A 115,343-nucleotide genomic window follows, 5' to 3' on the forward strand; every position below is an offset into this window, starting at 1 on the left:
CGCAGCATCTGGCAAAAATGCGTGAAGAAGGATTGATTAGCTATCGGCGCGAGTCACAAACGCTGTACTACCGCATCGAAAATCAGGACGTGGAGAAAATCGTCGCCACCTTAAAAGGCATTTTCTGTCCCTGATAGCCGCGACACGAAACGGCATAGACGGAATCCCGCAATAAAAACGCCACAGGATTTCCCGTGGCGTTCGCGATTAAGTATGACGGGTAGAGAACTTAGAACGACGTATTAACGCTGACAAAGAAAGTCCGTCCCGGTTCGTTATAGGTTGCCGCACCCGCACCCGCGATGGTAACCACGTTATTGTTCACCACATCCTGCGCATTACCCGCGCGGAACAGGCGTTTATCAAACAGGTTATCGACACCGCCGGTCACGCTCAGGTTCTTGTTAAACTTATAGGTACTGCTTAACCCAAACAGCGCATAAGGGCTTAACTCATTGGTTGCGCTACCCGTTACGCGCTCACCTTTGTAGTTATATTTCTTCGGCTTCTGGCGACCATACCAGGTCACATCGGCCAGAAAGGAGAGGCTCTCCGTCGCCTGCCAGTCTACTGATGAATTCAGGGTAAATTCCGGCGTAATCGACAGATAATCGCCCGTGGTTTTATTTTTCGATTCCAGCATCCAGGTCAGGTTGTTACGCCAGTTGATGGTTTCCGTGACGGGAACGGTCAGGTTACCTTCCAGTCCCTGAATAACGGCTTTCGGTACATTGCCCCACTGGAAGATATTGGCATTAGCATATTGGGCATTGGTTCCGCCCACCGCTTTGCCGATGACATTGTTGCCTGCTTCAATCTTGTTGCGGTAATCGTTATGGAAATAGGTGATACCAGCGATCAGCCCATCACGGTGGAACTCCAGACCGATCTCTTTATTCAGGCTGGTTTCCGCTTTCAGGTTTTCATTACCGATCAGATAGCAAGATGTGCCGCCAGAGCAACCCTGTCCACGGCTATAGAGAATATAGTTCTCATTGGTCTGGTACAGGTTCGGCGCTTTGTAAGCGCGGGCGATACCTAACTTCAGCGTGTAGTCGTCACCCAGCTCCTGCGACAGGTTAAGCGACGGGCTCCAGTTGGTGCCTGCCGTGCTGTGATGATCGACACGCAGCGCTGGTGTCAACATGGTACTGTCCGTCAGTTGGACGTTATCTTCCACGAAGGCAGAAGCCAGACGAGCCGCAGATTTCTCACTACGGCCGCTGCTGCTCAGTGAACCCACACTGCCCGCTTCGGTTGTCGTCTGCAAGTTCGAGACCGGATCCTTCATCTTCTGCTCGTTCCACTCAACCCCGAATGTGAGCACCTGATCGACCCAGACATTCAGCGGAATATTCACTTCGTTATGTGCAGTGAAGTTATCCAGCTTTATCGTGCCATATTGGTTCGGACTCGTCGTATCAAAAATCCCTTCTAAACCGCCAGACAGTCCCTCGAGGATACGGGTATTGTGCGTGCGTTCATATTGCAGGTACGACGTAGAGCTGACGCCGCTGTCCCAGTAGCCGCGATGCGTAACCGCAAAGTTCTGGCGGTACATGCGGTTGGTTTCCTTGCCATAATTACTCACGACAAGCGGGTTGGTGTTGGTATTTTGCGAATCGCCCGCATAGATATTGCCCTGACGGCTGGAACCCGCTTCGAATTCCAGCGACTGCTGCTCGGTCATATCCCAGCGCAACAGGCCATTGATGTCTTTATTACGCACCCCTTCGCGCCCAGAAGGCAGCGATGTAGCCTGATTGCCCGCCCGCGCAGACTGATGCCCTTCGTTAATATCACGTGCATCAGCTTGGGTTTTATTCAGGTTGCCGTACAGACGGAAACTCAGGCTGTCGGTCAGGCCGCCCATCAGGCTGAAATCGGTACGCTTGGTTGCACCTTCTGAGCTATGCTCCGGCGCGTTCAGGAAGGTGTTCCAGATGCCGTGCCATTCTTGCGTCGGCTGCTTGGTGATGATATTAACCACACCGCCCGCCGCGCCGTTACCATAGCGCGCCGCCGCTGGGCCGCGCAGCACTTCAATACGCTCGACCATATCGGCAGGCACCCAGTTGGTGTCACCACGGGTATCGCGCTCACCGCGCCAACCGTAACGCACCGCCGTACGGCTCGACACGGGCTTGCCATCCACCAGAATCAGCGTGTTTTCCGGTCCCATGCCGCGGATATCGATCTGGCGATTGTTACCGCGCTGGCCGCTGGTTGAGTTACCGGACAGATTGACGCCCGGCATGGTGCGAATCAGATCGGACAGATCGTTAGCAGGCGGACGCTTGCTGATATCTTCAGCTGTAATCACCGACACGCCCGGAGCCTGACGGGTTTGCTCAGCAGCCGTCACCACCATCGTATCGCCCGATGCTTTACTTTCGGCCTGATTCTGCACCTGAGGGGCAGGTTCTGTTGAAGGCGAGGTCTGCGCAGCGCTCAGAAACGACGTCATCCCGCAGCTAACGCCAATGAGCGTCGCCAGATAACGACGCGATTGTGGTAGTTTCATCAAAATTATCCTGCCCTGTAAGAAATGAATAAGTAGCCTGAAAAAGGATCAACATCGCAGCTGGTACAGCGACACCTAACGACAATCAGCAAAAGCGCTGAATAACGGCGGAGATAAAACGCGCAAACGTGGCGGTTATCGGGGAGAAGCGTCATGCCAACGGCATCACGTCGTGTTGTTATGAAATGCTGTGTGTAATCAATCAGCCCTTTTCTCCGCATTGCCGGAAATGGAAAATGCCTTTATCGTGCAATGTGACGTCCTCAACGAAAAATGCTATTGAGAAGTATTTGCATTACCATTTTGACGCGGTCATTGTTACATTTGTCATTCAGGACGGGGTTTGCTCTAGCAGCAAAATGTTTTGCCAAAGCATCAAAATGGAAGGCGCAGGTCGAAGGGTTTAATCAGGTAGGTAATCACGTGCGCAGCTTCACTCAGTCATCAAAGCCGATCTATAAAGATCACATCGTTCAGCAATCGAGTCTGGTCGCGAACAATTACCGTTTTATCGGCCCTCGGCTGATCGATAACACGCCGGTGCTCTTTGGGTCGTTCACTGTCGTGCAACTCAACCCGCATCTGATCCTGCATACTGCGGATGTGATTAATCGCCACAACATGAAAACCCAAAACCTGCTGGATGGCGCGATCAAGCTGGCCATCGTGGTAAGTGGCAATGCACACATCTCATTTGGTCATCAGGAACTGCATCTGGGAGAGAACCAGCCCGCCTCGCTGATTACGCTGACAGAGCCGACAATGTTTACTCGCATCGGCAAGCGTGATGAATACGAGCGAACCATTACGCTGACGTTCGACAGAGAATGGCTGTACGGCAATATGATGGACACCGTTGGCGGCTGGCAGGCCATCCACGATTTCACGCAGACGCATCTGGCGACACACTTGTGGACACCGTCCCGACAGGCATTAGCGATTGCCTTACAAACGCTGGACGCTGAACCTTGCCAAACGCCGCTCCAGCGCCTTTATCTGGAAATGCAGTGTATGAGCCTGATTATCGAGGCGTTTACTTCATTGACCGCCAGCGTGGCGCAGGAGAAAAGCAGCGGTGTTACCCTGCGCAGCTACCATCGCATTCAACAGATCAGAGATATGCTGGAAAGCGGCAGCGCCGACCATCTGTCGATGAGTGAAATCGCTAAAAGCGTCAACATGAGTGAAAGCACGCTACAGCGCCATTTTCGTCAGACGTTCAATATGAGCGTGTTTGAATACCTGCGTAACTGCCGCTTACAGCGCGCCATGCTGGCCTTGCAGAAAGACGGCATCGGCATTGCGCAGGCGGCCAGCATCGCCGGTTACAACAGCCCCGCCAACTTTGCCACCGCGCTACGCCGTGCATTCGGTATTACGCCGGGGCAGTTAAAAGACCGCTTCTGATTCTGAATCACTAATAACCAAATGGAATTTATTATTCCGTTTGGTTATTAATCGCTATTCAGCGATGCACAGTAAATTAGTGTTTTTCTGCCAGCGACACATGACGACCCATGACCAATCAGACTGATATCACCGCAACGCTTGCCCACCACATCATCCATAGCGAACCCAATCGAGAAGCGATTGATGCCGCCCGTGACGGGGTGACTGATTTCATCTCCACCGCGCTCCCCATCGTACAGGGTGCGATTGCCGATAGCGGGCTCGCGCCGTTAAAGCAGGTATTCAGCGGTACAGACAGCCTGACGCGTAGTCTGATTCTGGGTTATGCCGGTCACGTACTGGACTTTGACGATTATCATCCGGCGTTTCGCGGCCACCCCAGCACCGTCATTCTGCCCGCTCTGTTTGCCCTTGCCGCAGAAGATCCCGCCGTGACGGAAGAGGCGTTTTTGACGGCATATGTGATCGGCGTGGAAGCCGCAGGCAGAATCGGTCTGGCATGTGGCCCACGTCATTACAGTCTCGGTTACCACAACACGGCTACGCTCGGCGCTATCGCCGCCGCCGCTGCCGCTACACGTCTGGCTGGCGCGTCAGTGGTGCAGACACAAACTATTCTTGGTCTGGCCGCCACACAGGCCGCCGGGCTGCGGGCGCAGTTTGGTTCAGCGGTCAAACCGCTACACGCCGGGCTTTCCGCCAGAGCAGGACTAACCGCCGTCAAGCTGGGCCTAGCGGGCTTTGAGGGCAACGAACAGCAGGTGATTGATGCCTTTCTTGCCGCGCATGGCGATCAAAAACAGCTGCCGGAGCTGCTGGTTGAAAACTGGGGAGCGCCGTGGCGTATGCTTTCTCCCGGTCTGGAATTCAAACGCTACCCGACCTGTGGCGGCACCCACAGCGCCGCCGAAGCCGCGTTTGCGCTGCGGGAACAGTGGCATAAGCAGAAGGGTGCGGATGCCGATCTGGCCGACGCTATCGAACAGATCACGGTGACCTTCCCGCCGGGCGGCGATGTCGCCCCCTTTATCCGCAATGCCACAAACGGCGTAGAAGCGCGTTTCAGTCTGGAATATGTGATTGCAGCGGCGCTGATTGAAGGGGAATTGAAGCTGGCCCATTTTTCGGAAGCCCCGGTTGAAACCACGATCTCCGCGCTGGCGAATCGCGTCATACGCCGTGCCGATGAAACCGCACCACCCGATGAACTTGACCCAGAGGCGCGTTTTCATGAGGTTACGCTGCACCTGCGTAACGGCAGCACGCTAATCCAGCGCACCACACGTCAAGAAACCTCGGCACGCCCCACCGATCTCCGCGCCAAATTACAACAGACTATCGGTTCGCTGGCGCACCTCGACAGCAACCAGATCGCCGATCGCTGCGCATTACGGCAGGAAGGCGATCTACGCTATTTGCTTGGGCTGTTGTTTTAACAAAATGCTAGTTTTAACAAGATGCCGGTTTTAGCGGGATGCAGGCTTTAGCCACTGGTCCAGAAAGCTAAAGACTTCTTCCTGCTGCTCCTGATAGAAAACGTGTCCCAGCTCAGGCCAGATCTTGGTTTGCAGCTTGCTGTCCGCCCGCTGGGATTGCCACACCTTGTGCATTTTGGCGTAGGCGTCTTCAACGGATTGCGTCGGGAACAGCTTGTCTTTGCCACCATTAAATAACAGCATCGGTTTTGGCGCGGCGACGCTCGCCACATCTGGGAAGTCAAAGCGTGTCGGTAACCCCGGATGCAGCATATAGAATGCCGACTGCCCTCTCAGCACATTGTTACCCGGCGTCATCAGGCCATCGTACGTGCCAATCCAGGACACCGCTGCCGTTGCCGCGACCTTGTCGGACAACGCGGCAAGCTGCCAGGCACGATAGGCACCCATCGAGAAACCGACGACGCCAATACGTTGCTTATCAACCTGTTCAAGCGATGCCAGAAAATCCGTTGCCCGCATGTCTTCGTAGGCCATCAGCCCCGCGAGCGAGCGTCCCAGATTAAAGAAGTTACTCGCCAGCGCCTGCTGTTGCTCATATTTGATCGGCCCGCGCGATCCCCAACCGAGTGCATCCACCGCCAGCACCACATAGCCCCGCTTCGCCAGTTCATCCCCGACAAAGCGCCCGGTGAAAAACTTATCGGCCCATGCCTGTGCGGAATCAAGCTGTTCGTTATTCCCCCAAGGCTTGATCATCTTCTCTTTGCCGATATCAAACTTCGCGCCGTGATCGTGTAGCAGGATGACCGCAGGATGCGGCCCCGCGCTTTTTGGCGTCAGGAGCAGCGCGTCTACGCGGCTTTCATCGGTCAGGTTAAAGGCAACTTTCTCTGCCGTGTAGCTGCCGCGATCCTGTTTTTCAATCGCCTGCGGGGCAAAGTCTTTGGTGGAGTCCGGCGTTAGGAGCAGCGAACGCAGCGTTTCTCTCGACTGGGCTTGCCACTGGCTAAAATCCGTAAAATTCCCAGATAGCCAGGAATCCGAGTAGGTCATCTGCTGCTTAAGCTGCGGATAGAATGAAGGAAGCCCTTCATCCGTCACCGCCTGATCCGTCGCGGGTTGAATCGTAGGGTTCATATCGTTCGCCATCAGTGAAGGGCTAGCCAGCAAAGCCGTCAACAGCCAGACAGAGGTGCGTAAGGTATTAAGATTCATCATAACCTCAAAAACAAAACGTCGTTTCTTTTTTGAGATTTGATTGTAATTGACGCGGCTAAAAATAAACGGACGGAAGGCGCATTCTGCGAAGCAGCAGGCAAAAAAAATCCGGCACCTATAAAGGTGCCGGATTGCTATTCATCGAACGCGAGAGAACTTACTTCTTCTTCGCTTTCGGGTTTGGCAGGTCGGTGATGCTGCCTTCAAAGATTTCAGCAGCCAGACCAACGGATTCATGCAGTGTTGGGTGCGCATGGATGGTCAGTGCGATATCTTCTGCATCACAACCCATCTCGATCGCCAGACCGATTTCGCCTAACAGTTCACCACCGTTAGTACCGACAATTGCACCACCGATAACACGGTGAGTTTCTTTGTCGAAAATCAGCTTGGTCATACCGTCAGCGCAGTCAGACGCGATAGCACGGCCAGACGCCGCCCATGGGAAGGTCGCGGTTTCGTAGCTGATGCCTTTCTCTTTCGCTTCTTTCTCAGTCAGACCCACCCACGCCACTTCCGGTTCGGTATAGGCGATAGAAGGAATCACTTTCGGATCGAAGTAGTGTTTCTTACCGGAGATGACTTCAGCAGCAACGTGGCCTTCATGCACGCCTTTGTGCGCCAGCATCGGCTGACCGACGATGTCGCCGATCGCATAGATGTGTGGCACGTTGGTGCGCATTTGCTTATCAACGTGGATGAAGCCGCGATCGTCAACTTCCACGCCCGCTTTGCCAGCATCCAAGTTTTTGCCGTTCGGTACACGACCGATAGCAACCAGAACCGCATCGTAACGCTGTGGCTCGGCTGGCGCTTTTTTACCTTCCATCGTCACATAGATGCCGTCTTCTTTGGCTTCTACTGCCGTCACTTTGGTTTCCAGCATCAGGTTGAACTGCTTGCTGATACGCTTGGTGAAGACCTTAACGACATCTTTGTCAGCAGCCGGGATAACCTGATCGAACATTTCAACAACGTCGATCTGTGAACCCAGAGCGTGGTAAACGGTACCCATTTCCAGACCGATGATACCGCCGCCCATAACCAACAGACGTCCTGGGACGCTTTTCAGCTCCAGCGCATCGGTAGAATCCCATACGCGTGGGTCATCATGAGGAATGAAAGGCAGTTGGATTGGACGTGAACCCGCCGCGATAATCGCGTTATCGAAGTTGATCGTCGTTTTGCCGTTTTCGCCGTCAACTTCCAGCGTATTAGCACCCGTGAATTTGCCCAGACCGTTAACCACTTTAACTTTACGGCCTTTCGCCATGCCAGCCAGACCACCGGTCAGTTGGGTGATGACTTTTTCTTTCCACAAACGGATTTTATCAATGTCGGTTTTAGGTTCACCGAACACGATACCGTGTTCTGCCAGTGCTTTGGCTTCTTCAATGACTTTAGCAACGTGCAGCAGGGCTTTGGAAGGGATACAACCCACATTCAGACACACCCCACCCAACGTGGAGTAGCGCTCTACCAGTACGGTTTCCAGACCCAAATCCGCCGCGCGGAATGCAGCAGAGTAACCCGCGGGGCCGGCACCAAGTACCACTACCTGAGCTTTAATTTCAGTACTCATCATGACCTCTTAATTGTTTTCCGGCGGGTCTGTGACGTCATTGTTATTGAGTCTTAACGCCCTCTTCCACCGGGACGTGTCTTTGCCGCAGTAGTTTACAAAATCGTTAACAATTTTGAAACAATAAGCGACTAACGATTTGTCCTTGATCACTGACAGCTGTAACAAATAACAGCTTATCAGAAAAAAGCCGGCCGTCAGGCCGGCTTTTCGATTACATCACCAGACGGCGGATGTCAGACAACGTGTTGTTAATGATGGTAATGAAGCGAGCACCATCAGCACCGTCAATGACCCGGTGGTCGAAGGACAGAGACATCGGCATCATCAGACGCGGAGTGAACTCTTTACCATTCCAGACCGGTTCAATCGCGGACTTAGACACACCAAGAATAGCCACTTCCGGCGCGTTGACGATCGGCGCAAAGTGCGTAGTCCCGATGCCGCCCAGGCTGGAGATAGTGAAGCATCCGCCCTGCATTTCGCCAGCGGTCAGCTTACCGTCACGGGCTTTCTTGGAGATCGCCATCAGTTCGCGAGACAGCTCAGTGATGCTCTTCTTGTTCACGTCTTTGAACACTGGAACCACCAGACCATTCGGGGTATCAACCGCTACACCGATGTTGATGTATTTCTTCAGTGTCAGACGTTGAGCGTCTTCAGACAGTGAACTGTTGAAGCGTGGCATCTGCTCAAGCGCAGCGGCAACGGCTTTCATGATGAAGACAACTGGGGTGAATTTCACATCCAGTCTGCGCTTCTCAGCTTCGGCGTTCTGCTGTTTACGGAACGCTTCCAGATCGGTGATATCCGTTTTATCAAAGTGAGTAACGTGCGGGATCACCACCCAGTTACGGCTCAGGTTGGCACCAGAGATTTTCTGGATGCGACCCAATTCCACTTCTTCAACTTCACCAAACTTGCTGAAATCGACTTTCGGCCACGGCAGCAGCCCCGGCAGAGAACCACCGGTAGCAGCGCCAGCGGCAGGCGCAGACTCAGCGCGTTTCACAGCATCTTTCACGTAAGTCTGAACGTCTTCGCGCAGGATACGGCCTTTACGACCAGAACCCTTCACTTTCGCCAGATTCACGCCGAATTCACGTGCCAGACGACGGATAACCGGCGTGGCGTGAACGTAAGCATCGTTCTCAGCGAAGTCGCTCTTGCCTTCAGCTTTCGCTGCCGGTGCAGCAGCAGGTTTTGCCGCTGGAGCTGGTGCAGCCGCCGCTTCTTGCTTGGCAGCCGGAGCCGCCGCAGGTGCAGCGCCTTCCACTTCGAAGACCATGATCAGTGAACCGGTTTTAACTTTATCGCCAGTGCTGATTTTGATTTCTTTAACTGTACCCGCGAACGGCGCAGGGACTTCCATTGAAGCCTTGTCGCCTTCAACGGTGATCAGTGATTGCTCAGCCGCGATTTTATCGCCAACTTTAACCATCACTTCAGTCACTTCAACTTCGTCGCCGCCGATATCCGGTACGTTGACTTCTTTCGCCGCAGAGGCCGCTGGCGCAGTTGCTGCTGGAGCAGCGGCTTGTGCTGGAGCGGCAGCAGGTGCTGCACCCGCTACTTCGAATACCATGATCAGAGAACCGGTAGAAACTTTATCGCCGGTGCTGATTTTGATCTCTTTAACCGTACCTGCGAAAGGTGCCGGAACTTCCATAGACGCTTTGTCGCCTTCTACAGTGATCAGAGATTGTTCAGCAGCAACGGTGTCGCCCACTTTAACCAGCACTTCAGTCACTTCGACTTCATCACCGCCGATATCCGGTACGTTGACGTCTTTCGCTGCCGATGCCGCTGGGGCAGCAGCCGGAGCCGCTTCTTTCTTCTCTTCTGCCTTGGCAGGTGCAGCGTCAGCTGCACCGTCGGCGGAATCGAAAATCATGATCAGTTTGCCAGTTTCAACTTTGTCACCGACAGAGACTTTAATCTCTTTCACGACACCAGCCTGCGGAGAAGGGACTTCCATAGAAGCCTTATCACCTTCAACCGTGATCAGCGACTGTTCAGCTTCAACTTTGTCGCCAACCTTCACCAGCACTTCGGTGACTTCAACTTCATCTGCACCGATGTCCGGTACGTTGATTTCGATAGCCATGTAATCTTTACCTCTTATGCCAGACGCGGGTTAACTTTATCTGCATCGATGTTGAATTTAGTGATGGCATCTGCAACCACTTTCTTATCGATTTCACCGCGTTTAGCCAGTTCACCCAGAGCCGCAACCACGACGTAAGACGCATCCACTTCGAAGTGGTGACGCAGGTTCTCACGGCTGTCAGAACGACCGAAACCGTCAGTACCCAGTACGCGATAATCGCTAGCCGGGACGAAGCTACGGATTTGCTCAGCAAACAGCTTCATGTAGTCAGTAGATGCAACCGCTGGCGCATCGCTCAGTACCTGAGCCACGTAAGGTACGCGCGGCGTTTCGGTTGGATGCAGCATGTTCCAACGCTCACAGTCCTGGCCCTCGCGTGCCAGTTCAGTGAAGGAGGTTACGCTGAATACGTCAGAACCGATGCCGTAGTCTGTCGCCAGAATCTGAGCCGCTTCACGTACGTGACGCAGAATAGAACCTGAGCCCAGCAGCTGCACTTTACCTTTGCTACCTTCAACCGTTTCCAGCTTGTAGATACCCTTACGGATACCTTCTTCCGCACCCTGCGGCATCGCAGGCATGTGGTAGTTTTCGTTCAGCGTGGTGATGTAGTAGTAAATGTTTTCCTGCGCTTCACCGTACATGCGGTGCAGACCGTCATGCATGATGACAGCAACTTCGTAGGCAAATGCCGGATCGTAGGAAATACAGTTCGGGATAGTCAGAGACTGAATGTGGCTGTGACCATCTTCGTGCTGCAGACCTTCGCCGTTCAGCGTCGTACGACCTGAAGTACCACCGATCAGGAAGCCACGCGCCTGTTGGTCACCCGCTGCCCAGCACAGGTCGCCGATACGTTGGAAACCGAACATGGAATAGTAGATATAGAACGGGATCATCGGCAGGTTGTTGGTGCTGTAAGACGTTGCCGCCGCCAGCCAAGAAGAACCTGCGCCCAGCTCGTTGATACCTTCCTGCAGAATCTGACCTTTCTGGTCTTCTTTGTAGTAAGCAACCTGCTCACGGTCCTGCGGAGTGTACTGCTGGCCTTTCGGGCTATAGATACCGATCTGGCGGAACAGACCTTCCATACCGAAGGTGCGCGCTTCGTCAGCGATGATCGGAACCAGACGATCTTTGATGGATTGGTTCTTCAGCATCACGTTCAGGGCACGTACAAACGCGATAGTGGTAGAGATTTCTTTGTTCTGCTCTTCCAGCAGAGTGCTGAAATCTTCCAGCGTTGGCAGTTCCAGTTTTTCGCTGAAGTTAGGCTGACGAGACGGCAGATAGCCACCCAGCGCCTGACGACGCTCGTGCAGGTATTTGTACTCTTCAGACTCTTTATCGAAAGTGATGTACGGCAGTTTTTCGATGTCGGCATCAGACACTGGCACGTTGAAGCGGTCGCGGAAGTAACGCACGCCATCCATGTTAACCTTCTTAACCTGGTGCGCGATGTTCTTACCTTCAGCCGCGTCGCCCATACCATAACCTTTAATGGTATGCGCCAGAATAACGGTTGGTTTGCCTTTGGTGTCCTGCGCTTTTTTCAGTGCAGCGTAGACTTTCTTCGGATCGTGACCACCACGGTTCAGTGACCAAATTTGATCGTCAGTCCAGTCTTTAACCAGCTCTGCCGTCTCCGGGTATTTACCGAAGAAGTGCTCCCGCACATAGGCACCGTTTTTGGATTTGAAGGTCTGGTAGTCACCGTCGACGGTTTCTTCCATCAGTTGGATCAGTTTACCGCTGGTGTCTTTACGCAGCAGTTCGTCCCAACGGTCGCCCCACATGACTTTGATCACATCCCAGCCAGCGCCGCTGAAGATACCTTCCAGCTCGTTGATGATCTTGCCGTTACCTGTAACCGGACCATCCAGACGTTGCAGGTTACAGTTGATGACGAACACCAGGTTGTCCAGTTTTTCACGGGTCGCGATAGTGATCGCACCTTTGGATTCTGGTTCGTCCATTTCACCGTCGCCCAGGAAGGCATAAACGGTTTGTTTAGAGGTATCTTTCAGACCACGGTTTTCCAGATACTTCAGGAATTTAGCCTGGTAGATAGCACCGATCGGGCCCAGACCCATAGATACAGTCGGGAACTGCCAGAAGTCCGGCATCAGTTTAGGGTGCGGATAAGAAGACAGACCGTTACCGTGAACTTCCTGACGGAAGTTGTTCATCTGATCTTCAGTCAGGCGGCCTTCAAGGAAGGCACGAGCGTAAACGCCCGGAGAGATGTGGCCCTGGAAGTAGACCAGGTCGCCGCCGTCCTGCGCAGTGCGAGCACGGAAGAAGTGGTTAAAGCACACTTCATAGAAAGTGGCGGAAGACTGGAAAGAAGCCATGTGGCCGCCCAGATCCAGATCTTTTTTAGAAGCACGCAGCACTGTCATGATCGCGTTCCAGCGGATTGCTGAGCGAATACGACGTTCCAGATCCAGATTACCAGGGTATTCCGGCTCGTCTTCCACTGCGATGGTGTTGACGTATTGACGCGCCGCCAAACCAGCAGCAACACTTACGCCGCCTTTACGTGCTTCACTCAGGACCTGATCTATCAGGAACTGAGCGCGCTCAACACCCTCTTCACGGATGACCGATTCGATCGCCTGCAGCCAGTCGCGGGTTTCGATCGGATCCACGTCATTATTTAAACGATCTGACATGGTTATTCCTTATCTTCTCTAATCAGTTAGTTTATTGGAGCCTGTCTTCCTGCATTCTGACTTGGGTTTCACCCTAAGCAAAACACATGAAGACAGGCTCATCGTCGTCATTGCCGCATTCAGAGCCCCAAAGTACGGATGCTCAATCCCTGCGTTGCTGGAGCCGACGCAGCGATCTCTCGCGCCGACTATGTTCCCGGTTAAGATCCAGCAATACTTCCTCAATAAACGCCAGATGACGGTGTGATGCTTCGCGCGCCTTTTCCGGCTCACGGGCAACAATCGCCTCAAAAATGCTGGCGCGATGAATGCTAACCTGAGCCAGCACTTCACGGCTCAAATAAAGCAATTCAAAATTCTGCCTCACGTTCTGTTCGAGCATCGGCCCCATACAGCGCACCAAATGCAGCAACACCACATTATGCGTGGCTTCTGTTACAGCAACCTGATACTGCATAACGGCTTCTGATTCGGCGTCCAGATCGCCCGCTTCCCTCGCCTTCTCAATCACGGCATGACAATCCCGGATACGTTGCAGATCCGACTCTGTGCCACGCAACGCAGCATAGTAGGCAGCAATGCCTTCCAGCGCATGACGCGTTTCTAGAAGATCGAACTGTGATTCGGGATGTGTGCTCAATAATTCTGCCAGCGGATCGCTGACGCTTTGCCATAGATTGGCTTGAACGAAGGTACCACCACCCTGACGGCGCAAAAGGAGACCTTTGGCTTCCAGGCGTTGAATGGCTTCTCTCAGAGAAGGGCGGGAAACATCGAACTGTTTTGCCAGTTCGCGCTCCGGTGGGAGCTTCTCGCCGGGGCGCAAGGTTCCCTCAAGAATCAGAAACTCCAGCTGCTGTTCAATCACATCTGACAGTTTGGGCTGACGGATCTTGCTGTATGCCATAGTGAATTCTTCTCTGCGAATGGCGCGGAGTCAATTGGTAATACCAATTTCAAAAACGTGACGCTAAAGTAACAAAGTATTCACCTTCTGTCCATAAGGACCTTGAGCTAAATCACCAATCCCACCAGATTTTAACAAATGCACGAGAAACATGCGGCAAAGTGATAGCCCGCCTGTGGTATTACCATTAATCCCCTCTGTCTATATTTTAACTTTTTTGAAACGTAAAGCAGGCATTGCTGAACCGTTTAAATACGAAAATAGTGAATTTTAATTCAAAAAATAAGAATTTTTATTCTCAAAAGAAAAGCATCACCCCGACAAATCCACATTGTGGTGAGCACTCTTTTTACAGCGGGGATAAAGAGATAATAAAAGGGAGTAAACCTAAAGAGGTAACAACCCCCTCCCATCCTAAAAAACCTCTCTCGATTTTCTTGTCATCAGGCTCTTAATTAAAGAAGGATGAAAATTTTGATGTAGCGATAGTTTTTAATTATCAGACTATAAGAAATCAGTGCAATCTTGCGCACTTACCACTATTCTCTGGCAAACGGTAGCGGTTTCATTATTTAAAGAAACACCACCCGTAAAAATAAAATTACACAAACGTACAGTCACTAATACGCGTGTTCGTTCACACCGTGTTTTTTACTTGCACTGGCAGAGGGTTAAATTTGATGGATAATCAACAAACGGACGGCACGTTAAAGCGTGGTTTGAAAAACCGTCATATTCAGTTGATTGCCTTGGGTGGCGCAGTAGGTACTGGCCTCTTTCTTGGTATTGCGCAGACAATCAAAATGGCCGGGCCATCGGTCCTATTAGGCTATGCAATTGGCGGCCTGATCGCATTTCTCATTATGCGCCAACTGGGCGAAATGGTGGTTGAAGAGCCGGTAGCCGGATCGTTCAGCCACTTTGCTTATAAATACTGGGGCGATTTCGCTGGCTTTGCATCGGGATGGAACTACTGGGTGCTGTATGTGCTGGTCGCCATGGCCGAGCTCAGCGCCGTGGGGATTTACGTCCAGTACTGGTGGCCAGACATTCCGACCTGGGTATCCGCCGCCGTCTTCTTCCTGCTGATTAACGCCATCAATCTGGCGAACGTCAAAGTCTACGGTGAGATGGAATTCTGGTTTGCCATCATCAAAGTCGTCGCGATTATTGGCATGATTGTCTTCGGTGGCTGGCTGCTGCTCAGCGGTACGGGCGGGCCGGAAGCAACCGTAACCAACCTGTGGGCGCAGGGCGGGTTCTTCCCGAACGGCGTGCTCGGTCTGGTGATGGCGATGGCCGTGATCATGTTCTCATTTGGCGGACTGGAACTGGTGGGGATTACCGCAGCAGAAGCGGATGACCCAGAGAAAAGCATTCCACGCGCGACCAATCAGGTTATCTATCGCATCCTGATTTTCTACATCGGTTCACTCGCTATCCTGCTGTCACTGTACCCGTGGGGCAAGGTTGTGGAAGGCGGTAGCCCGTTCGTCATGATCTTCCATGAACTGAACAGTAACGTCGTAGCGACGGTGCTGAACATCGTGGTACTGACCGCTGCGCTGTCTGTTTACAACAGCTGCGTGTATTGCAACAGCCGCATGCTGTTCGGTCTGGCGAAACAGGGTAACGGACCGAAAGTACTGAAAACTGTCGATGCCCGTGGCGTTCCGGTTGTTGCTATCGGTATCTCCGCGCTGGCAACGGCGCTGTGCGTGCTGATCAACTACCTCATTCCCGGCAAAGCGTTCGAGCTATTGATGGCGCTGGTCGTGTCTGCGCTTGTGATTAACTGGGCGATGATCAGTCTGGCGCACCTGAAGTTCCGTGCGCAAAAGGACAAAGAAGGTACGGTGACCAAGTTTAAAGCGCTGCTTTATCCGCTGGGTAACTACATCTGTCTTCTGTTCCTGGCCGGTATACTGGTCATCATGTTCCTGACGCCGGGCATTCAGATTTCCGTCATGCTGATTCCGGTCTGGCTGGTTATTCTGGGCGTGGGCTACTTTATCAAAAAGAAAAATCAGCCGAAGTAAGCCTCAGCGCTCACCACATCCTTTTTCATGGCCGACTCTGTCGGCCATTTTCATATTTGCCGCCTCCATCACACTTTGCTCCACCCGACCCGTTTGTCCATTTTTGCAACCGATTTCATACGCTCTTTTATCCCTATCGAGGGGAATAATCGTGTTTACACGTTAAGCACAGGAGTCGTATTCATGAAGAACAACGCACTGTCCGTTAAAGAAAAAATTGGCTACGGAATGGGTGACGCAGGGTGCAACATGATTGGCGGAGCCATCATGCTATTTCTGAGCTACTTCTACACAGATATCTATGGGCTCTCGCCTGCCTTGGTCGGTACCCTGCTACTCTCAATTCGCGTCATTGATGCCGTCACGGACCCGATTATGGGTGCGATCGCCGATCGTACCCAAAGCCGCTGGGGTCGCTTTCGGCCTTATCTGCTTTGGGTCTGCGTGCCCTACGTTCTGTTCAGCGTCCTCATGTTTACCACACCAGACTGGAGCTACAACGGCAAGGTCATCTACGCCTTCGTGACCTATTTCCTGATGTCGCTGACGTACACCGCTATCAACATCCCCTACTGCTCGTTGGGCGGCGTGATCACCGCGGACCCACATGAGCGGGTGTCCTGTCAGTCATACCGTTTCATCATGGTCGGTATCGCCACGCTCATTCTATCTTCGACACTGCTGCCGATGGCCGAATGGTTCGGCGGTGAAGACAAAGCGCGCGGCTACCAAATGTCGATGGGCGTAATGGCGGTCATTGCCCTCTTCATGTTTCTGTTTTGCTTTGCCACCGTTCAGGAGCGGATTAAGCCTGCCATTCCGACCAACGATGCGCTGAAAGCAGACTTGCGAGACGTCTGGAAAAACGACCAATGGCCGCGCATTCTGCTGTTAACCCTGTGCAACGTCTGTCCTGGATTTATTCGCATGGCGGCTACGATGTATTACGTCACCTGGGTGATGGAAAAGTCTGTCTCATTCGCCAGTCTGTTTATCAGCCTCGGCGTAGTCGGCATGATGTTCGGCAGCGCATTGGCTAAACCCCTGACTGACCGTTTCTGCAAGCTGAAAGTGTTTTTCTGGGTCAACATCGCGCTGGCGATCTTCTCCAGCGCCTTCTACTTTTTCAACCCTCACCTGACCAGCTTTATTCTGGTGATGTACTTCCTGCTGAATGTCCTGCATCAAATCCCTTCCCCGCTCCACTGGTCGCTGATGGCCGATGTGGATGACTACGGCGAGTGGAAAACCGGCAAGCGAATCACCGGGATCAGCTTCTCAGGCAACCTGTTCTTCCTGAAAGTCGGGCTGGCGATTGCAGGGGCGATGGTCGGCTTCCTGCTGTCCTACTATGGTTATGATGCCAATGCCCCGCAGCAAAATGCAGAAGCCATGAACGGCATCATTATGTTGTTCACGCTTATTCCCGGCGTAGGCTATTTGATTACCGCAGGCGTGGTGCGTTTGCTGAAGGTCGATCGCCAGCTCATGCAGCAAATACAAATTGATCTGGAAAAACGCCGTAATAACTATCGGGAACTGAGCGAGAGCCGCAACAGCCAATCACCCAACGCCAAAAGAGGAGGAGAGAATGATGAACCCACATCAATGGCCTAACCCACTGATAGAACAACGGGCAGACCCTTTCATTCTTCGCCACACGGATGGACAGTATTATTTTATTGCCTCAGTACCTGAATACAATCGGCTCGAAATTCGCCGGGCCAGTTCGCTGGAGGCACTTGCTCACGCTACCCCAGTGACAATCTGGCGCAAGCATGAGCGCGGCCCTTTAAGTGCGCTGATTTGGGCACCGGAACTGCACGTGATTAATAGCAAATGGTATGTCTATTTCGCCGCTGCACCGACGGAAGACATCAAAGACGGCTTATTCCAGCACCGCATGTTTGCGCTGGAATGTGCGGACAGCGACCCGCTGAAAGGCAACTGGGTCGAAAGAGGCCGAATTTATACGCACTTCGATACCTTCTCGCTGGATGCCACCCACTTTGAACATAAAGGCAAACGCTACTATCTATGGGCGCAAAAAGATCCCGCTATTGCGGGCAACTCGAATCTGTATCTGGCGGAAATGGAAAATCCGTGGACGCTGAAAGGCACGCCAGTCATGTTGAGCAAGCCGGAGTTGCCGTGGGAAGTCATCGGTTTTAAAGTCAATGAAGGCCCAGCTGTCATTAAGCACGGCGAACGCATCTTTATCACCTATTCCGCCAGCGCCACCGATGAAAATTACTGTATCGGCTTACTGTGGGCGAATGCAGACAGCGATCTGCTGAACCCGACAAGCTGGCATAAATCGCAGCAGCCGGTCTTTACCACCAGCCGAGAAAACCGCCAGTTTGGCCCGGGCCATAATAGCTTCACTCAAACAGACACGGGCGAGGACGTTCTGGTTTACCATGCCCGCAACTACACGGAGATCGAAGGCGATCCGCTGTATGACCCCAATCGTCACACGCGGATTAAAACGTTCACCTGGGATCGTGACGGTATGCCCGTGTTCGGCGAACCGCCCGCAGACAGGCAATAAGCGAGAAACGGGTGCGCTGGGACGTACGTTAGGAAATCAAACCAGCGCACCGTATATCGTCAGGAGCGCGACCACCACCACCAGTGCTAACGTCACTTTTTTTGCTAGCGTCACCGCAGCTTTCGGTGTCTCTACAGGCTCAACGTGGGATTCACGCGCCAGAGAAAATTGGGCCAGTTGAGTTAACACCCAATACTGTGAACTGTGAGAATCCCCCAGCGAGGCGAACCAGGCAGGCAGCGCTTTTTCGCCATGCCCCAGCAGTGCATAAGCAGCACCGACCAAGCGGGCAGGAATCCAGTCAAGCCAATGCAACAAACTATCGACGCCAGACTGCGCGCGCTCCAGCGGGGTGTGGTGGCGGGCAAGCCAGGTCTGTCTGGCGCGTAAAAACGCGTACCCCATCAGCGCAATCGGCCCGTAGGGTCCAGCAACGATAAACCAGAACAGCGGCGCTAAATAAAACCGAAAATTTATCCACAGCAGCGCGTTTTGCAGCTCTTTCAATTGCTCGCTTTCGCCTGTGCCAACGGGCAGGCCGTGAATCAGCGCCAGCTCTGCCGCCATTTCCCGGCTGGCATCCGCCTCACCGCGCTGTGCGGCCTGCAAATAGCGCCGATAGTGCTGACGAATTTCACCCGCACCAATGCACATCAGGCTGATGATAATCCACAGCAAAAGAGAAATCAGGCCGAACAGAATACCGCTCGTGAGCCACAGCAGGCCCCCCACGATACCCATGCTGCACAGCGTCAGGAACAGCGTTTGAAATAAAGACGGAGACGACACGTGCCGGAACACGACCTCAAGCCGATGATCGATCTGCCAGTGCTCGCCCTGTTTGAACAAGCGCTCCCATGCCAGCGTAAGCAACAGTGTAAACAGCGTCATTAATCCAGACTCCCTTTGTTCTCTGTCCAGTTTTCTTGTAGCAGACGATGATAGCCGTCCCAGTCAAATGCCGGGCCGGGGTCAGTTTTACGTCCCGGAGCGATATCGCTGTGTCCGGTAATGCGCGACGGCGTGATGGGATAGGCCCGCATTAACAGGCCTGTAATCGCAACCAGTGAGTGATACTGCTCCGCGGTAAAAGGCAGCGTATCCGTCCCTTCCAGTTCAATGCCAATAGAGAAATCATTGCAGCGTTCCCGGCCTTCAAACACCGAAACGCCAGCATGCCAGGCGCGCTGCTCGAAAGGCACATACTGTGTGATTTGCCCATCACGACGAATCAGGCAGTGTGCCGCGACGCGTAAATGGGAAATATCGGCGAAATAAGGGTGAGCAGTGGGATCCAACGTAGCCGTAAACAGTTGATCGATATACGGGCCGCCAAATTCACCGGGCGGCAGACTAATATTGTGGATCACCAGTAGGGAAGGCACCTCATTATTCGGGCGACCATCATAATGTGGTGAAGGCGTGTGTGTAATGTCGGATAACCAGCCATTTTCCAAAAGCATCGGCGATAACCTCGCATCGTATCGTTTGCCGGCTGAATCAGGCGTAAAATCAATTTCAGGCATAAAACCATGTAGCTAAAAGTCCTTGTATCCAAGATACCATGTTTCACGCCATGCTATCTATTCAACTGGGTATCAATAGGTTTTACCGTTTTTTTTGTGATATTCCCGCCAGTTTTCCTGCCTGAAAGTAATCCCGATACCTTTTTTAGTAAGGTGAAATCCCTAACACCATTATGTGATTAAAATCACATTACAAATGTAATAGAGCAATAATAGGCAATCGTTTTCGTGCATTGCGTCTATTTTTACTTAAAATGCATGACAAAATTATCTTCTGATTTTTTTAGATATTACCAAAACTTATTTTGCGGTCTCACGTACGACGTACATGACGTCTAACACTATGGTACTTAAAATGAAAAAAACTTTCGCTGCAGGCGCCTTGCTCGCCCTGTCATGCTCAATGCCTGCTCTTGCCGACAGCAATAAAGCCGAATATCTGTCCGACTGGTGGCATCAGAGCATTAACGTCGTCGGCAGCGCCCACACCCGTTTCGGACCGCAACTGAACAGCACGACTTACCTGGAATACGAAGCATTTGCGCGTAAAGACTGGTTCGACTTCTACGGCTACGCCGATGCGCCTAAGTTTTTTGGTGGCGATCCCGACAGCCGTGGCATTTGGGACAAAGGCTCTCCGCTGTTTGTCGAGATCGAACCACGCTTCTCTATTGATAAGCTGACGGGGGCTGACCTCAGCTTTGGCCCATTTAAAGAGTGGTACATCGCCAATAACGTTATTTACGATCAGGGTCGCAACAGCGGTTCACGCCAAAGCACGTGGTACATGGGCTTAGGTACTGATATTGATACCGGCACCGATTTGTCTCTCTCACTGAACGGCTATGCCAAATACCAATGGCAGAACTACGGTGCAGCGAACGAAAACGAGTGGGATGGCTACCGTGTAAAAGTGAAATACTCTTACCCACTGGGCTCAATGCTGGGCGGCAACGTCTCGTATATCAGTTTCACCAATTTCGATTTTGGCTCAGAACTGCGTGATAAATCGAATGCAAGCCGCACCAACAACTCCATTGCCTCCAGCCATATTCTGGCGCTGGGCTACGACCATTGGCACTACTCTTTCGTCGCACGTTATTTCCACAACGGCGGCCAATGGGCTGATGGCGCAGAACTCAATTTCGGCAAAGGTCCGTTTGAAGTGAAATCTACCGGTTGGGGCTACTACCTGGTCGTTGGTTACAACTTCTAAAATCACATCCCTTTCCGGCGATCGCAGATCGCTCGCCGGAAAGTTAATAACAGTAACAGATTGAATTGTAATAACTATTCATTCTGGATGTCCTGATATAAACAAGGTAGCATAGACCTCCGAATCCCCCTTCGGAGTTTTGTCATGTCAACGCGTCGCTACAGTCAGGAACAACGCCAAAAAGCCTTGCTCGCTCGTATTGCACAAGATATCCCCGCCAGCGTGCAACTGGCCTTGCGTGAAGATTTAGGTGGCATCGTCGATGCTAACCAAGATATTACCGCCCTTCTGTTACCCGACAATGAGACCGTCAGCGCACGCATCATCACGCGTGAAGCGGGTATATTCTGCGGCACGCGCTGGCTTGAGGAAGTCTTTTCTCAATTAGGCAACACGACAACGATCGTCTGGCACGTTGCCGATGGCGACGCTATCACTCCCAACCAAACGCTGTGTGACATCACAGGCCCGGCCAAACAGCTCCTGACAGGCGAACGCACTGCGCTGAATTTCCTGCAAACGCTGTCCGGCGTCGCAACCGAAGTCAGCCGCTATGTTGCCGTATTGCAGGGAACGCGCACTCGACTGCTGGATACGCGCAAGACGCTGCCGGGGCTGAGAACCGCGCTGAAATACGCCGTATCATGCGGTGGCGGAGACAACCACCGACTCGGTTTATCCGACGCCTTCCTGATTAAGGAAAACCACATCATCGCCGCAGGCTCAATCAAAAATGCGGTAGAAAAAGCGCAGTCTTTACGCAGCGATGTTCCGGTAGAAGTTGAAGTCGAATCGCTGGATGAGTTACAGCAAGCGCTGGAAGCGGGCGCAGATATCATCATGCTGGATAATTTCAGTCTGGATAACATCCGGCAAGCGGTTGGCATGACACAAGGTCGCGCGTTGCTGGAAATATCCGGCAATGTCACCCTCGACACGCTGCGTGGCTATGCGGAAACTGGCGTGGACTATATCTCAGTGGGAGCGTTAACCAAGCACGTACAGGCACTGGATTTATCCATGCGCTTCGTCTAACCGTTCCTCTATTTCTACCAGCGAGATGCTATTTCGCATCTCGTTCACCTCTCATCCTCTCGCACACCATCGTAACGCCATAGGCTGCCAATCCCACACGAACGTCCTGCCCCGACAGCGTGAAAATTGCGTCTCTGCTCGCAAAAAGTTTTCAATCCTCTGCAAATATCTAAAAACATGTCGTGGCGCTTTCCTGTTTCACGTTTCCCTGCTCGTCAGCCTTCACGCTCTTTTTTATGCTGCCAGCCATTCATATGGATTTATGTAACGCAACATTTATGCGCCACAAAATTTATATGCAACAACAGGGAAATCAACATGACAAAACAACAAGGATTTACGCTGATTGAGCTGATGATCGTCATTGCGATCGTCGCCATCCTCAGCGCTATTGGCGTACCGGCTTATCAAGGCTATCTGCAAAAAGCAGCGCTGACGGACATGCTACAAACGATGGTGTCTTATAAAACGCCAGTCGACCTCTGTGGTCTGGAAAATGCCGCTTTTACGGCCTGCAATGCAGGTAGTCAGGGAATACCGAGCAGCAAATCTTCACGCTATGTCAGCGCCGTCAGCGTCGCTCAAGGAGTGATTACGCTGACTGGCCAATCCACTCTGCAAGGGCTGCGCGTTATTCTGACACCAACGTGGGATACCGAAATCGGCGCTTCACGCTGGACGAAGAACTGTGCCACGGATGACAACGCAGAGAGCCTGCAATCTGCCTGTCAGGACGTTTTCCGTTTTGATAATACGGCAGGCTAATCATGACAGACTCCTCCTTCTCCTCCGAGCATACGCTCAGCGAGTTACAGACGCTGTGCCGACGTTATCAGGCCTTGTTGCTCAGCCTTGATGAACAAACGCTGTCGGTCGCCGTCACAGCTTCCCCTTCTGCGGAAATGATTGCCGCGCTGCGTTTCGCCAGCAATCGCCGAATTATGGTGGAACAATGGCCACAGGCCAGAATGGAACAACAGCTTAACCCGGTGAACGCCGTTGCTGAGCCCGCAGAAACCTACCATGCCAGCACTTATCACAATTCCAGTACTCATAACAACAGCACTGGGCAACAGGAGCATGACGATGACTCCCCCGTTGCACAATTTATCCATCAAACGCTGCGCCTCGCCGTTCAGCGGCGCGCCTCTGATATCCACTTTGAGCCGTTACTGGGCAGCTATCGCGTACGTCTACGCATCGACGGTGTGCTACAGGCCATATCCGCACCACCGTCCGAACTGACAAACCGTATTACCGCGCGGCTGAAAATCATGGGCAAGCTGAACATCGCCGAGCGGCGGTTGCCGCAGGACGGCCAATTCAGCCTGACGCTGGATCAACAAGCCTATTCATTGCGCATTGCAACCCTCCCCGTGCAACAGGGAGAAAAAGTCGTACTGCGTATCTTGCAAACGCATCAGCAGGAGCTGGCACTGGATAAACTTGGGCTCACAGCAAAGGCATTACAGCAGGTGATTAGCGTGCTGAGCGCCTCACAGGGGATGCTGTTAGTCACGGGTCCGACGGGCAGTGGAAAAACCGTCACGCTTTACAGCGCGATACGCTGGCTAAACGAGTGCAGCCGCAATATCTGTAGCGTAGAAGATCCGGTCGAAATCCCCCTGGGGGGAATCAACCAAACGGCAATCAACCCTAAAGCTGAACTGGGCTTTGGCCGAGTTTTACGTGCGCTGCTGCGACAGGATCCAGACGTCATTATGATCGGTGAAATACGCGATGCCGAAACCGCAGAAATTGCGGTAAAAGCTGCACAAACCGGCCACCTAGTCATGTCCACGTTACATACCAATTCTGCCGTAGACACGTTAACTCGACTCAGTCATCTCGGCATCCCCGGTTACCTGTTAGCTGCGGCGCTAAAACTCATCATTGCCCAACGCCTTGTACGCCGACTATGCCCGCACTGTAAAACCCCAGGAGAACCACTACTTTCACTGCCACACGACGTATGGCAAGGGCCACTGCAACATTGGCAAGCCTGCGGCTGTAGCCACTGTTTTTCTGGCTACTATGGCCGCGTCGCGCTCTATGAATTGTTGCCTATTACGCCAGATTTTCAGGCCGCGCTCGCAGGCAACGCCAGCACAGGTGAATTATCTGCACTATCTCGCCATTCAGGTTTTCCAACGTTGCTGATCGCAGGGCTTGAATTAGTCAACGACGGCCTAACCTCACTTGCTGAAGTCTACCGTGTGGTGGGCGATGAGCACGCAATAAATCAGGAGACGCAATGAGGCTACAGCGCTTATATCACTGGCAGGCCATCACGTCTGAAGGCGAATTTATCGATGGAGAACTCATTAGCACGCATCGCCAGCACGCCTATGCCAGCCTGATTGCACAGGGCTACCAGCCGCTTCTTGTAAAAACCGGACATTATCTCTCGCTACGCGACTGGAAACGTGAACAGCTAGGCGAGTTAATCAAACAGCTTGCTGCCCTGTTACAAGCCGGATTACCGCTGCTGGAAGCATTAAAACTGGTGTCGGAACAGCACGAGCGCCCCGGCTGGCGTTGCGTATTACGAGATGTTCGTACCCATGTTGCTCAGGGAAGCTCACTGTCTGAGGCATTACACGAATATCCTCATATCTTTCCCGTTCTGTATCAATCCCTCATTGCCGTCGGTGAATTGACCGGGAAGCTAGACGCATGCTGCCTACAGCTCGCTCAGCAGCAAGAAAAACAGTCCAGACTGCAACAGAAAGTCATCAAAGCGCTACGCTACCCCTGCTTTGTTTTGGCAATTGCCATAGTGGTCAGCATGATGATGTTGACGCTGGTTCTGCCCGAGTTTGCGTCGCTCTATTCCTCGTTCGATACGCCGTTGCCGTGGTTTACCCGTCAGTTGCTCCATCTGGCAGAGATAGTCACTGACTATGGATTCATTGGGTTACTGGTGCTCAGTGGCCTGATCGTGGGATACGCCCGCTTGAGGCAGAAACGGCCATTATGGAAAACCCGAGAGCAAGAATGGCTGTTGAAGCTTCCTATCGTATCCAACCTGCTACGCGGTAAATCGCTAAACCAGATATTCCATATTCTCGCCATGACGCAACATGCTGGCTTGACGCTCCCGGAAGGACTGGATGCTGCCGCGACGATCCGTCATCCGCTTTATCAGGCCGCAATTCAACAGATACAAGCGCAACTGCATCAGGGTACATCGCTATACCATGCCACACAGCATCACGCCATGCTGTTCCCTGCACCCTGTCCGCAGCTGATTCGCGTGGGGGAAGAAACCGGTGCGTTGGATGCGATCTTTACACAACTGGCAGAATGGCATGAGGGTCGAGTACAGCAGCAGGCAGATATGCTGACACAAACGCTGGAACCGTTGCTGATGATGGTCGTCGGAGGAATGGTCGGGGCACTGGTGATTGGCATGTATTTGCCTATCTTCCAGTTGGGGAATGTATTGGCCGGAGCCTGAACCGACCAATACAGCACGACAACGTTTACACGTTAGGCCGCACGTCCATCGCTAACAGCAAAAAGACGGCGCATAACAGCAGCAACTATCCGTTGAAAATACGGTTTTCCTGCTCAGCCACGCGGATAAACGTTGTACGCTTCGTCAGCTCTTTCAAACGGGATGCACCAACATAGGTGCAGGCCGACCGCAGGCCGCCAAGAATATCGCGTACAGTATTGTCTACCGGACCACGCAGAGGCAATTTCACGGTTTTTCCTTCTGCGGCACGGTACTCTGCCACTCCACCGACGTGACGTTCCATCGCAGATGCGGAACTCATGCCGTAGAACAGCATCATCTTCTCACCGTTTTCTTCCACGATGGTGCCTTCACATTCATCATGCCCTGCCAACATACCGCCCAGCATGACGAAATCGGCTCCGCCGCCAAATGCTTTCGCGACATCGCCCGGCATGGCGCATCCGCCGTCGCTCACGATTTGCCCACCGAGACCATGTGCTGCATCGGCGCATTCGATCACGGCAGAAAGCTGAGGATAACCTACCCCCGTTTTAACGCGCGTCGTGCAGACAGAACCTGGGCCAATGCCAACTTTCACGATATCCGCGCCGGAGAGGATAAGCTCTTCCACCATTTCACCGGTGACGACGTTTCCAGCACAGATAACGTTGTCCGGGCAAGCCTCGCGTGCTTTTTGCAGGAACGTGACAAAGTGCTCGGAATAGCCATTAGCTACGTCGATGCAAATGAATTTCAGCTCAGTCGACAGCGCTAAGATTTGCTTTAACTTGATGAAATCAGCCTCAGATGTCCCGGTCGAGACCATCACATGGCGCAATATTGATGCTGGTGTGCGTTGCACAAACTGAGACCATTGCTCGACAGAATAGTGTTTGTGGACAGCCGTCAGAACATCAAAAGAGGCCAGCACCTCCGCCATACTAAACGTACCCACGGTATCCATATTGGCTGCGATAATCGGTACGCCGGACCAGTTGCCGCCAGCATGGAGGAAGGTGAATTGACGTTCCAGTTCAACGTCGGAGCGGCTTTTCAGCGTCGAACGCTTTGGCCGGATGAGAACGTCTTTAAAGCCTAACTTTAAATCTTCTTCAATACGCATGAGGTTCGAGTTCCTGGTTAGTGACGGCGGAATGCTCAGTATTGTTACTAAGCGATACCCTAAATAATTCGAGTTGCAGGCAGGCGGCGACCGCACGAATTTCCAGGAGCTTACTCAAGTAAGTGACTGGAGTGAGTAAGGGAAGCCAACGCACATGCAGCTTGAAGTATGACGGGTATAATCATTTCTGAAAAAATAATAGCCCTTTACCAGTGACGTTATCATACGCAGGAATAATCCTGCGGCAAGACTGCGATTTTCACTTTATTTGGGATAAAATCAGAGAAATTTACCTATCACCCAGCAAAGTGATAACGTGAAGCACACTGCGGTTGATGCCTGATTGACTTCAAAGGGGCAGGAAGGTATCCCTCGCCTTTGAAAATAGTAGAAATGTTAACTTTTCAACACGGGTGCAATGACATACATCGTAGCCTTAACGGGCGGTATCGGCAGCGGAAAAAGCACCGTAGCCGATGAATTTGCCACATTAGGGGCCACTATCGTTGATGCGGATATCATCGCGCGTCAGGTAGTCGAGCCTGGGAAACCCGCACTGGATGCCATCAGGCTCCGGTTTGGCGACGCTATGCTCAATACCGATAGTTCATTGGATCGTGCCGCACTACGCCAACGGATTTTTTCCTCACCTGAGGAGAAACTGTGGCTGAATAATTTACTCCACCCGTTGATCCATCAGGAAACACAGGCCCAGTTTCAGGCTGCATCCGCACCGTACATTCTGTGGGTCGTCCCTTTACTGGTGGAGAACGGTTTACAACAGCGAGCACAGCGTATTCTGGTCGTTGATGTAGACAAAGAAACACAGCTTGCACGCACGCTAGCTCGCGATGGCATCAGTCGGCAGCAAGCAGAAAACATACTGGCAGCACAGGCTACCCGAGAACAACGCCTGGCTTATGCCGATGATATTATTGATAACAGTCGCTGCCCAAACGAGCTGGCTCCACAGGTTGCGGAATTACACCGCCAGTACCTAGAGCTCGCCGCCTCCGCAGCCGACAGGATGACTAAGAATGAGTGACGCCCCCTCAACGATTTTATTCGAATACCCGCTGAACGAAAAAACACGTACCTGGTTGCGTATCGAGTCATTATTGCAGCAGTTGCATCAAAATCACTCCCTGACCGATATGGGAGGCGCTCTGACATTTTTTCGTGCCATAGCCGAGCTGCTCGATGTATTGGAACGTGGAGATGTACGCACCGAGCTGCTGAAAGAACTGGAGCGGCAACAGCAAAAACTGCTGCAATGGAGTGATGTACCGGGCGTTGACATGGAGCGCATCCATACGCTGAGACGCCAGTTGAAAGATCTGGCCAGTACGCTGATGGCCGCACCACGAATGGGGCAGTTCTTACGTGAAGATCGCCTGATTGGCATGGTACGCCAGCGGCTCGGTATCCCTGGCGGATGCTGTAGTTTTGATCTGCCCACTCTGCATAGCTGGCTGCACCAGCCTCAGGAACTGCGCGAGAAATTGGTTTCCGGCTGGCTTAACTCCCTGTCGCCGCTCAAACAAGCGCTGGATATGATACTGGACCTGATCCGCCACTCCGGCACGTTCCGCCCACAGACCAGCCTGAACGGCTTCTTCCAGGACAATGCCTCCGATGCTGACCTGCTACGTTTGCGCCTTGAACAGGTACATCAGCTCTATCCGCAGATCTCCGGCCATAAGACACGCTATGCCATCCGTTTTCTGCCATTAGATAGCGAAAACGGCCACATTCCTCCGCGTTTAACATTTGAACTGGCCTGCTGCTAGACTCAGCCCTGACAAACCAGAATGTGTTAAGTCACAAATAGAGTGAAAAAGAATCTTATGACAACAGAAGTTACGACAGTGAAATGCCCAACCTGCAAGCAGGCGGTCATCTGGGAAGCAGCCAGCATCTATCGCCCATTTTGCAGCAAACGCTGTCAGCTCATCGATTTGGGTGAATGGGCTGATGAAGAAAAGCGCATTCCAAGTGATGATATGGTTTCTGATAGTGAAGAATGGAGCGAAACGCGCTAACGGCCACGTTTCGCTACTATAGTTTTCTGGCAGGGGCTTTCAGACAGGAAAAAGTAAAGCTAGATTAAAGCGATTTCAGCCAGCGGATCATCTCCGCATTCGCTGGCGGAAATTCTTCCTCACGTAATTCGTCTACGTTAACCCAGCGAGATTCCTGACCTTCCCGGCCATAGGGTTCCCCCTGCCACGTTTCAACCAGAAAGAAATGAAGCGTGATGATTCTCTCCGGCGTAGAAAACGTTTTGTCGTTTAGCGCCTGTGGTGCGCTAGCTTCGATGCCCGTTTCTTCATGCAGTTCACGAATCAGCGCCTGCTCCGGCGTTTCGCCCTCTTCAACTTTACCGCCGGGAAATTCCCACATCCCTGCCATATGCACGCCATCAGGGCGGCGAGCAATGAAATATTGCTGCTCCGCATTGCGGATGATACCTACCGCGACGGATAACGGTTTTTGCGTCATGACACTTCCTATCAGGTTCTTATCAAGTAAAAGGCGGTCAATGACCGCCCTTGTACTTATCACATTTTAATCACTGGATTCAGCAGTCAATTATTTCTGTAAACGACCGTGACACTGCTTATATTTCTTGCCTGAACCACATGGGCAAGGATCGTTACGCCCAATTTTACGGTCTGCCTGCGCCGGTGAATCCGTATTCAGGCTATCTTCTTCCTGATGGCTAAACTGTTGCTGCTGCGCCAAACGCTCAGCTTCTTCACGGCGTTGCTGCTCCAGCGCTTCGATTTCTTCCGGCATTCTCACCTGGACTTTGCTCAGCGTGCTAATCACTTCATATTTCAGTGACTCCAGCATCGCGGCAAACATAGAGAACGACTCACGCTTATATTCTTGTTTCGGATCTTTCTGTGCATAGCCACGCAGATGGATGCCCTGACGCAGGTAATCCATTGCCGCCAGATGCTCTTTCCACAAGGAATCCAGCGTCTGCAGCATCACGCCTTTCTCGAAGTTGCGCATGACTTCCGTGCCAACCACTTCTTCTTTGCGATGATAAACCTCAAGCGCGTGCTGGAAAATACGTTCACGCAGCGTTTCTTCGTGCAGCTCAGGCTCTTTATCCAGCCACGCCTTGATCGGCATATCCAGATCGAAGTCGTTCTTCAGGCGCTGTTCCAGACCTTCCGTATCCCACATTTCTTCCAGAGATTCCGGTGGAATATAGCTGTCGATAGTCGCTTTAAACACATCCTCACGAATACTGGTGATGGTTTCACTGATATCGGACACATCCAGCAGTTCGTTACGCTGTGTGTAGATCGCACGACGTTGGTCGTTCGCCACATCATCGTATTCCAGCAGCTGTTTACGAATATCAAAGTTACGGCTTTCCACTTTACGCTGTGCGTTAGCAATCGCCTTGGTGACCCACGGGTGCTCAATCGCTTCGCCTGGTTTCATACCCAGTTTACGCATCATGTTGGAAACGCGATCGGAGGCAAAAATACGCATCAGCGCATCTTCCATCGACAGATAGAAACGTGATGAACCCGCATCCCCCTGACGGCCGGAACGACCACGCAGCTGGTTATCGATACGGCGAGATTCATGACGTTCTGTACCGATAATGTGCAAACCACCCGCAGCCAACACCGCATCATGGCGCACTTTCCAGGCCGCTTTGATTTCTGCAATTTGTGCGTCATCTGGGTTTTCCAGATGTGCGACTTCTGCCTGCCAGCTACCACCCAATACGATGTCCGTACCACGACCGGCCATGTTGGTCGCGATGGTGACCGCACCAGACTGACCCGCCTGAGCAACGATGTCCGCTTCCATGGCGTGAAATTTCGCATTCAACACATTGTGTTTGATGCCCGCTTTTTCCAGCGCCTGAGAAACCACTTCGGATTTCTCGATGGAAATCGTACCGACCAGAATAGGCTGACCTTTTACGGAGCGGTCTTTGATATCTTCAATGATGGCATCGATTTTTTCCTGCTCGGTCATGTAGACCAGGTCAGGCAAGTCTTTACGAACCATCGGACGGTTGGTCGGCACCACAATCGTATCCAGCTTATAGATAGAGCTGAACTCGAATGCCTCGGTATCTGCCGTACCGGTCATCCCTGCCAGTTTTTCATACAGGCGGAAGTAATTCTGGAAGGTAATGGAAGCCAGCGTCTGGTTTTCATTCTGAATGGCCACCTTCTCTTTCGCTTCCACAGCCTGATGCAGGCCATCGGACCAGCGACGCCCCTGCATGGTACGGCCAGTATGTTCGTCGACGATGATCACTTCACCGTCTTTCACAATGTAATCGACATCGCGGGTAAACAATACGTGCGCACGCAGCGCGGCGGTCACATGGTGCATCAGCATAATATTGGTCGGAGAGTACAGCGACTCACCCTCTTCCATAATGCCTTCTTTCACCAGCAATTCTTCTACCAGAACCAGACCACGTTCGGTGAGGTTAACCTGACGCGCTTTCTCATCAACAGAGAAATGGCCTTCGCCGAGGAAGGTATCCGAATCGTCTTTCTCCTGACGGATCAGGTGGGGGATGATTTTATTGACGCTGATATAAAGCTCAGAGCTGTCTTCAGCCGGGCCGGAAATGATCAGCGGCGTACGCGCTTCATCGATCAGGATGGAGTCAACCTCATCCACCAGCGCGTAGTACAATTTACGCTGTACGCGTTCTTCTGGGCTGAACGCCATATTGTCACGCAGGTAGTCAAAACCGTATTCGTTATTGGTACCGTAGGTGATGTCTGCCGCATAGGCTTCACGCTTCGCCGGAGCAGGCATTCCCGGCAGGTTGATACCAACGCTCAGGCCAAGGAACTCAAACAACGGACGGTTATTTTCGGCGTCACGCTGTGCCAGATAATCGTTCACGGTAACCACGTGTACGCCACGACCAGTCAGCGCATTCAGGTACGCAGGCAGCGTTGCCGTCAGCGTTTTACCTTCACCGGTACGCATCTCTGCAATGCAGCGTTCGTTCAATACCATACCGCCGAGAAGCTGCACGTCGAAGTGGCGCATGCCAAATACACGTTTACTGGATTCACGCACCACGGCGAAGGCTTCCGGCAGCAGGCTTTCAAGCGTCGCGCCTTTTTCCAGACGAACACGGAACTCCAGCGTTTTCGCTTGCAGTTCCTCATCTGAAAGTTTTTCCATTTCTGGCTCTAAACGACTGATGACATCAACATTTTTACGCATACGACGCAGCGTACGATCGTTACGGCTACCAAAAATTTTGGTTAGGATATTCATGACCATAATAATTTTAATCTCACAAGTGCCACGTATCCAGTGGCAACACAACATCGAAAAACCGAGAAACTCAGCAAAAAAAGAGAGAAATTTCTTCAGCTAATTATCCACTACACTTTCAGCTGAGAAGAGAAGGTCCTGCACGGATGCCGCGAATTTGGGCAAGCCAGATGCCGATTTGATGGTGTGCCTGAGGATAAAAAGTGACGCGCCCAGCATGGGGGGAGATCACAAAGGGATACTGGGAATCCTGCGTCAGCAACGCATTTAGCGTATCCAGCAAAACCAGAGAATGAGGTTGAAGATCGTCAACCTGCTGGGCACTGGCCGTCTGTGGCGTCGTCAACGCAAAAGAAAGATGACGGATTACCGTGCGAATCGCATGCTGATGCCAGTAGTCAACACTGTAGGACGAACGCCGATGCGCTTCTTTCAGGGCGACCAGATCGGTAAGGTTCAGCGATACGTTATTCTGGCGACTAACACTGGAGCTTGAATTAGGGAGTGAGGCGATATCCTGTGAGTCGTTAAGGCTTGTCGGCAGGCCAAGACTCGCCGCGACCATCCCTAATAAGAGATGCGGCCAGAAATAACGTCTGCCAAATTGTCGCCAACGATTTAGAATACCAATCACGAGTAACATCCACCGGAGCCAAGCCTATGCGTGATAGCCGCCCACAATCACTGGAATTTCTGTTTGATAGCGCATCCATGTCGGGTAAAGGCCCGCTACAAGATGTGCAACAACGCGCTATCGCCTTATTAAAACTCAACCGCGCCGTACGCGGATTACTGCCTGCACCGTTGCACCCATGGTGCCGCGTCGCTAATTACCGGCAAGGTTTACTAATACTGGAAACCGCCAACGCCAGTTGGTTGATGCGGTTACGTTACGAACAACCTGCGTTGCTCTCTGCATTACGCGCACAAATACTACCATCATTGGCTTCAATCGACATCAGGATTAATCCAACGCTTGCCGCAAAAGGGCATGAAATCGTGAAAAATAGTGACATTGCAGCAACGGAAAATACCGACGACAAACCGTTGCGTCAGTTGAGTGAACAAAGTGCGGAGACATTGAGGACGTTAGCAGGCAACAGCCCGGAAAAACTCAGAAAGATATTAGAACGACTGGCTTCGCTGGCCGGAGAGAGTACCAGTAAAACCAGTCGTAATAAGAAATGATTACTTCAATTTCAAGCGTTACGCCAGCACGATAGACGGTGCTTTAAACGCCAACGGCATTTCAGCTTCGTCTTCAAAGGTCACGTATTCCCACGCTTCCTGATTTGCCAGCACAGCCTGCAACAGTTTGTTGTTCAGTGCGTGTCCAGATTTAAACGCAGAAAACGCACCGATGATGTTGTAGCCACACATAAACAGGTCACCGATGGCATCCAGCATTTTATGGCGGACAAACTCATCTTCAAAACGCAGACCGTCTTCGTTCAGTACGCGGTAATCGTCAACGACGATGGCACAATCCATACTGCCGCCCAGGCACAACCCACGAGACTGCAAGTATTCGATATCGCGCATGAAGCCGAATGTACGCGCACGGCTGATCTGGCGAACAAACGCATCAGCGGAGAAATCCAAACGATAGCGCTGGTTGCCCGCATCAATCGCCGGGTGGTTGAAGTCGATAGTGAAATCCAGACTGAAGCCGTTAAACGGTTTCATTTCTGCCCACTTGTCGCCATCTTCAACGCGAACGGACTGTTTGATACGTACGAATTTCTTGGCACAATTCAGCTCTTCGATACCCGCATCTAACAGCAGGTAAACGAACGGGCTGGCGCTGCCATCCATAATTGGAATTTCTGGCGCGTCAACATCAATGACAATATTGTCAATGCCCAACCCTGCAAGCGCAGCGTTAAGATGCTCCACCGTAGAAATACGGACGTCATGCTCATTAACCAGGCAAGTACAGAGCATGGTATCACGCACGGATTTTGCATCAGCCGGAAAATCAACCGGGGGATTCAAGTCTGTGCGGCGATAGATGACCCCGGTATTTGCCGGTGCAGGACGCATGGTCAACGTGACCTTCTTGCCGGTATGTAACCCGACACCAGTCGCCTGAACAATACGTTTTAATGTACGTTGTTTGATCATCATTTTATCTCGCATGTTACTGAACCTACGAACCTAGTATAAACCAGGTTCGGTGGCACAGTTTAGCACAAAGAGCGGAGATTCCAACGTTATCTGGCAGCAAATTAGTCTGCCTGCTTACGCAGAAATGCTGGGATATCCAGATAGTCTGGCTCTTTATTCGTCTGCGGATTCTGGTCGTTAACCACTTTGGCAGCCGGTTTTTCCTGCGCCAGCGGCGTCATACCGTGTTGCTGATAACGATGATCCATCACAGGCTGGCTGGCCTGCTTGTTCGTTACCAGAGTAATCTCAGGGCGCTTGTCCATTCCGATACCCGTAGCAACAACCGTGACACGCAGTTCATCATTCATTTCCGGGTCAAGCGACGTACCGATTACGACGGTCGCATTATCGGACGCGAATGCACGGATGGTGTTACCTACCGTCTCGAACTCATCCAGACGCAGGTCAAAGCCCGCCGTGATGTTGACCAACACGCCACGTGCGCCGGACAGATCGATGTCTTCCAACAGTGGGCTGGAGATCGCCATTTCAGCCGCTTCTTCTGCACGGTCTTCACCACGCGCAACACCGGAACCCATCATGGCATAACCCATTTCGGACATCACGGTACGCACGTCTGCAAAGTCGACGTTCATCAGGCCCGGACGCGTGATCAGCTCGGCAATACCCTGCACCGCGCCTTTCAGTACATCGTTTGCCGCGCCAAATGCATCCAGCAGGGAGATACCGCGCCCCAGCACTTTTAGCAGTTTGTCGTTTGGAATGGTGATCAGCGAGTCGACGTGCTTAGACAGCTCGGCGATACCCTGCTCTGCAAACGCCATACGCTTTTTGCCTTCAAAGTTGAAAGGCTTGGTCACGACAGCGACAGTCAGAATGCCCAGGTCTTTTGCGACTTCGGCAACAACTGGTGCAGCACCTGTTCCCGTACCACCGCCCATACCTGCGGCGATAAACACCATGTCCGCACCTTCCAGTGCTGAACGCAGTGCTTCACGATCTTCTTCAGCCGAATTACGGCCGACTTCAGGGTTAGCGCCTGCGCCCAGACCTTTTGTGATACCGCTACCGATCTGAATAGTCTGGCCAACAGCTGTTTTACGTAATGCCTGCGCATCCGTGTTGACCGCAAAGAACTCGACGCCTTCGATGCGCTCACGCACCATGTGTTCGACGGCGTTACCACCGCCGCCACCGACGCCGATGACTTTAATCACCGCGTCGTTGGTTAATTCCATTGGTTCAAACATAATTTCTCTCCGTTTGTGCCTGTAACTGCGAGATCATAAAACTGTGCCAGGTGATCTCTTTGATAAAATTAAAATTCTTTCCTCAACCAGCTGTTGATTCGCTTGAACCAGTTGCTCACTGAGGCACGTTTTTCGACTTCATGCTCACCGCCCAGATGAGATTCTTTTCCGTAATGCAGCAACCCAACCGCCGTTGAGTAATAAGGCTCTTGGGCATAATCCGTCAGCCCTGTTATATTCATTGGTTGTCCAATACGCACCTGTGTATGGAACACACGCTGCGCACAGGCCGCCAGACCGTCTATTTGCGCGGCACCGCCCGTCAGCACAATCCCTGCCGCCAGATGGTGTTTCACGCCTTGTTGACGCAACTGCTCCTGCAACTGTAAAAGTTCATCGTTCACCAAGTTCAACAGCTCGGTGTAACGTGGTTCAATCACTTCCGCCAATGTCTGTCGTTGCAGACTGCGGGGTGGACGTCCTCCAACACTCGGGACTTCCACATTCTCATCTTTGCCGACAATTGCGCCTAATGCACAACCGTGGCGTACCTTGATCGCTTCGGCATCCGTCGGCGGCGTACCAAATGCGTAGGCAATATCGCTGGTAACCACATTGCCCGCATACGGAATCACTTTAGTGTGTCGCAATGCGCCGCCGGTATAGACCGCGATGTCCATTGTACCGCCGCCGATATCAACAACACACACGCCCAGTTCACGTTCGTCTTCAGTCAGCACCGCGTAACTGGAAGCCAGCCCGGCAAAAATAAGCTGGTCGACCTTTAAGCCGCAGCGTTCAACGGCTTTAACAATGTTCTTCGCCATATCGTTATGGCAGGTTATCAGGTGGACTTTCGCCTGCATACGCACGCCGGATAAGCCAACCGGGTTTTTAATCCCTTCCTGATAATCAATCGCGTACTCCTGTGGAATCACATGGAGAACACGGTGTTCATCACGCACACGCACGGATTTAGCGGTATGCACCACGCTTTCCACGTCGTCCTGCGTAACCTCTTCTTCTGAAATAGGCACCATCCCTATTTCATTCTGGCAGCTGATGTGTTTTCCCGAGAGCGCCAGATACACGGAGGAGATCTGGCAGTCTGCCATCAACTCAGCCTGATCAATAGCGCGCTGAACACATTTAACGACCGATTCCAGATCGTTTACGCCGCCTTTATCCATACCGCGTGACGGGCAACTGCCTACGCCAATAATATTGACCATGCCATCGGGCAGAACTTCCCCTACCAGCGCAGCCACTTTTGCTGTACCGATTTCCAGCCCAACTACCAGTTTTCTGTCCGTCGACTTGATCATTGTTGTTTAGCCTGTGCTTGTTTCTGGTTACTGTTCTGTTGCTGATCAATGTCTTATTGCTGACCAACTCGTTGCCGATCAACGTTTTGTTGATCAAGCAAGGCTGGAGCCCAGCCTATCGCGGCCCCGCTGTCGTACCGCAAGTCCACATGGCTGATACGTTTGTTTTCGCTTTGAGCCTGCCGCTGCAACAGCGGATACAGCTCGATAAAGCGTTGCAGACGTTTGGCCCTATCGTCCCGCCCCAACTCAAGGCGAGTATCATCGTCTAATCCTAGTTGCCACGAATGCCGTGCGCTCATCGCAACCGTCTTTAACGTAAACTTCCCGGCGGCCAGCGTCTGATTCATTGTGCGATAGCCTTCCAACACTTCAGCCTCACTGCCTTCCGGGCCATACAGCAACGGCATCTTGCGATTACCAATACGTTCGGCGGGTACACTGAACGAATTTCCTTCCGCATCAACCATTAGCTGGTCATTCCAACGCGCTACCGGAACATATTCAACCAGATGAATCTTTAATTCGTCCGGCCACTGTTTGCGCACGCTGGCCTGTTTTATCCACGACAGACGCTCGATCTGCTGCTGGATCACGTTCACATCCTGCGTCATGAACGTTCCCGGCGACCCCAACGACAAGATGGCCTGACGGATATCGTCGTTGGTGGTGTACTGCCTTTCCCCTGTCACAGCCATGCGGGAGAGCGGTAAGCGGCTGGCATCTTTCATCCACCCCACTACCATCCAGCTTCCCCAGACGATCGTCCCTATCACCATCAGCAGGAAAATCATCCCTGCCAATTGGCCTCCATTACTGCGACGTGTTCCTTTCGTTTCAGGCTCTCGTCCGCGTGTATTCAGCGCTGCCTGCGACATATCAGCCAGCAAGCTCTAAAATTTTCACGACCAGTTGCGAGAAAGTCAGCCCACGTTGGCGCGCTGCCATAGGAACCAGGCTGTGGCTCGTCATCCCTGGAGACGTATTCACTTCAAGCAGATAGAAGGCGCCGTCGCTATCCAGCATAAAATCGACACGTCCCCACCCGCTGCAACCCACCGCACGATAAGCCGCCATCGCCAGTCCGGCTAATGCTTGCTCTTGCTCATCCGGCAAACCACTCGGACAGAAATACTGCGTATCATCCGATAAATACTTCGCTTCATAATCGTAAAACGTACCCGCAGGCTGAATACGAATAGAAGGCAACACTTCATCACCTAGGATAGCCACCGTATACTCTGGGCCGCTCAGCCATTTCTCGACCAAAATATCGTCATCGTGACGGAATGCTTCTTCCAATGCCGCAGGCAGTTCGCTAAGCGTATTCACTTTGCTCATACCCACGCTGGAACCTTCACGGCTTGGCTTAACGATCAACGGCAAGCCGAGATGAGTAAACTTCGCCAACAAGGCGTTTGCCGCCGTTTCCGAATATTGGCGACGATCCAGCGCCACGTATGGCGATACCGGTAATCCCACGGCTTGCCACACCTGTTTGGTGCGGAGTTTATCCATCGTCAATGCGGATGCCATGACGCCGCTACCGGTATACGGCAATCCCAGAAATTCCAGAACGCCCTGCAATGTACCGTCTTCGCCACCACGACCATGTAAGGCGATGAAAACGTTGGTAAAGCCTTCTTCCTTTAACGTCGTCACAGAGACGTCACGGGTATCAACCGCATGCGCATTGATGCCCGCTTCTTTCAGACCAGCCAAAACCGCCTGACCGGAAAGTAACGACACTTCACGTTCGGCAGAGGTTCCACCAAGCAATACAGCAACTTTCTCAGTCATGATGTTCCTCATTCACTCATCTGTGGCTGTAATCTGGAATCAGCCAGTTTACGCGCCAGTTTACCGATGTTGCCGGCGCCCTGAACCAAAATCAGGTCTTCACCTCGCAGCGCCTGTGACAACAGTTCCGGTAAAGTATCCACATCCGTCACCAGAATCGGATCAATCTTACCTCTTCCGCGAATCGTACGGCACAGCGAGCGGCTGTCCGCGCCCGGAATCGGCGACTCTCCGGCGGAATACACATCCAACATCAGCAGCACGTCAACCTGTGATAACACATGCGCGAAATCATCATACAAATCGCGGGTTCGCGTATAGCGATGCGGCTGAAAAATCATGACCAACCGCTTATTCGGCCACCCAGCACGGGCGGCTTTAATCGTGGCGTCAACTTCCGTCGGATGGTGGCCGTAATCATCCACCAACATCGCCGTACCGCTTTGCCCATTAACCAGTTCAAGCGGGTACTCACCGAGGAAATCAAAGCGACGTCCGGTACCCTGAAAACGCTCAAGCGCGCGCAGAATCGCTTCGTCATCAATGCCCTCATCGGTCGCCACCGCAACCGCCGCTGCTGCGTTGAGCGCATTGTGACGCCCCGGCGCATTCAGCGTGACAGTGAGCAGCGGTTTATCTTTCCGCTCCAGCGTAAAATGCCCTTGCGCACCAGTCTGGTGATACCCTGAAATACGCACATCGGCATCGTCGCTAAAGCCATACGTGGTGATATGACGTCCCACGCGCGGTAACAGCTCACGGATTACTGCATCATCAATACACATCACCGCTTGCCCGTAAAACGGCAGGTTGTGCAGGAAATTGATGAACGTCTGCTTCAGGTTCTCAAAATCGCCCTGATAGGTGTCCATATGGTCGGCTTCAATGTTGGTCACAATCGCCACCATCGGCTGCAAATGCAGGAAAGACGCATCGCTTTCATCTGCTTCCGCAATCAGGTAGCGGCTTGAGCCCAAACGCGCATGCGTTCCTGCCGCCTTCACTAATCCGCCATTCACAAACGTCGGATCCAGTCCCGCTTCCGCGTAAATACTGGAGACCATAGCCGTTGTGGTCGTCTTACCGTGCGTACCCGCAATCGCAATACCGTGACGAAAACGCATCAGTTCCGCCAACATCTCGGCACGACGGATCACCGGAATACGTGCGTCATGCGCGGCGACAATCTCAGGGTTATCCGCAGTAATCGCACTCGATACCACCACCACGCTGGCGTTCAGAACGTTCTCCGCACGGTGGTGGAAATAAATCTGCGCGCCAAGTTCGGTCAACTGCTGCGTCACCGCATTCGGTGCCAGATCGGACCCGCTAATCTCATAACCTTCGTTGGCCAACACTTCGGCGATACCACCCATGCCAGCACCGCCGATGCCGACAAAGTGTATGTGCCGGACGCGATGCATCTCGGGCACGATTGAACGTAGTTTCGCCAGTTGTTGAGTATTCACTTTATTCTATCGCTACCTTGTAGCGTCGTCGCACAGCCGTATGTCCGACAACGTTGTATTAATTAACCATGAGCCACACGTGTGGCACGACTGCCTGCCGCTGCACTGACTTCCGCCGCCACCCGTTCGGTTGCATCTGGAATCGCCACTGCGCGGGCTTTTTGCGCCATTGTCAGCAAGGTGGCGCGATCCCAACCGGACAGCACTTCGCTCACCGCCGCCACGCTGAACTGTGGCTGCTCAATAATTTTTGCCGCGCCAGCCTTTTCCAACGGCAGCGCATTCCAGTACTGCTGCCGATCTTTATGCTGGAACGGGACAAACAGTGCCGGTAACCCAGCCGCCGCAATTTCACTGACGGTTAATGCGCCGGAACGGCACACCACAACATCCGCCCAAGCGTAAGCTGCCGCCATGTCATCAATAAACTCGGTAATCTTGTGCTGCGTCTGCCCAACATCCTGATAGGCCTGTTGAACGGTTGATAACGCGCCTTTGCCGACCTGATGCCAAATCGTCACGCGATCGCCCAGCTGTGCCGCCACACCGGGCAGCGTTTGGTTCAGTACTCTTGCGCCCTGACTACCGCCAACAACCAGCACCCTCACAGGGCCTGAGCGATCGGCTAATCGTGTTTCAGGCGCAGGTAACGCCAGCACATCGGTTCTGACAGGGTTCCCCACAACATCCGCGTTGGGAAACGCGCCCGGAAATGCCTGCAATACCTTCTTAGCGATATGGGATAACCAGCGGTTGGTCAGCCCTGCAATCCCGTTCTGCTCATGCAGTACAACCGGAATGCCACACAGCCAGGCTGCCAAGCCGCCGGGGCCGGAAACGTAACCGCCCATACCCAGCACCACATCAGGCTGGTAGCGGCGCATAATCGCCCGCGCCTGACGCACTGCCTGAAAAATACGAATCGGCGCGCTTAACTGCGCCAGAATGCCTTTACCACGCAAGCCAGAAATGCGGATAAAATCAATTTCGATACCATGCTTAGGCACCAAATCGGCTTCCATACGATCCGCTGTGCCTAACCAGCGAACCTGCCAGCCCTGCGCCATCAGGTGGTGCGCAACCGCCAGCCCGGGGAAGACATGCCCGCCCGTACCGCCAGCCATCACCATCAAACGCTTGCCTTCGCCACTCATCGGGCACCTCTCGTAAACGCCTGCGCTTTCGTCAGACGCGTTTCAAAATCAATGCGTAACAGCAAAACAATCGCCGTCGACATAATTATCAGACTGGAACCGCCGTAACTGATCAGCGGCAACGTCAGCCCTTTCGTCGGTAGCATCCCCGCCGCCGCGCCTACGTTCACCAGCGTCTGAAAGCTGAACCAGACACCGATAGAACACGCCAGAAAGCCCGAAAAACGCTGATCGATCTCCAACGCTCGCTTTCCGATAGACATCGCGCGAAAAGCGACGAAGAATATCATTAACAACGCCAAAACCACACCGATATAGCCGAGTTCCTCACCTAAAATAGAGAAAATGAAATCGGTATGTGCTTCCGGCAAATATTCCAGTTTCTGTACTGAATTCCCCAGCCCTTGCCCCCAGAATTCACCGCGCCCAAACGCCATCAGAGATTGAGTTAACTGGTAGCCGCTACCAAACGGATCGTCCCACGGATTCCAGAAAGACGTCACACGGCGCATACGGTAAGGCTCAGCGACAATCAGCAGGCCAACGGCAAACACGCCACAGCCGATGATTGCCAGAAACTGCCACATCTTGGCGCCAGCCAGAAACAACATCGCCAGCGTCGTAATAAACAGTACAACCACGGTACCAAGGTCAGGCTGCGCCAGCAGCAGTACCGCCAACACCACCATCACGCCCATTGGTTTGCAAAAGCCCCAGAAGTTATTTCGCACTTCTTCAACTTTGCGCACCATGTAGCTGGACAGGTAGCAAAACAGCGCCAGCTTAGATAATTCCGCAGGCTGAATACGCAATGGCCCCAGAGAAATCCAGCGTGATGCACCGTTGACCGAGCTTCCCACCGCGAGCACCACAAGCAACATAACCATAGAGAGCAATAGCAGCACCGGGCTGTAACGTTGCCATATCTCCATCGGGACACGCAGCGTGATTAACGACAAGCCAAATGCCAACCCCAGATAAATCGCATCACGTTTCGCGAACAGGAACGGGTCGCTGGCAAGACGCTGCCCGACAGGCATAGAAGCCGACGTCACCATCACAAAACCAATCACGGCAAGCCCAAGCGTCAACCACACCAACGTTCTGTCGTACAGAACAATGCTGAGCGTATCGCTTTCGCGCGTTCCCATAACCCAGCTTTTGATGCGTTCGATAAACGCCAGCCCGAAGAACCGCATCAGCCTAACTCCTCCGCCAGACGAGCAAATTCATCGCCTCGCTGTTCAAAGCTGCGGAACTGATCCAGGCTTGCGCAGGCTGGCGACAGCAACACCAGATCGCCCGGCTTAACGCGTTCGGCGATGATACGCATCGCCTGTTCCATCGTTTCTGTCTGCTCGGCAATTTCTGGACGCAGCGCAGCCAGCTGTTGCCCATCCTGACCGAAGCAATACACATGAATGTGCTCGCCCTGCAAATACGGCACCAACGGCGAGAAATCGGCAGATTTTCCGTCACCGCCTAACAGCAGGTGCAACGTACCTTCTACCGCCAAACCGCTCAATGCGGCCTCAGTGCTGCCCACATTGGTGGCTTTAGAATCATTGATCCACCGCACACCGTTGCGCTCAAAGGCCATTTGAAAGCGATGAGGCAGCCCGGTAAATGACGTCAACGCCGTCAGCGCAGACGAGCGCGGAATCTTCACGGCATCAGCCAGCGCCAGCGCTGCCAATGCGTTCGTATAATTGTGCTGTCCAACCAGCTTGATTTCACGGGTATTGAGTACACGTTCACCATCCACCCGCAGCCAGGTTTCTCCCTGCTGGCGGTTAAGATGATAATCGCCGACATCAACCCCAAAACTGCGGCAGCGAGCATCCGCACCGCGAACTGGCATGGTCAGCGCATCGTCAGCATTCACAACACACAAATTTGCGTGTTCATAAATACGCAATTTCGCCGCCCGATACTGCTGTAGACCAAACGGGTAACGGTTGGTGTGATCTTCCGTCACGTTCAGAATGGTTGCCGCCGCGGCGTGCAGGCTACTCGTCGTTTCCAACTGGAAACTCGACAGTTCCAACACATAAAGCTGAGCAGGCTGTTCAAGCAGTTGCAGCGCAGGCAGACCAATGTTGCCACCGACCCCCACCAGCCAACCCGCCGCTCGTGCCATTTCACCGACCAGCGTCGTCACCGTGCTTTTACCGTTAGAACCAGTAATCGCCACAATCGGTGCCTGCGCTTCACGGCAGAACAGTTCGATATCGCCAACGATTTCAATGCCAGCATCGGCGGCGTCACACAGAATCGGCGTTGCCAACGCAACACCGGGGCTGGCGACGATCAAATCCGCACTCATCAGCCAGTCTTCATTCAGGCTACCGAGATGTCGTTCCACCTGCTCCGGCAGCTTATCCAGACCCGGCGGACTGATACGGGTATCCACCACGCGCGGTATAACACCACGCGCGAGAAAGAAATCAACACAGGAGAGCCCGGTCAGACCCAACCCGATAATGACGACTTTTTTACCCTGATAGTCCACCATGTCTTACCGTACCTTCAGCGTTGCCAGGCCAATCAGCACCAGCATCAACGAAATAATCCAGAAGCGCACAATCACGCGCGGTTCTGGCCAGCCCTTAAGTTCATAATGATGATGAATTGGCGCCATGCGGAAGATCCGCTGCCCGCGCAACTTAAAGGACCCGACTTGCAAAATAACCGACAGCGTTTCGACCACGAAGACACCGCCCATAATCACTAACAAAAACTCCTGACGCAGCAGGACCGCGATCGTCCCCAGCGCGCCGCCCAGCGCCAGAGAACCTACGTCTCCCATGAAGACCTGCGCCGGATAGGTGTTAAACCACAGGAACCCAAGCCCCGCGCCCACAATCGCGGTGCAGACGATCACCAGTTCACTGGCATGACGGATATACGGAATATGCAGATAACCAGCAAAATTCATGTTCCCCGTTGCCCATGCCACCAGCGCAAAGCCTGCGGCAACAAACACAGTCGGCATGATTGCCAAGCCATCCAGACCATCAGTCAGGTTTACGGCATTACTGGTGCCGACAATCACAAAGTAGGCCAGCGCAACATAGAGCAGGCCCAGTTGCGGCATCACGTCTTTGAAAAACGGCACAACCAGCTGCGTGGCTGGCGTATCTTTGCCGATGGAATACATGGTGAAAGCCACCACGAGCGCAATCACTGACTGCCAGAAATATTTCCAGCGGGCAATCAGCCCCTTGGTATCCTTACGGACTACTTTGCGGTAGTCATCAACAAACCCGACCGCACCATAGCCTGCTAACACCAGCAGTACGCACCAGACATACGGATTCGACAGATTTGCCCACATCAGAACAGAAACGATGATCGCGACCAGGATCATCACGCCCCCCATCGTCGGGGTGCCGCGCTTACTGAAATGTGATTCTGGCCCTTCGTTACGCACAACCTGCCCAATCTGCAAACGCTGCAACCAGGCAATCATATGTGGTCCCATCCATAGGGAAATAACCAATGCGGTCAGCAGGCTGACAATGGCGCGGAACGTCAAATAAGAAAAGACGTTAAAACCGGTATAAAGTTTGGCCAAATGTTCGGCCAGCCATACTAACATTGAGCATTCTCCTGTAATGCATGTACAACCTGCTCCATCGCAGCACTGCGTGAGCCTTTGACCAATACGCTGATGACGTTATGTTCTGACATCAGCACCTTCAAACGTGAAACCAGCGCGGCTTTATCCTGAAAATGCTCACCATTGCCACTGGCAGTGCCGATCAATTCACTCAATGTTCCCACACTCAATACGCGATCAATGCCCGCAACACGCGCCGCTTCGCCCACTTGGCGATGGCACTCAGGGGCTTCATCCCCTAGCTCACCCATATCACCAACGACCATCACGCGGTAGCCCGGCATCTCAGCCAATACCTGTGCCGCCGCCGTCATCGAGCCCACATTCGCGTTGTAGCTGTCATCCAGCAGCAACTTGCCCTCAGACAAAGCAATCGGAAACAACCGCCCCGGCACCGCCTGAAGCTGGGATAATCCAGATTTAACGGCTTCCAGCGTCGCTCCGACGGACATTGCCAGCGCGGCCGCTGCCAGTGCGTTAGAAATGTTATGTCGACCCGGTAAAGGCAGCAGAACCTGCGTTTTGCCAAATGGCGTGTGAAGAATGAAACGCGTCCCTTGCGCCAAAACGTCTACGTCGCTGGCAAAAAAATCGATATCGCAAGCAGCCTGCGGCGAGAAACGCCACACGGTTTTATGATTAAACATGACCTGCCAGTGCGGGAAATCGTTGCTGTCCGCATTCACGATAGCGACACCGTCTACTGGCAAACCTGCAAAAATCTCACCTTTCGCCTGCGCCACACCGGCCAGTGAGCCAAACCCTTCCAGATGCGCAGCGGCCAGATTATTGACCAGTGCGCTTTCCGGCCGCACCAAATCGGTGGTATAGGCAATCTCACCAATGTGATTCGCCCCTAATTCAATCACCGCAAATTGGTGTTCCGCCGTCAGGCGTAGCAGCGTTAACGGCACACCGATATCGTTGTTGAAGTTACCGGCGGTATACAACACGGAGCCACACTGGCGCAGAATCGCCGCCGTCATCTCTTTAACCGAGGTTTTGCCGGAGGATCCGGTCAGAGCCACAACGCGTGCCGTTGACTGCTGACGAACCCAGGCGGCTAATTGGCCCAACGCCACACGCGTATCGCTCACCAACAGCTGTGGTTCGTCAACGAGTAAGCGCTTACTGACTAAAAGAGCCGCCGCACCGCCTTTCACCGCATCAGCGGCGTAATCGTGCGCATCAAATTTTTCGCCTTTCAGCGCGACAAATAAGCAGCCAGAAGACAGCTTACGCGTATCGGTTGAAACATCTTCAATATCAATGTTTTCGCCAATCAACTGCGCATTCAGCACCGTGGCAAGCTGCTGCAAGGAGACGCGAATCATGCAATCACCCCCAGCAGGCGGGCAACGGTGATGCGATCGGAATAATCAAGACGCTGATTGCCAACCAGTTGGTAGTCTTCGTGCCCTTTACCCGCAACCAGCACCACGTCATTTTCCTGCGCCTGCATGATCGCGCTGGTGACTGCTGCAGCACGTCCGTGAATCACCTGAACCCGTCCGGCGTCCAGCAGCCCGGAGAGAATATCGGCAACGATCGCCTGAGGCTCTTCACTACGCGGGTTATCATCCGTCACCACAACGCGGTCGGCCAGCTGTTCTGCGATGCCGCCCATAAGTGGGCGCTTACCTTTATCACGATCGCCGCCACAGCCAAATACACACCAGAGTTTCCCCTGACAGTGCAAACGCGCCGCTTCAAGCGCTTTTTCCAGCGCGTCTGGCGTGTGAGCGTAATCTACAACGACCGTTGGTTTTCCTTCAGCATGGAAAACTTCCATGCGGCCACATACAGGTTGCAGTTGAGATCCAGCAATAACCAATTTGTCGAGCGGATAGCCAAGAGACAGCAGCGTTGCCAGCGCCAGCAGCATATTGCTGACGTTAAACGCGCCCATCAGGCGACTTTCAATTTCGCCGTGTCCCCAGCTTGAATCAAACGCAATCGTGGCACCGTTGTCGTGATAATCAATCTGTGTCGCTTTCAGCCAGCGCCCACGGCAGCCGGGGACCAAATTGTTTTCCATGGTTACAGCAACCGCGTCCGGCAGCTTCGCCAACCAGCGCAGACCAACCTCATCATCAGCATTGATAATCATCTGGCCAACGCGATGCTCACCGAACAGCGCCCATTTGGCCGCTTCGTAGCTTTCCATATCGCCATGGTAATCAAGGTGATCGCGACTCAGGTTAGTGAACACCGCCGCCGCGAACGGCAACGCAGCCACACGATGCTGCACCAGACCGTGGGAGGACACTTCCATTGCGGCGAACGTCGCGCCTTGTTCTACCAGTTGACTCAGCACCTGTTGAACATCGACAGCGGAACCCGTCGTATTTTCTGTCGGAATCGCCCGACCCAATAGGCCATTGCCTACCGTGCCCATCACCGCACTCGTTTCGCCTAATGCCTGGCTCCACTGCGCCAGAAGCTGAGTCGTTGTCGTTTTTCCGTTGGTTCCCGTTACGCCAATCAGCTGTAACTTTTCCGCAGGCTGCTGATAAAAACGGCCTGCCAGCGCGGAAAGCCGCTGGTTCAGGTTACTGAGATACACCACTGGCACACCGTGCATTTCGCGAACGGTGCCATCAGCGGCCTCGCCTTCTGCTTCGGCAACAATCGCTGCTACGCCTTGCGCAATTGCCTGCGGAATATAGCGCCGTCCATCTGCTTTGTGCCCGACAATCGCGACAAACAGATCCCCGGCAGCCGCGACGCGGCTGTCTAATGTCATTTCCCGCAGCGCGCGCGCCGGAGTGTCTTGCACCCACGGCGCAAGTAAATCGCGCAAATTACGATCTGCCACCTGATCCCTCTTCTCTATTAATTACAAACTCGTTTTTTTCGCCCGTCGGCAACGCATCCGGTTCGATATTCATCGTACGCAGAACGCCGCCCATGATGGCGCCAAAGATTGGCGCAGAAACCGCGCCGCCGTAGTACTTCCCTGCCTGCGGATCGTTAATCACGACAACCAGAGCAAAACGTGGGTTACTGGCTGGCGCCACACCCGCCGTGTAGGCAATATATTTGTTGATGTACTTGCCATCTGGGCCAACTTTCTTGGCCGTACCGGTTTTAATCGCGATACGGTAACCTTTGATGGCTGCCTTGGTGCCGCCGCCGCCGGGCAGCGCCACGCTTTCCATCATGTGCACCACGGAACGCACCAGCGCCTCAGGGAAGACACGCTCGCCTGGAACGGGTGGATCAACTTTGGTAATCGATAGCGGACGGTAAATACCGAAACTGCCAATCGTGGCGTAGACTCGCGCTAACTGTAACGGCGTTACCATTAGCCCGTAGCCGAAAGAGAAGGTGGCCCTCTCTATGTCAGACCACCGTTGTTTTTGAGGGTATAAGCCACTGCTTTCTCCGACCAACCCCAAATTGGTCGCTTTTCCTAACCCAAAGCGCGCGTAAGTATCTACAAGCGCAGAGGAAGGCATCGCTAACGCCAGCTTAGACACGCCAACGTTACTCGACTTCTGAAGCACACCCGTCAGCGTCAATTCGCTATAACGCGCCACGTCTTTGATCTCATGACCATTGACGTAATACGGCAGGGTGCTAAGTACACTGTTTTCTTTCACGACCCCGCGCTGTAGCGCCGTCATCACCACCATTGGTTTAACGGTAGAGCCGGGTTCGAAGATGTCGGTAATCGCGCGGTTACGCATAATGTCTTGCGGCGTACCCGCCAAATTGTTCGGGTTATAAGACGGGCTATTCGCCATCGCCAGCACTTCGCCAGTATTCACATCGACCAGTACGGCCGTTCCTGACTCCGCTTTGTTAAAGGCAACTGCGTTATTGAGTTCACGGTAAACCAGCGCCTGCAAACGCTCATCAATACTGAGCGCCAGATTGTGTGCAGCCTGGCTGTCAACGGAAGAGATATCTTCAATCACGCGGCCAAACCGGTCTTTACGCACGGTTCGTTCACCGGGTTGCCCGGTCAGCCAGCGGTCAAAACTTTTCTCAACCCCTTCAATACCCTGTCCATCGATATTGGTGAAGCCAATGAGGTGAGAGGTAACTTGTCCAGAAGGATAATACCGGCGCGATTCCTGCCGCAGATTAATGCCCGGCAGCTTCAGCTTATGGATGTATTCGCCAATAGCCGGATTCACCTGACGCGCCAGATAAACGAAGCGCCCTTTAGGGTTAGCGTTTATCTTGGTTGCCAACTGATCCAACGGAATATCGAGCGCATCGGAAAGTGCTTTCCAGCGCGTATCCAACGTAATGCCGCCACGTTCGTTCACTTCTTTCGGGTCAGCCCAGACGGCATTAACCGGCACGCTGACAGCCAAGGGACGACCAGCACGATCGCTTATCATGCCGCGCGCCGTTGGCACTTCCTGCACGCGTAGGGAACGCATATCCCCCTCGCGCACCAGTTTGTCTGGGTTGATAACCTGAAGATAAGCCGCACGCGCCATCAAACCAACCATCGCAAGCAGGATACAGCCGCAAAGCAACGCAAAACGCCAGCTAACAAAGCTGGCTTGATCTTCCTGGCGCTTTAACTTTCCTGTACGGGCTGCTTTCATGCTTAGCTGGTTGCCTATTTAGTTCATTGCTTAACCACAATGTTTTCCTGTGACGGATCAACATGCCCCATTTGCAGTTTTTCCGTCGCGATCCGCTCAACGCGGCTATGATCCCCTAGTGAGTTTTCCTCCAGGATCAGGTTTCTCCATTCGATATCCAGCGCATCACGCTCCAGCAAAAGCTGTTCGCGTTCTGCCGTCAGCAGACGTGTTTTATGCGCCGTGGTGACCACAAAGACCGCAGAAACCAGCACGGCAACCATCAGCAACACCGGGAGCTTTGCATGACGCAGCAAATCCTCACCGATGACGCCAACCAGAGTATGCCGCTCGTTACCGATCACGCTGGCAGTCTCTCAGCGAAACGCAGAACAGAACTGCGCGCGCGTGGGTTTTCCGCAACTTCTGCTTCAGAAGGCATCAGTTTCTTGCCGACAGCTTTTAACGTCTGTCCGCCCTGGCTGCGCAGTTGCTCTTCCGTTAACGGCAAGCCAGCTGGCACCTGTGGCCCACGGCTCTGATGGCGAATAAACCGTTTCACAATCCGATCTTCTAACGAGTGGAAGCTGATCACCGACAGACGCCCCTGCGGAGCCAGTACGCTCAATGCACCTTCTAGTGCACGTTCGATCTCTTCCAGTTCGCTATTGATATAAATGCGGATCGCCTGAAAACTGCGCGTTGCCGGATGTTTATGTTTTTCCCGAAACGGGCTGGCGGCAGCGATCAATTCGGCGAGTTCTTTTGTCCGCGTCATCGGATCGAGACGATTACGTTCCACAATGGCGCGAGCAATACGCTTGGCAAAACGCTCTTCGCCGAACGTTTTTAAGACCCAGACAATGTCGTCAGCTTCCGCTTTCATCAGCCATTCAGCAGCAGACAAGCCACGCGTCGGATCCATACGCATATCCAACGGGCCATCGCGCATAAATGAGAACCCACGTTCAGGGTCATCAAGCTGAGGAGAAGAAACGCCAAGATCGAGCAGAACGCCATCGATCTGCCCGGTCAGTCCGAGTTCCGCAACATACTCCGCCATAGCGGAAAACGGCCCGTGAATAATAGAGAAACGAGGATCGTCAATCGCCTTGGCGGCTTCAATAGCCTGAGGATCGCGATCGATAGCTAACAGGCGCCCTTCCGGCCCCAGTTGGGAAAGAATCAGACGAGAATGACCACCACGGCCAAATGTGCCGTCGATGTATATGCCGCCGCTGCGAATGTTCAGGCCATTTACTGCCTCATCCAACAGGACGGTGGTATGTTTATAATTTTCCAGCATGGCTATAGCGATAGGTCCTGCAACCGCTCAGACAAAGGTTCCTGAGTCGATTGTTCAGCGTCAATATCATCCCTGACCTGTTGATACCAAGTCTGTTCATCCCACAGTTCAAACTTGTTGAACTGCCCGACTAGCATCACTTCTTTTTTGAGGTCCGCATGCTGCCTTAACGTATTCGCAATCAACAAACGCCCTGCACTATCCATTTGGCACTCGCTGGCATGCCCCAATAACAAACGCTGAACACGACGTTCAGCAGGGTTCATGCTCGACAAGCGCGATAGCTTTTGTTCAATAATTTCCCATTCAGGTAAGGGATAAAGCAGCAGGCATGGCTGATGCAGGTCAATGGTGCAAACCATTTGACCTTGCGATTCCCCGTTCAGCATTTCCCGATATCGGGTAGGCACAGCAAGGCGCCCTTTACTGTCGAGGTTAACCAGCGTAGCCCCACGAAACATACCTGAGTTACCCCTCCATAACCTTTTTCACCACTTTACCCCACAAAATCCCACCTTGAAGAGTGTACGGAGGGTATGAAAACCTTGTCAAGCCAGAGCTGGCGCGCTTTGGGATTATTCCTGAATGAATTGGGGCCGTCATAGAGGTAAAAGGAATAAGGAGTCAGAATTAACAAAGATTAACATCATGATAATTTGAGAAAAATTCATATCGGAACGGGAACATTGCAAACATATAGCCACCAACTCCGGCATATCGATTATTTTTATTGTCACACGCTGATACCAAAGATAGCGGTTTTCAGAATAGTCTTACCAGGCCGAACACCTTGAATACCAAGGCCTGCACGAGCCCGCAGGATCATACCGCAGCGGTTAACCATTGCTCAATGTCACATTTTTAACATCAATATCGCCAATTCTTCATTAATCGACCAATTTACGTTAATTGATGCCCCTGCCGACGAATGCGGTTTCCTGAAAAGAAAAGCAGGCTCAGGAAACGGACCGAATAAATTGAGCGCGCGCCATCCCCAAAGACGCATTAAAAATGGGGCACCACAAGCAACCCTGTTTTATCGGTCATCTACTCACTTCCTTTAATGCTTTAACGCAATTCTTTCCCTCGCAGAAAGGCCTTTCCCCAAAAAATCATAACGATTTGTTTTTAAAAAACTTTAAATCCCTTGTCGCGATAAAAAAACGGGAAAGTTACCGGGCAGACATAAAGTAGCGGGAAAGTATAAAAAACACTCACAAATAAATATTTTTACCTAGTACAAAGCCAATCATGCAGTGATGTAAACTACACAAACAAAATAAGGCATGACAAAAAACCACACCAAACCATTACACCAGTTTATCCGCCCTAAGAATGGAGCAACCAGGAATGTTTTCCCCGACGTCACGATTGCGAAGTGCCACCGCCGATACCTTTGCGCTCGTTGTCTATTGTTTCATCACCGGCATGGCGATAGAAATCATGCTTTCTGGTATGAGCGTCGAGCAATCGCTGTCTTCACGTTTGTTATCGATCCCCGTCAATATTGCCATTGCCTGGCCGTACGGGCTTTATCGCGATCGCGTGTTGAATATGGCCAGACGTCACGGTGGCGATCATTTTCTGGTGCGCAGCGTTGCCGATCTGTTTGCCTATGTCAGTTTCCAATCACCTGTTTACGCCATTATTCTCTGGTCTATCGGGGCAAATCCTGCGCAAATCCTGACCGCCGTCACCAGTAATCTGGTGGTGTCTATGGTGACGGGCGTGATATATGGCTACTTTCTGGAATATTGCCGTCGGCTATTCCGGGTCGCATTGCCATAAAAGCGAATTGAGATTAAGTAGCGAATTGACATTGAGTAAAGAAGAAGCGCCATAGTGACTATGGCGCAGAAATGCAGACAGAGAATTACGCGCGGCTCAGTGAACCACGACGGTACAGATTACGTCGAATACGATTCAAACCAGGCTTCGGCCTTTTCGGCTCATCCAGACTGGCCAGCACCAGCTCCAGTACGCGCTCCGCGACTTCACGATGGCGCTGAGCGACAGACAACACTGGGCACTCCAGATAATCCAACAGCTCATTATCCCCAAAGGTCGCGATAGCCAGATTATTCGGCAAACGCCCGTTAATCTTCAGGTTGACGTCCATCACTCCCTGCAATAGCGGGAATGAGGTGGTGAATAACGCTTCAGGCATAGGATTATCTTTCAAATAATCCATAAATGCAGCAGCGGAAGCCACACGCTCATAGCTATTGGAATAAAGGTAATTCACTTCGCGCGGATCGCCCGCCCACGCCTGACGGAACCCTTGCTCACGCAAGAAACTGACGGAAAGCTCAGGCAAGGCACCAAGATAAAGTACCGATTTCGCAGGCATTTTCCTTAATTCTTGCGCCAGCATTTCAGCATCTTCAAGATCGGCCCCCACCACGCTGGTGAAGTGCTCACGATCTAACGCCCTGTCTAATGCAATAATCGGCAGGCTGCCGTTTATCCAACGTTGATAAAACGGGTGCTCCGGCGGTAATGCGGTAGAAACGATAATCGCGTCAACCTGGCGCTGCAACAGATGCTCAATACACCGCATCTCGTTGTCCGGCTGATCTTCTGAACACGCAATTAATAGCTGATATCCGCGTTGTCTGGCCTGACGCTCCAGATAATTAGCAATGCGTGTATAGCTGGTATTTTCCAAATCGGGAATAACCAAACCAATTGAACGCGTGCGCCCGGCACGTAATCCAGCCGCGACGGCGTTGGGATGATAATTGTGCTCCCTGACGACAGCCATGACTTTCTCAACGGTCTTATCGCTGACGCGATATTGTTTTGCTTTCCCGTTAATGACATAGCTGGCTGTCGTGCGTGAAACACCCGCAAGACGCGCGATTTCATCCAGTTTCACGGTAACCCCTTAGTAGGCCGGAAAATAAGTAGGCCGGCTCAATAAATAGTGTGATGACCATAAAATCATCATGGATATGGCGTAGATCTAACAGCAGAAGCTTTTGTACGGCAACTGCTTTTATCACGTTACCCACATATTTCAAGCTGCCATATCAATAATGGATGTCTTTTAAGCTGAATATATTGTGTTTATATAAGATAAGGGAAATAAAAAGGCCCGATACGATTATCGGGCCTCTTAAAAGAAAAAGCAGCGAAAAGTCGATTAACGCATGATTTTATCGCCGCGCGATACGCCGACGATACCAGAACGCGCTACTTCAACAATTTCGGACACTTCACGCACGGCGCTGAGGAATGCATCCAGTTTATCGCTGGTGCCAGCAAGCTGTACGGTATAAAGCGAGGCGGTGACATCCACGATCTGACCGCGGAAAATATCGGCGCAGCGTTTCACCTCTTCACGACCATAGCCCGTAGCCTGTAGCTTCACCAGCATGATCTCACGCTCAACGTGCGCGCCCTGCCCCAGCTCACTGACGCGCAGGACATCCACCAGCTTGTGCAGTTGTTTTTCGATCTGCTCCAGCACTTTCTCATCGCCTACCGTCTGGATAGTCATACGAGATAGCGTTGGGTCTTCGGTTGGTGCCACTGTCAGGCTTTCGATGTTGTAGCCGCGCTGTGAAAACAGGCCGACGACACGTGACAAGGCGCCTGATTCATTCTCAAGTAATACTGATAAAATCCGCCGCATGATCAGGTCCTCTCCGTTTTGCTCAACCACATTTCGTCCATCGCCCCGCCGCGAATCTGCATGGGGTAAACATGCTCGCTGCTGTCGATGTTGATATCAACAAACACCAGACGATCTTTCTGCGCCAGCGCTTGCAACAGCTTACTTTCCAGTTCGTCCGGCGTATCGATAGAAATCCCGACGTGACCGTACGCTTCAGCCAGCTTGACGAAATCCGGTAGCGATTCCATATAAGAACTGGAATGGCGGCCAGAGTAGATCATGTCCTGCCACTGCTTCACCATGCCGAGGAAACGGTTGTTCAGGTTAATCACCACAACAGGCAAATCATATTGCAGTGCCGTAGAAAGCTCCTGAATATTCATCTGAATACTGCCATCGCCCGTCACGCAAATGACCGTTTCTTCCGGCAGCGCAAGCTTGATACCCAATGCCGCAGGCAGGCCAAAGCCCATCGTACCCAACCCACCGGAGTTCACCCAGCGGCGCGGTAAATCAAACGGATAATACAGCGCGGCGAACATCTGGTGCTGACCGACGTCCGATGCCACATAAGCTTTACCTTCCGTCAGTCGGTGCAGCGTTTCAATCACCGCCTGCGGTTTAATCTTGTCGCTGTCAGTACTGTATTTCAGACAGTGGCGCCCACGCCATTGCTCAATACCCTGCCACCAGTCGCGCAGCGCATCAAACTGCTGCGGTGCGCCATCTTGTTCCAGTAGCTCCAGCATCAGGCTTAGCACCTGTTTAGCATCGCCAACGATAGGGATATCGGCATTGACCGTTTTGGAAATCGACGCAGGATCGATATCAATATGCAATACCGTCGCGTTCGGGCAGTACTTCGCCAGATTGTTCGTCGTACGGTCGTCGAAGCGAACCCCTACGGCGAAAATCACATCGGCGTTATGCATTGCCATATTGGCTTCATACGTCCCGTGCATCCCCAACATGCCGAGGCATTGGCGGTGCGTTCCGGGAAAACCACCCAGCCCCATCAGAGAAGTTGTCACTGGCAGGTTAAGTTTTTCCGCCAGCGTCAGCAGTTCTTCGTGGCACTCCGCGTTAATCACACCGCCACCGCTGTAGATAATCGGCTTTTCTGCCGCCAACAGGGTTTGCAGCGCGCGACGAATCTGCCCTTTGTGCCCTTGAACCGTTGGGCTATAGGAACGCATGCTGATGCTTTCGGGATAAACGTACGGCAACTTATTCGCCGGATTCATGATGTCTTTCGGCAGATCGACCACCACAGGCCCCGGACGTCCGGTTGATGCCAGATAAAATGCTTTTTTCAGGATCGTCGGGACATCTTCCGCTTTCTTGACCAGAAAACTGTGCTTAACGATAGGCCGGGAAATCCCCACCGTGTCGCATTCCTGAAAGGAATCGTAGCCAATCAGCGAAGTTGCAACCTGACCGGACAACACCACCATAGGAATGGAGTCCATATAGGCAGTCGCGATACCGGTAATCGCGTTGGTCGCACCGGGACCGGACGTGACCAGCACGACGCCGACCTCACCCGTCGCACGCGCATAGCCATCCGCCATATGTACCGCACCTTGCTCATGCCGCACCAAAATATGCTCGATACCGCCAACCGTATGCAGGGCGTCGTAAATATCCAGCACCGCACCGCCCGGATAACCGAACACATGTTTTACGCCCTGATCGATCAACGATCGGACCACCATTTCGGCGCCTGACAACATCTCCATGGGTCTGCCTCTTTTGTTCAGAAAGCGGAATCCGCTTCTGTATTGACCGGGGAAATCCCCGCGCTCACATTGTATTAATACTGTTAACTTTTAGTACAAGAATACGAAATTTTATAGGGATTACTGATAACCCATTAACATAACGTCAGATTATGACGCAGACAAACGGCAAAAAACCACCGCCCTTAATCAGGCCTAGGGGAAATCGAACGTGGGGGAAAAAGGAACTGAGATAAAATACTAACTGGGAACCTTCAGACCTGAGAGATCATCCATAAAGGCCATAAATTACAGAGTGAAATATTGAGGCCGAAAACCGCATTTCTTTTCATGAAACGCGCTTCTCGGCCTATGACAGCATCAAGACTCTGCGTACATCGCATCAATTTCCAACTGGTAGCGCTGGTTGATGATCTTTCGGCGCAGTTTGAGCGTTGGCGTCAATTCCCCTTCCGCCATCGAAAACGGTACAGGCAACAGCGTGAATTTCTTCACCTGCTCAACACGGGAAAGCTCTTTCTGCATCTCCCGCAGGCGCTGTTCAAACAGCTCAATAATATGGCTGTGGCGCAGCAGCTCCAGACGATCGTGGTACTTCAGATTGATGGAGTGAGCGTATTCTTCCAGCGCCTCGAAACAGGGAACAATCAGCGCAGACACGTACTTACGCGTGTCCGCAATAATCGCAACCTGTTCAATGAAGCGATCCTGCCCCAGCGTGCCTTCCAGATGCTGCGGTGCGATATATTTACCGCCCGAGGTTTTCATCAGATCTTTCAACCGTTCGGTAATAAACAGGTTACCGTTAGCATCCAGTTCCCCCGCATCGCCAGTTTTCAACCAGCCATCTTCGGTAAAGGTTTCTGCGGTTTCCTGCGGACGGTGGAAATAGCCTCGCATGATGGTTGCACCGCGTACCTGAATCTCTTTTTCCTCACCAATGCGGACCTCAATGCCCGGCAGCGGCGTACCAATAGAGCCTAAGCGGAAGCGGCCTTCTTCCCAGCAGGAAACCGTCGCGCAGGTTTCAGTCATGCCGTAGCCATAGATGATTCGAATCCCAATCGACCGGAAAAACAGAATGATGTTGTCATCCAATCGCGCGCCCGCAGCTGGCATAAAGCGAATTTCGCCCCCCAGCAGTTGGCGCAGTTTCCCTAACACCAGTCGGTCTGCATAGCGATGCATCACCCGACGGAAAAGACCGCCTTTCTTCGCGGCCTGGCTCGCCAGAAAAGCGTGTTGCCCCTGCGCAATAGCCCAGTTAAATAGACGCTGGCGATACCACGGTGCCTGCGCCACTTTTTCATGGACTGCGCTGTAAACTTTCTCATAAAAACGCGGTACGGCACACATCACGGTAGGCTTCACCGCCTGCATCGCGGCACGCACCAGATTCGTATCGCTGAGATACACGTTCTGCGCGCCACGGTGCATAATGACAAAGCTCCATGCGCGCTCAAATACGTGGGAAAGCGGCAAGAAACAGAGCGATACGTCGTTTTCTGACATATCCAGACGATCGTCATGCAGCTTTAGCTGCATCGCCATGTTGGTGTAATCCAGCATGACGCCTTTCGGTTCACCCGTCGTGCCAGAGGTATAAATCAGCGTAAACAGATCGTTGAGATCGCGGCTGTCGATGCGCGTTTGCCATTCCTCACGCCAGAAATCGTCTACCGCCTGCGCTTCAAACTCGCGCAGGGATTGCACAATGTCACTGCCGCGCAGGTTAACACCCTCATCCATCACGATGATGTTTCGCAGCTGTGGGCAGGTATCGCGCAGCGCCAGTAGCGCATCCAACTGTTCCTGACCGCCAACGAATATCGTACGGATGTCCGCATCATTGATGATAAATGCCGCCTGCGCCGCCGTATTCGTGGCATAGATTGGCACGCTGATCGCACGCAGGTGCAGCAATGCCAGATCGGCCAGCGACCAGTTCATTGAATTATGAGAGAAAATCGCAACCCGTTCCTGAACATCCAGCCCCAGCGCTAAGAGCGCGCTGGCAATGCGCTGAATACGCTGCCCGGCCTGTGTCCAGGTGAGCTGCTGTTCGCCCGCAGGCGTCCACTCGCGCAACGTAATACGGCCTGCGCAGTGATTGATTTGATCTTGGACCCGGTGCACCACATGGTATGGCTGTAAATGATTATTCATCTGTAAAAGAATTTCTAAGGGGGAAGAATTTGACAGCATTTCAGCGTACAGCTGTACATTATTTGGCGTGCAGTCTACCGTCATTGTTCAAAACCGCAACGATCTTTCGTTCATTCGGCGCAGGCTATCGCTGGTTTACTTGACGCATGTCACACCAATCAAAAGTTGACATAACCCTGATAATCGCGTACCAATAAAGGAACACCGAATTTCAGATGACGAGACACAATGTTCAACTTTACTGTCCTACTAGGCCTACTACTAAACGCATCCTTCTTGCGCGGTAGGTTTGTGGGCAGAGTTCAGAACTAAGTTTCTCGCCACACGATACAAAAACCCGCGCCGATGCGCGGGTTTTTTTTTACTCGCCGAGCGCTAAGTACAAGTAGACACGACAAGGAACTAAACCGATGAGCGAGCAAGTCATTATTTTTGATACCACATTACGCGATGGTGAACAGGCTTTACAGGCGAGTCTGAGTGTAAAAGAAAAGCTGCAAATTGCCTTCGCCCTGGAGCGTATGGGCGTTGATGTCATGGAAGTTGGCTTTCCTGTGTCCTCTCCCGGCGACTTTGAATCCGTTCAGACGATTGCCCGCAACATCAAAAATAGTCGTGTGTGTGGCCTGACCCGCTGTGTTGAGAAAGACATCGATGTCGCCGCAGAAGCGCTGCGTGTCGCAGAAGCGTTCCGCATTCACACCTTTATCGCAACCTCACCGATGCACATCGCCACCAAGCTGCGCAGCACGCTGGATGAAGTGATCGAACGCGCCATTTACATGATCAAACGCGCGCGTAACTATACAGACGACGTTGAATTTTCCTGCGAAGATGCTGGCCGTACGCCAATCCCAGACCTGTGTCGTGTGGTTGAAGCCGCCATCAACGCCGGTGCTCGCACGATTAATATCCCAGACACCGTCGGCTACACCATGCCGCATGAGTTCGGCAATATCATCGCCTCTCTGTACCAACATGTTCCCAATATCGATAAAGCCATCATTTCTGTTCACACTCACGACGATCTGGGCTTGGCCGTCGGCAACGCCATGGCAGCGGTACATGCAGGCGCTCGTCAGGTAGAAGGCACATTGAACGGTATCGGCGAGCGTGCGGGTAACTGTTCACTGGAAGAAGTTATCATGGCGATCAAAACCCGCCATAACATCCTGAATGTGCACACCAACATCAATCATCAGGAAATCTACCGTACCAGCCAGTTGGTCAGCCAGATTTGCAATATGCCCATTCCTGCCAACAAAGCGGTTGTGGGTGCCAACGCCTTCGCCCACTCCTCTGGTATTCACCAGGATGGCGTGCTGAAGAACCGTGAAAACTACGAAATCATGACGCCGGAATCCATCGGCCTGAAAGAAGTACAGTTGAACCTAACTTCCCGTTCTGGTCGCGCGGCAGTGAAACACCGCATGGAAGAGATGGGCTATCAGGACAGCGATTACAATCTGGACGATTTGTACTCTGCCTTCCTGAAACTGGCGGATAAGAAAGGTCAGGTCTTTGATTACGATCTGGAAGCGTTGGCCTTTATCAGCCGTCAGCAGGAAGAGCCTGAGTTCTACCATCTGGATTATTTCAGCGTTCAGTCCGGCTCCAGCGTGATGGCAACCGCCTCTGTCAAACTGATCTGCGGCGAAGAAACCCAGTCAGAAGCCGCGACAGGCAATGGCCCAGTGGATGCCGTTTATCAGGCGATCAACCGCATTACGGGTTATCAGGTTTCGCTGGTTAAATACCAACTGACCGCCAAAGGTCAGGGCCGTGATGCGCTGGGTCAGGTTGATATTGTCGCGGATTATCAAGGGCGTCGTTTCCACGGTGTCGGTCTGGCAACGGATATCGTTGAATCTTCCGCGCAGGCAATGGTAAATGTATTAAACAACATTAAACGTGCTCAGCAGGTAGAAAAAGAAATTCAACGTCTGCAGCAGCACAGCAACCAACAACAAAACGATAGCAAACAACAAAACAGTCAGGAAACAGTGTGATGACAAAGAGCTACCATATCGCCGTTTTACCCGGAGACGGCATTGGCCCAGAAGTAATGGCGCAGGCCCATAAAGTACTGGATGCGGTACGTCAGCGTTTTGGCATCCGCATTACCACCAGCGAATATGACGTCGGCGGGATCGCCATTGACCGTCAGGGCACACCGCTGCCGCAGGCGACCGTCGCTGGTTGTGAGCAGGCCGATGCGATTCTGTTCGGTTCCGTGGGCGGCCCGAAATGGGAACACCTGCCACCGGCAGAACAGCCGGAGCGCGGTGCGTTATTGCCTCTGCGTAAACACTTCAAACTGTTCAGCAACCTGCGCCCTGCGCGTCTGTATCAGGGGCTAGAAGCGTTTTGCCCACTGCGTAGCGACATCGCCGCCAAAGGCTTTGATATCCTGTGCGTCCGCGAACTGACAGGTGGGATCTACTTCGGCCAGCCAAAAGGTCGTGAAGGTAGCGGTCAGTATGAGCGCGCTTTCGATACCGAGGTCTATCACCGTTTCGAGATTGAGCGCATCGCGCATATCGCGTTTGAATCCGCTCGCAAGCGTCGCAGCATCGTGACCTCCATCGATAAAGCCAACGTGCTGCAAAGCTCGATTCTGTGGCGCGAGATCGTCAACGAAGTTGCACAGCACTATCCCGATGTGAAGCTGTCTCACCTGTATATCGATAATGCAACGATGCAGTTAATTAAAGATCCGTCTCAGTTTGACGTGATGCTGTGTTCTAACCTGTTCGGCGACATTCTGTCCGACGAGTGCGCCATGATTACCGGCTCAATGGGCATGCTGCCTTCCGCCAGCCTGAACGAGCAAGGCTTTGGCCTGTACGAGCCTGCTGGCGGTTCCGCACCGGATATCGCTGGCAAAGACATTGCCAACCCGATTGCACAGATTCTGTCGCTGGCACTGCTGCTGCGCTACAGCCTGGGTGCAGACGATGCCGCAGAGGCGATCGAAAAAGCCGTCAATACCGCACTGGCTGAAGGCTACCGCACTGCCGATCTGGCAAGCACCGGTAGCGCGATCGGCACCAATGAAATGGGCGACGTGATTGCGCGTTTTGTCGCGCAAGGGGCATAACCATGGGTAAGACGTTATATCAAAAATTGTTCGAAGCGCACGTGGTTCATGAAGCACCGAACGAAACGCCGCTGCTGTATATCGACAGACATCTGGTACACGAAGTGACTTCCCCACAGGCCTTCGACGGCCTGCGTGCGATGGGCCGCAAGGTTCGTCAACCGGGGAAAACCTTCGCGACCATGGACCACAACGTGTCCACGCAGACCAAAGACATCAACGCCAGTGGCGAGATGGCCCGTATTCAAATGCAGGAGTTAATCAAGAACTGTGCAGAATTCGGCGTTCAACTGTATGACCTGAACCACCCGTATCAGGGCATCGTTCACGTTATCGGCCCTGAACAAGGGATGACGCTGCCGGGTATGACCATCGTCTGCGGTGACTCACACACGGCAACGCACGGCGCGTTTGGCTCACTGGCTTTCGGTATCGGTACGTCGGAAGTAGAACATGTGCTGGCGACGCAAACCCTGAAACAGGGTCGCGCCAAAACCATGAAGATTGAAGTTACGGGTGATGCCGCTCATGGCATCACCGCGAAAGACATCGTGCTGGCGATCATCGGTAAAACCGGTAGCGCAGGCGGCACCGGTCATGTGGTTGAATTCTGCGGTACAGCTATTCGTGCGCTGAGCATGGAAGGCCGTATGACGCTGTGTAATATGGCGATTGAAATGGGTGCGAAGGCAGGTCTGGTCGCGCCGGACGAGACAACCTTCAACTACCTGAAAGGCCGCCAGTTTGCACCGAAAGATGCCAACTGGGATGCCGCCGTTGCGTACTGGAGCACGCTGAAATCCGATGATGACGCGCAGTTCGATACGATCGTCACACTGGACGCCGCGCAGATCGCGCCGCAGGTTACCTGGGGTACTAACCCCGGTCAGGTTATCGCCGTCAATCAGGAAATCCCTAGCCCTGACTCTTTCAGCGATCCGGTAGAACGCGCCTCCGCTGCCAAAGCGCTGGCCTATATGGATCTGCAACCCGGTATTAAACTGACCGACGTGAAGATCGATAAAGTCTTCATTGGCTCCTGCACCAACTCGCGCATTGAAGATTTGCGCGCAGCAGCAGAAATCGCCAAAGGGCGCAAAGTTGCCGCTGGTGTTCAGGCTATCGTCGTACCCGGCTCCGGTCCGGTAAAAACGATGGCAGAGCTGGAAGGGCTGGATAAAGTGTTCATCGAGGCGGGCTTTGAGTGGCGATTACCGGGCTGTTCTATGTGTCTGGCGATGAATAATGACCGCCTGAACCCCGGCGAACGTTGTGCATCAACCAGCAACCGTAACTTTGAAGGCCGTCAGGGTCGCGCGGGTCGCACCCATCTGGTCAGCCCGGCAATGGCTGCGGCTGCGGCAGTGACGGGTCGCTTTGCCGACGTCCGCGAGTTGAATTAAGAGAGAAACCGACATGGCTAAATTTACCCAACACACAGGTCTGGTGGTTCCTCTGGATGCCGCTAACGTCGATACCGACGCCATCATCCCCAAGCAGTTTCTGCAAAAGGTAACGCGTACCGGTTTCGGCCAACATCTGTTCCACGACTGGCGCTTTCTGGATGATGCAGGCCAACAGCCTAACCCTGAGTTTGTGCTGAACCAGCCGCATTACAAAGGGGCGAGTATCCTCCTGGCGCGGGAAAACTTCGGCTGCGGTTCTTCCCGTGAGCACGCACCGTGGGCGCTGACCGATTATGGCTTCAACGTCGTTATCGCCCCGAGCTTTGCCGATATTTTCTACGGTAACTCGTTTAATAACCAGTTGCTGCCAGTGAAATTGAGCGACGAAGAAGTGGATGAGCTGTTCAAGCTGGTTGACGGTCAGGAAGGTATTACCTTCACGGTCGATCTGGAAAATCAGGTCGTTCAGGCGGGCAGCAAAAGCTATCCGTTCGAAATCGACAGCTTCCGCCGTCACTGCATGATCAACGGGTTAGACAGCATCGGCCTGACGCTGCAACACGAAGCGTCTATTACCGAGTATGAAAAGAATCAGCCAGCCTTTTTGAACTGATTAAAAATTACGGATAGTCCGAAGCCCGCGCTGTTATTCGCGGGCTTTTTCTTTTGAAGTATGACGGGTATTACAATAAGGCGGCAATTATATAGAACGCCAGCATACTCAAGAGCACCGCGACCACAATATTTCTGATAAAGAATGAAATCACAACGCTCACTATCGCGCCGAGAAAATACGGGTTATCAGGAAATGCGCGAATAACGCCGTGGTCCATCAAAATAATCGGTCCGCAAATCGCAGTGAGTAAACAGGGTGCTGAATACTTTAACGCCCGATGGAGTAAAACGGGAATTTTTACCGGTACCGCGGGTTCAAGAAAGATATAGCGATTAAAAAACACGATCCCTGCCAGAACGAATATCAATAACCAGCTCATTTTTCTTCCTTAAGTACAGATGCGATGAGAACAGAGAAAAACATGCCGCCGACACCGGCAATAGCAATGGCACCTTCTACCTTGAAATAGCTCAATAGCATCGACAACAACAGGGAGAACAGGACGCCAGAAAAGGTGCTGATCTTCTTTATCATCGGTACAACGATGGTGATAAACGTGGCAACGATAGAGTAATCAAGGTGATACTTATCCAAGTCGGGCACAGATGACGCCATGACCACGCCAAGAATACTGAAGATATTCCAGAAAATATAAAAGGTGAAACCCGCACCGATTAAATAGCTGGTGCTAACGTTATTCTTTCTGTCTTTCTTTTCACTGAGTGCAAAAAGCTCGTCTGATAATAAAAACCCGATAGGAAGCCGCTTTCTTAATTTCAACGTTGAAACGTATTCACGCAGCGTCAGGCCATATATCAGATGCTGTGCGGTGATAAAAAAAACGGAGATTAATAACGTCGCGACATTCGCCCCGGACATGAGCAACCCTAGCGAGACGAGTTGTGCTGCCCCCGCGAAAATAATCGCCGACATCCCGATACTTTGCCCGACAGATAATCCCGACTGAATAGCCATAGAACCGGCCAGAATGCCCCAAGGCACCACGGACAAACAGAGCGGCAGCATTTCAACCACGCCGGTCATAAAATGCTTCCACGGACTAACGGTGTCTTTTGATTCAGACGATGAACGGGCTACGGTGTTTTCCATATAACATTGCACTACCATAAATAAATCGATAGCGGAAAACTAACAAACCGTCTTTTAAGAGTATTGGATAAAGTTGCTTACCCTTGGAATAGAGGGAAAGCCTATTTATTGGTTGCCTTTAGCAAACTCGCCCGGCGTCAATCCCAACGAGTTTTTGAAATGGCGATGGAAATGGCTCTGGTCGGTAAAACCACACGATACGGAGACATCAAGGATAGCATCGCCTTTACGCAATAATTCCTTAGCCTTGCGCAGACGAGCTTGGATCAAATAGGCATGAGGCGTAATCCCCACCACCGCTTTAAACTGTCGTAAGAAGTGCCACACACTGAGTTCAGCCAGCGCGGCCAATTCAACGAGAGCCAGTTCTCTCTCGGGATAGCTGTCCATAAACACTTTAACATTCAGTATGTTTTGGGTCGAAACGGGCAGCATCTGTGGCGTCAGGCGCGTCTTGCTATAGCGCATCGTCAGCCAGGTTAATGACGACAACAGCAACGTTTCTTTCAATAGCATATTGCCCGGCTGAGCAAGCATATTGAACGTCATGAGTAGCTGATCTGCCAGTCCTGGATCGTGAACAACAGCGTCGGGAAACCACGGAATGGAATCCTTTGAACGTTGAAGATCCTGATTAATCGAGCGGAAAAGATCGGGATGCGGATAAATGGCGCGATAGGCCCAGCCTGTTTCTACCTCGGAACTCCCCGTGTGCACATCGTCCGCATTCACCAGAATGATGTCGCCTTTGGGGGCAACATGCTCTGCACCGGAACGATAAAAACGCTGAGCGCCCTGCTCAATCACGCTGATGCAATACGTATCATGCACATGCCGGGGAAAGCGCTGCTGATAGTACTGCGCCTGCAACATATCCAGACCCCCTAATGCCTCCAGGTGTCTGAAATGTGTCTGCTCTTGCACTACCGGCTTTTTCTGCACGCGTTAACCCTCTTATCATTTGTACAAAATTGCTCTGGCGGAAACGACATCTGCGTACTTCTTTATAGATAGCCAGAAACGGCGTACTTGTTTCACTTATTCTATCAGAAGCGGATTCACATCCCCATGCTGGAAAAAACTGCGAAAAAAAGCCAGCGACGGAGCCGCTGGCCATTGATAATACATTCTTGTCTTTTGACGGCTCTTGGCTTTTTACCAACGGTTTACATCAGATGAAACCGGGAAACGCCAAGATTCAATCGCTCGGCCTGCTGCTCCAGCGAGGCGGCAGACGAGGAAGCCTCTAACACCAGCGTCGCGTTTTGTTGCGTAACCCGATCCATTTCTGATATCGCTAACGACACCTGATTGATACCGCTGCTCTGTTCATCAGACGCCAGCGCGATTTCATTCATAATGCGGGTGACGTTATTAATTTCAGCAACAATCTCGGCCATCGCTTTACCCGCTTCGGATGCCAGCGTCGTTCCCTCTGTCACTCTGGCTTCGGATTCTTTAATCAGTGCGGCAATTTCCGTTGCGGCGTTAGCCGAGCGCTGTGCCAGATTACGTACTTCTCCTGCCACCACCGCAAAGCCTTTGCCCTGCTCGCCCGCTCTCGCTGCTTCAACCGCCGCATTCAACGCCAGAATATTGGTCTGGAATGCAATCCCGTTAATGAGCGCGATAATTTCAGCAATTTTGTCTGAACTCTTGGCGATATCCGCCATAGACCCCACCACCTGTTCAACAATGCTGCCACCGTTTACCGCTTTGGCCGAGGTCTCCGTCGCCGCCTCGCTGGCATGGTGCGCATTATCGGTATTCTGCTTCACCGCAGCCGTAAGCTGCTCCATGCTGGCCGCCGTTTCCGCCAACGCCGCAGCCTGCTGTTCGGTTCGTGCAGACAAATCCGTATTACCGACGGCAATTTTCGTCGAACTACTGTGAATCGACTCTGCACTGTCGCGTACCGAGCCAACCGTTTCGGAGAGCGAATCCTGCATTTGCTGGATGTTGTTCCCCAAAATACCGATTTCATTCCGCCCGACATCCACACTCGCGCGCGTTAAATCTCCGTGCGCGATTGCCTGTATGCGCGACACCCAATACTGCACTGGGTTAATAATGACCCGACGAATTAATAAGAACGTCATGCCCGTTAATACGATCGCCAGAATAAAGGCGCCCGTCATGAGCGTATAGCCCAGAGTGGAATTCCTTTCAGCCGTCACATTAATATTTTTCGCCATCTCAACCCGATAAAGATAAGACGCCTTCAACGGCACATCATACTCATCGTCCAATTTAGACATGGCCGTCGACTCAAACGCATTGAGTTCTTCAACATTGCCCTTCTTCGCTATGTCAAACATGGGTTTGATACCGCGTTCGACATAATCGCCATAGCGCGCTTTTAATTCATTATCGCGGGCGAGTTCAACATCAGAGCGAACCGACCTATTTTGATACCCATTAAACATTTGCTGAGACATCGACAGACGTTCTTCTGCCGCTTTCATACTCGCATTGTAGTTATCAGTAAGACCATTACGTAAGTGATTCACAGCATGTAGCAAATTCATACGCGCCGCACGCATATGATTAGCACTATCAACGAGCTCCATTCGAACATTCAATTCCAGCGTCGAACTATTTAACGACTGTTCAGCCTGCTTAAGAAAATAGGACGATGTGGAAACTGCCAAGGCAAAAAGTAGTAAAACACCAGAAAAAACAACGACAAAAAGGGGTGTCAGTTTGATGTTATGCACGCCGGGTGCAGCGTGCCAAGGTTCTGGTTTTTCGTAAATCGCTATTGACTGATAAGGAACATCGCTCATTTTTACATCCGTCGAGTTATTCAAGAAATTGCTGTGAAGTAAATTGCAGGTAAGCAAGAAAAAATAAAATACCGCCACATGTTACATAATATTTAAAGGTTGTGACAATGTGCGTTAAACACAAGATAAAAAACAGTGGGCTATAAAAAATAATTTTATTCATAGGACCGCCATCACAAAAAATCGCCTATAATTTCAACGAAAATAGTTTCCCTAAAAAACAATTTAGAATGAAAACCATTACACTAAATTAGTGAATTATTTTAGTCATTATTCTTACATTAATATTAATTATAAGAGAAAAATAGATTAACGGAGTCATTCTTTTTTATTGAAAACAAACGGGCTTTAACATTCAACATTATTGATTGATTTATTATTTCGCCATTCTGAATATAAAAACATCACGCTACGACACGCTCAGGTTAACGTTCACCTATGCCCTCGTGTTTCGGCACGTTGTCGCCCGTCTAAAACCGATGGAGTAACCCGCCGTAGCATGCCCGACGTCTTTCTCTGCGAGTATGCATCCTCTCCAGTCTTCTTCTTCGATTTGCTTTTGCGAAGCCGCGCGCAGGCCACTCACGCCGTTTAATCGCCAGCAAAATAAGCGGGTATATTTCATTCTCGATTAGCACTCGCGTTGACAACCGTCAACACATGAACATACCATGACCCTATATCGCGATGAAAAAACACCCAAACAAGCATATTCAGGCAGCCATTGAATACGCATTAGCGCAGGGCTGGCGTTTTTATCCCAGCAACGGGCATGCATTTGGCAGGCTTATCTGCGGCGCGCCGGACCACAGTACCCATATGATGAGTATTTGGTCCACGCCATCAGTCCCGGAAAATCACGCAAGGCAAATCTGCCGCAACGTCAATAGCTGTCAGGCAATACTGAAACAATAGAAGACACATACGGCTTACCGAGGAATTTATGACAACGTATCACTTTTCTCTCACGCTAGTGGGCGTTTCCGCAGAGACAGTAGGGCTGGAAGATGCACTTTTTGCCAGCGGCTGCGACGACGCTCTGATCTGCTTCTATGGTAGCGCTGTCTATCTCGAATTTGATCGAGAAAGCCCGCGTTTTTCTACCGCAGTCATCAGCGCTATTCATGATATCGAATCCGCAGGCATTCAGGCCAGAGTCCACTCCGTCGATGCAGCCTGGGTTGGGATCAGTGACATCGCAGCACTATCCGCGCTGTCGCGTCAGGCGATTGCCCTTCTCAAAGATGGGAAACGTGGCGCAGGCGATTTCCCCTCTCCGGTCCAGCGCTTACGCGGTACATCACCGCTGTGGGAATGGAGCGATGTTGCCGATTGGCTAGCCAAACAAAAAAAAATACCACAAGAATTAGCCGACAATGCTCAGGAGCTTGCCACGATTAATCTGGCCTTGCAGATACGCAATGCCCGTCAGCAGGATGAATTAGCACGTTATTGCGCATTGCTCAGCGAAGGTATGCCATTACGTGAACAAATCATCACGTAAACAACGCCGCTGAGACCTACCTACCATACAAACCACCCGCAGCAGCCAAAGCTAGCAGCAGGTAAACGCCATAAAAAAAGCCAGCGAAAAAACTCGCTGGCTGGTGAAACGTCACCATTACTCAGAATTCTTTTTCTCACACCACCTAGAGCCAATGACGATATTCGTCGTCGGACATGTCTTTCAGGTGCCACTGCGTCGCCTGCTGCAATAATGCAATGCGCTGTTGGGTAGACATCCATCGCAACCACTTCGCTTTACAGGTCGATAAGTAGGCTCGATAGAACTGGGACAAACGGGAAATTGCCATAAGCCACCTCCTCTCTTTCCTTGTTAGAAAGTATCGACGTAATATAGGGAAAGATAAATTGATGACTTTAGTGCAGGGAGTTCCTCTTTTATGTCTTCTCCTCGATTGCAGCAACAGTTCATCCGCCTGTGGCAACATTTTCAGGGACAAACCACCGACACCACGCTGCAAGAGCTGACCGGTGTGTTGAATTGCTCACGCCGCCATATCCGTTCGCTGCTGAACGCGATGCAGCAAGAAGGCTGGCTGGTCTGGCAAGCCGAAGCCGGAAGAGGAAAACGCTCGCAGCTCTCCTTTGTGTATACCGGATTGGCGCTACAGCAACAGCGTGCCGAAGATTTGCTGGAACAGGATCGCATTGAACAACTGGTGCAATTGGTGGGTGACAAGGAAGCGGTACGCCAGATGCTACTTGCCCACCTTGGGCGGAGCTTCCGGCAGGGGAAACACATTCTGCGCATCCTCTATTACCGTCCTTTACGCAATTTACTGCCCGGCTCGGCGCTACGGCGTTCAGAGATGCACATTGCCCGGCAAATTTTCAGCGGACTCACCAATATAAATGAGGAAAATGGGGAAATTGAACCCGATCTGGCTCATCACTGGCAGATGGTCTCCCCCCTGCATTGGCGCTTCTATCTGCGCCCGGCTATCCGCTTTCATCATGGGCGTGAGCTCACAATGGATGACATCACCACATCACTCTCTCGCCTTATTCCGCTTCCACTCTTTTCTCACATTGAAGCCGTAACGTCGCCGATGCCATTCGTGATCGATATCCAGCTAAACAGCCCGGATAAATGGCTACCGTGGCTATTAGGCAGCGTGCACGCCATGATTTTGCCGCAAGAGTGGAAAACGCTACCGGATTTTGCCCAACACCCGATTGGCACCGGCCCTTACGCCGTCGTGCGTAATAACAGCAATCAACTGAAGATCCGCGCCTTCGATGATTATTTTGGCTATCGGGCGTTGATTGATGAGGTCAATATCTGGGTCCTGCCGGACGAACCGGAGGAAATGCCGGTGTCCATCCAACTCCAGTCTGACAATTCTCGTCACGAACAGTTAGAAAGCCGGATGGAAGAAGGTGGCTATTTCCTGCTGTTCGACAAGCGTTCGCCGTTAGCATCACGGCCAGAAGCTCAGCAGTGGCTCAGGCAGGTATTTAACCCGATTTCGCTACTCAACCACGCCAATACCAGCAACCAGCGTGACTGGTCACCGGCCTACAGCCTGCTGCCGCGCTGGCACCATCACCATCCCGATGTGCCGCAATCCCTTCCAAAAGGGCTGACTGAAGTCACACTCACGTTCTATCAGGCACACCCTGAATACCGGATATTAAGCGAGATTATGCGCACGCTACTGGCGCAGCACGGCGTCACGTTGCATATCCAGACGGTCAGCTACGAAGACTGGTATCAAGGCAATGCCGAGAGCGATATCTGGTTTAGCAGCGTGAACTGTTATTTGCCACTCGAATTCTCCCTGTTCGCGATGCTCTACGAGCTCCCGCTGGTGCAGCACTGTCTGGATGACGATCTGCATGCGGACGCGCAGCAGTGGCGCAATCACTCGCTGCCGATGGCGGAATGGTGTGAAAAACTGATCGATAGCGGCCAACTGTATCCGCTGTTGCACCACTGGCTGCAACTTCAAGGGCAGCGCAGTATGCGCGGCGTCAGGATGAATATGTTGGGCTGGTTTGATTTTAAATCCGCCTGGTTTGCACCGCCGGAACGCTGAGAGCCTTTCGCCGCCCGACTTAACCCTTTACAATGTGCCGTTCTCAACGGGGTGCGGAAAATTTTTCGCTGAGAAGATACCCGTCGAACCTGATCCGGTTAATACCGGCGAAGGGATTTGAGAGTGCGGCTTATTGCCGCCTCAAAGTCCTTTGCCACCCTATGATTCTCAGGAGTGCAAAGTGTTAAATCAATTACTACACCGTTCAGCCACCGCGCTGAAAATCAGCCTGCCTTGCCTGTTACTGCTCTCTGCTTCGGCCTTTGCCAAGCCCGCGCTTACCGTTTATACCTACGATTCGTTCGCTTCCGAATGGGGTCCGGGCCCTGTCATCAAGACCGCCTTTGAAAAAGAGTGCGAGTGCGAACTGAATTTCGTCGCTCTGGAAGACGGCGCATCGCTGCTGAACCGTCTGCGTATGGAAGGCAAAAACAGCAAAGCGGACATCATTCTGGGACTGGACAACAACCTGTTGCAAGCAGCAGAACAAACCGGCCTATTTGCGCCACACGGTCAGGACACCCGTGCCGTCACGGTGCCGGGCGGCTGGAGCAATAAGACGTTCGTTCCTTACGACTACGGCTACTTTGCGTTTGTGTATAACAAAGACACGCTGAAAAATCCGCCGAAAAGCCTGCATGAGCTGGTGGACAGCAATGCACCGTGGAAAGTGATCTATCAGGATCCTCGCACCAGCACACCGGGACTGGGATTGCTGCTGTGGATGCAGAAAGTGTACGGCGACGATGCGCCACAAGCCTGGCAGAAGCTGGCGAAAAAAACCGTTACCGTCACCAAAGGCTGGAGTGAAGCCTACGGTCTGTTCCTGAAAGGGGAAGCGGATCTGGTGCTGAGCTACACCACGTCACCGGCCTATCACATCATTGAAGAAAAGAAAGACAACTACGCAGCGGCCACCTTTAGCGAAGGGCACTATCTGCAAATTGAAATCGCCGGGCAGTTGGCTTCCAGCAAAAATCCCGAACTGGCAAAACGCTTTATGCAGTTCATCCTAAGCCCAACGTTCCAGCAGGCTATTCCTACCACAAACTGGATGTATCCGGCGGTTAAAACTGATCTGCCAGCAGGCTTCGCGACGCTCGCGGTTCCTGAGAAAGCCATGCAGTTCAGCGCACAGGAAGTCGCCGACCAAAGGACGCAGTGGATTCAGGCATGGCAACGCGCCGTCAGCCACTGATCGGCGGACGTCTGTGGTCGGGGCTACTGGCCACAACGCTGTTAATTTCCGTTGCCGCACTGGCTTTCGGTGCCCTGTGGCTACAGGCGCCCGAAAGCCAGTGGCGCACGCTATGGCATGACAGCTATCTCTGGCATGTCATCCGGTTTACCTTCTGGCAGGCCTTTCTCTCTGCGCTGTTTTCCACCGTTCCGGCGATCTTCCTTGCCAGAGCGCTGTATCGACGGCGCTTTCCCGGTTACCGCTGGCTGCTACGATTGTGCGCAATGACGCTGGTGCTGCCCGTGCTGGTCGCTGTTTTTGGCCTGCTCAGCGTTTATGGTCGGCAAGGCTGGCTGGCCTCTGCGCTGGGCTGGTTTGACCTGAAATACACGTTTTCGCCCTATGGGTTGCAGGGCATCCTGCTGGCGCACGTCTTCTTCAATCTGCCTCTGGCAACCCGATTGCTGTTGCAGTCGTTAGAAGGCATCGCCACCGAGCAACGTCAGTTGGCAGCGAATTTGGGTATGAACAGCTGGCAGCATTTCCGTCTGCTGGAATGGCCTGCCCTGCGCCGGCAGATTTTACCCACTGGCGCACTGATTTTTATGCTCTGCTTCGCCAGCTTTGCTACGGTGCTGTCGCTGGGCGGTGGCCCGCAGGCGACCACAATTGAGCTGGCTATCTATCAGGCATTAAGTTTTGATTACGATCCGGGGCGCGCGGCACTGCTGGCGTTAATTCAGATGGTCTGCTGTCTTGGTTTGGTGCTGCTGAGCCAGCGGCTGGGGCGCATTCTGCCCGTCGGTAGCACGCAGCAACTTGCCTGGCGCAACCCGCAGGATAGCGCCTTAAGCCGCGTCACCGACGGCCTGCTGATTGGTGCGCTGTTACTGCTGGTCGTCCCCCCCTTGCTGGCCGTGGTGTTGGATGGCGTAAACCGATCGCTGGTTACCGTGCTGCAACAGCCTGTGCTCTGGCAAACGCTGTTTACCTCGCTGCGCATTGCCTTAGGCGCAGGACTCCTGTGTCTGGTGCTAACCATGATGCTGCTCTGGAGCAGTCGCGAGCTCAAGTTACGCCAGAAGCCACTGTACGGGCAGTTGATGAACCTGAGCGGTATGCTCATCCTCGCCATGCCGGGCATTGTGCTGGCAACCGGCTTTTTCCTGCTGCTGAATAACAGCATCGGGCTACCGCAATCCCCTTACGCACTGGTGGTGTTCACCAACGCGCTGATGGCAATTCCCTACGCGATCAAAGTACTGGAAAACCCGATGCTGGACGTTGCCGAACGCTACAACCGACTCTGCACGTCACTGGATATTCGCGGCTGGCAGCGGCTGAGACTGATCGAGCTCGCCGCGCTAAAACAGCCGCTGGCGCAGGCGTTGGCTTTTGCCTGCGTGCTGTCGATTGGTGATTTCGGCGTCATTGCGCTGTTCGGTAATGAGCAGTTCCGCACGTTGCCGTTCTATCTGTACCAGCAAATTGGTTCCTATCGCAGCGCCGACGGCGCAGTCACGGCGCTACTCTTAATGCTGCTGTGCTTTATGTTATTTACCCTGATTGAGAAACTGGCAGGCCGTCATGATCGCGCTTGAGAAATTGACCTACTTCTATCAACACTTGCCCATGCGCTTTGATTTTCACGTCAGGCCGGGCGAGCGCATCGCTATCCTCGGCCCCAGCGGCGCAGGGAAAAGTACGCTGCTGAATCTGGTTGCGGGCTTCCTGATGGCAGACAGCGGGGAATTACGGCTTAACGGAGAATCTCACCGCGAGACGCCTCCCGCTAAAAGACCAGTTTCGATTCTGTTTCAGGAAAATAACCTGTTTCCTCATCTGACAATCGGGCAAAACATCGCGCTGGGGCTACACCCCGGCCTGCGGCTTAGTGCAGAACAGCGCGAGACGTTACGGCAGATTGCCGATCGGGTCGGTCTGGCCGATCTTCTGGATCGTCTACCCTCGCAGGTTTCTGGCGGACAGCGCCAGCGCGCGGCATTGGCACGCTGTCTGGTGCGTCATCAGCCGATTCTGCTATTGGATGAACCGTTCTCGGCACTCGATCCCGCGCTGCGTCAGGAGATGCTCGATCTGGTTGAAAGTGTGTGTGAGGAGCGTCAATTCACGCTGTTGATGGTGTCCCACAATCTGGATGATGCCATGCGGATCGCAAAACGTACGGTGCTGATCGTAGACGGGCAGATTTATTATGATGGGCCGACTCAGGCGCTACAGGATGGCAGCGCCGAAGCGGCCACCATCCTGGGAATTTCACGTCCGTCTTCAAATTGAGAAATTAAGGCAAAGCCTGATAGCGCAAGTTGCTGAACGTGACATCGCCCTCGCCTGAAGCATACAGGGCAGGCCGCAAACTGAGGAAGTCGTACGCGACGTTGTGATGGTAGCCGGACACTTCCATCTGCACCGGATATTTCTTCCACGGTTCCTGATCCGAGGTGCGGGTGTAGAACGTCACAATGTGGCGATCGTTTCTCATCAGAATCTGCACCTGATTGCCCGTAATATGCGGCAGTTTCTTCTCCGCCCTTTCCAGCCCGTAGCGGTGCATTACGGTGCCGTCCTGATTAAACGACAGCCCGACGTATAGCTTCGCGTTATAGAACAGCAGCAACCCTGCCTGTGCGCCGGGGGCAAAATTCGCCGTGACTTCAATCTGGTAAGCCTGATCGCCAGGAATCATCGTCAGCGGCGCGCTGTCCTTCGGCGACGTGCCTTTTGCCTTCAGGTGCAGCTTGCCATCACTGAGCGTGACCCGCTTCAGTTCCTCCGCATTGGCACGGTAGAAATGCCAACGAGCCGGAAATTTCTCGTCGGTAAAGCTATCAGACCAGCCGATGCCGTGAGGCACTGCCTCGCCGCCTTCCGGCTTACGAATCGGTTTGCCAGTATCGAATCCAGCGGATGTAAACCAACCATCATCACCCCAGACGATCGGCTCCAGCATCGCCTGCCGCCCCAATGTCATAAAGCCGTTTTCATAACCGTGATACACCATGTACCAGTTTTTATCCGGCCCTTCGATCAGCGTCGCATGGCCGCGCGACCACCATTTCTCTGAACGATCCTGCGTGCGGATAATCGGGTTATGCGGCGAGTTTTCCCACGGTCCATTGATCGATTTCGAGCGTGCGGCAATCACCATGTGTCCGGTCGGAGGCCCAGCCGTTCCACCTTCCGCCAGCACCATGTAGAAGTAGTCACCGTGGCGCAGCATCTTCGGCCCTTCCTGCGAGAAGCTTTCCACATCCCACTCTTCCGGGTACTGCCATCCCTGATAGACCACCGCCATTTCACCGACCGTCGACAGCCCGTCATCCGTCAATTGCACGCGGTTGCCGCCAGACATAAAGATGTAACGCTTACCGTCCTCCCCTACCACATGGCCGGGATCGCTGGCTGGGTTTTTCAAACCGGTATCTTTCGGCGGCGTCCACGGGCCATGAATATCATCAGCGGTAATCACATACAGCGTTTTCTTTTTCGCCCCTTTGGCGTCGATGATCCGGTTCGTAGTGAAGTAGATATAGTATTTGTCGTTGTGCTTCACCAAATCCGGCGCCCAGATGGCATCAACGGGTGTCGTTATCGCCGGGCCAAGCGGTTCCCAGTTCACTAAATCACGCGAGTGCCAAATCAGCAGTCCGGGAATGTCGTCAAATGACGAGAACGTCATGTAATAGTCATCCCCATCCTTGATAATCGTGGGGTCAGGATGATCGCCCGCAATAATCGGATTGAGATAACAGCCGTTGCCCAAATCCGCCTGCCGCTGCTGTTCAATACCCCGCATCCATTCATTGGCAGGGCCAGCCTGACAGGCTATCGCCTGGCCAATCCCCATTGCCATCAATAAGATACCGCTCAATACGCCTTTCCCTACCACTCGGGACACGCCCATTTGTCACCACCCACTATCCCAATGATTATTTTATAATTTATAACATTGAAACCCTGTTCCAATTGTGAAAGTAATCACGCTTCTCTCGGTTATACGGCGAAAAATCAAGCGGTGAAATTTTCAATATACTGTGACCAATTCGACATATTCAGTTTTTATCCCTTGTGGGTATTGTGTCTTTTTGTACTGCTGTGCTTATATGGATTGACGATTGATTATTCATTCGAACACAACACTCGACCATAAATAACTCGAACATAAATAGGATTCCTGTGACGCACTATTCTTCTTCCACTTCAGCACTACTACACACCGCGCATGTTGACGCGGTCGTCGTCGTGCGCGTGGTCGTCGTGGTCGTCGTCGGCAGCGCGCCGTAACGGGTTCCGAATCGAAGATTCTCAAACCCCGCCGGCGCAAGCCGAGCGGGGTTTCTTATTTCTACCCTCCCCGCTCCGACAACGCACCGGCCCTGATGAAGGATGTAAACATGCGTTATACAGGCGCTCAGTTAATTGTTCGGTTGCTCGAACAGCAGGGCATCACCACCGTAGCGGGTATTCCCGGCGGCGCGGCCCTGCCGTTATATGATGCACTGGGTCAAAGTAAGACGATTCGCCACGTTCTGGCTCGCCACGAGCAAGGTGCGGGATTTATGGCACAAGGCATGGCACGTGCCAGCGGGCGCGCCGCAGTTTGTATGGCTTCCAGCGGTCCGGGAGCGACCAACCTGCTCACCGCCATCGCCGATGCCAAACTGGATTCGATCCCGCTGGTGTGTATCACCGGTCAGGTGCCTTCCAGCATGATCGGTACCGATGCGTTTCAGGAAGTCGATACCTACGGCATTTCTATTCCCGTCACCAAACATAACTATCTGGTTCGCGACATCAACGAACTGCCGCGCGTGATCCCAGAAGCCTTTCGTATTGCGCAGTCGGGCCGTCCCGGTCCGGTGTGGATCGATATTCCAAAAGATATCCAGAACGCGACCATTGAGCTGAGCGAACTGCCAGACGTCTTTCCTCTCGATACGCCACCCGCCATTGCCCAGCAAGAAATCGAGCGTGCTGCGGCCATGATTAACGCGGCTCAGCGTCCGGTGCTCTATCTCGGCGGCGGGATTATTAGCGGCGTCGCGCACGAACAGGCAGTTCAACTGGCGGAACGTTCCAGCCTGCCAACCACCATGACGCTGATGGCGCTGGGTACGATGCCTGTCGATCATCCCCTGTCACTCGGGATGCTGGGCATGCACGCCGCACGATCAACCAATCTGATCTTACAGCAGGCAGATTTGTTAATTGTGCTGGGGGCGCGTTTTGACGATCGCGCGATTGGTAAAGCGGAACAGTTTTGCCCACATGCCAGCATCATTCACATCGATATCGATCCGGCCGAACTGGGTAAGATCCGCCAGCCACACGTGGCGATCAATGCCGATGTCGCGCAAGCGCTGGATCAACTGCTGCCGCATATTGCACCGCAGCAGCGTGACGTATGGCGTACCACCGTCCGCGGGCTGCAACAGGAATTTCCGTTCAGCATGCCGGGTGCTGACGATCCATTAAGCCATTATGGTCTGGTTCAGGCCACGGCACAGGCGCTGACGGATGATGCCATCATCACGACCGATGTCGGCCAGCATCAGATGTGGGTCGCGCAGTCTTATCCGCTGCGTCGTCCACGCCAATGGCTGACATCCGGCGGGTTTGGGACGATGGGCTTTGGCCTGCCTGCGGCGATTGGCGCGGCGCTGGCTGAACCGGATCGCACCGTGGTGTGTTTCTCGGGTGATGGCAGCCTGATGATGAATATTCAGGAAATGGCAACCGCGGCAGAAGAAGGGCTTAACGTAAAAATTGTCCTGATGAACAACCAGTCACTCGGTCTGGTTCACCAGCAACAGGATATGTTTTTTCAGAAGCGCATCTTCGCGGCCGATTACCGCTACAGCGCGAATTTCCTCGCGATTGCCGCAGGCTTCGGCTTTGCAACTTGCGATCTGAACGCCGCCGCCGATCCACAGGCCGCGCTGCAAGAGATGCTCAACCAACCAGGCCCTGCGCTGATCCACGTACTTATTGACGCCAATGAAAAAGTGTTACCCATCGTGCCACCGGGCGCCGCGAACATCGATATGATCGGAGATTAATGACTATGTCAATTCAACTAACTTCGCCAACGCAATCAACGTCAAATCAGGTCACGCTGGAGCTCTCGGTGCGCAACCACCCCGGCGTCATGTCACACGTTTGCGGCCTGTTTGCCCGCCGAGCATTTAACGTGGAAGGCATTCTGTGTATGCCGCTAGCAAATGGCGAAGAAAGCCGGATCTGGCTACTGGTCAAAGATGACCAGCGGCTACAGCAAATGATCAGTCAGGTGGAAAAACTGGAGGACGTCCTTCAGGTACGCCGTCACGGTGAAGAAATGCGTATTTTCGAGCAGGTCGCCGAGTTCTACTGCTAAATGGCTTGGCCGGGTCTTTCCCGGCCTGCCCAACCTTACCCGTTTAACACCTGCCATAGCAGATGGCGGTAAACGGGCATCAGTGGGTGCTGAATCAGTACGACCGACAAGGCAACCGCCGCCACAGACATCACGGGCGCGACCCAGCGCAGACGTCTGAGCGGCATCTTTCTGCTAAACCAGTCATGATGTTTACGCTTATCACTGCGCCACCAGCGCCAGTTTAGCCAGCCTGCGCCCCACACCACGATGGCAGTAATCAGCAGCAACCACTTAAACCCTGCGCTGTTCGTCCCCGCGGGAATATCAATCGCAACGCCAGCCAGAATGCCGGGTAAGAAATAAGCAGGCGGCCACAGCAGGCAGCCGATGATATTCGGCACGGCAAATTTATAAGGCGGTAACCCCAGCATCCCCGCCACCATCGGGATGAGCGGACGGGTCGGGCCGACGAAACGCCCGATCAGTATCGTCGGCATCGGGTGCTGATACAGGGCATATTCGGTTTTACTCAGCAGCGCCTGATGCTTTTTCAGGAAAGACCAGTTATGCAGCGGTGCCTTAAAACGCATGCCAATAAAATAGGAAATCCAGTCCCCTAGCAGGCAACCGATAATCCCTGCCCCCCACGCCGGGTAAAGCCCCATTTGTCCGCTCCCGATCAGTGCTCCCAGCGTTGCCATCATCACCGTTCCCGGCAATAGCAACCCCACCAAAGCCAGAGATTCCAGAAAGGCAACCAGCATGACGGCGATCAGTGAATACGCGAGTGATTGAGTAACCAGATGATCCAGCCACGCTTCCATAAAACCTACCCGTACGTTATAAAAACAAGGATTGTCTGGATCATAGCAGAAGCCGTCAACTCCTGATTTCACCCCATCATTCGATTGTGGCTACGGTAAAACCCCAACACACCGGATTAACGTGAGATGTCGTCTCTCAGGCGACAGCCCCCTCGGCGGGCAGCACGAAACCCAGCAATATCCTATTGAAAATATGTAGCATGATTTATCTATCTAACGTTGAGGCGTGCTTAGCCTTCAGACGGTGAAAGCTTGTGCGTTTTGATAAATATCAACTATTCTTATTATAAGGACACACGCAATATCATTTTCTAATTCAAGTCGTTAGTACCACTTCAGTAATGTCGTTTTCTGGTCAATTCTTTTGCACCGACGGGCATCTACACTTATGATAGCGGTCATTTTTTGCCACCGTGCCACACTGCCACTATGTTTTTTAAACTACTCAACCATTTCGGATTACGACGTCTTATCCTACTCTTGGCAGTGGCGAGCGCCTTGGTAACACTGGCAAACAGTTTTTATGCCAGCTATCGCGTTCAGCGAGAGCTTCTGATTGATAACACCCTTGAAGCCAACCGTGTTTACGCCACCAAGCTTGCGGCGATGACCCATTCTTTCTTTAAAGAATCCCAGCAGCAGTTAGCCTACAGCGCCAATATCGTCTCTACCCAAATGGATGATAAGGCCAGTCTGTTTAAAGAAGCCGACCGCCTGCGGCTACAGACCAGCCATTTCAACTCTGTCGTCATTGCAGATGAAAAAGGTATTGTCCGAGCCACATCACCGGATACGTTCCAATTAATCGGGAGAAGCCTGACAACAGAAGGCGCTCTCGAAGCCCTGAAAGAAAAGCAGCCTCTTATCAGCCAGCCCTATGTCTCTGCCGCCAATAACCTCATTGTGCTGATATCTTCGCCGATCTTCACACGGGATGGCCGCTACAAAGGGTTTATCGGTGGATCCATCTATCTTAAGCAGCCCAGCGTTCTTAATACGCTCTTAGACAAACACTATTACCGCGATGGTTCTTACATTTATGTCACCGATAAGAACAAAAAAATGCTGTATCACCGTGACATGGAGCGTATTGGCAAAACAGAAACCAATAATCTGAAGATCGATGCGTATCACGAAAACAATGGCAGCCAGCATATGGTGAACTATCTGGGTGAAACCATGCTAGCGGGTTACGCCGTTGAAGCCACCTCACAGTGGCAGATTGTAGCGCTCCGCCCGATAGACATCACGCTGAAGCCTCTCGATAGCCTGATGCTGAACGTGCTGCGTCACACGCTTCCGCTCGCGCTTTTAACTATTTTCTGCGTCTGGCTGCTTGCCCGACTCATCGCCCAGCCTCTGTGGCTATTGGCACGCAGCGCCAATAAGATGGATGCGACGGACGTCTCCGATGACATCAGAAATATCCACTCCTGGTATTTCGAAGCCTCGCAGCTCAAACAGGCCATGCTGTTGGGTATCGATTTACTCCAGCGCAAAATTGGTAAGTTGCGTTCTGAGGCACACTCAGACCCGATGACCGAACTGCTCAATCGCCGTGGATTGGATAGCGTGCTCCGCTACTGGCAGATGGGGCAGAAAAGCTTTGCGGTCATCGCGCTGGATATCGATCGTTTCAAGCGCATCAATGACACCTACGGTCACGATGTCGGCGACAATGTCATTCGCTATCTCTCACAGCTTATTCGCACCAGCTCACGCGATGCTGACATACTGTGCCGCAGCGGCGGTGAAGAATTTTTGATCCTGCTGCCGGAAACCAGCCTCGACGTCGCACTCAACATTGCCGAACGGCTACGACAGCGCATGCAGGAATCGACCATTCCTGTCGTGGGCAATATCACCATCTCATTAGGCGTTGCCATGTGGGAACCGGGCGTCAGCGATATGCCAATCGAGCGCACCTTCAAGCTGGCCGATGAAGCTCTTTACCAAGCCAAACAGGAAGGCCGCAACCGCGTGGTCTCTGCCTCCAGCGGAGAGCAGTAATCCAATCCCTCTTCTTTATATACAGGTGATGTTGCTGGACATTACCTGTATAAATAACCATACTTATTCCTACCATCCTTCCTTATCCCGCTTGCTATAAAAGGCCGCTTAGTGACTCAGGTTCGTCAGGGGTTTCTACTGACCCGCCACTGGAACGACACACCAGCCGGCACGCAGGTTGAATTCTGGCTGGCCACCGATGAGGGCCCGCAGCTCGTACGCCTGCCGGTACAGGAGGCCGTTGCCTTTATTCCTGCACAGCAGGAAGCCCGCGCAAGAACGCTTTTACAGCAGGAAAAACGCTGGCAGTTAAAGCCGCTCGCCATGCAGGATTTCCATCATCAGCCGCTGCTGGGCCTGTATTGCCCGCAATACCGACAGCTGCTGCGGCTGGAGAAATTGTTGCGTGAAGGCGGCGTTCAGGTCTACGAAGCGGATATTCGCCCGACGGAACGCTTTCTGATGGAGCGCTTTATCACCGCGCCCGTGTGGTTTAGCGGTAACCCAACGTCAGGTAGCCTGATGACGGAAGCCCGCATGAAACCGAATCCCGATTACCGCCCGACGCTCAAACTGGTGTCGCTGGATATCGAGACCACCCGCCACGGCGAGCTTTACTGCATTGGGCTGGAAGGCTGCGGACAACGCCAGGTTTACATGCTCGGGCCGCCGAACGGCACGCCTGCCGAACACGAAGATTTTAATCTTGAGTACGTCGCCAGCCGCCCGCTGCTGTTGGAAAAGCTGAATGCCTGGATGCAGCAGCACGATCCCGATGCCATCATCGGCTGGAATCTGGTGCAGTTTGACCTGCGTGTCTTACAGAAACATGCCGAGCGCTACAACATTCCGCTCAAGCTGGGGCGTAACGGGCAGGCGTTAGAATGGCGGGAACACGGTTTTAAACAGGGGCATTTTTTTGCCAGCGCCACCGGCCGTTTGATTATTGACGGCATTGAAGCGCTCAAATCCGCGACGTGGAATTTTGCCTCGTTTAGTCTGGAATTTGTCGCACAGTCGCTGCTGGGGGAAGGCAAAGCTATCGACACGCCCTATCAGCGAATGGATGAAATCGACCGCCGTTTTGCCGAAGATAAACCTGCTCTCGCTCGCTATAACCTGCAAGACTGCGAACTGGTCACGCGTATTTTCGACAAAACCGAGCTGCTGCCTTTTTTGCTAGAGCGCGCTAGCGTCACCGGACTGGCAGCCGATCGCAGCGGGGGTTCCGTCGCAGCATTTTACCACCTCTATTTACCGCGCATGCACCGTATGGGCTACGTTGCCCCTAATCTCGGTGACGTCGCGCTTGAGGCCAGCCCCGGCGGATTTGTGATGGATTCACGTCCCGGACTGTATGATTCGGTACTCGTGCTGGACTACAAGAGCCTCTACCCTTCTATCATCCGCACGTTCCTGATCGACCCGGTAGGGCTGGCGGTGGGAACGCAGAATCCTGACGCTCAGCACGCCGTCCCCGGCTTTCGCGAGGCGTGGTTCTCCCGGGAACAGCACTGCCTGCCAGCGATTGTCGAGCAAATTTGGCAAGGGCGTGAGGCGGCGAAGCGCACCAACAATAAACCACTGTCGCAGGCGCTCAAGATCATCATGAATGCCTTTTATGGCGTACTGGGGGCCACAGGCTGCCGCTTCTTCGACCCACGTCTCGCCTCCTCCATCACCCTACGCGGCCATGAAATCATGCGCAAAACGCGCGAACTGATCGAAGAACAGGGCTATCAGGTGATTTATGGCGATACCGACTCCACCTTTGTCTGGTTGAAGCACGCGCATAGCGAAGAAGAAGCAGCAAAGATTGGCAAAACGCTGGTGCAACACGTTAACCAATGGTGGACACAGCACCTGCAAGGCACTCAGCAGTTGACCAGTGCGCTGGAGCTGGAATTTGAAACGCATTTTCGCCGCTTCCTGATGCCAACGATTCGCGGCGCGGAACAAGGCAGTAAAAAACGCTACGCCGGCCTGATCGACACGCCACAAGGTGAAAAAATGGTGTTCAAAGGGCTGGAAACCGTGCGTACCGACTGGACACCGTTGGCGCAGCAGTTTCAACAGCAGCTCTATCTGCTGATTTTTCAGCAACAGCCTTATCAGGAGTGGCTGCGGGATTATGTCGATCGCACCCTGAACGGTGATTTTGACGATCTGCTGATCTACCGTAAACGACTACGCCGTCGGCTCGATGACTACCAGCGCAACGTACCGCCCCACGCCAGAGCCGCGAAAATCGCCGATGACTATAACCGCCAGCAAGGACGGCCGCTGCAATACCAAAACGGCGGCTGGATCAGCTATGTGATGACCGTCAACGGTCCCGAACCATTGGAAACCCGGCATTCTCCGCTGGATTACCAGCATTATGTCGAACGCCAGCTCCAGCCCGTCGCGGACGCCATTTTACCGTTCCTGCACGACGATTTTGCTACACTGGTAACAGGCCAGATGGGCTTGTTTTAAATGAAAGCGATTAATGTTTTAAATGGCAGACATTCATGTTTTTAGATGAAAGGGGTTAATTCGCGCCACAGCAAGTTTGAGGGGTGACGAACGCACCGTCATCTATTACCATAACGCCCTTTCTGAATTTGCATCAGCAGCATTATCGGCACCCGATAATGTAATCAGACATTCCTCCGACACAGACGAACATCGAGCTAAGAATTTATGCCTTTTACACTTGGTCAGCGCTGGATCAGCGATACGGAAAGCGAACTTGGACTGGGAACGGTTGTTGCCGTCGATACGCGTATGATTACGCTGCTTTTCCCTGCCAGCGGTGAAAACCGACTTTATTCCCGCAGCGACGCCCCCATCACCCGCGTGATGTTCAATCCCGGCGACACCGTCACCAGCCATGAAGGCTGGCAGCTCAAAGTGGATGACGTGCGAGAAGAAAAAGGGTTGCTGGTGTATTGCGGCCAACGCCTGGACGATGAAACGTCGGCGGAACTGCGTGAAGTCTTTCTGGACAGCAAACTGACGTTCAACAAACCGCAAGATCGCCTGTTCGCCGGACAGATCGATCGTATGGATCGCTTTGCCCTGCGCTATCGCGCTCGCAAGCATCAGAACGAACAGGCGCGTCAACAATGGGGCGGATTGCGCGGCATGCGTGCCAGCCTTATCCCCCACCAGCTTCATATCGCTCATGAAGTCGGCCAACGCCATGCGCCACGCGTTTTGCTGGCGGACGAAGTCGGACTGGGAAAAACTATTGAGGCGGGGATGATCATCCACCAGCAGTTGCTGGCGGGTCGTGCCAGCCGCGTGCTGATTGTCGTGCCAGAAACCCTGCAACACCAGTGGCTGGTCGAAATGCTGCGCCGCTTTAACCTGCTGTTCTCCCTGTTTGACGACGAGCGCTATGCCGAAGCCAAGCTGGACAGCAGCAATCCGTTTGAAACTGAACAGTTGGTGATCTGCTCACTGGGATTTGTTCAACGCAGCGCCCAGCGCTTTGCGCAACTCGTCAACGCCGACTGGGATCTGCTGGTGGTGGATGAAGCCCACCATTTGGTCTGGAGCGAAGAAAGCCCTAGCCCGGAATATCAGGCTATTGAAACGCTGGCACGCGCCACGCCAGCCGTTCTGCTGTTAACCGCAACGCCGGAACAGCTTGGCCAGCAGAGCCACTTTGCGCGTTTACGCCTGCTCGATCCCAATCGTTTCCACGACTATCAGGAATTCGTTGCTGAACAGCAGCAGTATCGTCCGGTTGCCGATGCCGTCACGCTGCTGTTAGCGGGCGAAAAAGCCCAAACGCCTGAGCTGAATGCGCTAAGCGACCTGCTGGGCGAGCAGGACATTGAACCGCTGCTGAAAGCCATCAACAGCAACAGCGATGACAATCAGAAGGCGCGTCAGGAACTGATCACCATGCTGATGGATCGCCACGGCACCAGCCGCGTGCTGTTCCGTAACACCCGTCAAGGGGTTAAAGGCTTCCCGCAGCGTGTCCTGCATCAAATTCGCCTGCCGCTGCCAGCGCAGTACCAAACGGCGATTAAAGTGTCCGGCATTATGAACGCAAATAAGGCGCTGGAAGTCCGCGCCCGCGACATGCTGTACCCGGAACAAATTTATCAACAGCTCGAAGGGGACGATGCCACCTGGTGGAACTTCGATCCGCGCGTGGAATGGTTACTGAACTACCTGACCGCACACCGTGATGAAAAAATCCTGGTGATCTGTGCACAGGCAGCCACCGCGCTACAGCTGGAACAAGTGCTGCGCACGCGTGAAGCAATCCGCGCCGCCGTCTTCCATGAAGGGCTGTCGATTCTTGAACGTGACCGCGCCGCCGCCTATTTTGCGTCTGAAGAAGAAGGCGCACAGGTGCTGATTTGTTCAGAGATTGGTTCCGAAGGCCGTAACTTCCAGTTTGCCAGCCATTTAGTGATGTTCGATCTACCGTTCAACCCCGATCTGCTGGAACAGCGTATTGGTCGTCTGGACCGTATCGGGCAGGCAAAAGAAATTCAGATCATGGTGCCGTATCTGGAAAATACCGCACAGGCCTTGCTGGTACGTTGGTATCACGAAGGATTGGATGCGTTTGAACACACCTGTCCGACGGGTCGTACCATCTATGATGCCCACCATGCGCAGTTGATCGAGCGGCTGACGACGGTCGGTGAACAGCAGGGACTGGATGAGTTTATCCATGTTTGCCGTCAACAGCACGACAGCCTGAAGCAACAGCTTGAACAAGGCCGCGATCGCCTGCTGGAAATGCATTCTAACGGTGGCGAACAGGCTCAACTGTTAGCGCAGGCCATTGCTGAGCAGGATAATGACGTCAATCTGGTGACGTTCGCCCTGAACCTATTTGATATTGTTGGTATCAATCAGGAAGATCGCAGCGATAACCTGATCATCCTGACGCCATCCGATCATATGTTGGTGCCGGATTTCCCGGGCTTGCCGCAGGACGGCTGTACGATCACCTTCGATCGCGATCAGGCGCTCTCCCGCGAAGACGCACAGTTTATCAGTTGGGAACACCCGCTTATCCGTAACGGACTCGATCTGGTGCTGTCCGGCGATACCGGAAGCTGTGCAGTGTCGCTGCTGAAAAATAAAGCGCTGCCAGTCGGCACATTGCTGGCTGAGCTGATTTACGTTGTGGAAGCGCAGGCACCGAAGCATCTGCAACTGACCCGCTTCCTGCCACCTACGCCGGTTCGCCTGCTGATGGACCGTAAAGGTACCAATCTGGCAGCACAGGTTGAGTTTGAGAGCTTTAACCGCCAGCTCAACGCGGTAAACCGTCATACGTCCAGCAAGCTGGTGAATGCGGTACAGCCCGATGTTCACGCCATGCTGCAACAGGCGGAAGCGCTGGTCGAAACGCAGGCACGCCAGCTCATCACCGAGGCTCAGGAGCAGGCTGACCTGCAATTGCGCCGCGAGCTGGAACGTCTTGAAGCGCTAAAAGCCGTCAACCCCAACATTCGTGAAGATGAGTTGACTGCACTGGAAAACCAGCGCGAACAGGTGCTGAGCAACCTGCACGAAGCCAACTGGCGTCTCGATGCTATTCGTCTGGTTGTGGTGACACACCAGTAATGTGCTGCCCGTACTATGCCTTATCAGACCGTTGACAAACCTATTCGCCGAATGAAAACGGGAGTAACGGAATAGAAGAGTAAAGCGTTTGCGCCATGGATGGCGCAAGCCGAGCTTACATGGACGTACTTGCAGCGTCTTTACGATCTATCCGTTACCCCCGCTCTGCGGACTTTGTCAGCAACCTCTTATGCATATATGGGCAGTCAGACTTTTCAGCACACGGATAGCTGCATATTAGGGAAAGCATGGGGATGAGGTTTCCGCAAGAACACCTCGCCCCGTGATAAGCCCGTGTATCTCGGTCAAACAGCAACGACGTCCCTGTTTCTTGCCTATTTTTGGAGCGTGAATGGAACCCTATAATCCGCCTACCGATCCCTGGTTGCATATTCTGTATCAGGATCAGCACATCATGGTGGTGAATAAACCCAGCGGTCTGCTGTCGGTTCCCGGCCGCGCGCCAGAACACAAAGACAGCGTAATGAACCGCATTCAGGCTGACTACCCGACGGCTGAATCTGTGCATCGTCTGGATATGGCAACCAGCGGCGTGATTGCCGTTGCACTCACGAAAGCCGCCGAGCGCGAATTAAAGCGTCAGTTTCGCGAGCGTGAACCCAAGAAATCCTACCTTGCCCGCGTCTGGGGACATATGGCGCAGGATGAAGGCGTCATCGACCTGCCACTGATCTGCGACTGGCCGAACCGCCCGAAACAGAAAGTCTGCTTTGAAACAGGAAAAGCAGCACAGACGGAGTATCAGGTACTTTCGCGTGACGCTGACGGTACTACGCGCGTCAAGCTGATGCCGATTACCGGTCGTTCCCATCAACTGCGTGTCCACCTGCTCGCGCTAGGTCACCCCATTCTCGGCGATGGCTTTTATGCGCATCCCGAGGCCAAAGCGCTGGCCCCCCGCCTGTTACTGCACGCACAAGAACTAGCCATCACCCACCCAGAGTTCAATACCCCGATGCACTTTCGTTGCGAAGCGGATTTCTGAAGCAAACACGCTGACGGTATTTTCAAATCGGTTTTGGTAGAGCAGTAAAACGGGGAAGTAATAAGAAGAGGAAAGATGCGGATTATTTTGTCTGATTCGCGCTTTTCAACAGTTCATAGGCGGCCTGAATATCCTGCGCTTTGCGTTTGGCCATCTCCATCATCCTCGGTGAAAGCTTCTTGGCGACCAGCTTATCGGGATGATGTTCGCTCATGAGTTTGCGGTAGGCGCGCTTAATCGTCACAGCGTCATCGCTACTACGCACGCCTAGCGTACGACAGGCACTTTCGACCGTTGGCCCTCGCGGCGGTGAAGCCGGGCGTTGGCCGCCATAAGAGTGTCCGTTGGAGTAGCCCCCGCTGGAGTGGCCGTTACTGCGGCGCTGATGCGATTTACCGTTCTGTCGTGACTGATTCTGCCGCGACTGCTGCCCCGAGGTACTTTCCATATTCCGCAGAAAGAACTCAAACTGCTCGCGCGTCACGCCCAGCTCATCGGCAATCACGTACAACACGCGTCGTTCGTTCGGATGCAGAACGCCATCAACAAACGCGACCTGAAGCTGAATTTCCAGAAACATCTTAATTAAATCAAAACGTCCCAGACAGGCATCGCGCAGCTTGCGTAATTTTATTCGCAGAGGGAAATGAGTAGTCTTTCCTTCGCGGAAAGCCCGTTGAGCGGCAGCTCTAGCCTCACCAAACAGCTCAAGACGATCCATCATTTTGGTTGCGATTTTGATATCAGCTTCCGTCACCCGGCCTTTGGATTTGGTCAGGTGTCCCATGGCCTGAAAGGTCGTGAGAAAGAACAATGACTGACGGGTAGACTGAGCGGAGAAATAATCACGGCGACGCGATGCCCGGGCTTTGTCAATCCAATGCCCCATCAGTAAGCCCATGATCATTCCCCAGATGCCAGCACTTGAGACGATTCCCAGCGCCAACCCCAGCAACTTTCCCCAATACCGCATATACTCCTCAAATCCTCATGCCGTCAGCCAAAAATTGCTTTATCATACCTGTCATTTATCTTTGCACCTAACGGCGGTGCGTATAGGCGGTGGGGATTTAACACTGGCGCAACGCTAACGAGTGATATAGTCTCTGACCGTTTGCCGGCATGATGCCCCTGATGACGGAACACCTGATACCACGTATGAAAAAAAGTTTCCCAACTCTGCTGGCCACTCTGGTTTGGTCGGCGCTTTACAGCCAGCACGCGCTGGCCGATCTCGCTCAACAGTGCATGCTGGGTGTACCTACGTACAACAGACCACTGGTAACAGGCGATCCCAACCAGCTGCCGGTCAATATTCAGGCCGACAAAACCGAAGCCAACTATCCCGACAATGCCAAATTCATCGGCAATGTTAACATCCAGCAGGGTAACAGCGTCATGACCGCCGAACAGGTGGAGCTGAACCAGTTGGATCCAGCAACGCAGGGTAGCACACCCACGCGTACTATTACCGCGACGGGAAATGTCCACTACGACGACAATCAGGTCATCCTGAAAGGCCCTAAAGCCTGGGCCAACCTGAACACCAAAGATACCGACGTCTATGAAGGCGACTATCAGATGGTGGGCCGTCAAGGGCGTGGTTCCGCCGACAAAATGAAAATGCGTGACAGTAATCGCTACACCATTCTGGAAAACGGCTCCTTCACTTCCTGTCTGCCGGGAGATAATAGCTGGAGTGTCGTCGGTTCGGAAGTGATTCAAGACAGAGAAGAGCAGGTTGCTGAAATCTGGAACGCGCGTTTCAAGATTGCTGGCGTACCTGTGTTCTATAGCCCGTATTTACAGCTTCCTATCGGCGATAAACGACGCTCTGGCTTTCTGATCCCCAATGCGAAATATGGTAGCAGCAATGGCTTCGAACTGCTGACGCCCTATTACTGGAATATCGCCCCTAATTTTGACGCCACGATCACCCCGCATCTGCAAACTAAACGTGGTATGCAGTGGCAGAACGAATTCCGCTACCTGACCACACCGGGTCTTGGTGTCATTCAGTTCGACTGGCTGCCCAGCGACAATGAATACGCCAAAGTCTCCCCGCAAGATAGTAACGACACCCGCTGGCTGTTCCACTGGGGTCACAGCGGTGTGATGGATCAGGTGTGGCGTTTTAACGCGGACTACACGAAAGTCAGCGATGACCGCTACTTCACCGATCTGGAGTCGATTTACGGTTCAACGACCGATGGCTACGTCACCCAAAAATTCAGTGCGGGCTATGCGAACCAAAACTGGAACACCTCGCTGTCCACCAGACAATTCCAGGTCTTTTCCAATTCGACCAGCCGTGATGTTTACCGTGCTGAGCCGCAGCTCGATATCAATTATTACCAAAATGATATCGGCCCGATTGATATGCACCTTTATGGTCAGGCAGTAAAATTTACCAACGTCAACGACAAGCGGCCGGAAGCGACTCGTCTGCACGCTGAGCCAACGCTGAATCTCCCACTAGCAAATCGCTGGGCCAGTCTGAATACCGAAGCCAAGCTGTTGGCGACACACTACCAACAGGATAATCTGGATCGCTATCGTGCCGATCCTAACGTCACCGACGTCAATAAAAACGCACTCCAAAGTTCCGTTAACCGTGTCATGCCGCAATATAAAGTCGATGGCAAAATGGTCTTTGAACGCGAAATGGACTGGTCGCAGGCCTATACCCAAACGCTGGAACCTCGCGCGCAATATCTCTATGTCCCTTATCGTGACCAGAGCAGCATTCACACCTATGACTCTACGCTGATGCAGACCGACTATTCCGGCCTGTTCCGCGATCGCAGTTATAGCGGCTTGGATCGCATCGCGTCCGCGAACCAGATTGCGACCGGTGTCACTACGCGTATTTATGATGATGCGCTGGTTGAACGTTTTAACGCTTCTATTGGTCAAATCTATTACTTCGATCGTCCACGTACCGGTGACCGCAACACGTCACTCGATAAAAGTGATAACAACGGCAGCCAGGTGTGGGCCGGTGATTCATTCCTGAAGATCGATGACAGGTGGGGAGTTCGCGGGGGTCTGCAATATGACAATCGTCTGAACGAAGTCGCGCTGGGCGATGCCGTGTTAGAATACCGTCGCGATGCGGAACGTCTGGTGCAGTTAAACTACCGTTACGCCAGCCCTGAATATATTCGCGACATGTTGCCGAACGTGACAAATCAGGGTTCTCAGCAAGGTATCTCACAGGTCGGTATCACCGCGAGTTGGCCGATCGTCGAGCGTTGGGCAGTGGTTGGGGCTTATTATTACGACACCAAGGCTAATCAGCCAGCAAACCAGCTGATTGGTTTACAGTACAATACCTGTTGTTGGGCTGTGAGCGTCGGTTATGAACGTAAAATTACCGACTGGAACAGCGCCAGCCGCAGCAGCGAATACGACAACAAAGTGTCATTTAATATCGAATTACGTGGTTTAAGCAGCAATTACAGTCTGGGTTCCGAAAAAATGCTTCGCTCGGGTATTTTGCCTTACCAGCGCGCATTCTGATGTCATCCAGAATGCTTAGCCTATAAGGGCAAACAGGCTGTCTCACTGAAATGTTGGAACTTTTAACCCGCCTTGCGGATGAAATAATGGGAAAGGTATGAAGAACTGGAGAACGCTTATTCTCGGATTGGCACTGAGTGCCTCTACCGCGTTCGCAGCACCACAGGTGGTTGATAAAGTCGCAGCAGTGGTCGACAACAGCGTCGTGTTGGAAAGTGATGTAAACAGTCTTTTGCAGTCGGTAAAACTGAATGCCCAGCAGGCCGGGCAGCAATTGCCGGATGATGCCACACTGCGTCATCAGATTACCGATCGCCTGATCATGGACAACATCATCCTGCAAATGGCGCAGAAGATGGGCATCCAAGTGACGGATGAGCAGTTGAATCAGGCGATTACCAATATTGCCGCTCAGAACCGGATGTCTCTGGACCAGCTAAAAAGCCAATTGGCTTATGAAGGTCTGAACTACAACACCTACCGTAACCAGATTCGTAAAGAGATGCTGATTTCGGAAGTGCGTAACAACGAAGTCCGTCGTCGCATTACCGTACTGCCTCAGGAAGTCGATACGCTGGCTAAGCAAATCGCCACCCAGACCGGTGAAAACGATGAGCTGAACCTGAGCCACATTCTGATCCCATTGCCAGAAAACCCGACTCAGCAGCAGGTTGATGAAGCGGAAAATCTGGCAACGTCGCTGGTGAAGCAAATCAGTGAAGGTGCAGATTTTGGTAAGCTGGCCATTACTTATTCATCTGATTCTCAGGCGCTGAAAGGCGGCCAAATGGGCTGGGGCAAGCTGCAGGAGATCCCAACGCTGTTTGCCGAACGCTTAACGCAGGCGCAGAAAGGTCAGGTCGTCGGCCCGATCCGTTCTGGTGTAGGTTTCCACATTCTGAAAGTGAACGATATTCGCGGCGGTAACAAAAGCGTATCGGTAACTGAAACGCATGCTCGCCATATTCTGATCAAACCGTCTGTCGTCATGACGGACAGTCAGGCGCAAGCCAAGCTGGCCGAAGTGGCACAGCAGATCAAAAACGGCAGCACTGATTTCGCTTCACAAGCCAAACTGCTCTCTCAGGATCCAGGTTCAGCAAATCAGGGCGGCGACCTTGGCTGGGCTTCTCCAGATATGTACGATCCGGCCTTCCGCGATGCGTTGCTGAAACTGAAGAAAGGCGAAATCAGTCAGCCTGTTCATTCCTCTTTTGGCTGGCACCTGATTCAGCTGCTGGATACCCGTCAGGTTGATAAAACCGACGCAGCGCAAAAAGAGCAAGCGTACCGTATGATCTTTAATCGTAAATTCGCTGAAGAAGCGCAAACCTGGATGCAGGAACAGCGTGCAGCGGCCTATGTCAAAGTGATTAATGGTGCCAGTAACTAATGCAGATTGAAACTCATGCAGACTGAGAGCAATACGCCACGCGTTGTGATCACCCCCGGCGAACCCGCCGGGATTGGCCCCGATCTGGTGATTGCTCTGGCTCAGCAGGCCTGGCCTGTAGAGCTAGTGATCTGTGCGGATCCTGACCTGTTATTCAGTCGCGCATTGCAGTTATCGATGCCGCTGACGCTGCGTGACTATCAACCCGGTCAGCCCGCACAGCCACAGCAGGCAGGTAGCCTGACCATTCTGCCGATCGCCGCACCAGCAACCATCATCCCAGGTGACTTAAATGTCGCTAACAGCGCTTATGTTGTTGAGACACTGGCGCGCGCGTGTGATGGCTGTCTGAACGGCGAATTCGCCGCGCTGATTACCGGCCCGGTACATAAAGGCATTATCAACGATGCTGGTGTCCCATTCAGCGGGCACACTGAGTTTTTCGCCGATCGCAGTCACTGTGACCGTGTCGTCATGATGCTGGCAACGGAAGAACTGCGCGTCGCCTTAGCGACTACGCATCTGCCGCTTGCAGCCGTTTCTGCGGCAATTACCCGCCAGAGCCTGCACGAAGTCATCACGATTTTGCATCATGACTTGCAGACAAAATTCGGTATCGCTCAACCACAAATCTATGTGTGTGGGCTAAATCCTCATGCCGGTGAAGGCGGCCATATGGGCCGTGAAGAGCTGGATGTGATTAACCCCGCGCTGGATGAACTCCGGCAACAGGGCATCACGCTAGTTGGGCCGTTACCTGCCGACACGCTTTTCCAGCCCAAGTATCTGCAACACGCTGACGCCGTTTTGGCGATGTACCACGATCAAGGGCTCCCGGTTCTGAAATATCAGGGCTTCGGGCGCGCCGTTAATATCACGTTGGGGTTACCTTTTATTCGTACGTCGGTCGATCACGGTACAGCGCTAGAGCTGGCCGCAACTGGCAGCGCCGACCCCGGCAGCTTCATCACGGCATTAAATCTTGCCATTAAAATGATAAAACACAGTAATGAATAATCGCGTACACCAAGGTCACTTCGCCCGTAAACGTTTTGGGCAAAACTTTTTAAACGATCACTTCGTGATCGATAGCATCGTTTCGGCGATTCATCCTCAGCCAGGTCAAGCGGTCGTCGAGATCGGGCCCGGCCTCGGCGCTTTGACGGCGCCCGTTGGCGATCGGATGGATCGTTTTACTGTTATTGAGCTGGATAGGGATCTGGCCGCACGGTTGGAAAAACACCCGACGCTGAAAGATAAGCTGACAATTATTCAGCAAGATGCCATGACGATCGATTTCGCCGCGCTCGCTGAACAGGCTGGGCAACCGCTGCGTGTTTTCGGCAACCTGCCGTATAATATTTCCACACCGCTGATGTTCCACTTGTTCACCTATACTCAATCTATCCGCGACATGCACTTTATGTTGCAGAAAGAAGTGGTTAACCGTTTAGTTGCAGGTCCGAACAGTAAAGCCTTTGGACGTCTGAGCGTCATGGCACAATATTATTGCCAGATAATCCCGGTGCTTGAAGTGCCACCGGAAGCATTCAAGCCTGCGCCTAAAGTTGATTCTGCCGTAGTGCGACTCGTTCCTCATGCCGAGATCCCCTATCCAGTCAAGGATATCCGCGTATTGAGCCGCATCACTACGGAAGCGTTTAACCAGCGCCGTAAGACATTGCGTAACAGTCTGGGCAACCTGTTCACCCCGGAAATCCTCACCGAACTGGGGATCAATGTCACCAGTCGCGCAGAGAATGTGACCGTTGAGCAATATTGCCGATTGGCGAACTGGCTGAGCGAGCATCCTGCAAAACAGGAATAACTGGAGTTCATCATGATTAATGCGCCCCGTGTTTGTTTACAGGTTCAGAGCTTCTACGTGGAATCACAGTCGGAGCCTGATGAAGAACGTTTCGTGTTTGCTTACACGATTACGATCCGCAATCTGGGGCGTCATGAAGTCCAGCTTTTGGGGCGTTATTGGCAGATCACCAACGGTAACGGTCGCCAGACTGAAGTTCAGGGTGAAGGTGTCGTCGGCGAACAGCCGATTATCCAGCCCGGCGGCGAATTCCAATATACCAGCGGTGCCGTCATAGAAACGCCTCTTGGCACGATGGAAGGCCACTACCATATGGTTGACCATCAGGGTAAAGCGTTTCAGGTCCCAATCCCCGTTTTCCGTCTGGCTATCCCTTCACTGATACATTAATTATGTCTACCTATTTAGTTGGCGATGTTCACGGCTGTTACGTTGAACTCAACGCGCTATTGGCGCAAGTTTCCTTTAATCCAGAACAAGATACACTTTGGTTAACGGGCGATTTAGTCGCACGGGGGCCGGACTCGCTTCAGGTTCTGCGGTTTGTTCGTTCTCTCGGTTCCTCTGTCCGTATGGTGCTTGGCAATCACGATCTGCACCTTCTGGCCGTTTATGCCGGTATCAGCCGTAATAAGCCGAAAGATCGGCTCAACGACCTCTTCATCGCACCGGACGCCGACGAGCTTATCAACTGGCTACGCCGCCAGCCGATTCTACAGGTTGACGAAGAGTTGAAACTGGTCATGGCGCACGCGGGCATCACGCCGCAGTGGGATCTGCCGACGGCGCTCATGTGCGCACGCGAAGTCGAGTCGATCCTGAGCAGCGACAGCTACCCGCTTTTCCTCGATGCCATGTATGGCGATATGCCGAACCATTGGAGCCCAGAGCTCAGCGGTCTGGCTCGTCTACGCTTTAGCACCAACGTCTTTACCCGTATGCGCTACTGCTTTTCCGGCGGACAACTGGATATGCTCTGCAAAGAGCCGCCAAGTCAGGCCCCTTCTCTGCTAAAACCGTGGTTTGAACTGCCGAGCCAGGTTGCGGGGGAATACGCTATTGCCTTCGGCCATTGGGCATCACTGGAAGGGAAAGGCACGCCGGAAAACATTTACGCGTTGGATACCGGGTGCTGTTGGGGGGGAGATTTGACCATGCTGCGTTGGGACGATAAGCGCTATTTCACGCAACCATCACTCTCATCAAACACCGAACTCTCTGGCGAGATTGCGCCCTTATCGGGTGAGTAAAGGCTAGAAAGCATTGACTCTATCGCCAGTGCTGGTTTCATAGAAAAGGGAAAGCCGTCCCAGACTGAGCCTTTTGGGATGGCGGCACGACCAACTCCTCGGTGGGAATCGACCAGATGCCACCACCAAGAAACCCAGCTAAACCAACGGCTTCTACGTCGCCTGACGGTAATTCACGGCGGCGTGGATCGCTCAGACGGTCAGTATTCAGATTACGGTTTCTATTCGTCATGCGTACTGTCTCCTACCTATCAAAGGCTGCGATTCAACGGAATTTCGATTTAACAACGAAAGCCGTTACTCATTTTTATACTAACGATGACAGATGACGGAAATGTGACCATTTTCGTAGGGAATGGAAAGATAGCCCCTCATTATGGTTGCTTATGGGCTTCAACAGCGGGTTTGGTCAGCGGTTGAGAAGCCGCAGAACATTGCACCACCAGCATCCCTATAACGATTAACACGACACCCGCTATTCGCCCCAGCGTAGCAGGCTTCACTGCCAGCCCCATCAAACCAAAATGATCGATCACAAGCGATGCCACAACCTGACCGACAATCACACAGACAATAAAACCTGAAGCCCCGAGCTTTGGCGTCAGCAATAACGCGGCGGTGATATAAGCCACGCCCGCCACTCCGCCCAGCCAGATCCACCACGGCCCCTGTAAGGCATTACCAAGCGTTGGCGTAGGCACCCGAGCAGCAAACAGAATCGGCAACAGCACGCAGATGCTGACCAGCAGGGACACCAGCGTTGCCCAAAGCGGATGACCTAACGAGCGCCCCAGCACCGCATTGCTGGCAGCCTGAAAAGGCACAATGCTCCCAGCAAATACCGCAATACCCAGCGGCAGCAATAATGAGAGAGAAAAAGAAGAGAATAACGACATGGAGCCTCCTGATTCACACTATAAAATTCACAACACAATTGGGATGTTCCAATACTCACCCATCCATTAAACTGATGGAAATTCGTAATTCATACGGAAGGCATTCACAGAATGGATGATTTACGTCGTATCGATATGAATCTGCTGCTCACGCTTCATGCGCTGTTGACGGAAAAACACGTCACACGGGCAGCGCTTCGTCTACACCGCAGCCAGCCTGCCGTCAGCCATTCATTATCACAGCTACGCCAGATTTTTAACGATCCGCTGTTAGTTCGGCGTGAGGCTGGCCTGACGCTCACGACCCGCGCTCAGGCGCTACTCGGCCCGCTGGAACAGGCGCTTGATCAGTTGAACGAGCTTATCCAGGCACCGCAGTTCGATCCGCGTCATAGCACGCGGCATTTCCGGTTAGCGCTATCCGATTACGGTACGAATGCCGTCTTGCCAACGCTCATGCAGCATCTACGCACACAGGCACCCGGCATTTCGCTAGCCGTCAGTCATGCCGGCCGTGAAATGATGCTGGCACAGCTGATCGATGGAGAAATCGACTTAGGCCTTGGCGTGTTTCCTGAGCGCCCATCCGAGGTACACGCCGAGCTTCTTTTTGAAGAACAGTTTGCCTGTCTGGCCGACCGCACCACGCTGCCGGAAAACGGTACGCTGTCGTTTGAGACATGGCTGGAACGGCCACATGTTCTGGTCACGATGCATCCCGATTCTGCCAATGAAATTGACAGCGCGTTGGCTGCAAGCGGCCTAGCGCGCAATGTCGTGCTGACCCTGCCCCACTGGCATGCCGCCATCAATCTCATTGCCGGTACTGACCTAATTTTGACCGCTGCACGGCGCAGCATGGCCCATATCACTACGCCAGATTTACACATTTTTCCGCCGTCGTTCGTGATACCCAACTTTGCATTCCAGCAGGTGTGGCATACGCGACGCGAGAGCGATCCTGCACATCGCTGGCTGAGAAACGCCATTTGGGAAAGCTGCCAAGTAGAGAAGTAAAATATCGGGCCAAAAACGAAAAAACCCGCAACAAGGCGGGTTGGTTTAGCTCTTCATCGTATTACCGACAGAATGTTATCGCAGGAAAGCGCGCTTAGCGACGTTCCAGAATTTCGAAGCAGTAACTATGTGAGTTACGCTCGTCAGCATCATGGAACTCGCTGAAAACAGACTGCCATTCATCCGGCTCATAGTCAGGGAAATGCGTGTCGCCTTCTACTTCGGCATCAATGTGCGTCAGATAGAGGCGGTTAGCCTGCGGCAGCATTTGTTGATAGATACTGCCGCCGCCAATCACCATCACTTCCTCGACGTCGCCCGCCGCCGCCAGCGCAGCGTCCAGCGAGGAAACCCAGGTCACACGATCGTCATCACCGGGATGATTGCTGACGACAATATTCAGTCGGCCGGGCAGCGGCTGACCGATAGAACGGAAAGTATTACGCCCCATAATAATCGGCTTATTAAGCGTATTACGCTTAAACCATGCCAGATCGGCTGGCAAATGCCACGGCATCGCGTTTTCCATACCAATCACGCGATCCACTGCCAGTGCAGCAATCAAACTAATAACCATGGTGAAAAAACCCTATAGGTCAGAAAATTGCTGACACTATACGGAAAGCCCTTTCGCTCGTCGACATAGATACAAGACCGAAACGTAATATAAGAGTTTTATACTCCCGGCCGTTTACGGTAGAGCCAGATCCCCGGCAAAGACAGACCGATAGAGAGCGCGCCGACGATAAAACTGGCCTTCAGGAAATTGGTCATCATGACGTTCATCAGCGCTTCGCTGTAGCCAAGGTGCGAAATTTCCACCACCGAAATCATCGCCGTATAGGCAGAAATACCGGGAAACATCGGGATCACCGCCGCTACGGTAAAGACTTTCGGATGCGCCAGCAGCCAGCGTGACCAGCGAATACCGATGATGCCAATTAGGATCGCCGCCAAAAACGACGCCCACTCGATATTCATGCCGAAATGTATCGCCAGAAACCGTACGCCATGCCCGACACCGCCCAGCAGCGCACAGTAAGGCAGCACTTTCAGCGGTACGTTGAAGACCATCGCAAACCCCAACGCAGGGACTGCCGCCAGCACCATATCCTGCAACAGTGCCCACAGTAAACTTAAGCCCATCCGCGTAACCCCCACAGCGACATCGCCATCACGACCCCAATACAGGTTGCCAGCGTCAGTAAACTCGCGACCGTCCAGCGTGCCAGACCGGTATTCACGTGCCCTTTAAACATATCGGCCACGGCGTTAATCAGCGGGAAACCGGGAACCAGCAGCAACACGCTCGCCGCCATCGCTACCGTCGAGGTTTGAGAAAAAGCGGGTAAACGCATCAACAGCCCGGATGCCGACGTCGCAACAAACGCCGTAATACAGAAGTTGATCAACGGATTCAAATGTCGCGCAGTAAACACCTGTCGGACATACATCGCCAGGCCGCTGGCAATCAGCGTGACGATAAACGCATCCCACCCGCCACCGTTCAAACGGCTGAAGCAGCCGCAGGAAAGCGCGACAACGGAAACCATCAGCCAGCGCGGATAGCGCAGCGGTTTGATATTTCCCAGACGCTTTTCTACACCCGCCACATCCAGCAGTTTATGCTCGGCCATGATGACCGCATGCTGAACTTCAATGACGACGTGCATATTAATGCCACGGTCCACATTCTTCCGCGTCGACGTCAGGCAATGCCCCTGCATGATGGTGGTCAGTACAATCGAATTTGCTGAGATGGAGCTCTCAACGCTATCAGCACCGAGCGCCATACCCAGCCGTGACGACAGCTGTTCAACCACCATACTCTCCGCGCCATGCTGTAACAGCAGCAGCGCACATTGAATGCACAGTCGGGTTATTTCCCGCTGCTGTGGCGCTTCATTCATCCGTTTTTCGCCACTTAGTAGTTTTGCACTACTTAATAGTTCACGGTTCTCACGTTCACTGACCATGTTGTTATCTCAACCTGCCCCTGAAATTAACCACAAAAAACCAAAGGATAATTGTTAACATATCGCCGCCGAATAACCAATAAGTGTGATGCGAATTCATTATTCTGGCGCTATTATTTCAACCGTTCTTACTATCTTCACTCTCTGGGATGACCATGTTAGAAACATCGCTGTTTGTCGCCACTATCGCCACGCTGGGAATGCTCTCCCCCGGTCCCGACTTTTTCCTCGTCATCAAGAACGCAACACGCTACCCACGCGTTGCCGCACTGATGACTGCGTTTGGCGTAATCTGCGGCGTGGCAACTCACATGGCATACTGCGTCGCCGGGCTAGCCGTCGTCATCACCACCACACCGTGGCTGTTTAATGTACTGAAATATGCGGGCGCCGCCTATCTGATCTGGATCGGTATTCAGGCATTATTATCGCGTGGCGGCAGCAAGATGGACGTTTCACAGCAGGGGCAGCAAAACGTCAGCCTGAAAAAAGCGTTCCTGCAAGGTTACCTCTGTAATCTGCTGAATCCGAAAGCGACACTGTTCTTTCTGGCGATGTTCACACAGGTTCTGAATATTCACTCCGGCATCGGTGAAAAGCTGTGGTACGCCATGATTATCTGGCTGTTATCCGTTGTCTGGTGGCCGCTGCTGGTGCTGCTTTTCCAAAGCGAGCCGGTACGACGTGGGCTGGCTAAAGCACAGAAACTGGTGGATAAGCTGCTGGGTACGGTGTTGATCGCATTGGGTATCAAAGTGGCGCTAGGTTAGGCTTGCGACGTACCTGTTAGCCTAAAGCGATTGGGTGCATGATGAACACCTTCCCAATTTCCACCGGGAAGGTGTGTTTGCACTTATTCCGAAGCGAGCTTAGTAGCTGGCATAATAAACCCGAATCCGATGTTGATCGGGATCGAGCGCCACAAACGTCAAACCGAAATCCATCTGGGTGATGTCCTGAATCAGGGAAATCCCCTGTTCCTTCCAGCTTTCATACATAGCGTTCAGTGCAGCCTCACTCTCGACGCGAATGGCTAATTCGCTACCACCGCCCGCCAGTTGGGCTACTGGTTTAACCTCATGTTTAGACCACACCCCCAATAACAACCCGGAGTCAAAGGCAAACATGGCAAAGTTTTCCGACTTCTCAACAGGTTGCAAATCAAACCGTTCACGATAGAAACGCTCGCTGGCAACGGCATCTTCCACATATAAAATAATAAGATTTGGTGCGTTCATCAGAGATTCCCGGTAATCAGGTGAGTAATAAGCAGAAGGCTTCTGCTTGCCTGAATGCATCGTAGTACGCACTGCTGTCAATTTTTGTCAGTAGCCATTACTGCCGAGGAATGTCTTCTTTTTCATGCCACTCTTTTAATAACTGCTGGCGACGACGGGGATAACGCTGCTCCAAAACCGTCATGCTACGGATACGTTCAGCCCTGAAATGACGAAACTGCTGACGAAGCTCGCACCAGGCGGCAATCACGTGGGTTTGATCGAAAAATCCTAATGCGAACGGCCAGATAATGCGGAGAGACTCATCGCCCTGAAGGTCGCAATAAGCAATCTCCGTACGACGCTCCGCCCGGATAGCGTGACGCAAAACGGATAAATCGATAACCACAGCGGGAGTAAATTCTGCCTTCCCCACTAATAGCCCAGAAGAATCAAGCTCGTGGCGCAACTCTGGCGGTAATACCGCAGCAATCTTCATCAATGCATTACGGGCCGCGCCCGCCAAACGCTCATCTGTCCTTCTGACGACCCAGCGCGTGCCCAACACCAATGCTTCAATTTCCTCTTCTGAAAACATCAGCGGGGGTAGCATGAACCCCGGGCGCAGGACATATCCTAACCCTGCCTCCCCCTCAATATGCGCGCCCTGCGATTGTAACGTGGCAATATCCCGGTAGAGGGTTCGTTGGCTTACGCCTAATTTTTCCGCAAGGTACGCTCCCGTCACAGGAAAACGGTGATGACGTAATAGCTGTAAAAGATCGAGTAAACGCTGCGTTCTGGACATAATCTTACCTTGGCTTGAGGCGTGGAAAGTCCCTTCAATATCAGTCTGAAAGACGAGTGGCCAAAAAGAGAATTTCAGACGAAATAAAAAATACAAAAAAGCCAGCGCTGTTACCAACGCTGGCTTTCATTATCCGCTTACTGCCTACCGAAGTCGGTCAATCAGCCTTTAATCATCGCATGCATTTCCTGCACGGAAGTCACTTTCTCCGTCGGATCTGCCGTCAACGACATGGCCGTGGCGAAACCGCCGTTCAGCGTCGTGTCGTAGTGCACCTTGTATTGCAGTGCGCTGCGGCGAATCAGCTTGGAGTCTTCAATCGCCTGACGTCCTGCGGTGGTGTTGACGATGTAAGTGTACTCACCGTTCTTGATGCGGTCCTGAATGTGCGGACGACCTTCATGCACCTTGTTCACCAGACGCGGATTAATACCTGCTTCACCCAGTTCAATCGCCGTGCCGTGCGTCGCATCCAGCTCAAAACCGTGCTTCAACAGCTTGGCTGCCAGATCGACCACACGAGCTTTATCGCCCTCACGTACCGACAGCAGCGCGCGTCCGGTTTTCTTCATGTGCGAACTACTGCCCAGCATCGCTTTAGCAAACGCTTCGGCAAACGTGCGGCCCACGCCCATGACTTCACCGGTTGAACGCATTTCTGGCCCCAGAATCGGGTCAACGCCAGGGAACTTGTTGAACGGCAGCACCACTTCTTTTACGGAGTAGTACGGCGGGATAATTTCTTTCGTGACGCCCTGCTCAGCGAGCGTTTTGCCTGCCATCACGCGTGCCGCGACTTTCGCCAACGGAACACCGGTCGCTTTCGAGACAAACGGTACGGTACGCGCCGCACGTGGGTTCACTTCAATCAGATAAACTTCATTATCCTTCACCGCGAACTGCACGTTCATCAGACCGCGAACGCAGAGTTCAAACGCCAGTTTTTCAACCTGCTGGCGCATCACGTCCTGAATCTCTTTGCTCAGCGTATAAGCTGGCAGTGAACAAGCCGAGTCGCCGGAGTGAACACCCGCCTGCTCGATGTGCTCCATAATGCCACCAATCAGCACACGCTCGCCGTCACAAATCGCATCAACGTCGACTTCGATGGCATCGTCAAGGAAGCGGTCCAACAGCACCGGCGCATCGTTGGATACGCTAACCGCGTTTTGGAAGTAGCGACGCAGGTCGATTTCGTCGTACACGATTTCCATCGCGCGGCCACCCAGAACATAAGAAGGACGGACAACCAGCGGGTAGCCGATGCCACGTGCTTTTTCTACCGCTTGCTCAATGGTCGCGACCGTGGCGTTAGCCGGTTGCTTCAGCCCCAGGCGATTAACGGCCTGTTGGAAACGTTCGCGGTCTTCTGCACGGTCAATGGCGTCCGGGCTGGTACCGATAACCGGCACACCCGCGGCTTCCAGCGCACGCGCCAGCTTCAGAGGCGTTTGGCCACCGTACTGCACGATCACGCCTTTTGGCTTCTCGATGCGGACGATTTCCAGCACATCTTCAAACGTTACCGGCTCGAAGTACAGACGGTCAGACGTATCGTAGTCTGTTGAAACGGTTTCCGGGTTGCAGTTAACCATGATGGTTTCATAACCATCTTCACGCAGCGCCAGTGAAGCATGGACGCAGCAGTAGTCAAATTCGATCCCTTGACCAATACGGTTCGGCCCGCCGCCCAGTACCATGATTTTGTCACGATCCTGAGTCGGATTGGCTTCACACTCTTCTTCGTACGTGGAGTACATATAAGCCGTATCGGTCGAAAATTCTGCCGCACAGGTATCAACACGCTTATAGACCGGATGCAGGTCAAACTTATCGCGCAGCTTGCGAATTTCGCTTTCCGCCACGCCAGCCAGCGTCGCCAGACGCGCATCGGCAAAGCCTTTACGCTTCAATGCACGCAGGAAGTCGGCATCCAGCGCAGTGACACCTTTTTCAGCGACCTGCTCTTCCAGACGCACCAGCTCTTCAATCTGCACCAGGAACCAGCGGTCAACGTTGGTCAGGTTAAACACACCATCAACAGACATCCCCGCACGGAAAGCATCGGCGATGTACCAGATACGCTCGGCACCCGCATCTTTCAGCTCGCGGCGGATTTTGGTCAACGCTTCTGGATCGTCCAAATCCACTTTCGGATCGAAGCCAGTCGCACCTACTTCCAGGCCACGCAGCGCTTTCTGCAAGGATTCCTGCTGCGTACGACCAATCGCCATCACTTCGCCCACAGATTTCATCTGCGTGGTCAGACGGTCGTTAGCACCAGCGAATTTTTCGAAGTTGAAACGTGGAATCTTAGTCACAACGTAGTCGATAGCAGGCTCGAAAGACGCTGGCGTACGACCGCCAGTGATGTCGTTCATCAGCTCATCGAGCGTGTAACCCACTGCCAACTTGGCCGCGATTTTTGCAATCGGGAAGCCCGTCGCTTTAGACGCCAGCGCGGAAGAACGTGATACGCGCGGGTTCATTTCGATGACAATCAGGCGACCCGTTTTCGGGTTTACCGAGAACTGAACGTTAGAACCGCCCGTTTCTACGCCGATTTCACGCAGTACCGCCATCGAGGCGTTACGCATAATTTGATATTCTTTGTCGGTCAGCGTTTGTGCCGGTGCAACGGTGATGGAGTCTCCAGTGTGGATCCCCATCGCATCGAAGTTCTCGATTGAGCAGACGATGATGCAGTTGTCGTTCTTATCACGCACCACTTCCATCTCATACTCTTTCCAACCGATCAGCGATTCATCGATCAACAGCTCTTTGGTTGGGGAAAGATCCAGCCCGCGTTCGCAAATCTCTTCGAACTCTTCACGGTTGTAAGCGATACCGCCACCGGTGCCGCCCATCGTAAAGGAAGGACGGATGATGCACGGGAAGCCGACGTCAGCCGCAACCGCCAGCGCTTCTTCCATATTGTGCGCAATACCAGAACGCGCGGTATCCAGACCGATCTTCTTCATTGCCACGTCGAAGCGGCGACGATCTTCTGCTTTATCAATCGCATCCGCCGTTGCACCAATCATGGTGACGCCGAATTCTGCCAGCACGCCCTGACGTTCCAGTTCCAGTGCACAGTTCAGCGCAGTCTGGCCGCCCATCGTTGGCAGCACCGCATCTGGACGCTCTTTTTCAATAATTTTGCGCACCACTTCCCAGTGAATCGGCTCGATGTAGGTCGCATCGGCCATTTCCGGGTCGGTCATGATAGTTGCTGGGTTAGAGTTCACCAGAATAACGCGGTAACCCTCTTCACGCAGCGCTTTACACGCCTGTGCACCAGAGTAGTCAAACTCACACGCCTGGCCGATAACAATCGGGCCGGCGCCCAGAATCAGGATGCTTTTAATATCTGTACGTTTTGGCATTTTCTCGCTCCTGATTATTTAGCTGAAGAACGGTAAGTCTGAATCAAGTCAATAAAGTGGTCGAACAGCGGCGCGGCATCGTGCGGGCCTGGGCTCGCTTCTGGGTGCCCCTGGAAGCTGAACGCGGGTTTATCCGTGCGGTGGATCCCCTGCACCGTATGGTCAAACAGGGATTTGTGCGTGACGCGCAGCGTGTCAGGCAGATTATTTTCATCAACCGCAAAGCCGTGGTTCTGCGCGGTGATCATCACACAGTTGTTATCCAGATCTTTGACCGGATGGTTGCCACCGTGGTGACCCAGCTTCATTTTGATGGTCTTGGCACCGCTCGCCAGTGCCAGCAGTTGGTGACCCAGACAAATACCGAATACCGGAATATCCGTTTCCAGGAAGGTTTTGATCGCACGAATCGCGTAGTCGCACGGTTCCGGGTCGCCCGGGCCGTTAGAGAGGAAAATGCCGTCTGGATTCAGCTTCAGTACGTCCTCAGCAGGTGTCTGCGCCGGAACGACCGTCAGGCGACAGCCGCGATCCACCAGCATACGCAGAATGTTGCGTTTCACACCGTAGTCATAAGCAACAACGTGGTAAGGCAGTTCGCTTTCGTTTTTTGCCGCTGGCAATTCATCTTCCAGCGTCCAGCTTCCCTGTAACCAGCTGTAGCTTTCTGGCGTCGTCACTTCTTTTGCCAGATCCATGCCCTTCAGCCCTGGGAACGCTTTCGCTTTCTCCAGCGCGACAGCAGCATCCGGCGCATCATCCGCAATGATGCAGCCATTCTGTGCGCCTTTTTCACGCAGCAGACGGGTCAGTTTACGGGTATCGATATCAGCAATGGCGACGATGTTGTTGCGTTTGAGGTATTCAGACAGGCTTTCTTCACTACGGTAGTTGCTGGCAATCAGAGGTAAATCGCGAATCACCAGGCCTTGAGCCTGTACAGAGGGGGATTCTTCATCGTTGGCATTGGCGCCGACATTACCGATATGGGGATAAGTGAGAGTGACAATCTGGCGGGAATAGGAAGGATCAGTAAGGATTTCTTGATAACCGGTCATCGACGTATTGAAGACCACTTCCCCCACTGCCGACCCTTCTGCCCCAATGGCCCGACCGTGGAATTGGGTTCCGTCTTCCAGAACCAATAGCGCTGACTTAATCAAAACACCCTCCAAGGAATAAACAATCACGTTATTTGCATATTAATTCAGATTTGAGTCACTAAATCAATGCAAAAACTACCTGTAAGGCCAATTTTTGGCAAATTGGGCGCATTTTAATGATGGTCTTCCCGATTGTCTACCCAAACCGCTTTTTTTCTCTTATTTTTATGCTTTACGGAATAAATAGTGGCCCACTGACGTAAAAAACCCTATCAACTGAGATAAGTAAACGGTTGCGAGACAACATTGCTAAAATAAGAGTAACAAATCACCAGCAAAGGGCATTTTGGGAGTAAGGAGGGAAAATCATCACTAAAAAACAGAATAAAACACAAATAAAAACCAATGATGATAGAAAATAGAATCCAATAATATAAAAACAAAGGTGATCATAAAAATAACCACCTTTATCAGCTAGATATAATTTTTTATAAACAATTAAATACTATAAATCATCCAGATAAAGCACATCTCTCATATCAAAAATACCACTTTCTTTCGAACTAATCCAGATAGCGGCTCTTACTGCACCATTGGCAAACGTCATACGGCTGGATGCCTTGTGGGTAATCTCAACGCGCTCGCCAATGTCAGCAAACATCGCCGTATGTTCACCGACGATATCGCCCGCTCGCACGGTCGCAAAACCAATGCTTTTCGGATCGCGCTCACCGGTGTAGCCTTCACGCGCGTACACGGCACAGGACTTCAGATCGCGTCCCAACGCATCAGCGATCGCTTCGCCCATCGCCAGCGCGGTACCCGATGGCGCATCCACTTTGTGGCGGTGGTGTGCTTCAATGATTTCGATATCAGTATAGTCGCCCATGACCTTGGCCGCTTTTTCCAGCAGCTTCAGCATGACATTGACGCCAACGCTGAAGTTCGCCGCAAACACAATGCCGATATCCTGCGCAGCCTGCTTAATCGCAGCTTTCCCTGCGTCATCAAAGCCGGTTGTCCCAATAATCATGCCTTTACGGTGCTGACGGCAAAACGCCAAATGCGCTAATGTGCCTTCTGGGCGGGTGAAGTCGATCAAAATATCGAAATCATTCTGCACGGCATCCAGGCTTTCATTCACGGTAATACCGCTTTTCCCCAGCCCAGCAAGTTCACCGGCATCGCTTCCTATCAGAGACGAACCAGAACGCTCCAGCGCAGCGCCCAATATCACGTCGTCCATTTGCTCGATAGCCTGAATCAGCTGGCGTCCCATACGGCCGCCCGCGCCTACAACCGCAATACGAATGGATGAATCCTTCATAATGTCTCTCTCTTTTTAATCCTGACGACATAAAAATAACATCAGGTTAACGGGCGCTGCGCACTATCGCCAGCGGATTTACCGCCAGATTAGAAAATACTGTTTGAAGCCGCAGAAAATCAGCAAAACTGTCTAACCACAACCAGCAAAATGGCGTCTCAGAGCGATGAAAAATCGCAACGTATTTGAAGATAAATACAAGCGGTTAAAAAACAAGCCACATGGCGTAACGCATAAAAATTCATTTTTATGCATTAACATTTTCATGAGTGAATATAGGGGAAAGAAAACGGAAGGGGATAAAAGCGATAGGGCTTTAGCCTAGCCCTACCGCAGAAACAGCATTAATCTATCTGTTTGACTTCAACACGCAGCTCTTTGGGCACTTCAAAGACGATGTTTTCTTCACGCCCTTGCATTTCAATCGCAACCTTGCCGCCCAATTCTTTCAGGCGCTGGATCACCTGTTGTACCAGAATATCCGGTGCCGATGCGCCTGCGGTCACCCCAACATGCGAAGCGCCCGCTAACCATGACTCCTGGATATCTTCGGATGAATCAATCAGATAAGCCGCTTTCCCCGCGCGTTGTGCCAATTCAGCAAGGCGGTTGGAGTTTGAGGAGTTTTTAGAGCCTACGACAAAAACGACATCCGCCTTATCCGACAGGTGGCGCACCGCTTCCTGACGATTGGTCGTTGCATAGCAGATGTCATCTTTACGCGGGCCGACAATCTGCGGGAAACGCTCACGCAACGCATCAATCACCGCGTAGGTATCATCAACAGAAAGCGTGGTTTGCGTCATAAAGCACAGATTGCTTTCGTCTTTTACCTGTAGCTGCCAGACATCCTCGGGGGACTCCACCAGATACATGCCGCCGTCCGCATTGCTGTATTGTCCCATCGTCCCTTCAACTTCAGGGTGTCCGGCATGCCCGATAAGAATCGCTTCAACGCCTTTCTTACTGGCTCTGGCCACTTCCATATGCACCTTGGTCACTAGCGGACAGGTCGCATCGAATACTGTCAGATCGCGGTTTTTGGCTTCATTGCGTACCGCTTGCGAAACGCCATGTGCAGAGAAAATCAGAATCGCACCATCCGGCACGTCTTCAATCTGCTCAATAAAAATCGCGCCACGTTCGCGTAATCCGTTAACCACATAGCGGTTATGTACCACTTCATGACGGACGTAGATTGGCGTACCAAAAAGCTCCAGCGCACGTTCCACAATGCTAATAGCTCGATCGACACCAGCACAAAAGCCGCGCGGATTAGCCAGCAGGATCTGCATGTGTCACCTCCTGTTGTACAGGATCGATATCCAGCACTTCAAGATCGAAGGTAATCGCCTGACCAGATAGCGGGTGGTTGAAATCCACAGTGACCGATTCTTCGGTCACATCGCGGATAATCCCCGGCATATCATTCCCGGCAACACCGCTGAACAGCATGATAGTGCCAACATCTGGCACACCGGTCTGGGCGAAATCACGACGCAGGAAGAACTGGATCAGGTTCGGATTAGTCGGCCCAAAGGCCGACTCCGGCGGCAGCGTAAACTTACGTTTATCGCCACGCTTCAATCCCAACAGATGTTGTTCCAACGCGTCAGACAGGCTGCCGTCGCCAAGGCGAAACAGCGCTGGCTTGCCGCGCTCACGCGTAGATTCAGCCGCTGAGCCATCCTCTAGCGTCAGAATAAAATGCACCAGCAGCGCGCTGTTATGCTGAACACTCTCGGACATCAGTGACCCTTTTGCTTAACGGTATCAGTATCATCATGCGTACTGAAAAACCCTTCCAGTACGATGAGCGCCGCACCAATACAGATAGCGGTATCGGCAAGGTTAAAGGTAGCGAAGTGCCAGTCACCGACATAGAAATCGATGAAATCGACAACAAATCCGTGCCATGTCCGGTCAAACAGATTGCCCAATGCGCCACCGATAATCAGCGAATACGCAATGTTATTGAGCCGCTGTTTGACGCTGCCACGGTACATCATCACCAGCAGTGCAACCACGATAGCAATCGCGATGCCAGCAAAAAACCAGCGTTGCCAACCGCCTTTATCCGCCAGGAAGCTGAATGCTGCACCGTAGTTACGGGCGTAATGCAGATTCAGAGAAGGCATCACTGGCACCGTATCCCCCAGCGCAAAGTGGGCAAGGATCCACTGTTTGCTGCCAAGATCGACAATTAAAACCAGTATCGCCAGCCAAAGCCAGCGCAGTCCACTCGAACAGATCTTATTCATCAGACAAATTTACGCTCTTCGCCGTTACCGCCCACGTTAGTCGCACAGCGACCACACACTTCAGGATGCTCGGCATTGCTACCGATATCCGTCTCGTAATGCCAGCAGCGTGGACACTTGTGTCCTTCTGCCTCACTTAAGGCAATTTTCAGTCCGGTGAGTTCCGTTGCCTGTGCGCTATCCGGCGCATTTTCATAACGTTCCACCAGCGCTTTTGAAGTCAACAACGCGAAATGCAGTTCCTGACGCAGCTGGTTCAACTTGCCCGCCAGATTGGCATCGGCGTACAGCGTGACGGAAGCTTCCAGCGATCCACCAATGCGTTTGTCATTACGCGCCTGCTCGATGACTTTGTTCACTTCGCTACGCACTTTCAGGACATCCGCCCAGAACGCATCGTTCATGGTTTCTGCGCTATCCAGCGCGAACAGACCGTCATACCACTCTTCGGTAAAGACGTACTGCGCACGCTCGCCCGGCAGGTAGTTCCAGATCTCATCCGCGGTGAAGGACATAATCGGTGCCATCCAACGTACCAGCGCTTCTGAGATATGGAATAGCGCAGTCTGGCAGCTACGGCGTGCAACGCTATCGCTTTTTGCCGTGTACTGACGATCTTTAATGATATCCAGATAGAAGGATCCCATCTCGATCGAGCAGAACTGCATCAGACGCTGTACGACGCGGTGGAAATCATAGCTTTCATACGCTTCGAGGATCTCTTCCTGCGCGGCTTTCGCACAGCTAACCGCCCAGCGATCCAGAACAACCATGTCTTCTGGTTTCACACTATCTTTCTGTGGATCGAACCCGTTCAGGTTCGCCAGCAGGAAACGCGCGGTGTTACGAATACGGCGGTAGGCATCGGCAGAACGCTTCAGGATCTCATCAGATACGGCGATTTCACCGGAGTAATCCGTTGAACCGATCCACAGGCGCAGAATGTCGGCACCGAGCTTGTTCATCACGTCCTGCGGGCTGACGGTATTCCCGATCGATTTGGACATCTTGCGACCCTGACCATCAACGGTGAAACCGTGAGTCAGTACCTGACGGTAAGGCGCTTTGCCTTTGATCGCAGTGGAGATCATCAGGGAAGACATGAACCAACCACGATGCTGGTCGGAACCTTCCAAATACATATCCGCTTCATGACCGCCAAATTCAGGACGAACATCTACTACGGACGCGTGCGTCGATCCAGAATCGAACCACACGTCCAGCGTGTCTGGCACTTTGACGTAGTTGTCAGCGTCTGCGCCCAGCACGTCGGCCGGATCGAGATCCCACCATGCCTGAATGCCATCGGCTTCAACACGTTTCGCTACCGCTTCAATTAGCTCTGCGGTACGCGGATGCAGTTCTTCCGTCTCTTTGTGGACGAACAGCGACATTGGCACGCCCCAGGTACGCTGACGGGAGATACACCAGTCAGGACGGTTGGCGACCATCGCTTCGATACGCGCCTGACCCCAATCTGGGATCCACTGCACGCCTTTGATTTCAGACAGCGACTGCTTACGCAGGCCTTTCTGATCCATGCTGACAAACCATTGTGGCGTCGCACGGAAAATGATCGGCGACTTATGGCGCCAGCAGCACGGGTAGCTGTGCTGCAATTTCTCTACGTGCAGCAACATGCCTTTTTCACGCAGGATTTCAACGATCAAATCGTTAGCTTTGAAAACGAATTTGCCATCCAGTTCAGGATAGGTGCCACTCAGGTAGCAGCCGTTCGGCCCAACAGGGTTAACGATTTCCAGATTGTATTTCTGGCTGATCACATAGTCGTCAGGACCGTGACCACCGGCGGTATGCACCGCACCGGTACCTGCATCCAACGTCACGTGCTCGCCCAGAATGGCCGGTACGTCAAAGCTCAAGAATGGATGTTTGAAACGCAGCAGCTCAAGTTCCGCGCCTTTGCAGTTGCCCAGCGCTTGCCACTGGGTCACACCTGCGCGTTTCATCACGCTTTCAACCAGATCGGTCGCCAGAATCAGCGCCTGACCGTCAATCTGCACCAGCTGATAATCGAACTCCGCATTCAGCGAGATCGCACGGTTTGCCGGCAGTGTCCACGGCGTCGTCGTCCAGATCACCAGCGAAACAGGGCCGTCTACGCTCTTCACGCCAAATTTGGCTAATACCGCCGCCACATCGCTGGCGTTAAACGCGACATCAATAGATGGAGACGTTTTGTCGTAATATTCGACTTCCGCTTCCGCCAGCGCGGAACCACAGTCGGCACACCAGTGAACCGGCTTGGCCCCCTTGTGCAGGTGACCGTTTTCAATGATGCGACCCAGCGCACGAATGATGTTCGCTTCAGTTTTGAAATCCATCGTCAGGTAAGGACGATCCCAGTCGCCCAACACGCCAAGACGAATAAAATCGGCTTTCTGACCGGCAACCTGCTCTGCCGCATATTTACGGCACTCAGCGCGGAATTCTGCGGCGCTGACTTTCTCACCTGGCTTACCGATCAGCTGTTCTACTTTCAGTTCAATCGGCAGACCGTGGCAGTCCCAGCCCGGCACATAAGGGGAATCGTAACCAGACAGGCCTTTCGATTTAACGATAATATCTTTCAGAATCTTGTTAACTGAGTGACCAATGTGAATGTTGCCGTTCGCGTACGGAGGGCCATCGTGCAGAATGAAGGTCTTCTTTCCCTTCTTCGCATTGCGAATAATCCCGTACAGATCCTGCTCATACCAACGTTTCAGCATGTCAGGTTCGCGCTTGGCCAGATCGCCACGCATCGGGAACCCTGTTTCCGGCAAGTTCAGGGTAGTCTTATAGTCACTCATTAGATTCTCGATTTCGTTTCGGCTAGAAAAATTAAACCGGTGTCTTTAACCCGAAGAACGTTCGGGCTGTCACCACATCATCGGCGATTTGCTGTTTTAACGCATCGAGCGAAGCAAAACGCTGTTCATTACGGATCTTTTTACGCAGTACGACTTCAATATGACGACCATAAAGGTTCATCGTCACGTCCAGCAAATGCACTTCAAGCTGCTGGCGTTTGTCACCGTTTACGGTTGGACGCGTGCCAATATTGGCAACGCCCGGTAGCGGTTCTTGCCCCAGCCCATAAACGCTGACGGCATATACGCCGCTGACAGGGGAAACCTGACGTTTCAGCGGCAGGTTGGCGGTAGGGAACCCAATGGTTCGCCCCAATTCTTTGCCATGTTCCACGCGCCCGGAAATGCTGTAAGGATGGCCCAACAGGCTTTCTGCCAGCTCAAGTTCATCGCGACTGAGCGCCTCACGTACGCCAGTGCTGCTCACCCGTTTGCCGCCGTTACAGAATGAATCGGTGCTGATGACATCAAATCCCGACTCACGCCCAGCCTTCTGTAATAACAGGAAATCTCCCTGACGACCAGCCCCGAAGCGGAAGTCATCCCCCACCACCAGAAACTTCACGCCCAATTTTTTCACCAGCAGGGAAGAAACGAACGTCTCGGCATTATTGGCGGCAAAACGCGCATCGAATCTGACGCACAGCAGATAGTCCACGCCGGCCTGCGCCAGATATTTCACCTTGTCACGTAGACGCGTCAGACGGGCGGGCGCTTTTTCCGCAGCGAAGAGTTCCAGCGGCTGTGGTTCAAAAATCATGACCATCACTGGTAACCCACGAGCGCGACCTTCCTGCTTCAGTCGTTCAAGCAGCATTTGGTGTCCGAGGTGCACGCCGTCAAAATTACCAATAGTGAGCACACAGCCGTAATGGTGTGCCCGAAGATTGTGTATACCGCGAATTAGCTGCATGGCTGGCCCAGAACAAAGGGTTAATATTATGGAAATCGGCGGATTATACCTTGTACAGCGAGTAAGGTTAACCCGCGATTCGCGCCTTTTGCAGCCACCTTGTAAATCGTGCCAGTATTTGCACGTTTTTTAGCGGAATCATCGATGGATGACGCCTATATGCAGAATATCCAGACGGCGGACAGCGCATGCAATCCGACTTTACTGATGACAGATAGGGCTTTATCAAATTCAGGATGAATTTATGATGCGAAAAGCTGTATTCCACCGCGTGAAGCTGCTAAAATCCTGCGCCATCACAACGTAACAAGTGTCGACGTACAAACGACGCTTATTTGCACAAATCCATTGACAAACGAAGGCTAAACGAGCATATTCCACGGCCTTTGAATTGTCCTCGATTGAATATATTTGGGAGTTGGACCTTGGCTAATATCAAATCAGCTAAGAAACGCGCCGTACAATCTGAGAAGCGCCGTAAGCATAACGCAAGCCGTCGCTCAATGATGCGTACTTTCATCAAGAAAGTATACGCGGCGATCGCTGTTGGCGATAAAGAAGCGGCACAGAAAGCATTTAATGACATGCAACCGATCGTGGATCGTCAGGCTGGTAAAGGCCTGATCCACAAGAACAAAGCTGCACGTCATAAATCCAATCTGGTTGCGCGCATCAACGCCATGCAATAATCACGCATCTGCGTGTTGTTGCTAAGAAAAAACCGGCCTAGGCCGGTTTTTTTGCGTCTGCGGTATCACAAAAGAGCGCTGAAAAATCCGCGTTACAGACGCGCTGCACCGCCGGGTGCTGGATCATTCTGGCCGCAAAAATCACATAATACTCATCCTGAATGTTCTCGATCCTGCCGATCTCGACGATATCGCCCTGCTGGTAGATTTCATTGGCATACAGCGACGGTGCAACGAAAATCGCATCGTTATTAATGCCGAACGCGGTCATCAGCGCCGCATCATCAAATTCGCCCAAAATAGTCGTCTGAATATTTTGCGCAGTAAACCAGTTCAGCAGTTTCCGTCCCAGCATGGTTCGCCGCCCGGGAATCAGTAACTTACGTTGTTCAAGGCAAGTGGGAAAAGGCTGCTCAGGCTGCGGACGTTTACAATAAAAGCTCACAGCACATTCACCCAGCTTGAGTGAAAACAGCCCTTCCTGCTGTGTCGAATCCACCGGACAATCCGACAGAATCATATCCAGCTTATGCTGGCTCAACTGCTCCAGTAGCATTTCGTGCGTCGACTCAAAACAGCGTAAATGAATATGTTCCTGTTCCGTCACGACCGTTTCGAGCACCCTGCTCACTAGCCGTTTGGACAGCGCATCTGCCACACCAACATCGAATAACAGGTTTGACTCTTTGCGGTAGTTCACAATATCCAACATTTCCTGGCTAAGCTGGAACATGCTATCTGCATAGCGAAAAACAAGCTGCCCCAACTCCGTCGGTTCCAGCCCCCGTCCCTTGCGCTTGAAGAGCTTGCCTTGCAGACGCTCTTCCAGGCATTTGATTTGCCCGGTAATCGTCTGCGGCGTTAAGAACAGCGTCTCTGCCGCACCAGCAACCGATCCCGACTTATAAACCTGCCAGAAATAATAGAGATGATTAAAATTCAAATGAGACACACCCGCCCCCTCTTCGCGCCTCCGGCATAGCATCAACCCTTACACGGTTGAACTGCCTTGTCCAGCGTAGGCAACACCCCGCGGAGCGCCAGATAGCCAAGCAGCGCCGCCAGCCCTGATGCCAGCAGA

At 52.7% G+C, this 115,343-nt stretch carries 99 protein-coding genes and 1 riboswitch (2 of these 100 cut by a window edge); of the genes, 42 read left to right on the forward strand and 57 right to left on the reverse strand.

Annotated features, from left to right (window positions below; all coding sequences use genetic code 11):
* On the forward strand, nt 1-134 hold the 3' end of the coding sequence (locus tag EIP93_RS18800; RefSeq protein WP_125233117.1) for an ArsR/SmtB family transcription factor. It extends 178 nt beyond the left edge of the window; 134 of the gene's 312 nt are visible here — the last part of the coding sequence; its start codon lies beyond the left edge, outside the window; the stop codon is at nt 132-134.
* A 95-nt stretch (nt 135-229) separates the two neighbouring features.
* On the opposite strand, the gene EIP93_RS18805 is transcribed toward EIP93_RS18800, so the two are convergent.
* Nucleotides 230-2,524, reverse strand: a complete 2,295-nt coding sequence (locus tag EIP93_RS18805; RefSeq protein WP_125233118.1) for a TonB-dependent siderophore receptor — start codon at nt 2,522-2,524, stop codon at nt 230-232.
* 423 nt (nt 2,525-2,947) lie between these two features.
* Here EIP93_RS18805 and EIP93_RS18810 point away from each other — a divergent pair, with 423 nt between their 5' ends.
* Nucleotides 2,948-3,931, forward strand: a complete 984-nt coding sequence (locus EIP93_RS18810; RefSeq protein WP_125233119.1) for a helix-turn-helix transcriptional regulator — start codon at nt 2,948-2,950, stop codon at nt 3,929-3,931.
* 110 nt (nt 3,932-4,041) lie between these two features.
* The gene (locus EIP93_RS18815) at nt 4,042-5,370 is read left to right on the forward strand and encodes an MmgE/PrpD family protein (protein WP_125233120.1); all 1,329 of its coding nucleotides are present in this window, start codon (nt 4,042-4,044) and stop codon (nt 5,368-5,370) included.
* Nucleotides 5,371-5,400: 30 nt separating this feature from the next.
* Here EIP93_RS18815 and EIP93_RS18820 read toward each other — a convergent pair whose 3' ends face one another.
* From EIP93_RS18820 to pdhR, 5 genes are all read right to left on the reverse strand, one after another.
* Entirely contained in the window at nt 5,401-6,588 is a 1,188-nt protein-coding gene (locus EIP93_RS18820; RefSeq protein ID WP_103861983.1) for a dienelactone hydrolase family protein, read from the reverse strand.
* 160 nt (nt 6,589-6,748) lie between these two features.
* Nucleotides 6,749-8,173 carry a dihydrolipoyl dehydrogenase gene (gene lpdA / locus EIP93_RS18825; protein ID WP_014916629.1) on the reverse strand — a complete coding sequence of 475 codons (1,425 nt, stop codon included), beginning with the start codon at nt 8,171-8,173 and terminating at the stop codon, nt 6,749-6,751.
* Between the two features lie 214 nt (nt 8,174-8,387).
* Nucleotides 8,388-10,280, reverse strand: a complete 1,893-nt coding sequence (gene aceF, locus EIP93_RS18830) for a pyruvate dehydrogenase complex dihydrolipoyllysine-residue acetyltransferase (protein ID WP_125233121.1) — start codon at nt 10,278-10,280, stop codon at nt 8,388-8,390.
* 14 nt (nt 10,281-10,294) lie between these two features.
* Nucleotides 10,295-12,958, reverse strand: coding sequence for a pyruvate dehydrogenase (acetyl-transferring), homodimeric type (gene aceE / locus EIP93_RS18835; protein ID WP_103861855.1), 2,664 nt, complete (start codon nt 12,956-12,958; stop codon nt 10,295-10,297).
* Nucleotides 12,959-13,100: 142 nt separating this feature from the next.
* Nucleotides 13,101-13,865: a pyruvate dehydrogenase complex transcriptional repressor PdhR gene (gene pdhR, locus EIP93_RS18840; protein ID WP_010306328.1), complete on the reverse strand. Its 765-nt coding sequence runs from the start codon at nt 13,863-13,865 to the stop codon at nt 13,101-13,103.
* A gap of 680 nt (nt 13,866-14,545) precedes the next feature.
* On the opposite strand from pdhR, the gene EIP93_RS18845 reads away from it, so the two are divergent.
* From EIP93_RS18845 to EIP93_RS18855, 3 genes are all read left to right on the forward strand, one after another.
* Complete coding sequence (locus EIP93_RS18845) at nt 14,546-15,904, forward strand: amino acid permease (RefSeq protein WP_103183136.1); 1,359 nt, start codon at nt 14,546-14,548, stop codon at nt 15,902-15,904.
* 183 nt (nt 15,905-16,087) lie between these two features.
* Nucleotides 16,088-17,521, forward strand: coding sequence for a glycoside-pentoside-hexuronide (GPH):cation symporter (locus EIP93_RS18850; protein WP_107333455.1), 1,434 nt, complete (start codon nt 16,088-16,090; stop codon nt 17,519-17,521).
* Nucleotides 17,499-18,455, forward strand: coding sequence for a glycoside hydrolase family 43 protein (locus EIP93_RS18855; protein ID WP_164498032.1), 957 nt, complete (start codon nt 17,499-17,501; stop codon nt 18,453-18,455). Before EIP93_RS18850 ends, EIP93_RS18855 begins: the two co-directional genes overlap by 23 nt.
* 36 nt (nt 18,456-18,491) lie before the next feature.
* Here EIP93_RS18855 and ampE read toward each other — a convergent pair whose 3' ends face one another.
* Together ampE and ampD are read right to left on the reverse strand one after the other, a co-directional pair.
* The gene (gene ampE / locus EIP93_RS18860) at nt 18,492-19,346 is read right to left on the reverse strand and encodes a beta-lactamase regulator AmpE (RefSeq protein WP_125233122.1); all 855 of its coding nucleotides are present in this window, start codon (nt 19,344-19,346) and stop codon (nt 18,492-18,494) included.
* Nucleotides 19,346-19,918 carry a 1,6-anhydro-N-acetylmuramyl-L-alanine amidase AmpD gene (gene ampD, locus EIP93_RS18865; RefSeq protein ID WP_103861984.1) on the reverse strand — a complete coding sequence of 191 codons (573 nt, stop codon included), beginning with the start codon at nt 19,916-19,918 and terminating at the stop codon, nt 19,346-19,348. The genes ampE and ampD overlap by 1 nt, the downstream gene beginning before the upstream one ends.
* Before the next feature lie 418 nt (nt 19,919-20,336).
* Here ampD and EIP93_RS18870 point away from each other — a divergent pair, with 418 nt between their 5' ends.
* The 5 genes from EIP93_RS18870 (at nt 20,337) to hofC (ending at nt 25,692) form a co-directional block, all read left to right on the forward strand.
* Entirely contained in the window at nt 20,337-21,197 is an 861-nt protein-coding gene (locus tag EIP93_RS18870; RefSeq protein WP_103861860.1) for a nucleoside-specific channel-forming protein Tsx, read from the forward strand.
* A 144-nt stretch (nt 21,198-21,341) separates the two neighbouring features.
* Complete coding sequence (nadC, locus tag EIP93_RS18875) at nt 21,342-22,232, forward strand: carboxylating nicotinate-nucleotide diphosphorylase (RefSeq protein ID WP_109225401.1); 891 nt, start codon at nt 21,342-21,344, stop codon at nt 22,230-22,232.
* A 318-nt stretch (nt 22,233-22,550) separates the two neighbouring features.
* Entirely contained in the window at nt 22,551-22,997 is a 447-nt protein-coding gene (ppdD, locus tag EIP93_RS18880; protein ID WP_103971064.1) for a prepilin peptidase-dependent pilin, read from the forward strand.
* Between the two features lie 2 nt (nt 22,998-22,999).
* Complete coding sequence (gspE, locus tag EIP93_RS18885; protein WP_125233123.1) at nt 23,000-24,490, forward strand: type II secretion system protein GspE; 1,491 nt, start codon at nt 23,000-23,002, stop codon at nt 24,488-24,490.
* Nucleotides 24,487-25,692, forward strand: a complete 1,206-nt coding sequence (gene hofC / locus EIP93_RS18890) for a protein transport protein HofC (protein WP_103861864.1) — start codon at nt 24,487-24,489, stop codon at nt 25,690-25,692. The genes gspE and hofC overlap by 4 nt, the downstream gene beginning before the upstream one ends.
* A gap of 85 nt (nt 25,693-25,777) precedes the next feature.
* On the opposite strand, the gene EIP93_RS18895 is transcribed toward hofC, so the two are convergent.
* Nucleotides 25,778-26,818 carry a GMP reductase gene (locus EIP93_RS18895; protein WP_116586494.1) on the reverse strand — a complete coding sequence of 347 codons (1,041 nt, stop codon included), beginning with the start codon at nt 26,816-26,818 and terminating at the stop codon, nt 25,778-25,780.
* Nucleotides 26,819-27,236: 418 nt separating this feature from the next.
* Between EIP93_RS18895 and coaE the strand changes: the two genes are divergently transcribed.
* From coaE to yacG, 3 genes are read left to right on the forward strand one after another with little or no spacing between them, the layout of a single operon-like run.
* The gene (gene coaE / locus EIP93_RS18900) at nt 27,237-27,863 is read left to right on the forward strand and encodes a dephospho-CoA kinase (protein WP_103971068.1); all 627 of its coding nucleotides are present in this window, start codon (nt 27,237-27,239) and stop codon (nt 27,861-27,863) included.
* Nucleotides 27,856-28,608, forward strand: a complete 753-nt coding sequence (zapD, locus tag EIP93_RS18905; RefSeq protein ID WP_103971069.1) for a cell division protein ZapD — start codon at nt 27,856-27,858, stop codon at nt 28,606-28,608. Before coaE ends, zapD begins: the two co-directional genes overlap by 8 nt.
* Nucleotides 28,609-28,665: 57 nt before the next feature.
* Entirely contained in the window at nt 28,666-28,860 is a 195-nt protein-coding gene (gene yacG, locus EIP93_RS18910) for a DNA gyrase inhibitor YacG (RefSeq protein WP_010297975.1), read from the forward strand.
* 64 nt (nt 28,861-28,924) lie between these two features.
* Here yacG and mutT read toward each other — a convergent pair whose 3' ends face one another.
* From mutT to secM, 3 genes are all read right to left on the reverse strand, one after another.
* Nucleotides 28,925-29,320 (reverse strand): 8-oxo-dGTP diphosphatase MutT, encoded by a 396-nt coding sequence (gene mutT / locus EIP93_RS18915; protein ID WP_125233124.1) that lies wholly within the window; start codon nt 29,318-29,320, stop codon nt 28,925-28,927.
* 90 nt (nt 29,321-29,410) lie between these two features.
* Nucleotides 29,411-32,113: a preprotein translocase subunit SecA gene (gene secA / locus EIP93_RS18920; RefSeq protein WP_103971070.1), complete on the reverse strand. Its 2,703-nt coding sequence runs from the start codon at nt 32,111-32,113 to the stop codon at nt 29,411-29,413.
* 112 nt (nt 32,114-32,225) lie between these two features.
* Entirely contained in the window at nt 32,226-32,741 is a 516-nt protein-coding gene (gene secM, locus EIP93_RS18925; RefSeq protein WP_170310035.1) for a secA translation cis-regulator SecM, read from the reverse strand.
* 26 nt (nt 32,742-32,767) lie between these two features.
* On the opposite strand from secM, the gene EIP93_RS18930 reads away from it, so the two are divergent.
* Nucleotides 32,768-33,295 carry a DUF721 domain-containing protein gene (locus tag EIP93_RS18930; protein ID WP_103861870.1) on the forward strand — a complete coding sequence of 176 codons (528 nt, stop codon included), beginning with the start codon at nt 32,768-32,770 and terminating at the stop codon, nt 33,293-33,295.
* Nucleotides 33,296-33,313: 18 nt separating this feature from the next.
* Here the strand turns inward: EIP93_RS18930 and lpxC are convergent, their stop codons facing one another.
* From lpxC to mraZ, 16 genes are all read right to left on the reverse strand, one after another.
* Nucleotides 33,314-34,231: a UDP-3-O-acyl-N-acetylglucosamine deacetylase gene (gene lpxC, locus EIP93_RS18935; RefSeq protein WP_029367880.1), complete on the reverse strand. Its 918-nt coding sequence runs from the start codon at nt 34,229-34,231 to the stop codon at nt 33,314-33,316.
* 104 nt (nt 34,232-34,335) lie between these two features.
* Nucleotides 34,336-35,487 (reverse strand): cell division protein FtsZ, encoded by a 1,152-nt coding sequence (gene ftsZ, locus EIP93_RS18940; RefSeq protein ID WP_005975217.1) that lies wholly within the window; start codon nt 35,485-35,487, stop codon nt 34,336-34,338.
* A 68-nt stretch (nt 35,488-35,555) separates the two neighbouring features.
* Nucleotides 35,556-36,812 (reverse strand): cell division protein FtsA, encoded by a 1,257-nt coding sequence (gene ftsA, locus EIP93_RS18945; RefSeq protein WP_010298002.1) that lies wholly within the window; start codon nt 36,810-36,812, stop codon nt 35,556-35,558.
* A 53-nt stretch (nt 36,813-36,865) separates the two neighbouring features.
* Nucleotides 36,866-37,690 (reverse strand): cell division protein FtsQ, encoded by an 825-nt coding sequence (gene ftsQ, locus EIP93_RS18950; RefSeq protein ID WP_039531003.1) that lies wholly within the window; start codon nt 37,688-37,690, stop codon nt 36,866-36,868.
* Between the two features lies 1 nt (nt 37,691).
* Entirely contained in the window at nt 37,692-38,612 is a 921-nt protein-coding gene (locus tag EIP93_RS18955; RefSeq protein ID WP_103971073.1) for a D-alanine--D-alanine ligase, read from the reverse strand.
* An 8-nt stretch (nt 38,613-38,620) separates the two neighbouring features.
* On the reverse strand, nt 38,621-40,081 hold the full coding sequence (gene murC, locus EIP93_RS18960) for a UDP-N-acetylmuramate--L-alanine ligase (protein WP_039470049.1): 1,461 nt from the start codon (nt 40,079-40,081) through the stop codon (nt 38,621-38,623).
* Nucleotides 40,082-40,143: 62 nt separating this feature from the next.
* Complete coding sequence (murG, locus tag EIP93_RS18965) at nt 40,144-41,235, reverse strand: undecaprenyldiphospho-muramoylpentapeptide beta-N-acetylglucosaminyltransferase (RefSeq protein ID WP_103971074.1); 1,092 nt, start codon at nt 41,233-41,235, stop codon at nt 40,144-40,146.
* On the reverse strand, nt 41,232-42,434 hold the full coding sequence (gene ftsW, locus EIP93_RS18970; protein WP_039483495.1) for a cell division protein FtsW: 1,203 nt from the start codon (nt 42,432-42,434) through the stop codon (nt 41,232-41,234). The genes murG and ftsW overlap by 4 nt, the downstream gene beginning before the upstream one ends.
* Nucleotides 42,434-43,750, reverse strand: a complete 1,317-nt coding sequence (gene murD, locus EIP93_RS18975; RefSeq protein ID WP_125233125.1) for a UDP-N-acetylmuramoyl-L-alanine--D-glutamate ligase — start codon at nt 43,748-43,750, stop codon at nt 42,434-42,436. Before murD ends, ftsW begins: the two co-directional genes overlap by 1 nt.
* 3 nt (nt 43,751-43,753) lie before the next feature.
* Nucleotides 43,754-44,836: a phospho-N-acetylmuramoyl-pentapeptide-transferase gene (gene mraY, locus EIP93_RS18980; protein ID WP_010298023.1), complete on the reverse strand. Its 1,083-nt coding sequence runs from the start codon at nt 44,834-44,836 to the stop codon at nt 43,754-43,756.
* Entirely contained in the window at nt 44,830-46,191 is a 1,362-nt protein-coding gene (murF, locus tag EIP93_RS18985; RefSeq protein WP_125233126.1) for a UDP-N-acetylmuramoyl-tripeptide--D-alanyl-D-alanine ligase, read from the reverse strand. The genes mraY and murF overlap by 7 nt, the downstream gene beginning before the upstream one ends.
* Entirely contained in the window at nt 46,188-47,675 is a 1,488-nt protein-coding gene (murE, locus tag EIP93_RS18990) for a UDP-N-acetylmuramoyl-L-alanyl-D-glutamate--2,6-diaminopimelate ligase (protein ID WP_107333461.1), read from the reverse strand. The genes murF and murE overlap by 4 nt, the downstream gene beginning before the upstream one ends.
* Nucleotides 47,662-49,425, reverse strand: coding sequence for a peptidoglycan glycosyltransferase FtsI (locus EIP93_RS18995; protein WP_103861876.1), 1,764 nt, complete (start codon nt 49,423-49,425; stop codon nt 47,662-47,664). The genes murE and EIP93_RS18995 overlap by 14 nt, the downstream gene beginning before the upstream one ends.
* Nucleotides 49,426-49,448: 23 nt before the next feature.
* Entirely contained in the window at nt 49,449-49,769 is a 321-nt protein-coding gene (gene ftsL / locus EIP93_RS19000) for a cell division protein FtsL (RefSeq protein ID WP_039278301.1), read from the reverse strand.
* Nucleotides 49,766-50,710 carry a 16S rRNA (cytosine(1402)-N(4))-methyltransferase RsmH gene (rsmH, locus tag EIP93_RS19005; RefSeq protein ID WP_103861877.1) on the reverse strand — a complete coding sequence of 315 codons (945 nt, stop codon included), beginning with the start codon at nt 50,708-50,710 and terminating at the stop codon, nt 49,766-49,768. The genes ftsL and rsmH overlap by 4 nt, the downstream gene beginning before the upstream one ends.
* Nucleotides 50,711-50,712: 2 nt before the next feature.
* Entirely contained in the window at nt 50,713-51,171 is a 459-nt protein-coding gene (mraZ, locus tag EIP93_RS19010) for a division/cell wall cluster transcriptional repressor MraZ (protein ID WP_010298042.1), read from the reverse strand.
* An 889-nt stretch (nt 51,172-52,060) separates the two neighbouring features.
* Between mraZ and EIP93_RS19015 the strand changes: the two genes are divergently transcribed.
* Nucleotides 52,061-52,498 carry an L-alanine exporter AlaE gene (locus EIP93_RS19015; protein WP_010298045.1) on the forward strand — a complete coding sequence of 146 codons (438 nt, stop codon included), beginning with the start codon at nt 52,061-52,063 and terminating at the stop codon, nt 52,496-52,498.
* Between the two features lie 85 nt (nt 52,499-52,583).
* On the opposite strand, the gene cra is transcribed toward EIP93_RS19015, so the two are convergent.
* The 4 genes from cra to EIP93_RS19035 all read right to left on the reverse strand — a co-directional run bounded on the left by cra (nt 52,584) and on the right by EIP93_RS19035 (nt 58,234).
* Nucleotides 52,584-53,588, reverse strand: a complete 1,005-nt coding sequence (gene cra, locus EIP93_RS19020) for a catabolite repressor/activator (RefSeq protein ID WP_107333462.1) — start codon at nt 53,586-53,588, stop codon at nt 52,584-52,586.
* Nucleotides 53,589-53,855: 267 nt separating this feature from the next.
* Nucleotides 53,856-54,347: an acetolactate synthase small subunit gene (ilvN, locus tag EIP93_RS19025; protein ID WP_010681718.1), complete on the reverse strand. Its 492-nt coding sequence runs from the start codon at nt 54,345-54,347 to the stop codon at nt 53,856-53,858.
* A 2-nt stretch (nt 54,348-54,349) separates the two neighbouring features.
* The gene (ilvI, locus tag EIP93_RS19030) at nt 54,350-56,068 is read right to left on the reverse strand and encodes an acetolactate synthase 3 large subunit (RefSeq protein ID WP_103861879.1); all 1,719 of its coding nucleotides are present in this window, start codon (nt 56,066-56,068) and stop codon (nt 54,350-54,352) included.
* 360 nt (nt 56,069-56,428) lie between these two features.
* Nucleotides 56,429-58,234, reverse strand: a complete 1,806-nt coding sequence (locus EIP93_RS19035; RefSeq protein ID WP_125233127.1) for an AMP-dependent synthetase/ligase — start codon at nt 58,232-58,234, stop codon at nt 56,429-56,431.
* 410 nt (nt 58,235-58,644) lie between these two features.
* Here EIP93_RS19035 and leuA point away from each other — a divergent pair, with 410 nt between their 5' ends.
* The 4 genes from leuA to leuD are packed head-to-tail and all read left to right on the forward strand — an operon-like array spanning nt 58,645 to nt 63,353.
* On the forward strand, nt 58,645-60,243 hold the full coding sequence (leuA, locus tag EIP93_RS19040; protein ID WP_010298061.1) for a 2-isopropylmalate synthase: 1,599 nt from the start codon (nt 58,645-58,647) through the stop codon (nt 60,241-60,243).
* Nucleotides 60,243-61,334, forward strand: coding sequence for a 3-isopropylmalate dehydrogenase (gene leuB / locus EIP93_RS19045; protein WP_039465791.1), 1,092 nt, complete (start codon nt 60,243-60,245; stop codon nt 61,332-61,334). The genes leuA and leuB overlap by 1 nt, the downstream gene beginning before the upstream one ends.
* A 2-nt stretch (nt 61,335-61,336) precedes the next feature.
* Nucleotides 61,337-62,737: a 3-isopropylmalate dehydratase large subunit gene (leuC, locus tag EIP93_RS19050; RefSeq protein ID WP_103861880.1), complete on the forward strand. Its 1,401-nt coding sequence runs from the start codon at nt 61,337-61,339 to the stop codon at nt 62,735-62,737.
* A 13-nt stretch (nt 62,738-62,750) separates the two neighbouring features.
* The gene (gene leuD / locus EIP93_RS19055; RefSeq protein ID WP_095992907.1) at nt 62,751-63,353 is read left to right on the forward strand and encodes a 3-isopropylmalate dehydratase small subunit; all 603 of its coding nucleotides are present in this window, start codon (nt 62,751-62,753) and stop codon (nt 63,351-63,353) included.
* Nucleotides 63,354-63,423: 70 nt separating this feature from the next.
* Here leuD and EIP93_RS19060 read toward each other — a convergent pair whose 3' ends face one another.
* The 4 genes from EIP93_RS19060 to EIP93_RS19075 form a co-directional block, all read right to left on the reverse strand.
* On the reverse strand, nt 63,424-63,735 hold the full coding sequence (locus EIP93_RS19060; protein WP_103861881.1) for an AzlD domain-containing protein: 312 nt from the start codon (nt 63,733-63,735) through the stop codon (nt 63,424-63,426).
* Nucleotides 63,732-64,466: an AzlC family ABC transporter permease gene (locus EIP93_RS19065; RefSeq protein ID WP_103861882.1), complete on the reverse strand. Its 735-nt coding sequence runs from the start codon at nt 64,464-64,466 to the stop codon at nt 63,732-63,734. Before EIP93_RS19065 ends, EIP93_RS19060 begins: the two co-directional genes overlap by 4 nt.
* Before the next feature lie 105 nt (nt 64,467-64,571).
* A complete protein-coding gene (locus EIP93_RS19070; RefSeq protein WP_103861883.1) occupies nt 64,572-65,408 on the reverse strand; it encodes an AraC family transcriptional regulator in 837 nt (278 codons plus the stop codon).
* Nucleotides 65,409-65,632: 224 nt separating this feature from the next.
* Nucleotides 65,633-67,252, reverse strand: coding sequence for a methyl-accepting chemotaxis protein (locus EIP93_RS19075; protein ID WP_103942236.1), 1,620 nt, complete (start codon nt 67,250-67,252; stop codon nt 65,633-65,635).
* Nucleotides 67,253-67,939: 687 nt separating this feature from the next.
* Here EIP93_RS19075 and EIP93_RS22965 point away from each other — a divergent pair.
* Nucleotides 67,940-68,167, forward strand: coding sequence for a hypothetical protein (locus tag EIP93_RS22965; protein ID WP_125233128.1), 228 nt, complete (start codon nt 67,940-67,942; stop codon nt 68,165-68,167).
* Nucleotides 68,168-68,195: 28 nt separating this feature from the next.
* On the forward strand, nt 68,196-68,756 hold the full coding sequence (locus tag EIP93_RS19085) for a helix-turn-helix transcriptional regulator (protein ID WP_125233129.1): 561 nt from the start codon (nt 68,196-68,198) through the stop codon (nt 68,754-68,756).
* A 145-nt stretch (nt 68,757-68,901) separates the two neighbouring features.
* Here the strand turns inward: EIP93_RS19085 and sgrT are convergent, their stop codons facing one another.
* Entirely contained in the window at nt 68,902-69,066 is a 165-nt protein-coding gene (sgrT, locus tag EIP93_RS19090; RefSeq protein ID WP_039483441.1) for a glucose uptake inhibitor SgrT, read from the reverse strand.
* Between the two features lie 90 nt (nt 69,067-69,156).
* Between sgrT and sgrR the strand changes: the two genes are divergently transcribed.
* From sgrR to thiQ, 4 genes are all read left to right on the forward strand, one after another.
* Nucleotides 69,157-70,815, forward strand: a complete 1,659-nt coding sequence (sgrR, locus tag EIP93_RS19095) for an HTH-type transcriptional regulator SgrR (protein ID WP_125233130.1) — start codon at nt 69,157-69,159, stop codon at nt 70,813-70,815.
* 37 nt (nt 70,816-70,852) lie between these two features.
* Nucleotides 70,853-70,949, forward strand: a riboswitch (TPP riboswitch).
* 83 nt (nt 70,950-71,032) lie between these two features.
* Nucleotides 71,033-72,013 carry a thiamine ABC transporter substrate binding subunit gene (gene thiB, locus EIP93_RS19100; protein ID WP_145963920.1) on the forward strand — a complete coding sequence of 327 codons (981 nt, stop codon included), beginning with the start codon at nt 71,033-71,035 and terminating at the stop codon, nt 72,011-72,013.
* Nucleotides 71,989-73,596 (forward strand): thiamine/thiamine pyrophosphate ABC transporter permease ThiP, encoded by a 1,608-nt coding sequence (gene thiP, locus EIP93_RS19105; protein WP_125233131.1) that lies wholly within the window; start codon nt 71,989-71,991, stop codon nt 73,594-73,596. Before thiB ends, thiP begins: the two co-directional genes overlap by 25 nt.
* Nucleotides 73,583-74,293, forward strand: coding sequence for a thiamine ABC transporter ATP-binding protein ThiQ (gene thiQ / locus EIP93_RS19110; protein WP_103942230.1), 711 nt, complete (start codon nt 73,583-73,585; stop codon nt 74,291-74,293). Before thiP ends, thiQ begins: the two co-directional genes overlap by 14 nt.
* A gap of 4 nt (nt 74,294-74,297) precedes the next feature.
* Here the strand turns inward: thiQ and EIP93_RS19115 are convergent, their stop codons facing one another.
* Nucleotides 74,298-75,920, reverse strand: coding sequence for a family 43 glycosylhydrolase (locus EIP93_RS19115; RefSeq protein WP_125233132.1), 1,623 nt, complete (start codon nt 75,918-75,920; stop codon nt 74,298-74,300).
* Nucleotides 75,921-76,192: 272 nt separating this feature from the next.
* On the opposite strand from EIP93_RS19115, the gene EIP93_RS23110 reads away from it, so the two are divergent.
* From EIP93_RS23110 to ilvN (EIP93_RS19130), 3 genes are all read left to right on the forward strand, one after another.
* Nucleotides 76,193-76,300 carry an ilvB operon leader peptide IvbL gene (locus EIP93_RS23110; protein WP_072012954.1) on the forward strand — a complete coding sequence of 36 codons (108 nt, stop codon included), beginning with the start codon at nt 76,193-76,195 and terminating at the stop codon, nt 76,298-76,300.
* 110 nt (nt 76,301-76,410) lie between these two features.
* Nucleotides 76,411-78,075 (forward strand): acetolactate synthase large subunit, encoded by a 1,665-nt coding sequence (gene ilvB, locus EIP93_RS19125; protein WP_164498019.1) that lies wholly within the window; start codon nt 76,411-76,413, stop codon nt 78,073-78,075.
* Nucleotides 78,076-78,080: 5 nt separating this feature from the next.
* A complete protein-coding gene (ilvN, locus tag EIP93_RS19130) occupies nt 78,081-78,392 on the forward strand; it encodes an acetolactate synthase small subunit (RefSeq protein WP_103162297.1) in 312 nt (103 codons plus the stop codon).
* Nucleotides 78,393-78,427: 35 nt separating this feature from the next.
* Here the strand turns inward: ilvN (EIP93_RS19130) and EIP93_RS19135 are convergent, their stop codons facing one another.
* Nucleotides 78,428-79,198, reverse strand: coding sequence for a DedA family protein (locus EIP93_RS19135; RefSeq protein WP_105879804.1), 771 nt, complete (start codon nt 79,196-79,198; stop codon nt 78,428-78,430).
* 429 nt (nt 79,199-79,627) lie between these two features.
* Here EIP93_RS19135 and EIP93_RS19140 point away from each other — a divergent pair, with 429 nt between their 5' ends.
* From EIP93_RS19140 to rluA, 4 genes are all read left to right on the forward strand, one after another.
* Entirely contained in the window at nt 79,628-81,208 is a 1,581-nt protein-coding gene (locus EIP93_RS19140; RefSeq protein ID WP_125233134.1) for a sensor domain-containing diguanylate cyclase, read from the forward strand.
* A gap of 111 nt (nt 81,209-81,319) precedes the next feature.
* The gene (locus EIP93_RS19145; RefSeq protein WP_107333472.1) at nt 81,320-83,686 is read left to right on the forward strand and encodes a DNA polymerase II; all 2,367 of its coding nucleotides are present in this window, start codon (nt 81,320-81,322) and stop codon (nt 83,684-83,686) included.
* Nucleotides 83,687-83,893: 207 nt separating this feature from the next.
* Nucleotides 83,894-86,797 (forward strand): RNA polymerase-associated protein RapA, encoded by a 2,904-nt coding sequence (gene rapA / locus EIP93_RS19150; RefSeq protein ID WP_125233135.1) that lies wholly within the window; start codon nt 83,894-83,896, stop codon nt 86,795-86,797.
* A 352-nt stretch (nt 86,798-87,149) separates the two neighbouring features.
* Nucleotides 87,150-87,803: a bifunctional tRNA pseudouridine(32) synthase/23S rRNA pseudouridine(746) synthase RluA gene (gene rluA / locus EIP93_RS19155; protein ID WP_103942216.1), complete on the forward strand. Its 654-nt coding sequence runs from the start codon at nt 87,150-87,152 to the stop codon at nt 87,801-87,803.
* 82 nt (nt 87,804-87,885) lie between these two features.
* Here the strand turns inward: rluA and djlA are convergent, their stop codons facing one another.
* A complete protein-coding gene (djlA, locus tag EIP93_RS19160; RefSeq protein ID WP_103942214.1) occupies nt 87,886-88,776 on the reverse strand; it encodes a co-chaperone DjlA in 891 nt (296 codons plus the stop codon).
* A 185-nt stretch (nt 88,777-88,961) separates the two neighbouring features.
* Between djlA and lptD the strand changes: the two genes are divergently transcribed.
* From lptD to apaH, 6 genes are all read left to right on the forward strand, one after another.
* Nucleotides 88,962-91,325, forward strand: a complete 2,364-nt coding sequence (gene lptD, locus EIP93_RS19165) for an LPS assembly protein LptD (RefSeq protein ID WP_103942474.1) — start codon at nt 88,962-88,964, stop codon at nt 91,323-91,325.
* Between the two features lie 97 nt (nt 91,326-91,422).
* Nucleotides 91,423-92,718, forward strand: coding sequence for a peptidylprolyl isomerase SurA (gene surA / locus EIP93_RS19170; RefSeq protein WP_039541454.1), 1,296 nt, complete (start codon nt 91,423-91,425; stop codon nt 92,716-92,718).
* A 15-nt stretch (nt 92,719-92,733) separates the two neighbouring features.
* Nucleotides 92,734-93,735: a 4-hydroxythreonine-4-phosphate dehydrogenase PdxA gene (gene pdxA / locus EIP93_RS19175; protein ID WP_103861897.1), complete on the forward strand. Its 1,002-nt coding sequence runs from the start codon at nt 92,734-92,736 to the stop codon at nt 93,733-93,735.
* On the forward strand, nt 93,728-94,546 hold the full coding sequence (gene rsmA / locus EIP93_RS19180; RefSeq protein WP_039483405.1) for a 16S rRNA (adenine(1518)-N(6)/adenine(1519)-N(6))-dimethyltransferase RsmA: 819 nt from the start codon (nt 93,728-93,730) through the stop codon (nt 94,544-94,546). The genes pdxA and rsmA overlap by 8 nt, the downstream gene beginning before the upstream one ends.
* A gap of 12 nt (nt 94,547-94,558) precedes the next feature.
* Nucleotides 94,559-94,936 carry a Co2+/Mg2+ efflux protein ApaG gene (apaG, locus tag EIP93_RS19185; protein ID WP_039483402.1) on the forward strand — a complete coding sequence of 126 codons (378 nt, stop codon included), beginning with the start codon at nt 94,559-94,561 and terminating at the stop codon, nt 94,934-94,936.
* A 2-nt stretch (nt 94,937-94,938) separates the two neighbouring features.
* Nucleotides 94,939-95,796 carry a bis(5'-nucleosyl)-tetraphosphatase (symmetrical) ApaH gene (gene apaH / locus EIP93_RS19190; RefSeq protein ID WP_119158143.1) on the forward strand — a complete coding sequence of 286 codons (858 nt, stop codon included), beginning with the start codon at nt 94,939-94,941 and terminating at the stop codon, nt 95,794-95,796.
* Between the two features lie 37 nt (nt 95,797-95,833).
* Here the strand turns inward: apaH and EIP93_RS19195 are convergent, their stop codons facing one another.
* Nucleotides 95,834-96,028 (reverse strand): hypothetical protein, encoded by a 195-nt coding sequence (locus tag EIP93_RS19195; protein ID WP_103861899.1) that lies wholly within the window; start codon nt 96,026-96,028, stop codon nt 95,834-95,836.
* Between the two features lie 142 nt (nt 96,029-96,170).
* Complete coding sequence (locus EIP93_RS19200) at nt 96,171-96,692, reverse strand: DMT family transporter (protein ID WP_103942210.1); 522 nt, start codon at nt 96,690-96,692, stop codon at nt 96,171-96,173.
* A 111-nt stretch (nt 96,693-96,803) separates the two neighbouring features.
* Between EIP93_RS19200 and EIP93_RS19205 the strand changes: the two genes are divergently transcribed.
* Nucleotides 96,804-97,709: a LysR family transcriptional regulator gene (locus tag EIP93_RS19205; RefSeq protein WP_116362479.1), complete on the forward strand. Its 906-nt coding sequence runs from the start codon at nt 96,804-96,806 to the stop codon at nt 97,707-97,709.
* Nucleotides 97,710-97,803: 94 nt separating this feature from the next.
* Here the strand turns inward: EIP93_RS19205 and folA are convergent, their stop codons facing one another.
* The 3 genes from folA to EIP93_RS19220 all read right to left on the reverse strand — a co-directional run bounded on the left by folA (nt 97,804) and on the right by EIP93_RS19220 (nt 99,619).
* Nucleotides 97,804-98,286, reverse strand: a complete 483-nt coding sequence (gene folA, locus EIP93_RS19210; protein WP_103942208.1) for a type 3 dihydrofolate reductase — start codon at nt 98,284-98,286, stop codon at nt 97,804-97,806.
* Nucleotides 98,287-98,384: 98 nt separating this feature from the next.
* Nucleotides 98,385-98,855: a threonine/serine exporter gene (locus EIP93_RS19215; protein ID WP_039483391.1), complete on the reverse strand. Its 471-nt coding sequence runs from the start codon at nt 98,853-98,855 to the stop codon at nt 98,385-98,387.
* Entirely contained in the window at nt 98,846-99,619 is a 774-nt protein-coding gene (locus tag EIP93_RS19220) for a threonine/serine exporter family protein (protein WP_107333743.1), read from the reverse strand. The genes EIP93_RS19215 and EIP93_RS19220 overlap by 10 nt, the downstream gene beginning before the upstream one ends.
* Nucleotides 99,620-99,840: 221 nt before the next feature.
* On the opposite strand from EIP93_RS19220, the gene EIP93_RS19225 reads away from it, so the two are divergent.
* Entirely contained in the window at nt 99,841-100,455 is a 615-nt protein-coding gene (locus EIP93_RS19225) for a LysE family transporter (RefSeq protein ID WP_103861902.1), read from the forward strand.
* A gap of 99 nt (nt 100,456-100,554) precedes the next feature.
* On the opposite strand, the gene EIP93_RS19230 is transcribed toward EIP93_RS19225, so the two are convergent.
* The 10 genes from EIP93_RS19230 to ribF form a co-directional block, all read right to left on the reverse strand.
* Complete coding sequence (locus EIP93_RS19230) at nt 100,555-100,923, reverse strand: VOC family protein (protein WP_116362480.1); 369 nt, start codon at nt 100,921-100,923, stop codon at nt 100,555-100,557.
* Between the two features lie 97 nt (nt 100,924-101,020).
* Nucleotides 101,021-101,710: a helix-turn-helix transcriptional regulator gene (locus tag EIP93_RS19235; RefSeq protein ID WP_107333476.1), complete on the reverse strand. Its 690-nt coding sequence runs from the start codon at nt 101,708-101,710 to the stop codon at nt 101,021-101,023.
* Between the two features lie 161 nt (nt 101,711-101,871).
* Complete coding sequence (gene carB / locus EIP93_RS19240; RefSeq protein WP_103861904.1) at nt 101,872-105,096, reverse strand: carbamoyl-phosphate synthase large subunit; 3,225 nt, start codon at nt 105,094-105,096, stop codon at nt 101,872-101,874.
* A gap of 14 nt (nt 105,097-105,110) precedes the next feature.
* A complete protein-coding gene (carA, locus tag EIP93_RS19245) occupies nt 105,111-106,259 on the reverse strand; it encodes a glutamine-hydrolyzing carbamoyl-phosphate synthase small subunit (protein ID WP_107333477.1) in 1,149 nt (382 codons plus the stop codon).
* 445 nt (nt 106,260-106,704) lie between these two features.
* Nucleotides 106,705-107,526, reverse strand: a complete 822-nt coding sequence (gene dapB, locus EIP93_RS19250) for a 4-hydroxy-tetrahydrodipicolinate reductase (protein ID WP_125233136.1) — start codon at nt 107,524-107,526, stop codon at nt 106,705-106,707.
* A 344-nt stretch (nt 107,527-107,870) separates the two neighbouring features.
* Nucleotides 107,871-108,821 (reverse strand): 4-hydroxy-3-methylbut-2-enyl diphosphate reductase, encoded by a 951-nt coding sequence (gene ispH, locus EIP93_RS19255; RefSeq protein ID WP_103861907.1) that lies wholly within the window; start codon nt 108,819-108,821, stop codon nt 107,871-107,873.
* On the reverse strand, nt 108,802-109,275 hold the full coding sequence (gene fkpB / locus EIP93_RS19260; RefSeq protein ID WP_039487132.1) for an FKBP-type peptidyl-prolyl cis-trans isomerase: 474 nt from the start codon (nt 109,273-109,275) through the stop codon (nt 108,802-108,804). The genes ispH and fkpB overlap by 20 nt, the downstream gene beginning before the upstream one ends.
* The gene (gene lspA, locus EIP93_RS19265) at nt 109,275-109,790 is read right to left on the reverse strand and encodes a signal peptidase II (protein ID WP_094371036.1); all 516 of its coding nucleotides are present in this window, start codon (nt 109,788-109,790) and stop codon (nt 109,275-109,277) included. Before lspA ends, fkpB begins: the two co-directional genes overlap by 1 nt.
* Complete coding sequence (gene ileS, locus EIP93_RS19270; protein ID WP_125233137.1) at nt 109,787-112,600, reverse strand: isoleucine--tRNA ligase; 2,814 nt, start codon at nt 112,598-112,600, stop codon at nt 109,787-109,789. The genes lspA and ileS overlap by 4 nt, the downstream gene beginning before the upstream one ends.
* Before the next feature lie 31 nt (nt 112,601-112,631).
* Nucleotides 112,632-113,573: a bifunctional riboflavin kinase/FAD synthetase gene (gene ribF / locus EIP93_RS19275; protein ID WP_103861909.1), complete on the reverse strand. Its 942-nt coding sequence runs from the start codon at nt 113,571-113,573 to the stop codon at nt 112,632-112,634.
* A 425-nt stretch (nt 113,574-113,998) separates the two neighbouring features.
* Between ribF and rpsT the strand changes: the two genes are divergently transcribed.
* Nucleotides 113,999-114,262 carry a 30S ribosomal protein S20 gene (gene rpsT / locus EIP93_RS19280; protein WP_010306720.1) on the forward strand — a complete coding sequence of 88 codons (264 nt, stop codon included), beginning with the start codon at nt 113,999-114,001 and terminating at the stop codon, nt 114,260-114,262.
* Between the two features lie 37 nt (nt 114,263-114,299).
* On the opposite strand, the gene nhaR is transcribed toward rpsT, so the two are convergent.
* Both nhaR and nhaA read right to left on the reverse strand, forming a co-directional pair.
* Nucleotides 114,300-115,214 (reverse strand): transcriptional activator NhaR, encoded by a 915-nt coding sequence (nhaR, locus tag EIP93_RS19285; protein WP_103971095.1) that lies wholly within the window; start codon nt 115,212-115,214, stop codon nt 114,300-114,302.
* 32 nt (nt 115,215-115,246) lie between these two features.
* Nucleotides 115,247-115,343 carry the end of a Na+/H+ antiporter NhaA gene (gene nhaA, locus EIP93_RS19290; RefSeq protein ID WP_125233138.1) on the reverse strand. It continues 1,100 nt past the right edge of the window, so only the last 97 of its 1,197 coding nucleotides appear in the window; the start codon falls outside the window, past its right edge; it ends in the stop codon at nt 115,247-115,249.

The organism is Pectobacterium versatile (genome assembly GCF_003932035.1).
GTDB classification, from domain to species: Bacteria; Pseudomonadota; Gammaproteobacteria; order Enterobacterales; family Enterobacteriaceae; genus Pectobacterium; species Pectobacterium versatile.

Bases quoted from the DNA above. Each gene is read 5' to 3' on its own strand.
- EIP93_RS18805 (WP_125233118.1), bottom strand. From the start codon at position 2,524: ATGAAACTACCACAATCGCGTCGTTATCTGGCGACGCTCATTGGCGTT.
- EIP93_RS18815 (WP_125233120.1), top strand. From the start codon at position 4,042: ATGACCAATCAGACTGATATCACCGCAACGCTTGCCCACCACATCATC.
- EIP93_RS18820 (WP_103861983.1), bottom strand. From the start codon at position 6,588: ATGAATCTTAATACCTTACGCACCTCTGTCTGGCTGTTGACGGCTTTG.
- lpdA (WP_014916629.1), bottom strand. From the start codon at position 8,173: ATGAGTACTGAAATTAAAGCTCAGGTAGTGGTACTTGGTGCCGGCCCC.
- aceF (WP_125233121.1), bottom strand. From the start codon at position 10,280: ATGGCTATCGAAATCAACGTACCGGACATCGGTGCAGATGAAGTTGAA.
- aceE (WP_103861855.1), bottom strand. From the start codon at position 12,958: ATGTCAGATCGTTTAAATAATGACGTGGATCCGATCGAAACCCGCGAC.
- pdhR (WP_010306328.1), bottom strand. From the start codon at position 13,865: ATGGCATACAGCAAGATCCGTCAGCCCAAACTGTCAGATGTGATTGAA.
- EIP93_RS18845 (WP_103183136.1), top strand. From the start codon at position 14,546: ATGGATAATCAACAAACGGACGGCACGTTAAAGCGTGGTTTGAAAAAC.
- EIP93_RS18850 (WP_107333455.1), top strand. From the start codon at position 16,088: ATGAAGAACAACGCACTGTCCGTTAAAGAAAAAATTGGCTACGGAATG.
- EIP93_RS18855 (WP_164498032.1), top strand. From the start codon at position 17,499: ATGAACCCACATCAATGGCCTAACCCACTGATAGAACAACGGGCAGAC.
- ampE (WP_125233122.1), bottom strand. From the start codon at position 19,346: ATGACGCTGTTTACACTGTTGCTTACGCTGGCATGGGAGCGCTTGTTC.
- ampD (WP_103861984.1), bottom strand. From the start codon at position 19,918: ATGCTTTTGGAAAATGGCTGGTTATCCGACATTACACACACGCCTTCA.
- EIP93_RS18870 (WP_103861860.1), top strand. From the start codon at position 20,337: ATGAAAAAAACTTTCGCTGCAGGCGCCTTGCTCGCCCTGTCATGCTCA.
- nadC (WP_109225401.1), top strand. From the start codon at position 21,342: ATGTCAACGCGTCGCTACAGTCAGGAACAACGCCAAAAAGCCTTGCTC.
- ppdD (WP_103971064.1), top strand. From the start codon at position 22,551: ATGACAAAACAACAAGGATTTACGCTGATTGAGCTGATGATCGTCATT.
- gspE (WP_125233123.1), top strand. From the start codon at position 23,000: ATGACAGACTCCTCCTTCTCCTCCGAGCATACGCTCAGCGAGTTACAG.
- hofC (WP_103861864.1), top strand. From the start codon at position 24,487: ATGAGGCTACAGCGCTTATATCACTGGCAGGCCATCACGTCTGAAGGC.
- EIP93_RS18895 (WP_116586494.1), bottom strand. From the start codon at position 26,818: ATGCGTATTGAAGAAGATTTAAAGTTAGGCTTTAAAGACGTTCTCATC.
- coaE (WP_103971068.1), top strand. From the start codon at position 27,237: ATGACATACATCGTAGCCTTAACGGGCGGTATCGGCAGCGGAAAAAGC.
- zapD (WP_103971069.1), top strand. From the start codon at position 27,856: ATGAGTGACGCCCCCTCAACGATTTTATTCGAATACCCGCTGAACGAA.
- yacG (WP_010297975.1), top strand. From the start codon at position 28,666: ATGACAACAGAAGTTACGACAGTGAAATGCCCAACCTGCAAGCAGGCG.
- mutT (WP_125233124.1), bottom strand. From the start codon at position 29,320: ATGACGCAAAAACCGTTATCCGTCGCGGTAGGTATCATCCGCAATGCG.
- secA (WP_103971070.1), bottom strand. From the start codon at position 32,113: ATGGTCATGAATATCCTAACCAAAATTTTTGGTAGCCGTAACGATCGT.
- EIP93_RS18930 (WP_103861870.1), top strand. From the start codon at position 32,768: ATGCGTGATAGCCGCCCACAATCACTGGAATTTCTGTTTGATAGCGCA.
- lpxC (WP_029367880.1), bottom strand. From the start codon at position 34,231: ATGATCAAACAACGTACATTAAAACGTATTGTTCAGGCGACTGGTGTC.
- ftsZ (WP_005975217.1), bottom strand. From the start codon at position 35,487: ATGTTTGAACCAATGGAATTAACCAACGACGCGGTGATTAAAGTCATC.
- ftsA (WP_010298002.1), bottom strand. From the start codon at position 36,812: ATGATCAAGTCGACGGACAGAAAACTGGTAGTTGGGCTGGAAATCGGT.
- ftsQ (WP_039531003.1), bottom strand. From the start codon at position 37,690: ATGTCGCAGGCAGCGCTGAATACACGCGGACGAGAGCCTGAAACGAAA.
- EIP93_RS18955 (WP_103971073.1), bottom strand. From the start codon at position 38,612: ATGACTGAGAAAGTTGCTGTATTGCTTGGTGGAACCTCTGCCGAACGT.
- murG (WP_103971074.1), bottom strand. From the start codon at position 41,235: ATGAGTGGCGAAGGCAAGCGTTTGATGGTGATGGCTGGCGGTACGGGC.
- ftsW (WP_039483495.1), bottom strand. From the start codon at position 42,434: ATGCGGTTCTTCGGGCTGGCGTTTATCGAACGCATCAAAAGCTGGGTT.
- murD (WP_125233125.1), bottom strand. From the start codon at position 43,750: ATGGTGGACTATCAGGGTAAAAAAGTCGTCATTATCGGGTTGGGTCTG.
- mraY (WP_010298023.1), bottom strand. From the start codon at position 44,836: ATGTTAGTATGGCTGGCCGAACATTTGGCCAAACTTTATACCGGTTTT.
- murF (WP_125233126.1), bottom strand. From the start codon at position 46,191: ATGATTCGCGTCTCCTTGCAGCAGCTTGCCACGGTGCTGAATGCGCAG.
- EIP93_RS18995 (WP_103861876.1), bottom strand. From the start codon at position 49,425: ATGAAAGCAGCCCGTACAGGAAAGTTAAAGCGCCAGGAAGATCAAGCC.
- rsmH (WP_103861877.1), bottom strand. From the start codon at position 50,710: ATGCTGGAAAATTATAAACATACCACCGTCCTGTTGGATGAGGCAGTA.
- mraZ (WP_010298042.1), bottom strand. From the start codon at position 51,171: ATGTTTCGTGGGGCTACGCTGGTTAACCTCGACAGTAAAGGGCGCCTT.
- EIP93_RS19015 (WP_010298045.1), top strand. From the start codon at position 52,061: ATGTTTTCCCCGACGTCACGATTGCGAAGTGCCACCGCCGATACCTTT.
- ilvN (WP_010681718.1), bottom strand. From the start codon at position 54,347: ATGCGGCGGATTTTATCAGTATTACTTGAGAATGAATCAGGCGCCTTG.
- ilvI (WP_103861879.1), bottom strand. From the start codon at position 56,068: ATGGAGATGTTGTCAGGCGCCGAAATGGTGGTCCGATCGTTGATCGAT.
- EIP93_RS19035 (WP_125233127.1), bottom strand. From the start codon at position 58,234: ATGAATAATCATTTACAGCCATACCATGTGGTGCACCGGGTCCAAGAT.
- leuA (WP_010298061.1), top strand. From the start codon at position 58,645: ATGAGCGAGCAAGTCATTATTTTTGATACCACATTACGCGATGGTGAA.
- leuB (WP_039465791.1), top strand. From the start codon at position 60,243: ATGACAAAGAGCTACCATATCGCCGTTTTACCCGGAGACGGCATTGGC.
- leuC (WP_103861880.1), top strand. From the start codon at position 61,337: ATGGGTAAGACGTTATATCAAAAATTGTTCGAAGCGCACGTGGTTCAT.
- leuD (WP_095992907.1), top strand. From the start codon at position 62,751: ATGGCTAAATTTACCCAACACACAGGTCTGGTGGTTCCTCTGGATGCC.
- EIP93_RS19060 (WP_103861881.1), bottom strand. From the start codon at position 63,735: ATGAGCTGGTTATTGATATTCGTTCTGGCAGGGATCGTGTTTTTTAAT.
- EIP93_RS19065 (WP_103861882.1), bottom strand. From the start codon at position 64,466: ATGGAAAACACCGTAGCCCGTTCATCGTCTGAATCAAAAGACACCGTT.
- EIP93_RS19075 (WP_103942236.1), bottom strand. From the start codon at position 67,252: ATGAGCGATGTTCCTTATCAGTCAATAGCGATTTACGAAAAACCAGAA.
- EIP93_RS22965 (WP_125233128.1), top strand. From the start codon at position 67,940: ATGAAAAAACACCCAAACAAGCATATTCAGGCAGCCATTGAATACGCA.
- EIP93_RS19085 (WP_125233129.1), top strand. From the start codon at position 68,196: ATGACAACGTATCACTTTTCTCTCACGCTAGTGGGCGTTTCCGCAGAG.
- sgrT (WP_039483441.1), bottom strand. From the start codon at position 69,066: ATGGCAATTTCCCGTTTGTCCCAGTTCTATCGAGCCTACTTATCGACC.
- sgrR (WP_125233130.1), top strand. From the start codon at position 69,157: ATGTCTTCTCCTCGATTGCAGCAACAGTTCATCCGCCTGTGGCAACAT.
- thiP (WP_125233131.1), top strand. From the start codon at position 71,989: ATGGCAACGCGCCGTCAGCCACTGATCGGCGGACGTCTGTGGTCGGGG.
- thiQ (WP_103942230.1), top strand. From the start codon at position 73,583: ATGATCGCGCTTGAGAAATTGACCTACTTCTATCAACACTTGCCCATG.
- EIP93_RS19115 (WP_125233132.1), bottom strand. From the start codon at position 75,920: ATGGGCGTGTCCCGAGTGGTAGGGAAAGGCGTATTGAGCGGTATCTTA.
- ilvB (WP_164498019.1), top strand. From the start codon at position 76,411: ATGCGTTATACAGGCGCTCAGTTAATTGTTCGGTTGCTCGAACAGCAG.
- ilvN (WP_103162297.1), top strand. From the start codon at position 78,081: ATGTCAATTCAACTAACTTCGCCAACGCAATCAACGTCAAATCAGGTC.
- EIP93_RS19135 (WP_105879804.1), bottom strand. From the start codon at position 79,198: ATGGAAGCGTGGCTGGATCATCTGGTTACTCAATCACTCGCGTATTCA.
- EIP93_RS19140 (WP_125233134.1), top strand. From the start codon at position 79,628: ATGTTTTTTAAACTACTCAACCATTTCGGATTACGACGTCTTATCCTA.
- rapA (WP_125233135.1), top strand. From the start codon at position 83,894: ATGCCTTTTACACTTGGTCAGCGCTGGATCAGCGATACGGAAAGCGAA.
- rluA (WP_103942216.1), top strand. From the start codon at position 87,150: ATGGAACCCTATAATCCGCCTACCGATCCCTGGTTGCATATTCTGTAT.
- djlA (WP_103942214.1), bottom strand. From the start codon at position 88,776: ATGCGGTATTGGGGAAAGTTGCTGGGGTTGGCGCTGGGAATCGTCTCA.
- lptD (WP_103942474.1), top strand. From the start codon at position 88,962: ATGAAAAAAAGTTTCCCAACTCTGCTGGCCACTCTGGTTTGGTCGGCG.
- surA (WP_039541454.1), top strand. From the start codon at position 91,423: ATGAAGAACTGGAGAACGCTTATTCTCGGATTGGCACTGAGTGCCTCT.
- pdxA (WP_103861897.1), top strand. From the start codon at position 92,734: ATGCAGACTGAGAGCAATACGCCACGCGTTGTGATCACCCCCGGCGAA.
- rsmA (WP_039483405.1), top strand. From the start codon at position 93,728: ATGAATAATCGCGTACACCAAGGTCACTTCGCCCGTAAACGTTTTGGG.
- apaG (WP_039483402.1), top strand. From the start codon at position 94,559: ATGATTAATGCGCCCCGTGTTTGTTTACAGGTTCAGAGCTTCTACGTG.
- apaH (WP_119158143.1), top strand. From the start codon at position 94,939: ATGTCTACCTATTTAGTTGGCGATGTTCACGGCTGTTACGTTGAACTC.
- EIP93_RS19195 (WP_103861899.1), bottom strand. From the start codon at position 96,028: ATGACGAATAGAAACCGTAATCTGAATACTGACCGTCTGAGCGATCCA.
- EIP93_RS19200 (WP_103942210.1), bottom strand. From the start codon at position 96,692: ATGTCGTTATTCTCTTCTTTTTCTCTCTCATTATTGCTGCCGCTGGGT.
- EIP93_RS19205 (WP_116362479.1), top strand. From the start codon at position 96,804: ATGGATGATTTACGTCGTATCGATATGAATCTGCTGCTCACGCTTCAT.
- folA (WP_103942208.1), bottom strand. From the start codon at position 98,286: ATGGTTATTAGTTTGATTGCTGCACTGGCAGTGGATCGCGTGATTGGT.
- EIP93_RS19215 (WP_039483391.1), bottom strand. From the start codon at position 98,855: ATGGGCTTAAGTTTACTGTGGGCACTGTTGCAGGATATGGTGCTGGCG.
- EIP93_RS19220 (WP_107333743.1), bottom strand. From the start codon at position 99,619: ATGAATGAAGCGCCACAGCAGCGGGAAATAACCCGACTGTGCATTCAA.
- EIP93_RS19225 (WP_103861902.1), top strand. From the start codon at position 99,841: ATGTTAGAAACATCGCTGTTTGTCGCCACTATCGCCACGCTGGGAATG.
- EIP93_RS19230 (WP_116362480.1), bottom strand. From the start codon at position 100,923: ATGAACGCACCAAATCTTATTATTTTATATGTGGAAGATGCCGTTGCC.
- EIP93_RS19235 (WP_107333476.1), bottom strand. From the start codon at position 101,710: ATGTCCAGAACGCAGCGTTTACTCGATCTTTTACAGCTATTACGTCAT.
- carB (WP_103861904.1), bottom strand. From the start codon at position 105,096: ATGCCAAAACGTACAGATATTAAAAGCATCCTGATTCTGGGCGCCGGC.
- dapB (WP_125233136.1), bottom strand. From the start codon at position 107,526: ATGAAGGATTCATCCATTCGTATTGCGGTTGTAGGCGCGGGCGGCCGT.
- ispH (WP_103861907.1), bottom strand. From the start codon at position 108,821: ATGCAGATCCTGCTGGCTAATCCGCGCGGCTTTTGTGCTGGTGTCGAT.
- fkpB (WP_039487132.1), bottom strand. From the start codon at position 109,275: ATGTCCGAGAGTGTTCAGCATAACAGCGCGCTGCTGGTGCATTTTATT.
- ileS (WP_125233137.1), bottom strand. From the start codon at position 112,600: ATGAGTGACTATAAGACTACCCTGAACTTGCCGGAAACAGGGTTCCCG.
- ribF (WP_103861909.1), bottom strand. From the start codon at position 113,573: ATGCAGCTAATTCGCGGTATACACAATCTTCGGGCACACCATTACGGC.